Genomic DNA, 115,343 nt, shown 5'->3' with positions numbered 1-115,343 from the left:
TAAAATAAGCTGATTTACAGGTATTTGTTCTACTCCATTATGGGTGTTCAGGCACAATATTTCTTGGCGATTTGCCAATGTTTTAATATCAATGGCTTCACCTGAAATAACCTGTTGCGTGTTAAGTGTGGCTTCCACCTGATAATGAAACATACAGGCAATTTCCAGATAATCATATAAATGACAGGATAAACCGTTACTCATTAGATGCCTTGTAACCCGGTGCTAATGTTAGATTTTCAGCGCCATATAACGTTTGGCGGTTGCGTAAATATAATTGATACTCTGGGCTTATTAGGCTTGCATCCTCGGTGCAGTCAACATTCCATCGTCTTAACAAATACCCTGCCATTGCCGCTCGAACGTTTAATTCTAGAACGCCATTTTGCATGCCAAAGTCCATTTCTATTGCTGTAGGAAAGTGAATGTTTTTAGGGTGAGGGACAAGTTGTAGTGGCATGATGCGCGTCCATTGATGATCTTCTTGCTGCCGCTCTTGTGGTTGCACCTCTTGTTCATACTTTACGGTCACTCTAGAAATGCGCGTTAAAACAAAGTCTCTAAAGGATTGGCTTTTTCGGTCAAAGCCTCGCACATGCCAGCGTAACCCATTATCAATAATGGAATGTGGAATAAATTCTCTTGCACCTGAGCCACTGCTCAAAGAGGTATAAATAAGATTAACGGGCTTTTGGTTAATGATGGCTTGAGATAAACGAGCGACGACAAATAAGTCAGGTACATTAAGCTGATTAGGCGCCTCAACGGGAAAGGGAGTGTCATTGATAGCATCAAACCCATCGCTAATTTGATGAGCCAACTTAACCAAAGTTTTACGGGTATCGTGTTCAAATAACGGAGAAAATTGCGTGGTAATAAAATACTTTTTTAACGCTGGGTCATATTGGATATTGTTGGCAGCGAGCGCTTTGTATAAATTGATGTCGCGAGTAGCAGCTGATAGCCCCAATTCAAAGTGTTGCACAATTTCACTGCGAGATACCGTACCTACAAACAACAGTTTAAAGTCGATATAGGATAATCGTTGCTTTTGAGCGAAACTGAGATGCGTTAAATCTTGAGCGGTAACTTCCATAATCAAGCTGGTTTGTTTTATTTGTAGCCTAAGTATGGTTACTTTTGAATCTCACTTCAAGTCGTTTTCCATGCAAAGATGGATTCTTTTCAGTGGAATGCATAGAATACGTGGGCAAATTACGTCACCCAAAGCTTTATCATAAGCTTGCCTTCAGGAGAATTTTCGTGAAATTAAAGATTATTGCTGGCAGCAATCGCGCCAATTCCAATAGCCGCAAAATTGCTGATGCAATCCAAGAAAGATGCAATGCAAACATTGATGCTTTCGACTCGGTTAATACTCTCGATTTTGCCGAAGTCGACATCCCTCATTGGGACGAAGAATTCTGGACGAAGTCAGAAAAGTGGGCCCCAATTAAGCAAGATGTGATTGCACCGATGAAAGATGATGATGCCTTTGTCATCATTACACCAGAATACTCAGGCATGGTTCCGGGCATTTTGAAAAACTTCTTCTTACTTTGCAGCGCTAAAGAAATGGGTCATAAACCAGCGTTGATTGTATCGGTTTCAACAGGAACCGGTGGCAGCTATCCCGTGGCTGAATTGCGGATGAGCAGCTATAAAAACACCCGCCTCTGCTATATTCCAGATCACATTATTGTGCGTGATGCAGACAATTTTAGTAATGAGCATCCGGTTAGCGAACGTCTTGATTACAGCTTGACGCTACTAGGTGAATACGCAAAAGGATTAAAGCCCATTCGGGAATCTGGTTTAATTAACACTAAGGATTTCCCTTACGGTTTATAATCCTTAACCAATTATTGATCTTAAAAAATACGCATGCCGCCTGTATATTTGGCGGCATTTTGTTGCTTACCGTGTTTTTCTTTACTTAAATACTCATGATTCAGAGTGAGTTGATGCAGTCTTTAACTGCCTCCGCAAGCAACCCACTAACATCTATCACATTGCTCGCATGAGGTACGGTGTTGCAGGAAATTAGTTCGTTTAACCCGCACATTACTAGCATGGAATCAGCTTCATCAGCAAATAAACCATGAACCGTGATGCAACCAATATCTTGAGCGCCTTTATTTCTTAGCTCTTTTACGCACTCTAAAATGGTATGTCCGCTGGAAATGACATCATCAATCACAAAAATTTTCTTGTCTAAATGTGCTTCTATGCCGCTAATTTCAACATGAACCTGCTTGTCTCCACTGCGTACTTTCTGACCAATTAAATAAGGATGGCCAGCATAGTCAGCAATTTCTGAGACCCATTGTTCACTTTCCGAATCTGGACCCACTAAAAGCAAATTCGATTCAGTTGTTAACCAATCTGCAATAGCCGATGCCGCATGCACGACTCGAGTAGGAATACGATAAATTTCTGATAAATGATGATAACGGTGTAAGTGGGGATCGACGGTCACTAGCCAGTCCATGTTATCCGATAATGCTTTTGCGAAAATTTTAGAGGTAATGGCCTCTCCTTCGTTAAAGCGTTTATCTTGTCTCATGTAAGCTAAATAAGGTGTCACCAAGCCAACGGAAAGCGCGCCCATTTCTTTTAATGTGTTGGTTAAAAAGATAAGCGGCAAGTATTTTACATCAGGGTTTACCAAGTCCATCAAAATGATGCAGGTTTTGCCCTTCACGTCAGAGCACACTTTCAAGTAGCTTTCTTTATCGGGAAATCGTCGATGCTCAACTTCGCCTATTTCAGCTCCCAAATGTTGGCTCAACAGTACCAACATTGGATGTTCTAACGGCGAAAATATCATTACATTGCTCGAGTTGCCTTGCATATTATGCCCCTTACTTTTGTAACCTCAAGTAATCGTGATTAAATCTGGGTTGTCTTTAAAATACTGCAACGCATAATCCAATTCCCCAGCGCTGTTGCTAAAAACGGTAAATAATGGTTCGCCTTTTTCAATGGTATCGCCCACTGTGGCATGCAGCCTCAAACCAGACGCTTGGGTAAAAGGCGCTCCCGCTAATTTGGCTAATCGTGCTAATTTTCGATTATCAAATTGTCGAATCATCCCATGGCGAACGCTGAATACTGTATGCTGATATTCTGCTTCTGGAATGGACTTAATGCCGCCTTGGGCGTTGAGTATCTTTTCGAACTGGGTCAAAGCTGCGCCACTATCCAACAAACGCGTCGCTTGTTCGATGCAGGCATCTAAATCGGCATACTGCCCTTCTTCATCGGCTAGCATTAATAAATGTGCCGACAGCAGAATCCCTTTGCTTCGCAGATCTTGTGGCGCATCCATATCACCGCTTAACACCGCGATAAGGTCTTTTGCTTCTTGCGCGGGACCAATTCCTCTGCCAACGGGTTTACTGCCATCGGTAATGATACACTTAACCTGTAGTCCGCAACTCGTGCCAACATGGGAAAACAAATCTGCTAATCTTTCGGCATCTTCCTGTGTACGCACTTTTGCCGTGGCTCCCACTGGGATATCAATGATTGCATGGGTCGAACCACTGGCTATCTTTTTCGATAACATAGATGCGATCAGTTGACCTTCTCCATCTAAATCCAAAGCTTGTTCGATACGGATGAGCAAATCATCCGCAGGACTTAAGTTAACCGCCCCGCCCCAAGCCAAGCAGCCTCCGGTGCTATCCACAACGTGCTTCATTTCTTCAATGGATAAATTCACTGTGGTCAATACTTCAACGGTATCGGCCGTACCCGCCGGAGATGTAATGGCTCTAGATGATGTTTTAGGAATAATTAAGCCAGCAGCACTAACAATGGACACGACTAATGGCGTGGTTCGGTTTCCCGGTACACCACCAACACAGTGTTTATCCATGACTCGGCTTTTTCCCCAATGGATACGTTTACCACAGTTCACCATTGCCATTGTTAGGTCAGTAATTTCCTGCATATTCAAACGCCCTCCGGCGCAAATACTCAGGAAACTGGCTATTTCAATGTCGCGATAACGATGTTCACTGATGTCTTCTACGATAGCGTTAATTTCTTCGGTGGTGAGTATTTCACCAAAAATCTTTTTACGCACATAGCTCATTGAAGGCAGAACAGGTGGATGCGAAAACTCTACTTCATCGCCGGGAAGTACCTTTAGGCGCTTCATCGCTGCTTTGGAAAACCCGGCATAACCGTGAGGTAAAATGTCGCGCTCAACAACATTTAATGTTGCAAACAACGTTTGTCCATTAGTTGAAACCGCTACGCAATTGCTCGCGGTAAACCCTTCTGATTTACACACATGGCTATCCTTACGGATAAAAACAGCTGGTTCATGGTGTGTTTCGATGCCCATATCTAGCACTTTAAGGGCATGAGGTTTTGACATGTGTGAGAGTCTCTATTGATAAATGGTTAGTCAAAACCCTATCTTATTATTTCGACAAGATAAGGCGTTCAAAATATTGCGAACAATGTCACAGAGGCGGTTTTTCCTTATTCGATGTTGATGGTTCAACATGAACAAGTATGTCGTGAGCATCAAAACTGGTCGCCAACAGGTGTTCTACTTTATCTGCTACTCGGTGAGACTCTTGTGTTGAAAGCTGAGGCTCCACCGAAATAATCACATCTACCGACAAATGTTTGCCATCATAACGAGAGCGAATACGGTCAACGTCTTTCACTTTTGGTATCGCGTGAATGGCCTCTTTTACTTTCACTTCGTCTAAAAACGTACTGTCGACTAATACTGGTATCGCTTGTTTAAACAAACTATACGCAAAGTACACAATGATAAGCGCAACGAAAATGGCGAAAAGTGCATCAACCCAAGGATACCCACGACTGGCAATCTGCCAACCTACAATAATGGCGATAGAGGTGAGTACATCACTAAACGTATGTTTGGCATCAGCGTGCAACAAACTCGAATTAAGCTTTTTCGCCCAATGGTGTTCCCACGTTGTTAATGCGGTATTAATGAGGATACAAATAACCATCAACCACAAGCCTACGTTGCTATGTTCAGGGGTTGAATTAAAGCGTTCTATGGCACTGGTAATTACTTCAAAGGCAACAATAACCAACGACATCGCAAGCGCGAAAATAGCTAGAGTTTCGTATTTATGATGACCGTAACGATGATCTTCATCAGCAGGTTTTTCTGAGTATTGAATGGCGATATAAGCAAGCCCATTATTGGCAACATCTGTAAGAGAGTGCGCTGCATCAGCAATAATCGCGGTTGATTGTACCATTAGGCCAACCACCAATTTGATCAGGGCGATAAGAACGTTAACAGCACCTTCAATAAACAGGACTTGCCTGACTTTCATATCACCTCCACTGCTTTAGTAATTCACTGATAACCCGTGAATCATTGAACGTCGATAAGAAATAAGGGCAGGCACTAACGCAAGAATAAAAGTGAGTACCAAAACCAGTCCAACATAAAAGAACAGGTTTGTGAGACTCGGCACACTTGATATAAATATTCCAAATTGAGAAGCCAGCATATCTTGTCCCACAAACATGGTAACGACTAAACCCAAAAAGCCACAGAGCATACCGGTTAACACTAGCAATAAAGCTTCAGATTCAATCAAAATAACAATAAAGGATGCGCTTGCGCCGGCTGCCCGCAATACCGCAATTTCTCTTTGACGCTCATTCATTGTAGCCAACAGCATAGTGACTAGCCCAAACAAGGCTGCAATTAAGACTAAAAAAGCAATAACGGCTAACGCCTGTTCAACGACTTTCATGATTTGCCACATTTCAGATAAGGCCACGCCGGGCATTATGGCAAGCAAGGGCTCATTCTCAAATTCATTAATTTGCCTTAATGCACCAAGGGTCGCGATTTTGGAGGTTAACCCTAACATAAATGCCGTTATCGCTTTGGGCTGTGCGGAGATTTGGCTGAGCAAAGGATTATTATCGGAGTGACTTTCCTCATGACCCTCATGGCTGTCTTCGTCTGGCATTGAGTGGTTATGCGTAACTTCGCCGGAATGTGTTGAATGCATGCTGCCATGTGGAATAGAGCCATGTATGCTATCTACGGCAGGTAAAGTGATATGAACGGTTTGATCAATTGGCGTTCCTGTTGGCTTGAGGATGCCTGTTACTTCAAAACCGAATCCGGTGTGTTTCTTAAATGACACTTTCCCAACACCATGAGAAATATCCAGCGGTGAATGCAACTGATAACCTAATTGCCGCGCAACATCGGCACCAATGACAACATCATATAGCCTTGAGAAAGCGTGTCCTTCTGAAAAGGATAACACTTGTTTATTACCATAACGGTAGTGCTCAAAATAGGCGTTTGTTGTCCCCAATACACGAAAGCCTTGGTGTGAATCACCCAGTGAAATAGGAATGCTCCACGCCACATTCGGTTTATCTGTTATCGTTTTATAACTGCTCCAACTGATATTATTGGTGGCATTTCCGACTCGGAAGACAGAGTACAGCAGTAAATTAATGGATGAGCTTCGCGCTCCTACAATAATATCCACGCCAGATACAGTTCGCCCAAAGCTATGGCGCATTTCTGATTTAATATGATCGATACCAAGTAAAACAAAAAAACTAACAGCAATCGAAATAACAGTTAGTGTCATTGTGAACTTTCGTGCTAGTAAACTGGATACTGCTATTTGTACTAACATTCACTTTTTCCGGCGACTTTATTGATTTGCTCTAGGCTAACTAATGTATTGAAGTTGCTTGCAAGCCCTTTATCGTGGCTAACAAAAATAATGGTGGACTCTGTTTTTTCGGTTGTTTTGAAAAGCAACTCGATAAATTGATCTCGCATTACACTATCAAGCGCTGAGGTCGGTTCGTCCGCAATAATAATTTCAGGTTGATTGACTAAAGCCCTTGCAACCGCAACACGCTGCTGTTGGCCAACACTTAAATTTTTAGCTTTGCTTTGTAGCAAATTTTTACTCTGATTTAATTCCAAAGTCTCTAGAATATACGCTAAATATTCAGGATTTATATCTCTTTTTGATGAAAAATAAGGACCTATCTGGATATTTTCAAGAACATTTAAATAGGGTAATAAGTTAAATTGCTGAAAGATTACACCGATGTGTTGTGCCCGAAATTTATCTCTAGCGTTAGCCCTGAGTTTAAATATTGACTCCCCAAGTACATCCACTTTTCCTTCATCGGGAGCGAGGATGCCGCAAACAATATTCAACAAAGTTGATTTTCCCGTCCCTGATGGACCATGAAGGAAAACACTGTCGTTATGTTTGACTGTCCATTTTGGAATATGGATTATTGGCGGTAAGTGCTTATCCCAACCAAACACTAAGTCATTAATTTCAATAGAATTGTTTGATACCAAGTTGCTTTCCGTTAACTTTTTTAGGCGTACTACACTTAGAAAAAGTGTGAAGTCTAGCGATGATAATTATGGGTTTCAACCACAGATGAGTGTTATTTTAAACGCTACTTTTGTTTTATAATTTGATGTGCATCTAATACTAGTTTTTCTAAGGCTTTTAATTCGTGGCTGAAGTTTAACGTTTTTACCATGCTTTTACCCAGCCCGAGTAAGAATTCTTCTTGCGCCGCAGTAAAATCCATTGAATGGAAGCTATCTTGAATCTGCTTCTCAAAGTCGTTAAGCGAGTTTTCCTGCTTTTCCTTCATGATCTGAGTAAACTTACTAATATTGGTGGAAATACTATGGATCCGATTCGACACAGCGCTTAGTGCGAGTGATTCTCGGCACTCTTTCCATTTTTCGCCGAAAATTGTCACAACCGTTGCTCCTAAATCTCTTAATTTGTCGAGCCCTTCCTCATCCGTGGGGGCATTGAGAATAATGATACTAATCGTGTCATCATTAAACACAAGACGATTGTCTTGGTACTGATAAACACGCCCTTTTCTATGCACAATATGCAGCACTTTACGCACCAAAGGCGAACATTGTTCATGCTCATGAAAGTAGTAGTAACGCTGTTCATTCGCTATCAACATAATGGCGGCTTTGAGCCCAAATTGTTTATCAAAGAATTGACCAATACTTGTCATTAAGGCATCGGGGGTTTCGAGCTTAAATAACTGCTTACAGTATTCCACAACGGCACCATATTGTGACGCTTGCTCCATACTCTTTAAGGCGATTGAATTGCTAGCAGTTAGCTCTTGTTTGAATCCGACTTTACTAATCAATCGCGATAAAAAAAGCTGGTATGAATTTTCTAAATCGAACATATCGAATGAAGCAATTTTACCGATTGATTTACTGTAAGAATGGGTTTGAGAGGTGGAGTCTTCCAAGAAAATAACGGGTAGTTGCCCAAGGCTGCGATACATGGCTTCTATGAGGTCAAATTCATCGATAAGTGTGATTAAAACGTCAGCGCTTGCGGCGTATGATTTCAGTTCGTCAATTGTTTCTATAAAAATACAACTATCAAAATCACTTTTTAATTTCTGGGTCAAATGCGGTAGGCTTTGATGATCCGAAGCAAAAATTAAAATGACGGGGCGTTGTTGTTTTAAAATATCAATTAATTCTGAAATTGACCCCATTATCCAACGTAATTCCGAGAGTAACTCTTTGGATTCAAGAAATGCCATTTTAGGAAAGTAATAAAATAACCGCCGATCTTGGCGTTTCCCACTTTTATAACTGGTCAATATTCTTGCTTCACCGTCAAATTGATTTTTTGGCAAACTCTTCATCAAATTATTGATATTGAAGACGGAAATATTATCAGGAGAATGAGCTAAGGAAATATTAGGGATATTTTCTGATTGTAAGTCGAACTTAAAATCATAAGCGCAGGTTTTAAAACATTTATGCTCAGATAAATATTCTTTTTTGGGGATCTCAACATCACCATAGAGCAAATTAAAACCGATGTGCTCTGAAAGCTGGTGTGAGCTTTCGATAAATGCATTGCTTGATTGTGAATTTATCAACCAAAATACCTGATTAGCATCCATTTTCAGCTGTTTTAAATAAGTGCTTATGGCATGACTTATTTCTGTAATGGCTTCTTGATTAACTATGCATCCGTTGGCTTCAATGACTAAAGAAATATGGCGTTGAACATTTGTTAATTTTTTAACAAGCGATATTGAATCCAGTAAAGCGTGAACAAAAGAGGTTTCGTTATGTTCTGTTATTGCAATTTCTGATGCTTCACTATTGACTAGCGACACCTGAACGGCGTTGATCTGATTTGTTTCCATATCAAGTATAGGCTGATACAAAAATTCAAATTCATGTGCCGCTTTGTCGCGGTAATTATTTTCGGCTGTAATAGAGCGAGCCATGTTTCAACATTCTTCATATTTTAAGATCAATTATTATTAAAGCTAGCTAACAAGTATCATTGTGACAATATGATTTTTTGAAGAAACATGGATTAAATAAAGGTTTGGTTTTTTTAGTTACCTAACCTTTTTCTTTCTGGGATAACCAGCACACTCACTGATAATTTTTTCATTAAAACAACGTCGCCAATTAATAACCGGGGCTTCGGTGTATTTGGATTTTTAGCCAATATTGGATGCAACTGATAATGATTCACTCCGCGCACGGATAACGTCATATCTTCCCGTGTATTATTAAAAATAACCAAGATTTGCTCGTAGTTCGGATCAATATTGTCAAGCGGTGCTTTATCACTAATTTGCATCACAATTAAACCATCTCGTTTACGATGATCGTGAAAGCTCACTCGTTTCAGTATCGACGCCTCGTCGGGTAAAGAAAACAACGGCGATGACGAGCGGATTTTAATCATGTCTAAGACACGAGAACGTGCGGCCGCAATATGTTCAGCAGTGACCTTGTCCCTACCCTCATTGTTCGTTAATAAACGACGAATTAAAGGCCAGTTATCTTTGTCTTTAACGCTAGGCGGTAAACCCTTTGCGTAATTGTTGTACTGCATTGAGTAATCAACACGATTAAACCAGTCATTGTAGTCGTAGCTATCACGCAAGAAAGACTTTGATCTCAGCAATTCGCTACCCATGTGCAAAAAGGGAATGCCTTGTGCGTATAACGGGTACGCTAGCGACAACAATTGAAAATCAACCCGCTCTTCTGGTGTAGCGTCAAAAGGAATGCGGTATTGGTTGTTGTCCCACAAGGTTTGATTATCATGTTTGGAAACATAGTTAATGCTGTCCGCAGGATCGAGGGCATAACCGGTTGGCGCACTTCCATAGGCAATATCACTGCCGCGCTTTTCTTGGTTGTCTTCCGTGATTAGCGGATAGTTTGCTAAGTTTCCGGTTAAACCAATGCGAGCTTGATCCATGGATAACTCATATTCGTGTTTAACTGCGCTGGCATCCGCTCCTGCTTGCAGCTCATTCGGATAAACATAAAGGCCGTTGCCAAGTCCTTGCCCGGCGCGAATGTCGTCACCACTGGCGAAAGAAGAGCCTCCACGAACAGCGTCTCGTAATCTGTCGGTAAATGTGCCTATTTCCGTGCCCGCTAAAGCCAGTTGAGTTGATTGCTCAAATTGAGCATGGTTGGCAACCTCACCAAAGTTCCAACCTTCTCCGTAGAAGTAGGTGTCGGGGTCGATTTCACGCACTGCTTCGCGCGCGGCTAACATGGTTGCTTTGGGTTGGTGTCCCATTAAATCGAAGCGAAAACCATCTATTTTGTAATCTTTCGCCCACACTTTTAGAGAATCGATCATCAGCTTGGTCATCATTCGATGTTCCGTTGCGGTGTTATCACAACAAGTAGACTGTTCAATCGCACCACTGACCGGATTCAGGCGATGATAATATTGTGGTACCACTTTATCGAGAACAGACTTAGGCTTAAGCCCCGCTTCGTAGGTATGGTTGTACACCACATCCATCACGACACGGAAGCCTTTTTCGTGTATGGCTTGAACCATCTCCCGAAATTCGACGATGCGCGCAGAGCCTTCAGGATTCACTGCGTAGCTCCCTTCTGGAACCGTATAATGGTAAGGGTCGTAACCCCAATTGTAGGGATCGTGTTGACGAATTTTTTCAATAATGGTTTGTGCATTCGCGGATAACGGGTCGAGCCGCTGAAGCATCTCTTCGAGGCTGGTTTGATAGCTTGCAGTTTCGGTACATAGCCCCATTTGCGGTACAATTTCACAGGCTTTGACTAGCGTGTCCGACAGGAAAATGACTTGTGATGGATCTTCATTTACCGTACCAATATCAAACGTAGGTAATAAATGAATTACATTTAAACCCGACTCACGGAGTAATTTGAGGTGTTTGGCGCCAAAGGAGTTAGTGTCTAAAAATGCTTTGTATTTTCCCCGATGCTTTTCATTAGATAATGCCCGCTCCGCGGCACTAAAATCACGAACATGTGTTTCATAAATGATTTGAGCTTCTGGATGAGAAAGTACGGGTGATTGATGTGAAAACCAATTTTCTGGTGCGGTTTCTGGCGAATTCAAGTCTACAACTTGAGAGTATTCGCTATTTGTTGACAAGCTCAACGAATATGGATCTGTCACATCGATACGCTCGATGGCTTGCGTTTGATAGTGATACTGCTGAATCTGATAACGATAATAATCGCCTAATTTGACTTGTTCGGTGGTCGTTGACCACGCTCCCGTTTGACTATCTTCTTGCAATGCCAACTGTTTGAGCAAACGTTTGTCTTGGCTATAAACATTTACCCACACTTGTTTTGCGGTAGGTGCCCATAGCCGGAAGGTTATCGCTGAATGCGCTGAGGATGTTGGTTTGGCGACAAACGCGCCATAGCGTAACTCATCAGCATCTTGATTTTTCTGGGTGTATAAGGCATCGAGCACGCCGTAATGTTGGACATAGGCCATGTGTTCTCGTTGACCTTGAGCATTTTCAGTCACCACCGCAAGCTGAGTTTTTAATAGGCTTTTAACTGCGTGCTGTGGTAATGAAATGGAATATGCATGAAAGTCAGAAAGATGTGGGTATTTTTTCGCTATATCGCTCGGAATCGAAGTGGGTTTTAACACCGTTCCTTGGCCCTGTTTATCTTCATCAAGCTGTGCGTTAGTGGAACTAACCAACCAAGCTTTTTCCGCCTTGGAATGTAATAGGATAAGGTCGGGTTTAAGCCAATGCGCGGAAAAGTCGCTACTGTTAACACTCGGAAATGACAACGTCGACAACTGATTTAAAGACAACGCTGTATCTGTATTTGAATTGACATTAGTTGCCGACTGGCACGATAACAATAGTGACACGGGTAATGCTAACAACGAAAGTCGCGTTAATTTATACATCAATTTTCACCTTTATTAGACGATTAGCGAGATCAGCTTGCCACTTAACAGGAACGGATAATTGCTTAGATTCTTCATCATAAGTAAATGAAATTGGTTGGTTATTTAGCGTTACCACACTGGGTTTATTCGAGATTTGATGTACAACCCATGTGATGCTGCGTTGCTTAGGCTCAGAAACATAGCCTCCGCTAATACTGTTAACCGTTAACATCAGTTCGTTTGGTGTAGTTTTCGCACTCAACTTAAATAAACGGTATTGATTGTGTACCAAGGCTTTAGCATCTTTACCGTCATCCTCGTACCATTGCCCTTCTGCTGATTCAACGCTTTTGTGATGGTAGTAGTGCAACTCCACTTGCGCGCCATCATAAGCTTCCGTGTTATTAATCGGCTGAATCATAGGCACAAAACTGCCCGCTTTCACCCACACGGGTAAGGTTTGAATGTTTATGGGTATGGTTACGTATTTGCCCCCACGGAAAAGTTGCTCCTGCCAAAAATCAAACCAAATGCCCTCCGGCAAAAAGGTGGTTTGCGTTTGTTGGTGAGCGGCGATGACAGGTTCAATCCAAAATGCATCCCCCCAGAAATACCCCGTGCGATAGTCTATTGCTTGTGCCAGTTTTTGCGCACTGCTTTCTGACCCGTGATGACTTGAGTTGCTTGAGTATGCTTCGTCGAAGAACAACGGGCGCATCATAGGCATGCCAGATACGCTGTTTTCGTAGGCGAGCGTGTAATTATAAGGCAGCATTCGATAGCGCAATTTCATGTAATCACGCACAATATTTTTGGTGTGCTCATCATGAAAAATTGGCTCTGGGGCAACACTCTCAAAGCCATGAACACGATAGACTGGCTGAAATACGCCATATTGCAGCCAACGGATATAAAGCTCGGCATCGAACACTTCATGAGTGGCAAAGCCACCTAAATCAGAATGGGTATAACCCAATCCCAAGATGCCCATCTGTAGCGATAACTCGACTTGTGCACCGAGTCCCCCCCAAGAGCGGGAAACATCGCCCGTCCATGGCATCATGCCAAAACGTTGTGAGCCCAAAAAGCCTGAGCGCATCAATAAAAATAGGCGTTTATTGGGATACTGTTCTTGGTAATTTTCGTGAATTAAGCTTGCCCATTGATGCCCAAAGGCGTTATGTACGCTGTTAGCGCTGCCAAGGGCATGAATGGTATCGTCGGGGTGCGCTTCTGGCTCGCCTAAATCGCCCCAAACACCAGCAACACCTTGTTCAAATTGTTGCTGATAAAACTGCCAAAACCAATCTCGTCCCTTTTCAGAAAAGACATCAACCAAGCCGCCTCGACCGAAAAACATGTCAATTTCTTTAACTCCGCCTGCGGGATTTTTTGCTAACGCTTCTGCTGCGACTGCATTTTCCCAATTTTTGGAGGTTTGAATAATGTAAGGTTCTGTTACTAATAAGGTTTTTATGCCTTGAGAGGAAAAGTCTTGTAGCATTTTGTCGGGATTAGGAAAGGCTGAGGTATCCCATTGCAGCGAGCCCATATGCCCTTTTACGTCTTTACCAAACCAGAAAAGGTCGAGAATGACGGTATCCAGTGGGAAGTCTTGTTTTTGGTATTCCGTAACCACATTTCTGACTTCTGCTTCGTTATGATAACCAAAGCGGGATGCAAAGCTGCCTAAAGCCCAACGTGGCGGTAAAGGTTGTTTGCCAGTGGCATCGGTAAAGTTGTTGATAAGATCGGAATAATCATCACCAACAGAAAAGAGGTAAGCGTTGCGCCCAGCTACCGCTTCAAACTGCAAAACATCAGAGGTGGAAGCACCAATATCCATGTGCCCTTTGGCCGAGTTATCAAAAGCAATAATGTAACCTTTTGACGACATAATCCCGGATAGCGAATAATACATACCATCGGAATAGTCTGTGTAGGACCAGTGGGTTTTGTTGTTCAAGGGCAGACGCTTTCCTCGACGATCCATCCCCATCACACGTTGGCCTCCACCGAGAATTTTTTCGTTTGCTTGCAAGGCAAAGCGCACGCCGCGTAAGGCATCATGATGGAAAAAGCCGCCGTTATGACGGGAAAGCAGTATTCTCTTTTTATTTGTGTTTGATTGCTTACCCTTTCCCGCCTTATCTTTATTCACGGTTTTGTAGTAAGCCACAGAAAAAGGCGATTTTGTAATTTCAACAATCAGCTCGGCACTTGCAAAAGTCAGTGTATTTGCGCCTTCTGTGAGTGTAAAAGAACGATCTTGTGGTGCCTCGGCTAATGCAAATGAAGGCAAAGACTTCATATCTGCACGCGTATAATTAACTTCGATCGTTGCCGAGTTCACTGGCGCAAACTGAATATTAGCTTCATCAAGTAGGACAGTTAATTGGTTATTTTCCAGTTGATAGCTTTCAAAGGTTTTTGCATGACTTATAGGACAGACAATAATCAATGAGCTCAAAGCATTTACGGTAAAAACCTTGAACCGGTGTGTTATGGAAGAATGGCGAGCAGGTGTTGCTAATCTCAGCTTATTTTTTGTCATTGTTTACTTTGAATTATTAGGTTTGGCACAGTATTGCTGCAAAAATGCATCATGGGTTGGCAATTTTGCTATTGGGTCCAGCTTGACTTTACGTATGCTCGCCAGCATGTCTTTTAAGGCGGCTTCTGAAGGTTGTTCGGCAATGGGATGATAGTCTTTAGGTGTGATTCCCTGTCCCATCATAACTTGTAACCAAGAGGACTCTGAAAATAAGTCGTTTTGATCACGTAACAAAGCCCCGCTTTCTCTGAATAGTTGGATTTTTTGCTGCAACGAGTCTGGAATTTCGAGTTGCTGCATGTCTTTCCAAAACTGGCTATCTTGGCGTTCATTGACATGGTAATGCAGTACTAGAAAATCACGTATTTGTTCAAACTCTAGCTTAGATAACTTGTTGTATTCTTTAATATTGGATTGGTAAATACCATGATGCGGAAATAAATGGATTAAGCGGACAATGGCGGTCTGAATCAAATGAATACTCGTGGACTCTAATGGTTCTAGAAAACCGCTTGCCAGGCCAACCGCAACTACATTTTTATTCCACTGTTTACGTCGTCGTCCCGTTCTAAAATGAATGAGACTTGGATCGCCTGTAGCTTTGCTTTCTAAGTTAGAAAGTAATAAGTCTGCGGCTTCATCATCGGAATAATATCGACTGCAATACACAAGTCCATTGCCATTTCGATGCTGTAACGGAATGCGCCATTGCCAACCGGCTTTATGAGCGATGGATCGGGTATAGGGTAAGGTGTTTTCGAAACGCTCTGAAGGCACTGCTAAGGCTCTGTCACAGGGGAGTAAATGGCTCCAATCATCGTAACCTGTACCTAATGTTTGTTGAGTCAGTAATCCTTTAAAGCCAGAACAATCAATGAAAAGATCACCTGTGATTTCGCGGCCATCTTTGAGCTTTAAGGCGGTAATGAAGCCGCTTGTTTCATCTTGTTTAACCTTATCGATGAGTCCTTCTGTGCGAACAACCCCCATTTTCTCACTGAGTTTTCGTAAGTATTGCCCATATAAAGAAGCATCGAAGTGGTAGGCGTAATCGAGATCGAGTATTGGGTCTTTTGCGTTAATTTTGGCAAATTTACCGGCTTCCGCACATAAGTAATTAAGGTCATACTCCCAAAAGCTGTAAGGCTCTCCCAGCATATTTGCTCGACGCCAAAAGTGATGAAAATGACAAAACGCGAAGCTTTTTCCAGCAGCCCCAAAGGTATGGTAGTAGCTTTCTCCTTGTGTGCGCCAATTCTCGAACTTGATGGCAAGCTTAATGGTGCCTTGTGTTTCTTTTAAGAATTCGGCTTCATTAATGCCTAATACCGCGTTCACATTTTGAATGGGCGGGATAGTGGCTTCCCCTACTCCGACTGTGCCAATTTGTTCAGATTCAACCAGCTCAATATCGATAACGGGACCAATGACTTTTTTCAATAATGCAGCAGACATCCAGCCTGCCGTACCACCACCTACAATGACGACTTTTTTGACTTGGTTCATCACTTTTAAATACCTACAAAAAAACCCCAAGGACTTTGAATCACGTTCAAAAGTTTTCGGGGTTTTACTTTTTAATAAAGACTTGTGACAAGCTGCTAGCATAACAGCCTGCCACGGAGAATTTACTCGAACTTAGTAGAAAGAATAATTAAAGCCTAGCAAGAAGTTTCTACCGAAACGCTGGAACTTGGTGATTTGTCTGTCATCACCACTACCGTTGTTTTGGATAGTATCTTCATCTGTTAAGTTTTGAGCCTGAAGTGTTACACGTAAGCCGTGTAACCATTCGATGTTTGACTCGCTGAAGTCATAACCAACTTGGGCATCCCAAATTTCACTACCTTGGTCTGTTGCATCAACTAAAGCCAAACTTACGCCACGTTCTTCTGTTAAGAAATCGTCACGTTTTGTACCCGATACACGGAACTCAAAACCTTGGTTTTCATAGTAGAAAGTCAAGCTGTAAAGTTCTTCTGATAAGCCCGGTATACGACCTGTTTCTAAGCCGATGTCGGGACGTGCCTCTAGTTCACCATCCATATAGGTTGCGCTGGCGAATAAGCCAAAGCCTTCCAACGACTCATGAACATGATGCAGAGGCAAGTTGGTTTGGAATTCCCAACCACGAACAAAGCCTTCAAAACCATCCAGTACGCTTGTTTGGCTACCAATTAACAATACTGGAGCCTGCCCATCAGAGGTTTGGTGAAGATCAGGACGGTAGAATTCACTAAAGTCTTGTTCGATACTTAGATCGCGGTGCCAGTTTTTCAAGTCTTTATACAAGAAAGCAACTGAGAAATAGGCGTCATCAGCGAAGTAGTTTTCATAAGCGATGTCGAATTGGTTTGCTTCAAGTGGATCCAATTCTGCGTTACCAGAGCTTCCTCCCCAAGGGCTATTCTCGACATCTGATGATAAGATTTGATCATCATTAAAGCTAAATGTGACCTGTGCATTTGGACGTAAATCATCCAAACGAGGACGGCTCATGACTTTAGAAAGCGCGGTTCTAATGTATTGATCTTCAGCAATTTCAAAACTTAAGTTCAAGGTCGGTAATACGTCGGTGTAATCCGCACCACCACTGACAGGTGTTGCTGAAATTGTACCGAATTCGTCGTTACCCGCTAACGTGAAGAAGCCCACTGAACTTTGCTCCACATCAACCACTTGTAGGCCAACATTACCCTTAACGAAGATGCCACCAATTTCAGTATCGATAGTTAACTTCGCAAAGTAAGTGTAAATTTCTTCATCAACAGAATAGGTATCACCCAAGCGATCTGCTTGCACTAATGCAGCATCGGTTTCTGTATAGTAGCCGCTTTCAACTAAGCTTAAGCTGTCATAGGCGATAACACCGTTGATACCGATAAAGCCAAGGTCAACTGTACCTAATGGATTTGGAATGGGAACATCATTCGGATAATCAGGTGCGGTTAAGTATGCGCCGTTATTGATTTTGTATTTGTTTCTATCGGAATAGTTAACGCCAAAATCAATCTTCGAGAAAATCCCCCACTCGACAAAACCATTAACTGATAAACGGAAGCTATCAAGTTCTTCTTCAAATTTAGGTCTGTTAACGAAACCATCCTGTGCATCCGAGCCAATCAGAGGATGACCCCATGCGTTGGTCCCTGCCAAGCGCACTAGATTTGGATCGGTTAAATCGACACTTGGAAGCGTTGGATGCGCGCCATAGAGTGCGCCATTCCCTGTCATAACCCATGAACGAGGGGCTATTGTGTCTGTTGTGCCGAAACGACCTGCGCCTGAGTAACTTTCAATATCGATAATATCTTTTTCAACTTCGCTAGTTGAGAAGTCACCGACGATTGTCCAGTTTTCATTGATTTGATACTCAATATTCAAACCAAAAGCGGTTAAATCAGATTCCTGCTTACGCGCATCATTGCGTACCACTGAAGGGAAGCCTGCATGATAACCTGATGTCACTAGGCCATCTTCAACGCCTGTGATTGTATAATCTACGCCACCCCACACTGGGCCGCCTTCTTCTAGACCACGCTTAACATCATTCTCTTCAAAGTCGATGTATAACGCATCAAGTTGGAGTTTTAGGTTGTCTGTGGGAGCATATTCGATAATCGCTGCGTAGGAATCTCGCTCTAGTAAAGCTGAACGCACATAGGAATCATGACCCGCTAGAATTTGTGTGCCTTCTGGGACATCAACACCTTCCGCAGCAAAAGCTGGATCTGCATCGGTATATCCCCAGCCGCGGAATTGCTCTTCTTGACGAGGTGATTCCATAGTGGCAAATGTTAATGCTACGCCTAATTTGTCATCTGCAAACTTCTCTACGTAGTTAAGGGAGAAGCGATGACCATCATCATCAAAATCAGGGTTGAATGCATCTTCTTGGTTCTTTTCGTACGTTCCATTGAAGGTTAACGTTGAATCTGCATTTAATGGAGAAACGGTTCTTAAATCAACCGTACCACCCAAGCCTTGTGTTAATAATCCGGCTTCTGGTGTTTTATAAACGACAATACTGGAAACGATTTCTGTAGGATAAAGGTCAAATTCAACACCACGGTTGTCCCCCATCCCCAAAAGTTCACGACCATTAAAAGATGTACCGATGTAGTTTTCGTTAAAACCACGAACGGATAAACCACTAACTCGACCGTTACGACGCTCACCTGCCAAGCCGGGCAATCTTGCTAACGACTCTGCAACACTTGTATCTGGAAGTTTACCAATATCTTCTGCAGACAGAGCTTCAACAATAGAAGTTTCGTCCATTTTTATTGCTTGCGCACGCTGTAGCGCGCCGCGGATCCCTGTCACCTGAATCACTTCAGTGTTTTCAGAACTTGTGTCTTGAGCCAGTGCGGGCAGACCTGCTACAGCAGTCGCGACCGACAAAGCTAGTATGTTCTTATTAAATTTTAACATCGTGTTTTCCCGTGTATTGTTTCCAAAACAAAAACTGCATGGATTGTTTTGTTTTTATATTGCTTTTGAAGGCGAATTGAATTTTTTGGCCTATTTTACGCAATGGACTGATATTAACGTTTGGCTTTCTAGCCTGACAACTGATTGCATACGTATTCATTACCTACAATGAACATTCAGTTAACACAAATGCAACAATCCAAAGAGTGAATATATTTCACCCTAAAAAATCGTAACATACTGTTTTATAGATATTTACAATCCTAGAAACTGATTTATGCATCAAACATAAATCCGTGCATATTATGCAAAGCAAAACTGACATTTTGTATATTTCGGAGGTATTAAAATTTTCGGCTTTAATTACCTAACACTATGAAAAGTCGACGAATACTGCGTTCTTTGCGGGTAGTATTATAGTCTATATATGGGAAAATGCTTACTTTGACCGAGGGTATTTTAAGTTTTTGAGCTTAGTTTTGGTTAGAAAGGGAGCTAGGATTACCGTTGTAAATAATATGTTAATACCAGCCTTAAATTTGAATAGTAATTTGAGCATGATTTAGGCACAAAAAAGCCAGTCATTTGACTGGCTTTTCCATGAAAACAACGGTTAGCTTACCAACCTGTTGCTTCTCTTAATGCTTTGCCGATGTCAGCCAAAGAGCGAACAGTCTTAACGCCTGCTGCTTCAAGTGCTGCAAATTTCTCATCAGCTGTACCCTTACCGCCTGCGATAATTGCACCAGCATGGCCCATGCGTTTACCCGGAGGAGCCGTTACACCTGCAATGTAAGAAACAACAGGCTTAGTTACATTTTCTTTAATGAACGCTGCTGCTTCTTCTTCCGCTGTACCACCAATTTCACCAATCATTACGATGGCTTCTGTTTGTGGATCTTCTTGGAACATTGTCAAAATGTCGATGAAGTTAGAGCCCGGAATTGGGTCGCCACCGATACCAACACATGTTGACTGACCAAAGCCTTCATCCGTAGTTTGCTTAACGGCTTCATAAGTTAACGTACCAGAACGAGATACGATACCAACTTTACCCGGTAAGTGGATGTGACCCGGCATGATACCAATCTTACACTCGCCCGGAGTGATAACGCCCGGACAGTTTGGACCAATCATGCGAACGCCTTTAGCTTCTACGTATTCTTTAACGTAAAGCATGTCTAGCGTTGGGATACCTTCAGTTATGCAAACGATCAACTCGATACCGGCATCAGCCGCTTCTACAATTGAGTCTTTACAGAAAGGCGCTGGCACATAGATAACAGACGCTGTTGCACCTGTTGCTTCTACTGCGTCGCGAACGGTGTTGAATACAGGCAAACCTAAGTGCTCAGTACCACCTTTACCCGGTGTTACACCACCGACCATTTGTGTGCCGTATGCAATAGCTTGCTCAGAGTGGAACGTACCTTGACCACCAGTGAAGCCTTGGCAGATAACTTTTGTGTCTTTATTAATTAAAACTGACATTATTTGCCCTCCGCAGCTGCAACAACTTTCTGAGCTGCATCTGTTAAGGATTCAGCAGCGATGATATCAAGACCCGAGTTGGCTAAAACATCGCGACCTAAATCAGCGTTTGTACCTTCCAAACGAACAACAACGGGTACTTTAACACCAACTTCTTTAACCGCACCGATAATACCTTCAGCGATCATGTCACAACGTACGATACCACCGAAAATGTTAACTAAAACGGCTTTAACATTGTCATCGGATAAGATAATTTTAAATGCTTCAGCAACGCGCTCTTTAGTTGCACCACCACCAACATCAAGGAAGTTAGCAGGGCTTCCGCCATGTAGGTTTACGATGTCCATCGTACCCATTGCTAGGCCTGCACCGTTAACCATGCAACCTACGTTTCCGTCTAACGCAACGTAGTTTAATTCCCATTGAGCTGCATGAGCTTCACGCGCGTCTTCTTGCGAAGGATCGTGCATGTCTTGCAACTTAGGTTGACGATACATTGCATTGCTATCAATCGCGACTTTCGCGTCTAAGCAGTGCAAGTCACCGTCTGTTTTAATAACAAGCGGGTTAATTTCGATAAGTGCAACGTCTAAGTCTTCGAACATCTTCGCAAGACCTAGGAAAATCTTTGTGAATTGCTTAACTTGAACGCCTTCAAGGCCAAGTTTGAACGCCATTTCACGTGCTTGGTAAGGTTGAGGTCCAACAATTGGATCGATCTCAGCCTTCAAAATTTTCTCTGGTGTCTCTTCAGCAACTGTTTCAATTTCCACACCACCTTCAGTAGACGCCATGAAAACAACGCGTCTTGAAGTACGGTCAACAACAGCACCTAAATACAACTCATTAGCAATATCAGTGCATGACTCAACTAAAATTTTGCTAACTGGCTGTCCATTCTCATCAGTCTGGAAAGTAACCAAGTTCTTACCTAACCAGTTATGAGCAAAGTCTTTAATGTCTTCTTTGTTCTTAACCAGTTTTACACCGCCGGCTTTACCACGGCCACCTGCGTGGACCTGACACTTAACAACCCACTCATTACCACCGACGCGGTCAGCCGCTTCAACAGCACCTTGAGGAGTATCTGCTGCGTATCCTTCAGAAACAGGTAAGCCGTATTCTTTGAATAACTGCTTACCCTGATATTCATGCAAATTCATGGTGTTTTTTCCGTTATTAGATGAAAAACCTGCCGCTTTTTACGGCTTTCTCTGCTAGCACAGTGATTCACTGTATTTCTGTTCTTCCCTTGAACAAACCCGCTAAACTGCCTTAGCGGGCTTCCACACTAAACGTGTTAATTGCAACCTATATTGCGCTTACACATCAAGTAAAAGACGAGTTGGATCTTCCAACATCTCTTTAATTGTTACTAAGAATCCAACCGATTCTTTACCATCAATGATTCGATGATCATAAGATAAGGCTAGGTACATCATCGGTAAGATTTCTACTTTACCATCTACCGCCATAGGGCGATCTTGGATTTTATGCATTCCCAAGATGGCACTTTGCGGTGGATTGATAATTGGCGTCGACATTAACGAACCGAATACACCACCATTTGTGATAGTGAAGTTACCACCTTGCAAATCAGCCATCGATAACTTGCCGTCACGACCTTTAATTGCAAGGCTCTTAATGCCCTTTTCGATTTCAGCTAAGCCAAGTTGATCACAGTCTTTCAATACTGGTGTAACCAAACCACGAGGAGTTGAAACCGCCATCGAAATATCGAAATAGTTGTGATAAACAATGTCATCACCGTCAATTGATGCATTCACTTCAGGATAACGTTTCAGTGCTTCAACTACGGCTTTAACGTAGAAAGACATGAAACCAAGACGCACACCGTGTCTCTTTTCAAAAGACTCTTGATACTGTTTGCGAATATCCATGATTGGCTTCATGTTAACTTCGTTGAACGTGGTTAACATTGCCGTTGAGTTTTTCGCTTCTAACAAACGAGTCGCAATCGTTTTACGAAGACGCGTCATAGGTACGCGTTTTTCACTACGCTCTGCAACTGAGTCTGTAATTTGAGAATTAACTGTAGTTGCATTGGCATTTGCCGAAGCCGCTGGCTTGTCACCACCTTTAAGATGTGCTTCTACATCTTCTTTGGTTATACGACCGTTTTTACCTGTGCCTCGAATTTTAGAAGGATCGATATCTTTCTCAGCAAGTAAGCGACGAACCGAAGGTGATAATACTTCATCAGAGTCGCTATCGTCAGAAGCTGACGCAGCGGCAGGAGCGGCAACGGCTTCACCCGCTACAAATTTGGCAATCACTTGCTCAGCTGTAACGGTTTCGCCTTCTTGGGCCAAAATTTCACTTAATGAACCATCAGCAGGCGCTACGACTTCTAGCACGACTTTGTCAGTTTCGATGTCTACTAAATTTTGGTCGCGAGTAACAGCTTCGCCAGGTTGAGCATGCCATGTTGCAACGGTTGCATCCGCTACAGACTCAGGCAAGACTGGTACTTTAATGTCCACGGATTCACCTTTTGTGCTCGGTTTAGATTGAGTTTCTTCGGCTGCTGGTGTTTCTGTTGCCGCACCCTCACCCTCTTCTAATAGGGCAATAACTTGTTCAGCTAATACTGTGTCGCCTTCTGCACCAGTAATGCTAGCAATCACGCCATCGCCAGGTGCTACGACTTCTAGCACGACTTTATCAGTTTCGATGTCTACCAAGTTTTGGTCGCGAGATACTTTATCACCAACCTTGACGTGCCAAGTTGCTACAGTGGCGTCGGCTACTGACTCCGGCAACACCGGTACTTTAATTTCAATTGTCATGGTCTTCCTTTATTTTAACTCTAGTGCTTCGGCAACAACCGCTTTTTGTTGTTGGTTGTGAACTGCCAGATAACCTACCGCTGGCGAAGATGATGCAAGACGACCTGCATATTTCACTTTCGCCCCTTCTGGAATGGCCTCAACAAAGTGATGCTGACTGCAATACCAAGCTCCTTGGTTTTGAGGTTCTTCCTGACACCAAACCCAATCTGTTACATGTTGATACTTATCAACAATTTTCTTCATTTCCTCATGAGGGAAAGGGTAAAGCTGTTCGATGCGCACAATAGCGACATCAGTTTGTTCATTCTTACGACGTTGCTCAAGCAAATCGTAATATACTTTTCCAGAACACATCACAACGCGTTTCACGTTTGCTGGATTTATATCATCAACCTCATCAATCACTTCGTTGAAACGCCCTTCTGCTAATTCTTCCAAAGAAGAAACCGCAAGAGGATGACGCAGTAATGACTTGGGAGACATAACAATTAACGGACGGCGCACTGGACGCACAATCTGACGTCTAAGCATGTTATATACTTGTGCTGGCGTTGACGGTACGCAAACTTGCCAGTTTTGATCGGCAGACAACTGCAAGAAACGCTCTAGACGCGCGGAACTATGCTCTGGGCCTTGTCCTTCATAACCATGTGGCAACAATAATGTAAGGCCACATAATCTACCCCACTTGTGTTCACCCGATGATAAAAATTGGTCGATGACGACTTGTGCACCATTTGCAAAATCACCAAACTGCGCTTCCCACAATACTAAAGTACGTGGTTCAGCAGTGGCATAGCCAAATTCAAACGCCATCGCAGCGGCTTCTGAAAGAACGGAATCGTATATTTCGATACCGCCTTGGTTGTCGCTAATATGCTTAAGAGGCATATATTCTGCGGCATCATCTTGATTATGCAATACAGCATGTCGGTGGAAGAAGGTACCACGTCCGCTGTCTTGTCCTGTTAAACGAACATCATGACCGTTTTCAAGAATGGTTCCGTAAGCAAGTGTCTCTGCTGCGCCCCAATCTAACGGCTTTTCGCCTTTCATCATAAGTTCGCGATCGTGATACAATTTACGGACCCGAGATTGCAACTTAAAATTTTCGGGATAAGAGCAGATTGCTTGACCGATACGTTTTAATTCGGCCACCGACACTGCACCTTTATAAGGTACACTCCAGTTATGGCCCAAATAAGGTGTCCAATCCACAGAATTTTCAGTCATCGGACGCCATTCAGGAACAACACACGCGCCATGATCTAACGCAGAACGATATTCACTAATTAGTTTTTCAACTTCATGTTGTTGAATTGTGCCTTCCGCGATTAACTGATCGGCATAAACTTGACGTGGAACAGGGTGCTTTTTGACTTTTTGATACATCAACGGCTGTGTTGCATTAGGCTCATCAGCTTCGTTGTGACCGTGTCGACGATAACAAACTAAGTCAATAACGACATCGCGTTTAAACGTGTTGCGATAATCTAAAGCCATCTGGGAAACAAATAACACTGCTTCAGGATCATCTGAATTAACGTGGAAAATTGGCGCCTGAACCATCTTAGCAATATCGGTACAGTATTGCGTAGAGCGAGTATCAACTGTTTTTGAAGTAGTGAAACCGACTTGGTTATTGACAACGATACGAACTGTACCGCCCACTTTGAAACCACGAGTCTGCGACATGTTGAACGTTTCTTGAACAACACCCTGACCAGCAATTGCAGAGTCGCCGTGGATTGTAATAGGAAGAACTAACGAACCATCTTCACATTGACGTCTGTCTAAGCGTGCTCTAACCGATCCCATAACAACCGGATTGACGATCTCTAGGTGAGATGGATTAAAGGCAAGCGCTAAGTGAACGTTTCCACCATCGGTTGCGTAATCTGATGAAAAGCCTGAGTGATACTTCACATCACCCATACCAAGTGATTCATCATGTTTGCCAGAGAACTCATCAAATAGCACTGATGGGTTTTTGCCCATAACATTGACGAGGACATTCAAACGACCACGGTGAGCCATACCGACAACAACTTCTTTGGTGCCATAGTTTCCAGCATGATCCACTAAGCCTTTAAGCATCGGAATCAAGGCGTCTCCCCCTTCTAGAGAGAAGCGCTTCGCGCCTGGGAATTTTGCTCCCAGATACTTTTCCATGCCGTCTGCTGCAATCAATCCTTTTAATATTTTTACTTTTGTTTCGCGGTCAAAATTTGGTGTTGCCTGAGCCCCTTCCAAGTATTTTTGAATCCAGCGCTTTTCTTCGGTATTCGTGATATGCATGTACTCTGCGCCAACAGAGTTACAATAGGTACGGTTTAGCGACTTGTATAATTCACCCAAGCTCATTTGGCTTTGGCCAACCGCATAAGACCCTACGTTATATACACTATGGAAATCTTGTTCTGATAAATTATGGAAAGACAGTTCTAAATCTCTAACACGCTCTTGCTTCCATAATCCAAGTGGATCTAGATTGGCATGTTGGTGCCCACGGAATCGGAAGGCATTAATCAACTGTAAGACTTTAACTTGTTTTTGATCGGATTCGGTAGATTGCTGACTACTTGTACCTGAAGAGGCTACGCGGGCTCTAATTCCTTTCTCAGCCAGCGCTTTGAAGTGAGCGCGAATGTCGCTGTGGTTGGCTTCAATATCCACACCATCGACCTTCGGCAATTTATCAAAGACACTTCTCCACTGTTCGCTAACGCTTTGTGGATCTTCAAGATAAGCTTCGTATAACTCTTCTACGTAAGCAGCGTTACCACCGGCCATGTGGGAAGATTCCCACCACGCTCTCATCACGCTTTCGTGCATCGTTTGCCCTTTTGAAACAAATAGATTTTAAATGGTTGCAGTAGTATAAAGCTCTTTAATTAACAATCATTTATGAATGAACTGCATCCTTTGGGTTAATTAAAGCACTACACTCTACTCTCCGTCATACAAGTAAGCAAAGACTAAATGCCTTTGCTTACTCTGCATTTTTACATTGCTCGCTGAAGCAACATCGATTTGATATGACCGATTGCTTTAGTCGGATTCAAACCTTTTGGACACACATTGACGCAATTCATGATGCCATGACATCTGAACACGCTAAATGCATCATCTAATTCACTTAATCGTTGATCAGTTGCCGTATCACGACTGTCCGCTAAGAAACGGTAGGCGTGTAACAATCCAGCAGGACCAATAAATTTATCAGGATTCCACCAGAAAGACGGGCATGAAGTTGAGCAACATGCACATAAGATACACTCATACAGGCCATCTAACTTTTCGCGCTCTTCAGGCGATTGAAGATTTTCACGCGAAGGCGGCTGCTTGCTATCGTTAATTAAGTAAGGCTTAACTTTTTCGTACTGAGTGAAGAATTGTGTCATATCTACCACTAAGTCACGAACAACGGGTAAGCCCGGTAAAGGACGAATCACAATGGTGCCTTTACCTAGGTCTGACAATGACGTAATACATGCCAAACCATTCTTACCATTCATATTAATACCATCTGAGCCACATACACCTTCACGGCATGAGCGACGAAACGATAATGTTGGATCTTGTTCTTTCAACAATAATAGTGCGTCAAGCACCATCATATCCCCTTCCACCTCAAGCTTGTATGTTTGCATACGAGGCGCACCGTCAACATCAGGGTTGTAACGATAAATCGAAAATTCACGCATCATGAATCAATACCTCTTAATATGTACGTACTTTAGGTGGGAACGCTTCACGAGTCTTAGGCTGCATATTGACATCACGCTTGATCATGCTTTCATCTTGCGGTCTGTAAATAGAGTGACACAACCAGTTTGCATCATCACGATCTGGATAATCGAAACGACTGTGTGCGCCACGACTCTCTGTTCTAAAGTTCGCCGCGACTGCTGTTGCATAAGCGGTTTCCATTAGATTGTCTAACTCTAAGCACTCGATTCGTTGTGTATTGAAGTCCGAACTCTTGTCATTCAAGTGAGCGTTCTGCAATCTTTCACGAATCTCTTTAAGCTCTTTCAAGCCTTGAGCCATTGCCTCACCTTCACGGAATACAGAGAAGTTCAACTGCATACATTGCTGCATATCTTTCTTGATTTGCACTGGGTCTTCACCCTTGCCTGCTTCAGAACTCTCCCAACGATTAAAACGAGACAATGCTGCTTCAAGATCAGATTCGGATGCATCACGTGCTTCATCAGGAGCACTTAATGCTTCACCAAGATGTAAACCAGTTGCACGACCAAATACAACAAGGTCAAGCAAGGAGTTGCCACCTAAACGGTTTGCACCATGTACAGATACACATGCAATCTCGCCACAAGCAAATAGGCCTTTAACAACCTTATCGTTACCATTTTCGTCAACGGTTAAGGCTTGGCCATCTACGTTTGTTGGAATTCCACCCATCATATAGTGGCAAGTTGGGATAACAGGAATTGGCTCTTTCACCGGATCTACGTGCGCAAATGTACGTGATAACTCAAGAATACCCGGTAGACGAGATTCAAGAACCTCTTTTCCTAAGTGATCAAGCTTCAATTTAATATGTGGACCCCAAGGACCCTCACAAGCTCGGCCTTCACGAATTTCCGTCATCATTGAACGAGCGACAACGTCTCGGCCAGCTAAGTCTTTGGCATTAGGTGCGTAACGTTCCATGAAACGTTCGCCATCTTTATTAAGCAGGTATCCACCTTCACCACGGCAACCTTCTGTTACCAGTACACCTGCACCAGCGATACCCGTCGGGTGGAACTGCCACATTTCCATGTCTTGAACACTGACGCCTGCGCGTAGTGCCATACCAACACCATCACCTGTGTTAATGTGAGCATTGGTTGTGGAGGAGTAAATTCTGCCTGCCCCACCCGTTGCTAAAACAACGGCGCGAGATTTGAAGTAAACCACTTCACCGGTTTCGATGTCGATTGCAGTACAACCCACAACATCACCGTCTTGGTTTTTAACCAAATCTAACGCATACCATTCACTGAATACTTTTGTTTTATTTTTTACATTTTGCTGATAAAGCAAGTGTAACAATGCGTGGCCCGTGCGGTCAGCAGCAGCGGCTGTACGGGCACCCTGCTCACCACCGAAATTCTGTGACTGACCACCGAAAGGTCTTTGATAAATTTTGCCGTTTTCAAAACGAGAGAATGGTAAGCCCATGTTCTCCATTTCGATAATAGCTTCTGGGCCGGTTTTACACATATATTCGATAGCGTCTTGGTCTCCAATATAATCGGAACCTTTTACGGTATCGTACATGTGCCATTCCCAATTATCTTCGTGAGCGTTACCAAGGGCGACGGTAATACCACCTTGCGCTGACACTGTATGAGAACGGGTTGGAAAAACTTTAGACAAAAGTGCACAAGATTTGCCTGACTGAGAGATTTGCAAGGCTGCACGCATACCCGCGCCACCTGCGCCGATTACAACGGCATCAAATTCATGAACTGGAACTTTCACTTATAGACTCCACAAAACAAACAGACCAACGGCTACATATACGAACGCAATAATATTTAGGATGTACTGCAATCCAGCACGTAAAGCAGGTGCTTTAACGTAGTCTGTTAAAACCTGCCATAGACCGATGCGAACGTGGATCATAATTGCCACTAACGTAGCTAGCGTGAAAACTTTCATGCCAAGATGGGAAAATAAACCAGACCAATTTTCATAGGTCAGTTCAGGAGTAGAGATGAAAAACCATGACATAAACACGGTAAACGCAAAAATAATTGCTGCAGTTGCCCTTAAAGAAACAAAGTCCTGCACTCCGTTACGTTTAAGAGACGCTTGATTTATTACCATAACGCAACTCCAACTACGATAGTTAAGATAATCCAAAGTACAATTGCTACCTTGGCGCTAGTATTACCAGACTCAATTTCTTCCCAGTGACCAAAATCCATCACAATGTGACGAATACCAGCCAAAACATGGTAGGTAAGCGCAGAGACAGTGCCTATTGCGATTATCTTACCAATGATGCCAGACATCACTTCTTTCACCATCGCGAAACCTTCTGGTGAGGCAACTGACTCTGCCCATGCCCAAATTACGAACAATAAAGCAAAGAACATAGCCACGCCTGTCACGCGGTGAAGAATTGAAGAAATAGCAGAAGGAGGAAAACTAATCGTATTGAGTTGTAAATTAACCGGTCTTTGTTTTTTCACCATTTTCGCCTGTTTACCCCTACGGGCTATCAAATTTCACATCTCACAAGAGACTAAACCGTTCTGTAAACAGTTTCAGACAGCCTCTAACCACCTGCAATTTGTTGCAATAATAATGAAGTTATTAAAGATGATTCTAAATCATTAACAAAAGCTATTAAGCTGCAACGACGCAAAAGTATATAAGTGACAAACCACAAAAACAATTTCTGTGACACCTTTCTTACTAGATTTTTTACGAAAAGAGTTAGAGAAAAGGTCAAATGGGGACTAAATTTACATGCATTTAACTTTTGATTTACATATTTGTTAATTCTTAGTTAATAGCTAACATTTTTTTTATTGGAAGTCTCATTTTCAATATGTATATAGATCATTAAGTAAATCAACTTTGTTCAGATATTGATCCAAGTCTACGATTGGTACGTTCAGATTGTGCAATTATATGCAATAAAATTGACTTATGCTGGCAATCACAGTACAAATAGCGGCGCTATAATTCGCAGGGTAACATACTGCCCCATACACCTGAAAACTTCTTAAGGAGAGTTTTATATGGCAGACAACAAAGCCATTCTTAAAGTAGGTGATAACGAAGTAGAACTTCCCATTTTAAGCGGCACGGCCGGACATGATGTCATTGACGTTAGAGCTCTGGGTAAATTTGGAAAATTCACTTTTGACCCAGGCTTCATGGCTACAGGCTCTTGTGAGTCAGAAATTACCTTTATTGACGGCGAAAAAGGGGTATTGTTACATAGAGGTTATTCCATCGAAGATTTGGCACGTAATGCAGACTACCTAGAGGTTGTCTACATGTTGCTTCACGGAGAAGCGCCAAATAAAGAGGAATATGAAGAATTTAGATCTCTTATTACCCGCCACACGATGGTACACGACAGTGTAAATGACTTCTTCAGAGGATTCCGTAGAGACGCACACCCGATGGCCATGCTTTGTGGCACGGTAGGCGCAATGTCCTCTTTTTATCATGATGATTTAAACATCAATGATGCTGACCAACGTTTACGCAGCGCAGTTCGCCTAGTAGCAAAAATGCCTACATTAGTAGCTATGTGCTACAAATTTAATGTTGGTCAACCCTTCGTTCATCCTCGTAATGATTTAACCTACGCAGAAAACTTCTTAAACATGATGTTTTCTGTTCCTGCCGAAGATTACAAAATCACTCCAGCCGTAGCACGAGCTGTTGATCGAATCTTCACGTTACATGCAGATCACGAACAGAATGCGTCGACTTCAACTGTACGTCTTGCTGGTTCTTCTGGCGCGAACCCTTATGCTTGTATTGCAGCGGGCGTCGCATCGTTATGGGGACCCGCGCATGGTGGTGCAAACGAAGCTTGTTTAAATATGCTTGAACAAATTGGCTCCGTGGATCGCATTCCTGAGTTTATCGAAAAAGCGAAGGATAAAAATGATCCATTCCGTTTGATGGGCTTCGGACACCGTGTTTATAAGAACTATGATCCGCGTGCGACAGTAATGAGAGAAAGCTGTCACGAAGTGTTGAAAGAATTAAACCTTCAAGACCCACTACTTGATGTGGCAATGGAATTAGAAAGAATCGCATTGGAAGACCCGTACTTCCAAGAGAAGAAACTATTCCCTAATGTCGACTTCTATTCAGGTATCGTACTTAAGGCGATTGGCATTCCAACTAATATGTTTACGTGTATTTTTGCTTTAGCACGTACTGTAGGTTGGGCATCTCACTGGCACGAAATGTTAAGCCAGCCAGGACAAAAGATTGGTCGTCCTCGTCAATTGTATACCGGTAAAACACAGCGTCCATTTACACCGCTGAAAAAATAATTCTCTTATTGGTTTGAAAAAGAGGCTTTATGCCTCTTTTTTGTTTTGTAACTAATATTTTATAAATTAGTTAACAGAATATGTAACGCCAAAACTCCCCTTTTTACTTGATTTTCACATTCTAATTAGTCGGAAATAAAAAGCTAAGTCACAGTAGCTTACCTAATAATTTAACGGTAATATCGTGGGGCTAAATTTTTCGAGGTTGAAAAACAACCACCTACTATTAATGAAATAGAAATAAACGGTAGGCCAGAGAAAATTTACATTTTTAAGCACACTACACGGTATTCAGTATGAAAATGATAAATAAATCCCCAATAGCATTGTGTGTAGCTCTATGCTGCAATATGCCTATTGCGTTTGCACAAAGTGCAGACAAGGAAAAGGAAGATTCTCTTGAGCTTGAAACCATTATGGTAACGGCTCAAAAAAGAACCCAGAATGTACAAGAAGTGCCTATTTCTGTAGCGGCTTTGACGGCTAAAGAGCTTGATGTTCTTGGCTCTTCAGGTATGGACATACGTTCGCTTTCTTTCAGAATTCCTAGCTTACTCATCGAGTCATCTTTTGGTCGTTCATTCCCACGTTTTTATATTAGGGGTTTGGGAAATACTGACTTCGATCTTTTAGCATCTCAACCTGTCTCGCTCATTTACGACGACGTTGTACTGGAAAACTCTTTAATTAAAGGTTATCCAATGTTCGACGTTCAACAAACCGAAGTGTTACGCGGCCCACAAGGTACGCTTTTTGGACGCAACACGCCGGCTGGTATCGTTAAAATTGATTCGGTAAAACCTTCTCAAGATTTTGACGCACACCTAAACTTTTCTTACGGTTCATATAATACAACTGATTTTGATGCCGCAATCGGCGGCGGAATCACTGATACGCTTTCTTTCCGTGCCTCGCTTTTGATGCAAGACAGAGATGACTACATCAACAACAAAGCCCCGGGCTTTGAACAAGAAGACGTTCTTGGTGGATTTGATGAAAGATCAGGCCGCTTTCAACTGCTTTGGGAACCGAATGCTGACCTAAATATTCTAGCTAAGTACCACTTCCGAGATGCTGATAGTGATGCTCGTTTGTTCCGCGCAAATATTATTAAACCGGGAACGAATGAATTAGTCGATGATTTTGACTTTAAAACCATCTATCAAGATGCCGCTTCTCGCAACCGTCAAGACGTAGACACTGATGGTTGGTCACTGAAAATCAATTACGATTTAGGTGATTACACCTTCACCTCAATCACGGGCTATGAAAGTGCCAGAATGCTATCTGTTGGTGACATAGATGGCGGTTACGGTGCGTCGTTCTTGCCTGAATCTGGCCCAGGGCTTATTCCCTTTCCGTCAGAAACTGGTTCTGCAATGCCTGACCATGAGCAATATACCCAAGAAGTGCGTTTAGCAACTAATGAATTGGGCGAATGGGATTATCAAGTTGGCTTCTTTATTTTCGAAGAAGAAGTAGAGATTGAAAATTTAAGTTTCGATACGTTAGCCGACGGTGTATTGAATGGTCTGTCACGTCAATTTATGGACACGAGCGCATGGGCAGTCTTCGGCTCTGTTGACTGGGAATACAGCGATCGTTTAACCATTACCGCAGGTTTACGCTACTCAGATGACGAAAGAGAATGGGATGGCGAGCTTATTACCTCTCCTATCGGTTTGCCAAGCTTCTCAGCGGAAGCCGATGTTGATGACTCTCAGGTAAGTTGGGACTTAAGCGCTTCCTATAAATACAGCGATGAAACCAATATTTATGGTCGAATTGCACGAGGCTATCGAGCCCCGAGTATTCAAGGCCGAGACTTATTGTTTAGTGGCCCGCCATCTACTGCCGATTCAGAAACAATGGTGTCAATAGAAACCGGTTTCAAAACGCGTACTTGGGGTAATCGAGCGCGTATTAATGGTTCGGTTTATTATTACGAAGTAAGTGATCAACAATTAACAGCCGTTGGCGGTTCTGGAAACTTAACCAGCTTGTTAAACGCTGATGAATCAGTGGGCTATGGTTTTGAGCTTGATGGCGAGGCCGCGTTAAGTGAAAGTTGGTTCGCGACGGCAGGTTTGAGTTATAACCACACTGAAATTAAGCAAGATGGTTTAGCGGTTGATATTTGTGGCGCGCCTTGTACGATAAAAGATCCCATTAGTTCAGATGGTAGAGCTTTAATTGATGGTAATCCGTTACCGCAAGCGCCAGAGTGGATTGCCAATGTGTCACTTCGTTATACCAAAGAAGTCGGCGAAGGTAACTTCTTTGTCTACACCGACTGGGCATATCGAAGTGAAGTTAACTTCTTCCTATATGAATCAGTCGAATTCAGAGGTAAAGGCTTAACGGAAGGTGGGCTTCGGGTAGGTTATGAATGGTTTACCGAAAATGCTGAATATGAAGTTGCCCTGTTTGGCCGTAACATCACTAACCAGCAGAAGCTAACCGGTGCGATTGACTTTAACAACCTAACGGGCTTTGTTAATGAACGTCAATTCTGGGGCGTCGAGTTTATCTCTAACTTCTTCTAAAAATCATTATTATAATGAGAAATAAACAAAAACCGTGTGGTTTCCCTACACGGTTTTTTTATAGTGAATATTGACTGAAAACTTATTTTTTACTGTCCCATAACTCCTGCCGCTCACTATCAGACAAAAATGCAGATTTGATCCCATTTTCTTGAATTTGGCTTAGTTGGGCTTCCGTTAAACCTATTGTTTTATGTGCAACGTTATATTCATGTGGCAAGTCAATATTCGACACAGCCGGATCATCGGTACTAATTGACACTAAAATATCATTATCGAGAAAAACCGGTAGAGGATGCTTGGTAAGGTCTTGAATGGTATTGGTATGAAAATTCGATGTTGGACACGACTCAATGGCAATTTCATTTTTGGCCATGTATTCCATTAGTCGAGGGTCATCAATAGTGGCAAAACTATGCCCTATTCGCTTTGCCCCTAAAAGCTTAATTGCATTCCACACACTTTCAGGACCATCGGCTTCTCCTGCATGAACAGTGATGTGCCAACCAGCTTCTCGTCCTTTCTTAAAGTGCTCCTCAAATAACGGCGCAGGAAAGTTTAATTCGTCCCCGGCTAAATCTAGGGCAGTAATCGAATCTTTGTGTACCAATAAAGCTTCTAGCTCTTTCATGCAAGTTTCTGCACCAAAAGTACGGCTTAAAATACCAATTAGTTTAGCTTTAACACCATATTGTTGTGCGCCAGCTACCACACCGTCGATAACAGCATCAACGACACCTGCCATGTCTAAGTTGTGGTTCATTGCCATGTAATAAGGAGAAAAACGTAGCTCAACATAATCTAATTTAGAGGCTTTCGCATCGCGCATATTTTCAAATGCAATACGTCGACAAGCGTCTAGTGATGCTAAAACTGACACGCCATAATCAAGCTTTTGTAAAAAGGCGAGGAGATCGCTCGTCTGATCCTGAACTTGTGTTAGTGGAGCTAATTCAGCGGCACTATTTGCGGGTAGCTCAATACCATATTGCTGAGCTAGATCCCAAATAGTCGCCGGGTGGATATTGCCATCCAAGTGGCGGTGTAATTCAACTAATGGAATGTTGGGGTTGATCATTTTTCGCTCCTTATATGCAAAAAGACTCCAAAAAACCTACGTTAATTGGAGTCTTACACCTAATAAAAATTGTTCTATTTACAATAGGTTAAGCTTCACCAACCTAATTAAGCTGTAACTTTTCAGCGACTAAAACAGCTTGTGTCCTGTTGTTCACTTCCAGCTTTTTAAAAATAGCACTGATATGCGCCTTAACCGTTGCCTCTGTAATGTTCAAATCAAAGGCGATTTGTTTATTTAGTAAGCCGGCCTGTAGCTGCTTTAAAACTTGGAATTGTTTTGGCGTTAATTCAGCCATTCTTTGGGCAATATTCACTTCATCACTTTCAACTCGGATTAAGTTTTCTTGCAAGTGCGGAGGAAGCCAGGTTTCTCCAGATAAAATCTTCTTAATGGCGCTCGCGGTATCAGCAGACGCAGTTGTTTTTGGAATGAAGCCTTTCGCACCAAATGTCATTACGCGAGAAACAATATTGGGTGCATCACTTCCAGATACAATAGCAACCGGTGTGTCTGGGTAATCTTCCGCTACTCTAATTAGACCATAAAAGTCTTCACTACCAGGCATATATAAATCGAGTAAAACCAAGTCTATGTCTGAGTTTTTCTCCAATGCCTCAATTGTTGTATCTAGAGAATCTGCGTAAACAAATTCTAGATCTTCAAATAAAGGCTTTAATGCAGCGGAAAGTGCATCCCTAAATAGCGGGTGATCATCCGCTATCAAAAACTTGATCATATTCTCCCCTTCAAGGTTGTGCAGAAGGTTAACGCTATTCTGATGGTTAATTATGTTCTAAATTTTTAATTTATCCACCACAAACTAAAACTACTATACTTGCTTTCTGTGATATTCGAAAGACAAAGCCAAAGGTATTAATTGATTATAAACGCTTTTTAACGCGCTCATAACCGATGAATAGCGCACCTTTTCTTTCACAATTATTTGTTCAACCTATTATCTATCAGGCTTTGAACTACGGAAGGATCTGCCAACGTTGAAGTATCGCCTAAGTTTTCAAATTCATTCGCCGCAATTTTCCGTAAAATACGACGCATGATTTTCCCCGAGCGGGTTTTAGGCAAGCCAGTTGTCCACTGCAAAAAGTCTGGTGTAGCAATTGGGCTAAGTTCATCACGCACCCACTGTCGCACCTCTTGAGTTAACGCTTCACTAACTTCTACGCCATCGGTTGGTTGTAAATAGACGTAAATCCCCTGCCCCTTAATATCATGCGGATAACCTACCACTGCGGCCTCTGCAACACTCGCATGGGCGACTAATGCGCTCTCTATTTCTGCTGTACCTAAACGGTGTCCTGACACATTTAATACATCATCGACTCGGCCTGTAATCCAAAAATATCCATCCTCATCTCGACGCGCGCCATCGCCCGTAAAATACATATTGTCGTAGGTACTAAAATAGGTTTCTTGAAAACGTTCATGATTATTCCAAACCGTGCGTGCTTGGCCGGGCCAGGAGCCGCTTATAGCTAGATTTCCTTCGGTTGCCCCTTCTAAAATATGACCTTCACTATCCATCAACACAGGTTTAACACCAAAGAAAGGTAACGTTGCTGAGCCGGGCTTTAAATCCATTGCCCCTGGTAACGGAGTAATCATGGCGCCGCCAGTTTCTGTTTGCCACCAAGTATCAATGATCGGACATTGACCATTCCCCATGCGCTCATGATACCAATGCCATGCTTCAGGATTAATGGGTTCGCCCACGCTTCCCATCACTTTTAATGTTGAGCGGGAAGTGCCTCTTGCAGGTTCATCACCTTTGGCCATTAGAGCTCGAATAGCAGTAGGCGCGGTGTACAGAATTGTTACTTGATGCTTATCAATGATTTGCGCCATGCGTGCGACAGAAGGATACGTTGGCACCCCTTCAAACATTAATGTTGTAGCGCCATTAGCTAACGGGCCGTAAACGATATATGAGTGCCCTGTAATCCAGCCAACATCGGCTGCACACCAGTAAATATCATTAGGTTGATAATCGAAAATTGACTCATGTGTTAACGCAGCATAAAGCAAATACCCCGCCGAGGAGTGAACCACTCCTTTGGGTTTGCCCGTTGAACCAGAGGTGTAAAGAATGAATAACGGATCTTCTGCGTCCATTACCTCTGGTGTACAGCTTTTTTCACAGTCAGATACCCACTCAGCCCAATTTACGTCGCGGCTGTCATTCCATTCACAATTTGTGTTTTGATAACGGTAAACAACCACCTTTTCCACGCTGTCAGTGCCGTCTTTTTCAAGGGCCGCGTCAACATTTTCTTTCAATGGTACTGCTTTGCCACCGCGTAACCCTGCATCTGCGGTAATGACTAGCTTTGCTTTGCTATCCTCAATACGATCGGCAATCGCATTCGGAGAAAACCCACCAAATATAACAGAATGAATGGCGCCAATTCTTGCACACGCTAACATCGCATAAGCGGCTTGCGGTACCATTGGCATGTAAATCACAACACGATCGCCTTTGCCAATCCCCAATTTTTTCATACCATTGGCGAGTAAACACACTTCATCATGCAGTGTTTGATAAGAAATATGTTGGCTAACGGAAGGAGCATCCCCTTCCCAAATGATCGCCGTTTTGTTTGGATCTTTTGCCAAGTGACGATCGATACAGTTTTCCGTGACATTCAGCTTGCCATCTAAGAACCATTTAATTTCAACGTTATCGCGTGCAAAGCTGCATTGACTAACCTGTGAAAACGGTGCAATCCAATCAAGTCGTTCAGCCTGTTTTGCCCAAAAAGCATCCGGGTTTTCTACTGACGCCTGATACATTTGCTGATAAGTCGCTTTAGTTATACGTGTGTTTTTCTTAAAAGATTCTGGGACCGGATAAACGGTATCGGACATGTTCTTTCTCCAATCTACTCAAGGCTATGGAAGATATGTGTTGTTTTAAAGGTTCATGCACAAACGCCAAAAAATATGCACATTTTTATGAGAGGTGTCACCATATAAAAACCCTAACATCTGTGCAACATTGGAATTGCTTCTTTGCCAGTAACCAATGTTTCGTTAAAATTGCACTTCCGGTTATAGACACAAGTTAGTATGCAAAAATCTCATAAAGATCTAATCTATTCCTCACCGCAGGAAAATGTGCCCGATTTTCAGTTTGATCATCGTGTGGCTGAAGTCTTCCCTGACATGATCCAACGTTCCATTCCGGGCTATAACACTATTATTGATGGTATTGGTTATTTCTCGACCAAGTTCGTACAGCCCAACTCCAATGTTTACGATTTGGGATGCTCGTTAGGTGCAGCAAGCCTCGCTGTGCGACGCTATAATCAAGCCGATAACGCGCACATTATTGCCATTGATAACTCCCACGCTATGCTGGAACGTTGTGCGTTGCACCTTAGTGCATTTAAGTCAAACATGGCTTTTACTACGCGTTGCCAAGATATTCTGGAAAGTGAAATTAGTCATGCCTCATTAGTGATAATGAATTTCACCTTACAATTCATTAAACCCGAATTACGCGCCCAACTGATCAACTCGATTTATCAAGGGTTATTGCCCGGCGGCGCTCTCATTTTGTCGGAAAAGTTGAAGCACGACACGCAAACGGGTAACGATTTACTGGTTGATATTCATCACGAATTTAAACGCAGAAACGGCTACAGCGAGCTAGAAATAAGCCAAAAACGTACGGCCATTGAAAATGTGATGATTATCGACAGTTATGCAGAGCATGAAAACAGGCTAAAGCAAGCAGGTTTTAACGATGTCGCCATGTGGTTTAAGTGCTACAACTTTGCATCAATGATTGCCATTAAATAACGAATTTAGGAAATGTATTTTGGATTGGTTTAATCAGTTCTATCGTCATATTGCTACCACTCCTTTGAGTCCTTGGCTTGAAGTGTTACCTGCTCAATTGGCAAAGTGGGAGAAACAACAACATGGTGAATTTGCCAAATGGGTGAAGCTACTTAACAAATTGCCAAAGCTCACACCGAGTACAATTGCGTTATTAAACACGGTACAAATTGGCTCTAAAGACGATGTAAGCGAATACGAATCGAAACAAATTGAAGGCTTACTCAAACGTTTCATGCCTTGGCGTAAAGGGCCTTTTCAGTTGTTCGATATTCATATTGATACGGAGTGGCGCTCAGACTGGAAATGGGATCGTGTCGCACCGCATATTTCGCCGTTAAACGATAGAAAAGTGCTGGATATTGGATGCGGCAGTGGTTATCACATGTGGAGAATGCTTGGGCACAACCCTGAATTAGTAGTTGGCGTAGACCCAACCGACTTATTCTTAATTCAATTCCAAGCCATTAAACATTTTAACCCCGACCCGCGCATTCACTTGTTGCCTGTGGGTGTAGAACAGCTACCAGAACTAAAAGCCTATGACACGGTTTTTTCAATGGGCGTGTTGTATCATCGAAAGAGCCCCATTGAATTCTTACAACAACTTAAATCTCAGCTTCGTAAAGGAGGAGAATTAATTCTGGAGACCTTAGTTGTGGATGGCGACGAGAACACGGTTCTTGTTCCCGGTGAGCGGTATGCACAAATGCGTAATGTGTGGTTCTTACCTAGCTGTGCAGCACTCACACATTGGATGCAACGCTTAGGCTTTAAAAATGTTAGAACCGTTGATGTTGACCAAACAAGCACAGAAGAGCAACGTTCTACTGAATGGATGACCAATCAATCGCTAATTGATTTCTTGGACCCTGAAGATCGTAACCTAACCATTGAAGGTTATCCTGCTCCCAAACGTGCGGTACTGATTGCAGAAGCCTAATTGGTTAAGAGGAATGTTGGAAAGTGAACCGCTTATTGAAGTGGTTCACAGCGTATAGAACGACAAAAGAGAACATCAATAACAAGCCCGCAAGAGCATTAGCCTGTTGCATTTGTAATGACTCTACGTAATCGAAAAGGGCAATTGACACCACACGGGTTTCGCCCGGAATATTGCCACCAATAAGCAACACCACACCAAACTCTCCAATCGTATGGGCAAAGCCTAGCAAGCTCCCGGTAACTAACATCGGGCGCCCCAAAGGCAGAGCAACAAGATAGAATCGCTGCCATCGATTCGCCCCCATGGTTTGGGCAACGTTAAGCAATGATGCGTCGATGGATTTAAATCCATCTCGAATCGGTTGCACCACAAACGGTAAGCTATAGAGCATGGAACCGAGCACTAACCCACTAAATGAAAACACTAGCGAAGAACCGAAAAGTGTCATCCATATTTCGCCTGCAAACGCTTCAGGGGAAAAGGCAACGAGCAGATAATAACCCAGTACAGTTGGTGGTAAAATAAGTGGTAAAGTGATGATGGTATCAATAGTATTTTTCCATACGGAACGAGTTTGACTTAACCACCACGCTAATGGAATCCCAATAACCAGCAATAACAAGGTTGAAACCAAGGCGAGTTTTAAGGTTAAGGTAACGGCTTGCCAATCAATCATTTTAACTCTGTAAATTTACCGCAAAGGCTAGACAAGTCAATGCCTTTGATATTTTCATAAGGTGGTAACGCGTAACCATTTTTCTTAATAAATTGGCGTGCTTTTAGTGAATTAAGATAACAGAAAAACGCCTCGCTTTGTTGTTGAATACCCTCATCATCCTGAGAGCCAATTAATAACACTTTTTGCTTAATTGGTTGATAAAAAGACGCATCAATTGGGAAAAACTGCGAATTTTCTGGTAATTGACTGGCTGAGACAAAACCAGCTTTAACTGCTCCTGAAGAGACAAATTGCGCCACTTGAGATACATTATTAGCCATTGCAATATGCGATGTTAATTCAACATGAATAGAAAGCTTCATCAATGTTTCTTGAGCAGCTTTCCCATATGGTGCCAGTGTTGGATTGGCCATTGCTAGTCTATTCGGGCTGTGTTTGAAATCAGATAAGTAAGTGGCAAGCGCTTCACCTTGCGAATAAGGGGCCCACAATACCAATTGCCCTAACGCATAAATTTGTGAGTACCTGCCTTTTCCCTGCTTAATCAACCAATCGACTTTTTCTTCATCAGCTGAAAAAAACATATGAAAGGGAGCGCCATGTAAGATTTGACTCGCCAGCACACCGCTAGATGCGGCACTAATGGTTATTTCGACAGGGTGAACCGATTGATACTCCGCAACCAAGCCTTCCAAGGTGCTTTTAAAATTTGCTGCAACAGCTAAACGTAGTGGCTTTTGTGCAGTATAGGGATGCTTGTTAATATCGGCGCTTACCTTAGTGCAACACAGAATAAACGACACAACTAGCGCTTTACTATACTTAGCTATTTTTGCCATGAAGCGGTTTTGTCCTGATCCGACTGTTTAGCATCTACCCAGCGGCTTCCTTTCGCGGTTTGCTCTTTTTTCCAAAATGGCGCATTAGTTTTAAGAAAATCCATGATAAATTCTGCGGCGGCGAAGGCATCGCCACGATGCATAGAAGTCACACCAACAAACACTATCTGATCGCCTAGATCCAACTCTCCAAAGCGATGAATTACCCGTATTTTCCCTAATCGCCAGCGTTCTGTTGCTTGTTTGGCAATCGATTGTAAGCTAGCAAATGCCATGGCGGGATAATGCTCTAAACACAGCTTTTGAACCTTCTCGCCTGCATTCATATCGCGGACTAAACCAACGAAGGTTACGATTGCACCGTCACGCATTTGATTTTCTCGCAGCCAGTGGTATTCCTGATTAACATCAAAGTCTTCCGCTTCCACACTAACCTGGATATTGCGGTTAGAAATACCATCCTGATGCATTCACTTATCCCCCTGTTACCGGCGGAAAAAAGGCCACTTCATCGCCCGAGTTAAGCTTCGCATTGTCAGCGACAATTTCTTGATTGAGCGCGGCCAAACAACGCTCTTTTTGCAACAACTCCGCCCACAATCCACTTTGCTGGGACAACTCATTACGTAACGCGCCGATGGTATCAGGCAATGTATCTTGGGTTAATTCCGCCACCCCCAATCTTTCTCTTAGCTGAGCAAAAAACAGGATTTTTATCATGACTGAACGTCTGCCTCTTCTCGCGTCCAAACACCAGACTTTCCACCAACTTTGGACAGTAATCTAATATCGGTCATTTGCATTTGTGGATCAACGGCTTTGCACATGTCGTAAAGGGTAAGTAAGGCAACAGAAACGGCGGTTAATGCTTCCATCTCTACACCGGTTTGCCCTGCAAGCTTACACATGGCAATGACACGAATCGCTGGAAGCGTTTCTAATTCAGTAACGCCATTAGCTTCTATTGGCTCAAAATTGATTTCCACTTTGCTTAACATCAATGGATGACATAAAGGGATTAATTCGCTGGTTTTTTTTGCTGCTTGAATGCCTGCAACGCGCGCCACAGCAAATACATCGCCTTTCTTATGTGTGCCATTTATTAGCATATCAAATGTTTGCTGATTCATTTTAATAAAGCCCTCAGCATAGGCTTTACGTGAAGTTACCGCTTTGTCGGTAACGTCCACCATATTTGCTTCACCTTTTTCGTTTAGATGAGTGAATTTGTTGACATGGGTGTCTTGAGTTGGCGAGCGTTTATTCGTCATAGTGCATGAAACTCTTACTTACGCTTGTGGCTTTAAGTGACCAACAAAGTGACAGGGTTTGTGGTCAGAATTCAGTTGTTCTTGCAAAATCCCATTCCAGCCGGTTTTACATGCGCCCGTTGACCCCGGCAAACAGAAAATTGCAGTTTTGTTTGCCATCCCGGCTAAAGCGCGCGATTGCACGGTAGATGTTCCAATTTCGGTATAAGAGATATAACGAAATAATTCTCCAAAGCCCTCAATATCTTTATCAAACAACACTGAAAGCGCCTCTGGGGTCGTATCTCGCTCAGTAAAACCTGTGCCACCCGTGCTAATGATTACTTGTATTTTGGGGTCAGCTATCCATTTCGACACTAACGCTCTTAGCTGGTATTTGTCGTCTTTTACGATTTGTTTATCGGAAAGCTGATGACCGGCTTCTTGAATGGCGCTTGCCAAGTAACCGCCGGATGTATCCGTTTCTTCTGTACGGGTGTCAGATACCGTGAGCACGGCAATATTGAGTTTTTCCATGATAATGTCTTTTAACGCTATGTCAGTGAGTTATTTTATTCGGCTTTATTTACAGCTATGCCACGAAGCAACCAACTAAGATTCTAAAGGAAAAATAGCAATCTCGATTCGCTAATTTAACGCTAACCGCCAATCATTGCTAAATGCTTAGTCGCCCCCGTGATCCCTTGGTCTAGCCAGTGGCCTGAGGCTTTATCTTGCAACAGCCGTTTTAATTCAGTCTGTAATCCGGCAACATCTTCACTGCGCATAAAGGGACGTAAATCTAAGCCTTTTTCGGCAAATAAACACAAGTGTAATTGCCCCAATGATGAAATACGCAAGCGATTGCAGCTTTCGCAGAAGCCTTTACTGTAGGGCATGATAAGCCCAATCTTACCTAGATAATCTGGATGTTGAAATTCTTGGGCAGGACCGGCTGTTGATTCTTTTAAGACGCGCGTCCAACCTTGACTAAGCAGTTTGTCTTTTAGTGATTGACCAGACTGATGCTGCACATTGAATAAGGAAAGGTTATCGCCGGTTTGCATCAACTCAATAAAACGAACACTAATGGATTTATGTTTTATCCAGTCTAAAAAGCGCTGGAAACCCTCTCCTTTTACTTGGTCCATCAACACCGAGTTCACCTTGACGGGCAAACCTGCTTTGTTAGCAATTTCAATACCTTGCAATATGGTGTCTAACTTGTCGTGACCGGTGATGCTTTCAAATAAGCGGGGGTCTAGGCTATCTACACTGACGTTTAACGAGGTCAACCCTGCGTCAATCCAAGATTGAATCTGCTGCGGCAATTTATAACCATTGGTTGTAATCGCGACCTGCTCAATGCCTGTGGTATTGGCAACGGTTTCTATAATTTGCGGCAAATCTTTTCGTAAAGACGGCTCGCCGCCAGTAATGCGGACTTTTTTGGTTCCTAGCTGCGAGAAGGCAGCTACCGTGGTTTTTATTTCGGGTAGGCTAAGAAAGTCCCGTGAAGATTCACACTGGTAACCATCGGGTAAACAATAATGACATCGGAAGTTACAGACATCTGTGATGGAAAGGCGAAGATAACTGAATCGTCGCCCGTAACGATCTTCAAGCATCAGACTGAGTTTTACCTCGTTTTGGGACTGCAATTCTATTAAGAACGGTAATGCCTGCTTTTTATCTCAAACAGGCACTGGCAATCGCTTGGATTTTACCAACAATGGCTTTCAAACCATTACCGCGTGTTGGACTAATATGGCGCTCTAAATCAAGCTGAGCAAAGTAATCATCTATATCAAAGTCGATGATTTCTTGTGCTGTTTTTTTATCATACGCAGCTAAGACTAGCACCAGTAACCCTTTGACAATAATGGCATCGCTATCAACAAGGAAGCTTAATTTGTCACCTTCTTTGTTTACTTCTAACCATACATTGCTTTGGCAGCCTTTTACCAGACGTTCTGGTGTGTGCAGCTCTTCGGGGAAAGTTGGCAGGGTTTTGCCTAAATCAATAATGTATTTGTATCTTTCTTCCCACGAATCAAAAAAATCGAGATCTTCTAAGATTTGGTCGGTATTGGGTAAACTCATTGCTTGCTCTTTTAGTTAGAAAAATAGGCCCGCTTCTAACTGGGCTTCTTCCGACATCATGTCTTTTGACCAAGGTGGATCAAACACTAAATCCACGGTGACATCTTCAACGTTAGGCACTTTTTTCACACGATATTTCACATCGCTGACTAAAACCGGTCCCATGCCGCACCCCGGAGCAGTAAGTGTCATTTTCACCGATACTTTTTGGCTCGCTTGGTCAATCTCCACTTGATACACCAACCCTAGCGAGACAATACTTATTGGTATTTCAGGGTCGTAGATGCTATCCAACGCTTGCCAAACCTGCTCTTCCAAAATGCCTTCGTGACCTTGATTGGTGAAGCTGAAAGTGTCCTGTTTTAAACCAAGCGCATCCGCATCGGTGCCATCGATACGCAACATATTGCCCATCCATGTTACCGTGTAATTGCCCCCAAGCGCCTGATTAATGGTCACAAATTGCCCTTCGGGAATACTGGTGTGCTCACCAGAAGGCACGCGACGCGCTGGGCATTCGCGCGTCGTTACCAACATTTTTTTTGCGTTACCTAAACTCATCCGACGTTAAAGCTCTCACCGCAACCACATTCACTGACTACGTTGGGATTGTTAAAGCGAATTTCGCCATTAATCCCTTGTACAACGTAATCAATTTCTGTGTCTTTGACTAATTCTGTGGCGTCGGCTGCAACAAGCAGGGTTAAGCCACCATCAAGCATCACTTCCACATCACCCTCTTTGCCTCGTTCCACAGGATCAAGTACATAGGCATAGCCGGAACAGCCACTCACTTTGGTGCTTAAACGTACATACTTTGCGTCACCAGATAAAATTTTATGGAAATGCGCCAGTGCAGCGTCTGTTACCGTGACTAAAGGTGAATCAGAACGCGCCGCTGCGCTTGGATCAAAAGTAGCTACTGTCATTATTCCACCTCAACTCTGCTATTCACACCTTACATTAACATCATTTGGACTTTTTTCAGCCCGCTAAATAGTGCATCGATTTCCTCTAGCGTATTGTAGATGGAAAATGATGCTCTCACCGTACCCGGTACATTAAGACGCTGCATCAAAGGCTGCGCACAATGATCGCCCGTACGCACGGCAATGCCCTGCTTATCAAGTAAAAAGCCCACATCCGAAGGATGACTTCCCGTCAAGTTAAAGCTGAGTACGCCAATTTTGTTTTTTGCTCTGCTGACCAGCTCTAAGCCTTCAAACGCGAGTGCTTGCTCGGTCGCCACACTCATTAATTGTTTTTCATGAGCTTGCAAGGCGCTTATATCAAGTTGAGTAAACCAGTCTACCGCAGCGCCAAAACCAACCACACCAGCAATATGAGGCGTACCGGCTTCTAAACGGTTAGGTAATTCGCCCCATGTTGCATCTTGATAAGTAACGGTTGCAATCATTTCTCCACCGGTTTGCCATACTGGCCAATCGGCTAAAATTTCTGCTTTGCCCCACAATACCCCAACACCTGTTGGCGCAAAAAGCTTGTGACCAGAAAATGCGTAAAAGTCGCAATCTAAAGCTTGTACATCAACGCCGCCATGAGCAACGCCTTGCGCGCCATCTATTAAAATACGTGCGTTTGGTGCTTTTTGGCGAATCATCGGAATTAGGGTTTCAATAGGATTTACCGTGCCTAATGCGTTAGAAACGTGGGGCATCGCCACCATTTTTGTGGAGGTGGATAGCAAAGACTCAAAATGCGCGATATCGAGTTCTGTATCATCGGTGATCCGCGCCACGTTCAATTTTGCCCCAGCGCCTTTACTGACTTGCTGCCATGTAACGAGGTTGGCGTGGTGTTCCATTTCTGTCACCACGATTTCATCTTGCGATGATAATAGCTGTTGCAAGCCATGGGCTACAATATTAATGGCCTCAGTTGTTCCACTCGTCCAAATGACTTCTTTTCTATCGTTCGCATGGATAAACTGAGCAACGCTATCACGCGAAGCTTCATATAATCGCGTCGACTCATCAGCCAAAGTATGCACCCCTCGATGCACATTAGAATTATGATTCACATAATAAGAAGTGATAGCTTCTATCACTGCTTGCGGCTTTTGTGTAGTTGCCGCGTTGTCTAAATAAATAAGGGGTTTACCCTCTATAGTGCGTTTTAGAATGGGAAAGCTTTCTCTTAACGCCAGCACGTCGAAACTCATTATTCCCCCATTTCAGCAAAACGCTGCTGTAAAATCGGTCTTAGCCATTCGGATAATGCTTCGTTTGACATTTCATCGACTAAGGCATTAATGAAACCATAGTTCAACATCACTAAAGCGTGCTCTTTTGAAACGCCACGAGAGCGCAGATAATACAGTGACGCGTCATCTAACTGAGCAACGGTTGCGCCGTGCGCACAACGTACATCATCAGCGTAAATTTCAAGCTCTGGCTTAGTGTTAATTTGAGCAGTATCGGTTAACAATAAGTTGCGATTATTAAGCTCTGCCAAGGTTTTTTGCGCATCGCGGTGAATGTGAATGCGGCCATTAAACGTCGCTTTACCTTTGCCGCCAGCGATACCGCGTACATTTTCAAGACTGGTACAATTTGGCACTTCGTGTTCAATCGTGGAATGTAAGTCGAATTGCTCGTTTCCATCAACTAAATACACCGCATTTAGCTTGGCATCAGCAAATTCACCTTTGTGTAAAATATCAATATCAGTGCGTGACAATTCACTACCAAAACCTACAAAAGTGCTGTTCAATTTAGCCTTCGACTGTAATGAAAAATGGCAACCGCCAGCGGACATGGCTTTTTGGCTTTGCAACTGAAAACGGTAATGCTCTAACTTGGCATTAGGCGCAATAAAATATTCCGAGAACCCATTAGTAAATGACGAGTTTGAATCGGCCATAAACACTTCAACAATAGCCGCTTTGGCTTTTTCACCAAGGCGCACTAGCACTCGGCTCTGCCCTTCTTTGCCTTCGCTCGCTTGATGCAAAATTTTAATAGGCGTGTTGATATTAGCCTCGGCGACAACATCAATCACAATCACATCATTTGCCAAAACATCGTTTACTAAACCGAAGATATGTTTCTGCGGCTTCGCCTGTCCGAAATGCTCTGCCACCCAACTGGGTACTTCACCCAACTGAGACAAGGTGTTAATGGTCATGCCTGTTGGCACTTTTAGTGCGCTAATGTCAGTTTGAATATGACCATCTTGAATGATGATGTTGAGGCCATCTAAGGCTTGCAAACGAGTAAACTGTTGCGATTCTGCTAACGCCGCTGGCTGTGAGCTGTCGAAGTGACAGTTTTCAAGCGCTTTCAATGAAGTGTACTTCCACGCTTCCGTTTTGCGCGTTGGCCATGGCGTTTGTTGCAATTGCGCTAACGAAGCTGCTTTTAACGATGATAAGGCATCGGATGCTTGCTCAACGCTTGATACCGCTCGGTTTAGCGCATTTTCAAACCAAGCGTTCATTAAGCCTCTCCGTCTTCAGAATAGGTTTCTAACCAAGCATAACCTGCTGATTCTAATTCATGCGCTAACGATGCATCGCCGCTACGTACAATTTTACCTTCAGATAAAACGTGTACAAAATCCGGTTTAATGTAGTCGAGTAAGCGTTGGTAATGGGTAACAACAATAAAGCTGCGAGAATCATCTCTTTGGCTGTTTACACCTTCCGCAACCACTTTTAATGCGTCAATATCAAGGCCCGAATCGGACTCATCCAAAATGCAAACTTTTGGCTCGAGCAACAACATTTGCATAATTTCGTTGCGCTTTTTCTCTCCACCGGAAAAACCTTCGTTTACACCACGCTTTAAGAATGCCAAAGGTAAGTTCACTTGCGCGCACGCCGCCTTTGCTTTTTTCAGAAAATCGGCACTGCTGAGCTCTTCTTCACCATTTGCCTTACGTTTGGCATCAACCGCGGCTTTCATAAACTCAAGATTACTTACGCCGGGAATTTCGGTTGGATACTGAAACGCTAAAAACAGCCCTTCTCTGGCTCTTTCTTCTGGCTCCATATCCAATAAATCTTGACCGTTAAACGTCACGCTCCCCGAATCAACCTCGTACCCTTCACGGCCCGATAACACGTAACCTAATGTGCTTTTACCTGCACCATTTGGCCCCATAATGGCGTGAACTTCACCGGGTTTTACGGTTAGGTTCAATCCTTTAAGGATGTTTTTTTCTTCGACGCTTGCCTGTAATTGACTGATTTCTAACATTATTGATTCCTGCGGTGAATGACCCGGGTCTAGCCCACTGAGCCTTCAAGGCTGATTTCAAGTAGTTTGCCGGCTTCTACCGCAAACTCCATTGGAAGTTCTTTGAACACTTCTTTACAAAAGCCATTTACAATCATGGAGACCGCTTTTTCAGGGTCCAATCCACGTTGCAAACATAAAAACATTTGCTCATCACTCACTTTCGATGTGGTGGCTTCATGTTCTACGATGGCAGAAGGGTTTCGGCTTTCGACATAAGGGAATGTGTGTGCGCCACATTGGTCCCCAATGAGCAATGAATCGCATTGAGTAAAGTTTCTCGCCCCTTGAGCGGTGCTGTGCATTTGTACCAAACCACGATAGCTATTATTACTTCTTCCGGCGGAAATCCCTTTAGAAATAATGGTCGACTTAGTATTTTTGCCTAAATGCACCATTTTGGTTCCGGTGTCGGCTTGTTGTTTACCACGCGTTAATGCCACGGAGTAAAATTCACCGATACTGTTGTCGCCTTTTAATATGCAACTAGGGTATTTCCACGTAACTGCTGAGCCGGTTTCAACCTGTGTCCAAGAAATTTTGGCGTTGGTATGACAAATACCACGCTTAGTCACGAAGTTGTAAATACCACCTTTGCCTTCTTCATCGCCCGGATACCAGTTTTGTACCGTAGAATACTTAATTTCTGCGTTATCTAGCGCGACTAATTCAACCACGGCTGCATGAAGTTGGTTTTCATCACGTTGAGGTGCCGTACAACCTTCTAAATAGCTGACATAGCTGCCTTCATCGGCAACAATTAGGGTACGCTCAAATTGACCCGTGTTTTGTTCATTAATACGGAAGTATGTGGAAAGCTCCATCGGGCAACGTGTACCTTTTGGAATATAAACAAAAGAACCATCGGTGAAGACTGCACAATTTAAAGCCGCAAAATAGTTGTCATGTTGCGGTACGACTTTACCTAGATATTTTTTCACTAAGTCAGGGTATTTGTGAACAGCTTCTGAAATAGGGCAAAAGATAACGCCCGCTTCTTCGAGCTTTTCTTTAAAGGTGGTAACAACGGATACCGAGTCGAATACGGCATCTACCGCCACACCCGCAAGCATTTGCTGTTCATACAAAGGAATGCCAAGTTTTTCGTAGGTTTCAAGCAAAGCGGGATCGACTTCATCCAAGGACTTGGGTTTGTCGGCCATGCTTTTAGGTGCAGAGTAATAAGAAATGGCTTGATAATCGATTTTAGGATAATCAACGTGAGCCCAATCTGGCTCTTCCATTTTTTGCCAAATTTGGAATGCTTTTAAGCGCCATTCTAACATCCACTCTGGTTCGTTTTTCATCGCTGAAATGCGACGGACGACATCTTCGTCTAGACCGGGAGCGAAGGTTTCTGATTCAATTTCTGAAATGAAACCCGCTTCATATTCTCGGTTTAATGCACTTTCAATTTGGTCTGTCATGATGCCTACTCAAATGAATTCTGTCTTAATCGATTGCTTTTGAAAAAGAATCGGGGCAATTCAAACAAGTCAAATATGGCTCAAGCAACGACATAAAAACACTTATCATCCAGATATAAGAGCCACACTGCGCCCGAATGGAAGCAATGTTAAATTACTTGAGTGTTTTACTCAAGTATTTACCTGACAAAAATAGTCAAGTATTCAGTACCAATCATTTTCCAACAGAAAAGGACGTGAAAATCTGTCCGAATAGTTGACCTTAATTAGCGTTTGAATTGCTCGCGTTAATCGGCGCGGATACTACTACAAACAGCAGATAAACTCTAATTTTTGTCTTGTCTGTGTGATTATTCAGAGCTTGGCTCTTGCTACTCATGAAAATTTTAGTGACACTGCCCGCTCTTTTTACAAGGGAGCGAATATCACCTTATGAATATGACCTCATGTAACGTACCGGGACTACTTCCCGTAGAGCAAGCCATTCAAACCCAATTAAATGCCATTAATCCCATAACTGCTCATGAAAATATCGCGTTAGACAACGCTTTAAATCGTGTATTAGCGGTGGATATCACTTCCCCAATGAATGTTCCACCGATCAATAACTCCAGTATGGACGGTTACGCGCTGGCCTTTGCGGATGTGGATGGCAAAACCGACTCACTAACATTAACTTGCGTGGGCGAGTCTCTTGCGGGCCATCCATTCAACGGTATCGTAGACAAAGGGCAATGTGTTCGCATCATGACAGGCGCTGTAATTCCTGAAGGCACAGACACCGTAGTCATGCAAGAAAATACACAAAAACATCCCAATGACAATTCTATTATATTTAACGTACCGCCATCGCGTGAAGGACAAAGCGTTAGACACATTGGTGAAGATATAAAACAAGGCCAAACCGTGCTAACACAGGGCACGCGACTTACCGCCGCGCATTTGTCTATGCTTGCCTCTATTGGCGTTGCCCATGTTGATGTCTTCAGAAAACTCAAAGTTGCAGTACTCGTAACCGGTGATGAATTGACCCCTCCCGGAGAACCACTAAAAGCCGGTGCTATATATGAAAGCAACCGAGTTGGCCTAGTGTCGATGTTACACAAATTGAACATTGATGTGCTGGATTTAGGCATTATTCCCGATACGCTGAATGCCATAAAGCAAGCATTTACAAGGGCTGTTCAAGAATGCGACTGGATTATTTCCTCTGGCGGCGTTTCGGTGGGTGATGCAGATTACGTCAAAGTGGTTTTGGATGAACTTGGTTCCATTGGCTTTTGGAAAGTCGCCATTAAACCCGGAAAACCCTATGCGTTTGGGAAACTTAGCGTGACTAATTCAAAAAATAGCTTCTTTTCTGGCTTACCGGGCAACCCAGTGTCGTCCTTTGTAACTTTTCATCAATTAGTTGTGCCTGCACTTCGTAAGCTCAGTGGAGAAGTGTATACTCCCCCGCCCTTGCTTCAAGCCAAAAGTGTAACGCCGTTTAAAAAGCAAGCGGGAAGAGCCGATTATCAGCGTGGACGCTATTGTGTTGATGAAACAGGTAAACTCTGCGTTGAAGGTCCGAGTAAACAGGCATCAAATATGATGATGAGTTTTTTTAACGCCAATTGTTACGTGGTGTTAGAACAAGAGCGTGCATCAGTCGATATAGGCGAAACCGTGCGTATTTTGCCTTTTGATCCTATCTTGCAATAACTGGATTAGTAGTACCCAAATTAATGTATTCATTCTCTGAAATTAAAACCCTTGCCAAGCTTGCTTGGCCTTTGTTGATCGCGCAAGTAACCCAAACGCTAATGGGCGTTTCCGATACCGTCATGGCAGGTCATGCATCGGCAACGGATATGGCAGCAGTTGCCGTCGGCGCCAGCCTCATGTTTCCCTGTATGATTTTCTTACAAGGTGTGATTATGGCGTTACCGCCCATTATTTCGCGGTTACATGGCAAGGGAGAGACTCATGCTATCATTAACACTGGGCATCAGGCATTTTGGCTTTCTATCGGCTTAAGTTTGCCCTTTTTTGTGTTGTCGTTTTACACACCAGAAATGATTGCGTTAATTCCCATGGAAGAAGCGCTTCGTCACATTACCTCAGATTACTTACGCTATGTATTTGCAGGGTTTCCTGCTTTTGTTTTTTACCAAGTGCTGCGCCAGTACGGCGAAGGCTTATCCGTTACCAAGCCCAGTATGTTAATAATGTTTATCGGCTTGCTTGTAAATATTCCTGCCAACTATATTTTTATTAATGGCCACCTTGGCCTACCAGCGCTCGGCGGTGCGGGCTGTGGTATTGCCACCACATTAGTGTATTGTGCCATGTTGATTGCAACCTGGCTTTACTGCAAATACGCAAAGAAAATGGCTGACTACCCGTTTTTCGCCCATTTTCATGGACCTCAATGGCCTGAAATGAAAAAACTGTTAAAACTTGGTGTGCCTACCGCTTTCACTTTATTATTTGAGGTGACACTATTTACCGTTGTAGCGGTTTTACTGGCGCGATATGGCACAAAGGTAGTCGCATCGCACCAAATTGCCCTCAGTATTAGCTCTGTGTTTTTCATGCTGCCATTTAGTGTTGGTATGGCAAGTACCATTCGAATTGGTTATTTGCTGGGACGCGACCAACCCGATACCGCGAAATCCTCCGTTAACAATGCGCTGATTTTGTCCGTTTCCATTGCCGCGATAAATGCCGTGTTTTGTTATGGTTTCCGTTATGAACTTTCCTCTTTGTACAGTATTGATAAAGCGGTAATAGAGATGGCAAGTAGCTTAATGTTACTGGCTGCATTGTTTCAGTTTTCCGATGCCATTCAGATTGTTGCGGGTTGCGCTTTACGCGGATACAAAGATGCTAAGGCCATGTTTTATCTGAGCTTTGTATCCTATTGGGTACTTGGTTTAAGCACAGGATTAACCTTAGCTATGACAGATTGGATTGTACCTGCTATGCAAGCAAAGGGGTTTTGGATAGGCTTTATTGTGGGGTTGACGGCGGCGGCTATCGTGCTGATAATCCGCCTACGTTATGTCCAAAAGCGCCCACTACCAGCGCACTAATTTTGAACTTCCATTTTTGAGAGGAGCACTCATTACCACGTAATCACGAATTTTCCGCAGCTGTCGTTATTCGCCATACGTTCATGAGCAATAGCGACGTCACTCACTGAAAACACAGTATCGATACAGGTATCCAGCTTGCCTGCTGCCAGAAGCGGTAAATACTTATCAGTAAAATGCCGCACTAATCGGGCTTTATATTCATGGCTTCGATTTCTTAGGGTTGTCCCTATCACAGAAGCGCGTTTTCCGAGCAACAATGCATTATCGAAATTCTCCACAAAACGCCCGCCAAGCATAGCCAGATGAATGATTTTACCATCCATATTAAGCAATTTTAGGTTTTTATTGGTGTACTCACCTGCCACCATATCCATGATCACATCCACACCATGCCACTTAGTCTTTAGCGTTTGGTAAAAATCATCTTGCGTGTAAAGAATCGTCATGTCAGCGCCTAAGTTACGGCACTTGTCGGCTTTCTTTTCAGATGAAACCGTGACCGCAACCTGAGCGCCAGTTTGTTTAGCTAGTTGAATAGCAGCTAAACCCACACCGCTTGCACCGGCATGAATTAATACCTTCTGCTCGGGTTGTAAATCGGCTATCCAATCTAATACCTGAAACGCGGTGAGAAAAACCTCTGGAAATGCCGCCCCTTGTTCAAAATGCATTGATTCTGGCAATGGCATGAGTAACTCGGCGTGAATAGCAACATGGGTTGCGTACCCGCCTCCCGCTATCATGGCACAAACCTTATCACCTAGATTCCAGCCCGAAACCTTTTCACCAAGCGCGATAATCTCACCACTCACTTCCATACCTAAGATCGGGCTAGCATCAGCAGGTGGTGGATACTTTCCCGCTTTTTGCAGTAAATCGGCGCGGTTAACACCAAACGCCTTCACTTGAACTAATACCTCTTGCGGTGAAAGAGTTGGCAACGTTTGCGTTTTAATATTTAAAGACGATTGTTGATAATCAATGTATCGCATCGTTTGCGTCATATGCTCACACTTTTCCCTAATTCATATGAATAATTTCAACACCAATAACGTAGGTAGTGTCATCTTGCTTAATACAACGAACCACTTTCACTTCTGCGGATAACGATGCGATTTGCGCGTTAGTTGATTCAATTGCCACTTCTAGTTCCTGCTCTAGTTCAACCGCCTCTTCAATTTCAAATGACATGCCGACTGCGCTGATGTCTTTGCACACAGCGGTTAACACCTTGGGTGAGTCCTGATTTTTTATTTTTAGCTCACAGGGCGAATTCATAATCATTCTGAAATAAGCGCGTTTATCGTCGTAACCTAGCATGTTTAACCCCTCATTAATGGCATTGCATTATTTTAGTTTTTAATAGGTAATGTTTTGGTATGAACTACAACTGCTCCAAGTAATTCTCAATACGTTTTACAGAAATCGGCATTTTGGTTCCAAGTTGCTGCGCATACAACGACACCCGCAGCTCTTCTATCATCCACCGAACTTCTTCAAGCTCAGGGTTGCGGCGCCCTTTTGCCTGATTTTTCTTGAGTGTTTCATAACGACTCAAGACTTTCTCAATATTCAATTGGTGGCTTCTGTCTTTTGTTGGGTCCACCGGTAGTTTTTCCAAACGCTTAGCCAGCCCTTGAATATAACGTCGCCAGTCTTTCAAACGGGATACTCCAAAATCCGTTATAAACCCTTGATAAACAAGGCTGGAAAGGTGCGATTTTAAATCGTTAAACGCCGACACCATATCGAAAGTCACTTTTCCTTTTAGCTTTTTACTAATGGCATGGGCATCGGTTAAGCCGCCTTCCACCTGTTTCGCCACATCCAACACCAACTCATTAAGTTCGCCCGCAATCGTTTTTACCACGGAATCGAACTGCGCTTTTTCCCGGATATCCAAATCATGCGTTTGCAGGTAATCATCGATAACCGCTTCAATGCAATCATCAATCAACATTTTTACCTGTCCGAATGGATTAAAATATAGTCCAAGTTTGGCTTTGTTGGGGAGTTTGTCTTGCAAGTAACTAATTGGCGAGGGCAATTGCTTCATAATTAAGCTACGCACACCTTGAATATGAGCCTGTGCTGCATCATCCTGATTCGGGAATAAACGCACATTGACCTTCTTACCTTCTTTCACTAAAGCTGGGTAACTCACCAGTTCAAATCCCGCCGTTTTGCTAGTCCACTGTTTTGGTAAGTCGTCAATGGTCCACTGGTTGAGATCATCTTTTTCGATGCTATCTTGGCTTGAGGTATCGATTTGCGCTTTGAATTTATCTTTCAAGCGAGTTTGCAATTCATGTAAATCGCGGCTTTGCTGAATCAACTTATTGTCGCCATCTAAGACTTTGAAATTAAACTTCAAGTGATCAGGCAAGCTTTCGACCTTCCACTGCTCTGCATCAATTTCAATGCCTGTCATACGAAACAATTTCAGCGTTAACGCGGCGATAAAATCGCCATCTTGAGGTGAAATATCATTTAACACTGCATTGGCGTAATCAGGTGCGGGAACAAAGTTGCGTCGGTATTGCTTAGGCAAAGATTTAATCAAGGTGACGATAAGCTCATGACGCAAACCGGGCACGAGCCAATCAAAGCCTTCATCTTGAACTTGATTCAGCACGGGTAACGGAATTAACAAGCTAACGCCGTCGTCTTTTGCACCGGGATTGAATTGGTAATCCAGCGGTAAACTGATGTTACCTTGGGACCAAAAATTCGGATATTGGGATTCACCAACATTGGACGCCCCAGCCTTTTGTAAAGCTTCTGGGTCAAAACGCCATGCCTTTTCTTCAGCTTTGGCTAAATTGCGCCAGTATTTTTTGAATCCAGCTTCAGTACAAATTGTTTTCGGCAATAACGCATCGTAAAAGGCTTCCAGCTCTTCATCTTCAACCAGAATGTCTTTGCGTCTAGCCTTGTCTTCCATTTTTTCAATATCAGAAACCAATTCATGATTATGCTTTAAAAAGCCGTGATCGAGCTTGGTTTCACCGTGAATTAAGGCTTCACGAATGAATAATTCGCGACTAATAACGGGGTCGATGTCGGAGTACAGCACATGACGATTGGCAACAATGGGTAATCCATATAAGGAGATGGAACACAGCGCTTTCGCTGCTCCCGCTTTTTTGCTCCAATACGGTTCGGTGTAATGCGCCTTGCTCAAGTGTGCGCCGGGTTTTTCAAGCCATGTAGGTTGGATAACGGCGACCACTCGCGCAAACAGTTTGCTGGTTTCTACTAATTCTGCTGCCATTACCCATTTTGGGGTGCGCTTTGATAACCCCGAGCCCGGGAAAATAGCAAATTTGATATTTCGAGCGCCGTTGTATTCTTTGTCCTGATTAAGTTGACCGATATGCGACAGTAGCCCGGGAATGAGCGATTGATGGATTTTCTCGTAATCCGCTATTTCACTATTTAAACGCATTTCCATTTCGGCGGCTGAACGGCGTAACTGACTGAAAATATCCTGCCATTCGCGAACCCGTAGATAATTTAAAAAGTGTTGTTGGCACCATTTCCTAAATTGATTATTTGATAAAGCTTTTTGCTGCTCTCGGACATCATTCCATAAGTTTACAAACGCTAAGAAGTCGGAATCTTTGTCTTTCCATTCTTCATGGGCGGCATCGGCTTGCTGTTGTTTTTCACGCGGACGCTCTTTTGGATCTTGAATACTCAGCGCTGAAACTATCACCATGACTTCTTGCAAACAGTCGTATTCGCTCGCGGCAATCACCATTCTGGCGTAGCGGGGATCTATCGGTAAACGCACCATTTTTCGACCATGAGGCGTTAATCGCCATTGGCCTTGCTGTTTTTTGATCGCCTGTAACTCTTGCAGTAACTTGATACCATCGTTTACGTTGCGCGAGTCCGGTGCTTGCACAAATGGGAATTGACTAATGTCGCCCAACCCCAACGCCATCATTTGCAGCACAACCGAGGCTAAATTAGTACGAAGGATTTCAGGGTCGGTAAATTCAGGTCGAGATAAGTAATCGTCTTCATCATACAGGCGAATGCAGATCCCGTCGGACAAACGTCCACAACGCCCTGCTCTTTGATTTGCGCTCGCTTGCGATACTGGCTCAATTGGCAATCGCTGCACTTTGCTGCGCACGCTATAACGGGATATTCTGGCTGTGCCGGGATCGATAACATAGCGAATGCCGGGAACTGTAAGTGAGGTTTCTGCCACGTTGGTTGCAAGCACAATTCGGCGCGCTGAATGCCCTTGAAATATCTTGTTTTGCTCAGAAGCAGAAAGGCGTGCGTAAAGCGGCAAAATTTCTGTGTGTTTTAATTGGGCTCGCTTTAGAAATTCAGCCGTGTCGCGAATTTCTCGCTCACCGCTTAAAAACACCAAAATATCGCCACGAGCTTCACTATCTAGTTCGTGTACCGCGTTTAAAATCCCCTGAACTTGTTCAACCACCTCACCATCATCTTGCAAAAGTGGCCGATAGCGCACCTCAACCGGATAAGTGCGCCCACTCACTTGTACAATCGGAGCATCGCTAAAATGTTCAGAGAAACGTTCTGGATCGATGGTTGCCGAGGTTATGATCACTTTTAAATCTTTACGCTTTGACAAAAGCTGCTTCAAATAACCAAGGATAAAATCGATATTCAAGCTGCGCTCATGGGCTTCATCGATGATAAGTGTGTCGTATTTACTTAAAAAGCGATCTTCTTGAATTTCTGCGAGTAAAATCCCATCCGTCATGAGTTTTACCAAGGATTCACTTTGGCTTTGGTCGCTAAAACGTACTTTAAAACCCACTTGCTGGCCAAGCGGTACTTGCAGCTCCTCAGCTATCCGCGCTGCTACGCTTCTGGCTGCCAAACGACGCGGCTGCGTGTGCCCAATAACACCGGCTACGCCTTGCCCTGCTTCTAAGCAAATTTTAGGAAGCTGAGTGGTTTTTCCAGAGCCAGTTTCACCAGCAATAATCACTACCTGATTTTTTTGAATAAGTTCAATTAGCTCCTGTTTCATATCGGAAACAGGCAACTCAGGATATTCGATTTTGGGGATGGACTGCGACCGAGCAGCGCATTGTGAAGCCGATGCTTCGTAAGCCTGAATAAGCTTTTCGATTTGTTGCTGCTTGTTTTTTGCCTTGCTATTTGGCCCGAGCCTACGCAGCATTTGACGCAAACGGTGCCGGTCTTGGGTTAAACAGCGGGAAAGATCCATACTGTGCTCCGAAATATGGATACTGCTCGGAGCACGATTTGAAGATGACGGTGTATTCAAGAATTCGATTCGCTTACTAATGCTAGTTTGCGTCCGATCCTATTGAATTTTCAATGCTTGGTAAAGCGAGGCGTGCATTCGGTTATGCTAATCATGAACGCGATAACCGTCGTGCAGTTGTAAATCGATGGCTTTTAAAATATGCGTTCGGTTGATATAACCAAGCAATAAGCCATCATCGTCGATAACCGGAAAAGATAACACGCATTCGGAAACAATCCGCTGAGCAGTTTCCACAATAGAGTCGTAAGGCTTAACTGACTTTACATTGGTTTGCATGATTTCCCCCACTTTCGCCACTTGCTCGCGATAATAACTGGACTCAATCATTTTATTTAAGCAATCCTGCTCGGATAAAAAGCCGATTACTTTTTTGTTGTCATCGACCACTGCGCCACCAGATTGACGATGATGAATGAGCATTTCGACCGCCTCTGCTACAGGCATGTCAATATGAAATAAAACGGGGTGTGTTTGCATGTATTCTTTAACTTTTAACGATTCCATGCGGCTTCTCCTCTTTATCTTTTCAATGGCTAAAGTCGTTGTGCTTAAGTCTCAACAGATGACTGATAATATGAAACAGGTATTTAGATGGATCACAACGCCTGTTAACTGCTTAGAATTTATGATGCCTTCTATTAAAAAGATAAACGTTACTGGCGTCCTTGCCTAATATTATTAAAAAAGAAAATGCGATGTTGCGTATTGTTCGCGACGCAATAAACACAACGAATTACTTATAAATACCAATGTACTTTTCGCCTTTTGCATTAATGCTTGCGCGGTACATACCCTCAGTATTGAAGGGCAAAGCTACGTGACCTTTGGCATCAAGAACAATAACGCCACCGCTACCGCCTGCATTTTTCAATACATCGTTAATCACTTCATTAGACGCTGCCTTAATACTTTTCCCAGAGTATTTAACACGCGCACAAATATCGGCTGCCACGTTATAACGAATGAAAAATTCACCATGACCGGTTGCTGAAACCGCACAGCTTTCGTTATTGGCGTAAGTTCCTGCGCCAATAATCGGAGAATCACCCACGCGACCATATTGTTTTAAGGTCATACCTCCAGTGGAGGTGCCAGCCGCAATATTGCCTTCGCTATCTAAAGCAACAGCACCCACGGTTCCATATTTGTAATCGGGCCACTGTGACCAAAAGGCTTGTTTATCTTGCTCATGTTTGGTTTTCGCTTTTTGCCAAGCTTCGTAACGGAATTGAGTGTCAAACATACGGTTGTCGGCGAACTTAATACCACGGGTTGCCGCAAATTCTTCCGCGCCCTCCCCGGTTAACAATACATGGCGAGAATGGCTAAGCACTTGTGCGGCAAGTTGAATCGGATTTTTAATGCGTTTCACGCCTGCAATGGCGCCAGCTTGAAGTGTGCGTCCATCCATAATAGAAGCGTCTAATTCGTGTTCGCCGTTGAAGGTATAAACAGCGCCAACTCCAGCATTAAATAACGGAGAGTTTTCCAAAATCGTGATAGCCGTTTGCACTGCTTCAATGCTGCTCTTGCCTTGCTCTAACGCCTGATAGCCTGCACTTAACGCTTCGTCGAGCTTTGCCCTTATCTTGGCTTCTTTTTCGTCACTTAAATTGGCTTTCGTGATGGTTCCCGCGCCGCCATGAATAGCGATAGCAATAGGTGCTTCATCCTTGTTTTCCATGTTAGTTTCAGCCATTGCTGAATGGGTAAATAGAAACACACCCAACACACAGGTTATTAAACGGATCATATTAAAAGTCTCTTAATGCAGAAAATGAAGATGGAATAATACGAATGTAAAAAGCAGAAAGTAAACGCTTGTGTGAAGTAATGAGATGAAACGTAGAAAATACAAAATAAAAGGCCCCTAAGATGGGGCACAAAGTGGTAACACAATTAACACCGTCAGTTTCTGACTGCTTCTTGTTCTCGAATTGTCGTTCTTGAACTCTAACGGTTTATTGGCAAGCCATCGCCATCCGCATGAGGGTCTTGATAGAGTATACTGATTTGTTGAATTTATAAACATAGAAAAGCCACAAATTAAACAAATTTTGTATTCAACCAAGATTACAAATTTAAAAAAGTGGTAAAAAGATACCCCATAATTCATATAAATCTTTCTAACAGTAAAACCTTTTTACATAATTAATAATTAGGTTATAAACTATTAACCGTTTCTTTTAAAAAGAGTTTTTTAAACATCGCTTTTGCTTTTATTTAAACGAAAACCTAGTTTACAAGAGGGAGGATTGGCTATAATCATGTTTAGATATTGGAAGGTTTCTAAATCACATGATTGAAATATTGAAATGTTCCAGCTCGGTTTACCACGCAATTATGGTGTGGAATCAAAGCGCCTTCGATGGAATAAAACGTTTTTTCATGTCTGTTATTGTGAAGTCAGCCAGTAAGGTATTTAAATCTGATTAGTAACTCACTTATTTACTATTGCTATTTTATGCCGTTTATTATGTTGTTTGGAGTAGATAGATGAAGTTAATAGCAATTATCTGTTTTTTGGTGTATTCAAGCAGTGTTTTCTCTGCTGAGTGGACAAACTCAAAGGAAATTGAAGCGTTATTTTTAAAGGCAAAGTTAGTCGGAACCTTTGTTTTATACAACGTAGAAAGCGATAACTTTATCGGATTTAATAAAGAGCGAGCGGAAACTGCGTTTATTCCCGCATCCACGTACAAAATCCCACATACACTGATTGGTCTGGCTGAAGGTGCGGTCGAAAATGTCGACCAAATTTTGCCTTACGGTGGAAAGAAGCAGCCTTTTCCTGTGTGGGAGAAAGACATGTCTCTTCGCGATGCCCTCCCCATTTCAAATGTACCTATTTATCAAGAGCTTGCTCGAAGAATTGGGCTTGAGCGTATGGCTCAGAACCTTGCTAAATTAGATTACGGCAATCAGCAGGTAGGTAACGTGGTAGACACGTTTTGGCTGGAAGGGCCATTAACCATTTCTGCCGTCCAGCAAACTGCTTTTTTAGCTGCTCTCGCGCAAAACAAACTCCCCTACGCTTCGGAAATACAACAAAATGTACGTGATATAACGCGTCTTGAAAGTGTTGACGATTGGACTTTGCACGGTAAAACGGGTTGGGTAAACGCCCCCGGTCCAGGCACCGGATGGTAGGTCGGATGGGTAGTAAAGCAAGGAAACATTTATAGCTTTGCTCTGAATATCGATATATTCGATCCTTCGGACGCGAAAAAACGTGTGCAGCTAGGTAAGGAAAGCCTCAGGATTCTGGGCATTTTATAATAGTTGTCACCCTGAATAATAATGATCAAGGTGACGCCAAAAACGGCGCACCTGTTGTTGGTGTTATGAAACATGAAAAAGTTAGCCCATGAAATATGGATATTCGATGGTGAACCCGTTCCATTTCTAGGTTTACCTTACTCTACTCGCATGGTGGTTGTTAGGCTTTCTAGCGGAGAACTCTGGGTTCACAGTCCCATTAAATTATCTGAGTCAATTACCGCGCAAATAAACCGTTTAGGTTGTGTTAAATACTTAATTGCGCCTAACCATTTACATCACTTATTCTTATCTGAATGGATTGCAGCCTACCCAAACGCAGAGGTTTATGGCACCGATGAGGTAATTAAAAAGTGTAGTGATATTTCTTTTCACGCCTCACTTAATCATTCCCAAAGTTATGCTTGGGAAACAGATATTGAGCAAGAACTGTTTTCCGGCTCCCCTCTAATGGAAGAGTGCGTGTTTTTTCATATCAGCTCAAATACGTTAATTGTTACTGATCTGGTGGAGAACTTTTCAGGCCAGCGCTTTAACTATTGGCAGCGAGTGGTAGCCAAAGGTGTTGGTATTATTGCCCCAAATGGAAAAATGCCTTTGGACTGGCGTTTAAGCTTTATGTTCGGTAAAGCGAAAGCACGAAAACACTTCAATAGGTTGTTATCTTGGCATCCCAAACGATTAGTCATGGCTCACGGTGAGATCATTAATGAAAGCGCCGATGAGTTCCTACAAAAGTCATTTAAATGGTTAACATGAGAAACGTTCGTCAATGGAAGTAAATTTGAAATGTGAACCAGATAAAGACAATAAAAGCAGCATCATTTGATACACACTACTTGCCACAAAAACTGTCATTACAACTTATTATCTAATTGAGCATTATGCAAAGAGAATACGGAATAGATTACATTAGGATATTACTCACATTTTTAGTCATCGTTCACCATGTCACTATTGTGTATGGCGGTGCTGGCGGGTGGTATTGGAAAGAAGCTGAAACGACGGCGCTTTATTTGGTGGCCTTTAATACTATCAACCAGTCTTTTTTTATGGGCTTTTTCTTCTTGTTATCTGGCTATTTTATGAGAGGGTCGATAGAGAAAAAAGGAACAGCCCGTTTTTATAAAGATCGAATTATTAGACTTGGTGTGCCGCTAACTGTGTACTTTTTTATTATATCGCCGTTTACCGTCGCGATTGCTGATACTGCGTCGAGCGCTTCTCTTTTCGAGCGCACAATAAATGTAATCACTAGAATGGAGTTTGAACCCGGCCCACTTTGGTTTGTACAAGCACTGCTTATACTCACTTTTGCCTTTGGAATGATATATCGCTATTTTCCTAACAAGGTTAAATCATTTAGTGCCGTTCCAAGATTTCCGGTTATAGCAGCGGCGCTTATAGGAATTGGTTTTGTCACTTTTATCGTTCGCTTATTCATTCCGGTTGGGCAAACTGTCGCGTGGCTCCAATTAGGCTACTTCCCACTTTATATTTTGCTTTTCATATTTGGCATTCTTGCTTATCCAAATCAGATTGTTAGCACATTAACTCGAAACAACGTCATTCCATGGGTAGCAATTTCTATTGTATTTATCTGCGTATTGCCATTTGCCATGCTGTATGGTGTCGGAGAAGGTGCGTTTGAAGGTGGTGTTAACTTAAATGCACTTTTCTATGCTTTATGGGAACCCTTTTCTGCTTGCGGTATTATCTTAGGACTACTGTATGTTTTTAACAAAAAACTAAACCTACCAACAAAAATTGGACGTTTTTTGTCTCCACTTGCTTATTGCATCTATATTATTCACCCTCCCGTTGTTGTCGCGATAAGCTTGCTATTAAGTGATTGGGTAGAAATTCCCCTGCTTAAAATTTTAGCTAATTCAGGCATGAGTATATTAGCCTGTATTTTGGTTTCATATTTGATTTTGAAGATTCCACGGGTATCTCGAGTATTATAGACAATTGGCATAGCAGCATTAATACACCGTTAATTATCACAGAAAGGAGTTCTCATGAGCTATCAAGCAATAAATTTCAAAAACAAACTCAGCCTATTCGATGAGCAATGGTCGCCAAAGGTCATTGCCGAAATGAACGATTACCAGTTTAAGGTTGTTAAGATCCAAGGTGAGTTTGTATGGCACGATCACAAAGATACAGACGAAACCTTTATAGTCATTGAGGGCAGCCTCAGAATCGATTTCAGAGATGGTCATGTGGATCTATCCGAAGGCGAAATGTACGTGATTCCGAAGGGCATCGAGCACAAGCCTTTTGCGGAGCATGAAGCAAAGGTGTTACTTATTGAACCTCGTGGCGTCGTCAACACGGGCGATGAAACGGGTAGTAAAACCGCAGAAAATGATGTTTGGATCTAAATCAATTATCAAAGCCATCAAGCCGGTTAGGGGCTGATGGCATTCCCTTCCCTACCCCGCGTCGAGTGCTCATTGTTAACCTCCTTCGCTTTACCCTATTCCGCTTTTAATTTAGTATGCACCAAAGCCACCTAATGCCGCTTTTGCTTAGCAAATCACGTTTTTTTCATCACAGCACAACAAATACAAAATATTTCATTTATTCCCCACTATTTATAGTGATAGAAAAAAACTAATTGCCAATATAAAGGGCTCGCAACCTACGAATCTCTTGGGCTTGCAAAACAAAAAGAAACAGATAGTGACAGATAAGAATCAACAAACATTTTTGTGGTACGACTTCGAAACATGGGGAGCCAATCCGAAAAAAGATCACCCCAGTCAATTTGCTGCCATCCGTACCGATATGGATTTAAACGAAATTGGTACGCCAATGAATTGGTATTGCCAAATTCCCAATGACTGCCTCCCTCACCCTCAAGCATGTTTAATTACTGGCATTACACCCCAGCAATCGCTTCGTGATGGCTTATTAGAAATGGAGTTTTGCCATCGAATTTTAACGGCGATGAGTCAGCCTGGTACATGCTCTGCGGGTTATAACAGCATTCGATTTGATGACGAAGTGACGCGCTTTATGGCTTATCGTAATTTCCATGATCCCTATGCAAGAGAATGGCAAAACGGTAACAGCCGCTGGGACATTATTGATTTAGTAAGAGCCGCTTACGCGCTTCGTCCTGAAGGCATTAATTGGGTATATAAAGAAGGCGGCGTACCTAGCTTTAAGCTTGAACAACTGAGCATCGCTAATGGCATTACGCATTTGGATGCGCACGATGCGTTATCCGATGTAAGAGCCACTATTGGTTTAGCGAAGGTGATAAAGCAAGCTCAGCCGAAGCTCTATGATTATGTTTTTTCATTACGCAAGAAAGCCAATGTTAATGAGCAAATTGACACTTTCAATATGAAGCCGCTTGTTCATATATCGTCTAAAATTCCAGCGGCGAATGGTTGCTGCACATGGATAGCACCAATAGCACAACATCCTAGCAACAATAATGCTACCATTTGCGTCAATCTTGCCATGTCACCAGAGCCATTGTTTGAGTTGAGCGCACAAGCTATTAGCGAGCGTATGTATACGCCGGCAAAAGCGTTAAATGACACGGAAGCCCCTATTCCGCTTAAGCTAATACAAAGCAATAAATGCCCTGTGATTGCCCCAGCTAAATCTCTTACGCCCGAAAACGCGGAGCGTCTGGGCATTGATAGAGAAGCTTGCCATAAACACTTAAAAATGCTCCAAGGACATAAAGGTATTCAGCAAAAACTTATCGAAGTATTTGAAATGGAGAAGGAGTTCCCGCCTGAGAAAGCAGAGTTTTCTTTGTACTCCGGTGGATTTTTTAGTTCAGCAGATAAAGCGCAAATTGACTCAGTAAGGCACAGTCAAAAAGATAAATTGGCTGATTACGTAGGGAAATTTTCAGACCCCCGGTTAGAAAGGCTGCTATTCCTTTACCGAGGAAGAAATTTTCCTGAGACATTTACATTCGAAGAAATGGAGCACTGGAAACGTCACCGACAAGGCCGTTTAACAGATGCCGATTCTGGCTCAAGTATTCAATTAGAGCAATATATGTTCGAGCTAGAAACACTTATTAACGAATATCAGCAAGAACCATCGAAGTTGAGAATAATAAAAGACTTGTATCGGTACGCAGAGCAACTATAAACTGTCCTTAATCTCTTTATTTAATGAAGAATTAGCCGATAAATATTTAAATGAAAAAACGGTGCTTGATATGGAAGGCGTTTCCCTACAACTAGATAATGACGATAAAGATGTTCTCATAACGCTAAGCGGTAGCGCGTTAAAAGGCAAACTAGAGGCAGACGCGCTTTATAAATTCATTAAAGAAAGTCAGTTTGGTCACTTCTTTATTATTGATGAAGCTATCGCAAATGTTATTGCTCGTCAAAAGGCCGCCAAGCAAATTATCGACACCACTGTAATTTCTGAAAAAGTGGCTGAAAAAAGAGATGCCGAAGCCAAATTCACGCTCGATATTGATGAAATGACAGCGGTATTAAGCATCACCCCTCCTTATGGCGGGGAACACCTGAGTCTTGCTGAAGTTCAGACCCTTGCTCAACAAAGCAGTATTGTTCGAGGATTAAGCAGAAAGCGCATTCGTAGTTTACTGCAAGAGGCCAAACAAGCCTCTCCAGGCGATGTTGTTGAGGGGGTTGTCGCCAAAGGACTCCCTGTTAGAAACGGCAAAAACTCCCGGGTTGTTCCTCTTGTACCCAACGCATTAGATCGTATTCTTCGTCCCCAAGCTTCTGACCATACAAAAGTGGATATGCGTAATCTAGGCGAAATCATTTGTGTCAAAGCTGAAACGCCTATCGCTCGTAGATTACCCCCAACCGGAGGACGCAACGGTTATAGCGTTACGGGCACACCGATTGAGAGTGTCCCCGGCGAATGGGTGACATTCAATCCTGGTGCTGGAACAAAAATCAGCGCCAGCGATAGCAACCTTCTCGTCGCCGAAATTAATGGGATGCCTAAATTTAAAAATGAACAAATGTGGGTGGATGATACCTTCATTTGTAAAGGTTGTAATGTTGGCACAGGCAATATCAATTACGACGGCGCGGTTTTGGTGAATGGCGATGTCACTGAGAAAATGAAAATCATCGCCACAGGCGATGTTACGATTAATGGTTTTGTTGATTCTGCCACTATTCAAGCTGGCGGCGACATTATTATTACCGAAGGCGCAATGGGGAAAGTAAACGAGGCCAATACCGAATTTGGTACATGCCTTGTCGCCCAAGGCAGCGTCCATGTTCAACATGGACAAGGCTTAGACATTATGTGCAATGGCAATGTTACAATCGGGCGGCAATTAGCCTACAGCAGAGTGGTGTGTCGAGGCAGTGTGATTGTTGGGCCGATTGAACAACCCAATGGAAACTTGTTTGCTTGCGAGATTCAAAGCCAAGATGCTGTGCGTGCAGGAACGTTAGGTGCGGTTTCTGGTAGCACCTTATCTATCGACTTTAGCACTGGTTTTAACTTGTTATCAGAAAAAAAAGAACAGCTTGATGAGATGCTTCAACAAATTCAACGTAACTTCAAACGTCATGAAGACAAGATTGAATTTATTAAGAGCAAAAAGATCCCAGCCGAATTCTCAGAGAAAGTATTGGAAGCCATTGAACTGTATAAAAATGAAAAACAATTAATGGAATGGCTTGAGTCCAAAGCTCAAAAAATGAAGGAGGCGAAAGAATCCTACACTGACTATATTGGACTGTTCGCAAGCCAACGACTGTACCCTGGAGTTGTAGTCAAACTGAATAATCGGACGTGGAAAGCAGAACGAGAGTATCCAAAAGCGAAAATCCATTTTACCGATCATCAATGGCAATATGACCCCTTGTACTAACTCAGACGAAGAGACCCTTTATCTATGTCAGAAATCTATTCTTTTGATGTCACAGCGAATAATGGTAATGAGCTTCAGCTAGCTGATTACAAAGGCAAAGTGTTATTAATTGTTAACACTGCCAGCAAATGTGGCTTTACCCCTCAATATGAGGGATTACAATCACTTTACGAGAAGTATAAAGATCAAGGGTTTGAAGTATTAGCTTTTCCTTGCGACCAATTTGGTCATCAAGAGCCTGGTTCTGACAGTGACATTCAAAACTTTTGCACAACGCGATTTAGCGTCAGTTTCCCCTTATTTGAGAAAACAGAAGTCAATGGTGATGACGCACACCCTCTTTTCAAATATCTGAAAAAACAAGCTCCCGGCATTTTCGGTAGTGAAATGGTAAAGTGGAATTTCACTAAGTTCTTAGTCGGGAAAGATGGCAAAGTCATGGCCCGATACGCCCCCAAAACCGCACCTGAAAATATTGAAGCCGATATTAAAGCAGCCCTATCACTTTAGAGACCTCAAATGGCACCATCAAAAGTTGCGGTTTTCAGCAGTAAGCCCTATGACGAAACTTATTTTTTAGCCGAAGCTAAACATACAGGGGCTGAACTGCATTTTTTGGAAACGCGTCTGAACGAGGAAACGGTATCACTTTGTGCCAACTTTGATAACGTTTGTGTGTTCGTCAACGATATTGTGAATAAAGCAGTGATTACTCAGCTTTACGCATTAGGTGTAAAACATATTGCCCTACGGTGCGCGGGTTTTAATAATGTTGATATTGAGTGTGCAAAGAACTTAGGAATAAAAGTGTCACGCGTTCCGGCTTATTCACCTGAAGCGGTTGCGGAACACACTGTAGCGCTGATTTTAGCGTTAAACCGGAAATTGCATAAAGCATACAATCGCGTAAAAGAAGATAATTTTTCGCTAGTGGGATTATTAGGCTTTAACCTTCATGGTAAGACCGTAGGCATCATCGGTACGGGCCGCATTGGTAGTGCGGTATGTCGGATTTTAAATGGGTTTGGTTGCAGAGTATTGGGGTTTGATGTGGCACCCGATGACACTTTAAGCACACAAGGTATAACCTATACCGATCTCGACACACTCATCACAGAATCTAACATCATTACCCTACACTGCCCACTCAACAAACAAACGAATCACCTTATCAACACTTCTGCAATTGAAAAGATGCAGGAAAATGTCATGCTCATTAATACTTCAAGAGGTGCATTAGTTGATACCGAAGCCGTAATCAAAGGGCTAAAAAGCAAGAAAATTGGTCATCTCGGTTTAGATGTGTATGAGATGGAGTCAGAATTGTTTTTTGAAGATTTATCTGACGAGATCATTCTTGACGATCAATTTCAACGCTTGCTTACTTTTCCAAATGTACTAATCACAGGGCATCAGGGCTTTTTCACTAAAGAAGCATTAACACAAATTGCGCAAACCACTTTAAGCAATATTCAGCATGTCGCTACATCACAGGGACACGCTGAAGATGATAACTTTTTGTGTTAAATAAAGGCTAGCTCTGTTGCTCAAATAAAACTTTATGTAAGCGCGTAATAACACTCCCAGCTAGTGATTCCTCTATCAGAAAGCAGAAATTGTGCTGACTGGCTCCGTGACAAATCATACGCAAATTATGTTGTTCAACACAGGATAGAATATTTGCACTGACGCCATGAGTTTCTTGTAAACGATTGCCAATGACAGCCACAAGTGCCAACTTATCTTCAACTCGAACCTGACACATCTCCGCCAACTCATCGAGCAATCCCTGACTTAACACCTTAGTATTGCTATTACTGGGATTATCAATGGTTAAAGCCACGCTTATTTCAGAAGTTGTGATTAAATCGACACTGACCTTATGGCGCGCAAGTACAGCAAACACATTTGCTAAAAAGCCACTGGCAAGCAACATGTTGGGACTTTTTAAAGTTAATAATGTTTGCTCTCGTCTGAGTGCAATAGCACGATACGCTGGACGATTTTCAGGCGATTTCAAAACCCAAGTTCCCCCCTTCTCGGGCTCTCTACTTGACCCCACAAACACTCGCGTACCAGAACGAATAGCGGGGATCAATGTTGCCGGGTGCAGAATTTTAGCGCCGAATATAGCCATTTCGGCGGCCTCATCAAAACTAATCTCGGGAATGGCTCGAGCATTACTGGTAATACGAGGATCCGTTGTAAAAATGCCTGACACATCTGTCCAAATATGGAGTTCACTTGCCGCTAAAGCCTCAGCCAGAATCGCCGCAGAAAAATCACTCCCGCCACGCCCTAAAGTGGTTGTGTTAGATTCATCATCTGAACCGATAAAGCCCTGTGTAACAATAACCGTTTCACTGAGTTTTTTTACCAACGACGCCTCAACATGGGACTTTACTTGCACTAAGTCTGGTTGAGCCTGAGAAAACCGATTATCGGTTTTCATTACCTCTCGAGCGTCAAAGCATTCCGCTTTTATTCCCAATTCATTAAGCACTTGAGCAAAAATTACCGATGACATTCTTTCACCAAAAGAAAGCAATTCATCTTTTAAAAGTGGATTGGTATCCAAGTTATCTGACATGGCAATCTCAGATAATTGTGCCAACAAATCATCAATTTGCTTTAACACTTTTTTAGGGCTAGCTAATTCAGCAAGTATATTGGATTGGATTTCACGTATCCCATCTAATTGTGCTTGTTGCTCTTGTTCTGATAATGCCCCTTTTGACAATGCCACTAAAGCATTTGTCACACCAGCAGAAGCGCTAACGACAACTAGACGCGTAGAGGTATTTTGATTAACAATATTGGCGCAACGTTGCATTGCTTGATAATTTGCAACGCTAGTTCCGCCAAATTTAGCGACAACGAGAGAATTCATTAAAACGTATTTCCTGTTTACAATTGGCATAGTAGGAAATGGAGAATGGGTAGCCAGATACTCGCTAAAATCGAAGATTCATAGAAGTTCCGCAGAAGCACCCCACCCCGCCACCAAATTATTCATTTAGTGTCACGAAGCGACAGTTACAGAGTTTCACCTCAAATAACCGAGTTAACATGTCCCAACACAAATTAACTCTCGGCATTAGTCCCCCTAAATGGCGATATTAAATATCACTCAAGCTTTGGCTTTCAATCTACAAAATTGAACGGCGGTTGGACGCCCCCAAAACCTTTACCTGGCTAATGCTCCTCTTCAGACAGCACAGGAATTAAAGTGAATTTGACTCAATATTGCAAGGAATTAATCCGAATATATATAAAGTTAGTGAAAATTCTGTCAGCAGTGGAAGCTGAGCCTAAGACCAATAGCCTAGTTTTTTCTGGCTACAGCGGGCATATAATAAAAGGTAAATTTATGCTTAGTTGATACCGTTTAAAAAACTAACACTTCGCTATTTGCTGGTCTAACCTTAAGTTAATAGGGGTAACTCCATGGTAAGCAGGGAGCATTCTGTAGATGAGTAATTATTGAAGTTTTACGCATTGAATTTATCTTGAGGATTAAAATAAATGAAAAAAAGCGTGATTGTAGGGCTTGGCTTGATCGCAATTTTTTTTCAATTGTTATTAGGTGAAATTACTACCAATAAATGGCTTTTATCATTATTCGGAGGTGTCATCACTAGCTTATTTTTAATGTTATATGTGTATAGATTTACCTCCCCCCCTTCTCAGCAACAACATGCCCACTCAAATTCAACTAAACAGGACGATTTACTACATCACATTGGTCAAGGGACAAGCCATATTGCCATTGAAAGCGCTAATGTATCTCATTTTTTAGCTAACCTTACTCTTTCACTTACGCAACAAGTGGAACATGCTAAAAACATAGCGGATCGCATTACCTCGGTTGCTCAAACAAATTCAGAACTTCTGGATGAAGCAAGTTCAGCGCAAGAGCGCATAGACCAAGCAAATGAGGAAACACAGACCTCAAGGACATTATTGCAGGAAGTCAGTAATAAGCAGGCAGATTTGACTCAACAAATGTTCAAAACCAATGAGCTGCTGTTAAAATTGAAGTCTCAGGCCGACTCCATTACCCAAATTATCGATACTATTAACAATTTGGCTGCCCAAACTAATATGTTGGCACTGAATGCCGCTATTGAGGCATCTAGAGCAGGCGAACAAGGACGAGGCTTTGCTGTTGTTGCTGATGAGGTTCGAAGTCTTGCTAACAAAACAGCCGATGCAACCAAAGGAATTGAATCAGTTTTAAGTGAAATAAACCGTGATAGTAATGCAACAGTAAATGCGATGCAGGCTGTTTCTAATGCTGGTGACGAAATGACTCAAATTGTGGAAAAGGCACAATCCTGCATTTTAGAATCTTCAGAACTAACGCAAAAAGCAAAAGACTCGATGAAAATGGTCAGTGAGTCAGTACGTGACAACGAACAGACAAACAGAGAAATCTCTGAAAGAACACATCAGCTACATGAATCAATTAATATTGTTGATCAGGAGTTGGCAGATTCAAGTGAAAAAGTATTGAAATTAAGTCACCAAACTGAGGATATTTTCCGCTATTTACATCAATTTGACTTAAATGACATTCATGCTCAAGTTAAAAACATTGCGCTTGAAACAACGAAAAGCATTGCTCATTTATTTGAAAATGCCATTAAACAAGGCATTATTTCACAACAAGATCTTTTCGATTTTCGTTATCAAGAGATTCCCAATACCAGTCCCAAAAAATACCATTCTAAATTTGATGGATTCACCGACAAAGAATTACCGGCCATTCAGGAGCCTATATTGGAAAAATATCCATTTATTGTTTTTGCTGGCGCAGTGGATATTAATGGCTACTTTCCCACACACAATAAAAAGTACAGCCACCCTCTGACAGGTAATTATCAGGAAGACTTGGGAAAAAGCCGGACTAAGCGTATTTTTGATGATCCAACAGGCATACGTTGTGCCAAGAATACGGAAACGTTTTTACTTCAAACTTATAAACGTGATACGGGCGAGATCATGCATGACTTATCTTGCCCTATTTATGTGAATAACCAGCATTGGGGGGCTGTCAGAATTGGTTACAAGGCAACATCAAGCTGATCTTTTAATAACGATATGAAAATACTTACCCAACCATAAGTAAGGATCCTCAAGCCCATATTTTGCTTCTAGCTGAAATAAACTATCGTATTTTTCATTGGGAAGTTGTTTTTCCCGTACATAATCATGAAAGCAGCGAATACCAGCTTTGTGCACAACATTAACCGGAAGTTGCTCCAGTAGAGATAATATATTTTGAGGTTTTGCCGGTGAGTGCGGTGTCAATCTTACTTGATTTCGCTTTTTCATGCCTTGTGCAACAAATTCAAAATTGCCGTAAACCATATTGCTAAAAAGCTGCGCATCGTAGTTATAGAAACTCAGACTGATATGCCCACCAACTTCGGTTAACTCAATTAAGTCTAATAAAAGCTGTTGCTGATCCGAAGCCCATTCCAATACGGCATGACAAATAACAAGATCGTAACGTTGAGTTTTAGGTAAATTGTGAATAGAAGAATGAGAGTAGTTTACGTCTGGAAATAGCCGACACTTGTCTTTGGCAATATCGAGCGAGTCTGCTGATAAATCATTTAACGTTACCTTGTGCCCTAATGCTAGCAAACTCCGTGTCATTTCACCGGTACCACCACCCGCATCAAGAATGTTGCGCGGTTTATTGTTGACCAACACAACATTATGTAAATGATGTAAAAGCAATTCATGGCGTAATCGGCCTTTGCTGGTACCATAGATGTTGGCATCGAATTTTTGCGCTAAGTCGTCGAAATTACGGTCATTTTTCATCAAGTCATCTTACTTTAGGTAATTTATGGATTTATTTACGATAAAAAAAATTGTTGGTCAGGGAGCTATGCCACTCACGCTACTTACAATTTTTATACTTTTAGGTCTCTACTGGTCTCTGAAAAATCAAAAGAAAAAGGCCATATTTAGTCAATTCATAGCCCTTATTTTTCTCTTATTAATTTCAAACAACCAAGTCGCTTATCATTTGTTGTTATCCAAAGAACAAGCCTATAAACAATTCGACCTATCTCATCCCGTCAAACACATTGTTATTTTAGGATGCGGTCACAAAAACGATGGCATGTTACCAGTGACTTCACAACTCGCAAGCTGTTCTTTATACCGGCTTGTAGAGGGCATACGAATTTACAAGGCTAACCCCGGTGCACGAATTGTAACATCGGGGTATGGTGGTTCTGAGCCTTTTAGTAATGCTGATATGGTACGCCAAGTAGCGATTTCGCTAGGTATACCAGAGCATCATATTACCGCGTTACCTCACCCCAAGGATACCGAACAAGAGGCTAAAGCCATTGCCCCGATACTGGGTAAGCAACCCTTTGCACTGGTAACATCAGCGAGTCACATGCCAAGGGCAATGGCTATTTTTGAGAAGGCGAACTTGAACCCTGTCGCTGCCCCATCCGGGCATTTAGCAAAAGATCCAAGCCGAGAAAATTGGTGGCAAAGTTTTCCAGATGCCTCCGCTATTCACTTAGTTGAGCGCTGGTGGTATGAAACTTTAGGAAGCGCATGGTTATTGATTAAAGGGGATTAATCCCCCTTTACCCACTAAAACAACACACTTACTGTTTCAGTTACACAGGATTGGGAATATCGATAAAATGAACCTCAAGCTCCAACTCGGCTGCTAAATGTTCTCCTAATGCCTTGGCTCCGTATCGCTCCGTTGCGTGATGCCCAGCAGAAATGAAATGAATTCCCATTTCCCTTGCTGTATGGATGGTTTGCTCTGACGCTTCGCCAGTAATAAACAGATCAATATTATTTGATGCCGCCAGTTCAATATAAGATTGCCCGCCACCGGTACACCACGCAACAGAGTGGATAACATCCGGGCCCGATGCTTCAACTAAAGGCTTACGATGTAACTGCTGTTCGACTCTATGACTAAAATCACTTAAGGATATTCCGTTAAGTATGCGTCCATGACGCACAACACTATTCGCATTTCCACGCTCTAAAGGTTCATTCCCTTGAATACCTAGTAACTTCGCAAGTTGTGCATTATTGCCAAATTCCGGGTGGGCATCTAAAGGCAGGTGGTAAGCATATAAATTGATGTCATTTTCCAATAAGGCTTTTAACCTATTGCGCTTCATTCCGGTTACAACCGCTGATTCGCCTTTCCAAAAATATCCATGATGCACCAAAATTGCATCAGCATTAATGTCAATCGCGGCATCAATTAATGCCTGTGATGCTGTCACACCCGTCACCACTTTTTGAACTTGCGATTTACCTTCGACTTGCAATCCATTTGGGCAATAATCTTTGAATTGCCAAGGTATTAATAATTCATCTAAATAAGATAATAATTTTTTATTTTCCAAGGGAAAATCTCCTTCAGCGTGCTGTTCTAGCTCGAATATTAGACATTACGATAAAAAACAGGTATAACAAACGACTTATTTTCTCAAAAATATAACAAAGGCAAAACGACAAGATATGAGTAAATTGGATAAAGATGACGTACTAGCCAAATTTACCGAAGCTTATAAAGCGGCTCATGGCAAAGAGCCACAAATTGAAGCAAAAAGTGGCTGGTACAGCGTAGACGGTGGGAAAAACATCCGTTTAGCGCAATTAGTAGAAATGACTGAGGCATTGTCTGGTGGCGCAACTAGCGTGGAATCTGAAAAAGCAGAACCTGCACCGAAGGCAAAAAAGAAAGCCGCTCCAGCTCCTAAAGCTGCGCCAAAGAAAAAAGCGTCTTCTGGCTTTTCAGTTAAAGCTTACTGGAATGATAAAATTACGGGTGACAACGCAGGCTCAATTCTTCCTCGCTAAACCTCAAATTTTAAAAATAATATAACGCCGTACTTTAGGTAAATGAGTACGGCGTTTTTGTATCTGCTCCCAAACTTGTCATAAAGCAATTAACTCATTATCCCAAGCTCTAACGGGTATGGATGCATGTAGGCTTGATTCTCTAAATACTGATTCGGATGACGCTTTAAATGGTGTCTAAGCAGAGTTAGTGGCGCTAAAAGTGGCACTAATCCTGTTCGATATAATTCAATTTGTTCACACAACTCTTGCTTCTCATCCTTTGTTAATGACTTTTTCAAAAAACCTTGTAAATGCATCAACACATTTGTGTGCGTCTTACGTGTCGACGCCTTCGAAAGCGCGCTCATCATTAAAGTAAAATACTCTTTGATACTACTTTCCAAGCCTTGTGATTTCGCATTCGCAACCACCCGGCCCATTAATCGATAGATATCCGGCTTATGTGCCAACACTAAAAATTTAAATTGACTGTGAAACTGTACCAGACTATTCACACTCGGCTCTTCCAACACCATTTTACGAAAGCGATGATGAGCGGTCACTCTGGCAAAAAAGCTGTCTTTTAATCCTTGATCATTCAATCGACCATCTTCTTCAATGGGTAAATTAGGAAAAGCACGCTTTAAATGCGATACGAAAAGCCCTTGCCCCTTACGGTGCATCATATCGCCTTGCTTATTAAATACTTTTATTCGTTCCATTCCACAAGAAGGCGACTTGGCAGCAACGATATATCCATCCAATTCTTGGATTTGCGATTCAATTTTAGAAAAATAGACTGCCATTTTAGGTGTGTGATCAATTGAACCATCTTTTGAGTCCACCAACCTTAGATCACCATTGTCGCCATTAGTAAAATCGCGGATATGAATTGTGGGTCGAGGAACTGACATACCCATCCCTACTTCGGGGCAAAATGGCACCATTTGAAAAATATCGGAAACGGTCGTTGCAACGAAACTGGAACGCTTGTGCCCCCCATCGTAGCGTACTTTACTGCCGACCACGCACGAGCTTACGCCTATCTTAATCATCTTTTTTCCTGTGTTTTATCAATGATTACGGTTTGTTGAACGAACAAATCAAAAAAGAGAGGAGATCAAAAAAAGGGATAAATAAATTAAAATAACGCAGCACATCATAGAATTTGACGTGCCACGTTATTGGTAGATGGAGCGATTACAGCTTCTAATGCTCTTCTGTTGGCTTCGAATTCTCGACTCGGCTTTTTAACTTTTGTCCGGGTCGGAATGTCACTACTCGCCGAGCTTTGATCGGAATATCTTCCCCTGTTTTTGGGTTTCTCCCTGGACGCTCATTTTTAGAGCGAAGGTCAAAATTACCAAAACCGGAAAGTTTTACTTGTTCTCCCGACTCAAGCGCCTCGCGCATTTCCTCGAAAAAGAACTCAACCAAATCCTTGGCATCGCGCTTATTTAATCCAAACTTCTCAAATAGATGTTCCGAAATCTCAGCTTTAGTTAGGGCCATAGGACTAATCCCTCAAAGACGCACCAAATTCAGTACCTAGTTTATCAACGACTGTATTCACTATTGATTGAATCTCAGCCTCTTCCAACGTTCGTTCGTCGTCCTGAAGTGTTAGAGATATCGCAAGGCTCTTATAACCTTCCGAAATTCCTTCACCTCTGTACACGTCAAACAAGTTTAGGCCAACTAATTGATTTACGCCACATTTTTCAACGGACGATAAAATATCCGCAGCAGGGACTTCTTCTTTCACCACAACCGCCAAGTCTCGACGGCTTGCAGACTGCTTAGAAATCTCTTTTGCAGAAGGAATGTCTTTATCGCCTAATGCCGATATTGCCAACTCAAACACAAACACTTTTCCGTTTAAGCTCAATGTTTTTTCAAACTTCGGATGCAACGCACCAACATAACCAACCAGCGTGTCACCATTAAATACCGCGGCGGCTTGGCCAGGGTGAAGCATTTTCACAGTATTCGCGTCGGCTCTTTCAAAACGGAACTGCCCGGGCTGAACACATTGACTAAGTAATGCTTCTACATCTCCTTTTACATCAAAGAAGTCACATTTTCTACCATCAGTGTCCCAACTTTCTGGTAATGCAAGGCCAGAAATCACTCCGGCAATCATTTGTTCTTGGCGAATTCCCATCTCTGCGGTTTCATCTGGCACAAAACGAAGACCCGTTTCAAACAAACGAACACGACTTTGCTGGCGCTTCTGATTATGGGAAACAGCTTGCATTAATCCCGTAAGCAAACTGACTCGCATTACCGACATATCCGATGAAATTGGATGCGGAAGCACCAAACCATCTACATCAGGGAAAAGTTGAGATTGCACTTTAGGATCAACAAATGAATAGGTTATAGCTTCTTGATAATCGCGATCAACGAGCACTTGTTTAAGCTCATTTGTACTAATTTGTGATTCTTTCGCTTGACGCATTTTAAGTGAAGCTTGCGGATTCACATTTGGAATGTTGTTATAACCATAAACGCGCGCGACCTCTTCTATTAAATCTTCTTCAATAGCAAAATCGAAACGGAAGCTTGGTGCAATCACATCCCAATGCGCTTCATGCTCAGAAACGTCTAAACCTAAACGAGTAAGAATTTCCGTTACTGTTTGCTTCTCAAACTCAATACCGATGAGTTTGTTAAGTTTAGCCAAACGTAATCTAATGTGTTTCGCTTTAGGCAAATGTTGTTCAAGTACAGCCTCGGTAATAGGGCCGGCTTCCCCACCCACAATATCAAGCAGCAATTGTGTTGCTCTTTCCATTGCCGTGCGCTGTAGTTTGAAGTCGACGCCACGTTCATAACGGTGGGAAGCATCTGTGTGCAATCCGTATTGACGCGCTTTTCCAGCAATAGCAAGCGGCGCGAAAAAGGCGCTTTCTAAGAAAATATGCTTACTTTCATCAGAAACACCAGAGTGCAAACCACCAAAGATACCCGCCATTGCAACGGCTTCGTTATGATCAGCAATTAACAAGGTATCAGGCTTTACTTCAACTTCATTGCCATCTAATAAGGTCAGCTTCTCACCTTCTTTCGGGAACCGTACTTTAATGCCGCCATTGAGTTTATCTAAATCAAAAGCATGCATTGGATGACCAAGTTCAAGAAGCACGTAGTTCGTTACATCAACCACTGGATCGATACTTCTTACCCCCGAGCGACGTAACTTTTCTTGAAGCCAAATTGGCGATGTTGCCGACAAGTTGATATTGCGAATAACGCGCCCTAAATAACGCGGACACGCCTCACCGGCTTCCAGTTCAATTGACAAGGTATCGTCAATACTTGGCGAAACAGGTTGGATACCAAGCATGTTAACGTCTTGGTTGTTCAATACGCCAACTTCACGCGCCAACCCCATCAAACCTAAGCAATCTGCTCTGTTTGGTGTCAGATCAACTTCAATGGTTACGTCATCTAAATCTAAATACTCACGAATATCGGTACCAATTGGCGCGTCTGCTGGCAATTCAATAATACCATCGTGATCATCTGAAATACCAAGCTCAGAAAACGAGCACAACATCCCATGAGAAGGTTGACCACGTAATTTCGCTTTTTTGATTTTGAAATTGCCGGGCAATACCGCACCAACAACCGCCACCGCCACTTTCAAGCCAAGGCGACAATTAGGCGCTCCGCACACGATGTCTAACAACTCTTCGCCACCAATATTAACCTTGGTTACTCTGAGTTTGTCAGCATCAGGGTGTTGACCGCATTCAACCACTTCACCTACAACCACACCGGTAAAATCACCAGCGACGGGCGATACAGAATCTACTTCCAAACCTGCCATGGTAATTTGCTCGGCAAGTTCTTCTCTTGATAAAGCGGGATTTACCCACTCTCTTAACCACTTTTCACTGAATTTCATCGGTCTGCTTTACTTAAATTGTTTTAAAAGACGAAGGTCGTTTTCGAAAAAAGAACGTAAATCTGTTACGTTGTAACGCAACATGGTTAGACGCTCGACCCCCATACCAAAGGCAAAGCCAGAATACTCTTCTGGGTCAATTCCTACCGACTTCAATACATTAGGATGCACCATTCCACAGCCTAACACTTCAAGCCATTTGCCGTTTTCACCCATCACATCCACTTCAGCTGAAGGTTCTGTAAAAGGAAAGTACGACGGACGGAATCTTACATGCAACGACGCTTCAAAGAAGTTTTCCAAAAAGTCGTGAAGAATGCCTTTCAACTCAGTAAAAGTGACGTTTTTGTCAACCATCAAGCCTTCGACTTGATGGAACATCGGCGTGTGAGTTTGATCGTAATCGTTTCGGTAAACGCGACCTGGGGAAATGATACGTAATGGCGGCGCTTCTTTTTCCATTGTACGGATTTGAACGCCTGACGTTTGTGTACGTAGCATTAAATCAGGATTAAAATAGAACGTATCGTGATCTGCACGGGCAGGATGATGTGCCGGAATATTTAACGCATCAAAATTATGAAACGCATCTTCAACTTCAGGACCCGATTTAACTGAAAATCCCAGTTCTGAAAAAAATTGCTCTATACGATTAATAGTTTTTGTTACTGGATGCAAACCGCCCACTTCACCTTGACGACCCGAAAGGGTGACATCAATGCTTTCGTTAGCTAATTTGGCAGCCAATTCTTGTTCTTTAAGAAATTCACTGCGTTGGTGAATTTTTTCTTGAATCGCAATTTTAGCTTCGTTTATTTTCTGCCCAACAACAGGCCGCTCCTCCGCAGAGAGCTTGCCTAGGCTCTTTAGTAAGCCTGTGAGCTTGCCTTTTTTCCCTAAAAATGCAACTCTAACTTCATCCAATGCTGGGACATTGTCGGACGCTGCAACGTTAGTTTCCGCTTCTTTGATAATGGCTTCGAGATCCATAATCTCCCCAATATTCAGCTCATATAATGTGAATTGGTCATCGACCACAAATGAACGAGCAATTCTACACGAAAGCCAACTTTGGCGACTAGTGAAAATACAGAAAATTCGCGATAATCACTTAATTAGCGAATAAACACAGCAATAGATAAAGATTTTGGCGGGAGGTATTCGCTAAATGCGGGTATATGCGGCGCGACAAGCGATTTTAAATAGAAAAAAACAATCCGTAGCTTATGAATTATTCTTTCGTAATGGTGTTGAAAACGTTTTTCCCAAAGAGGTAGATTCAACCACAGCAACTTCAAAATTAATTGTAAATCAACACCTTAATATTGGCTTAAAAAATATGACTAACGGAAAGCGGGCGTTAGTTAACTTTTCAGAGCAAGGCATACTTGATCGCGTTCCAACACTCCTTCCGTCCAAGGATATAGTGGTAGAGATTTTAGAAGATGTAAAACCAACAGATGAAGTATTCCAAGCCTGCCGAGAAATGTTTCATCAAGGGTATCGATTAGCCTTAGACGACTTCCAATATCATCATGGTTGGGAGCGTTTTATGAACTTTACTCGGTTAATAAAATTTGACCTATTTACTACGCCATTGCACGAACTAACAGACACTTTGCCAATGCTAAAGAAGAAGTTCAAGCACATGAAGTTTCTGGCAGAGAAAGTAGAAACAGCTGAAGAATTTGAACAAGCCAAAAAAATGGGATTCGACTTCTATCAAGGCTTTTTCTTCTGCAAACCTGAGATGATGGCTAATAAAGACATCGATACCAGCCATCAAATTGTGTTAGCAGTTTATGCTGAGGTGTTAAAAGACAATTTCAGCTACGCCAAATTGACCCGCCTCTTCGAAAAAGATGTATCGTTAACTTACAAGCTTTTAAAGTTCATTAACTCTGGAATATTTGTGCTTATAGAGCCTATTTCTTCGATAAAACAGGCACTCATCTATTTAGGCGAAGAAAGAGCACGCAAATTCATTGCTTTGATCGCTACAGCGCACTTAGGCACTGTAAAACCTATGGAGCTTATTCGGATGTCCATTATTCGGGCACGGTTTTGTGAGCTTATTGCTGAAAGAACTCTGCCGGCTTTAAAAGACCAAGCGTTTTTAATTGGATTATTTTCGCTCGTAGATGCCATTCTTGATCAAGATATGCAGGATATTATCATCAACTTACCATTAGTCGTGGAGATTAGAGAGGCACTGCTGGGTTATCAGACTCCTCTCACCCATAATTTAGAATTGGTAAAAGCTTATGAATCTGGCAGTTGGTATAACACGCAAAAATTGGCTCGGGTTGTAAAAGTTAAGGAAGAGCTTTTGCCGAATCTATTCCAAGACGCGATTAAATGGTCTGAATCTTTTGAAGATGTTGCGACTTTGTTTGAAAGTCAACGAGCTTAAGTTTTGAATATTTAAGTTGGCATAAAGTCCCTATATGTCAACGCCTTTCAGGATGAGGCAATCACCATAAAAAAGGAGCGATATACGCTCCTTTTAATCATGCTAAAACCGCAATGCGGTTTTCTTAATGGCTATATTATAAAGCACCTTTTGCAGTATCCACTAAAGCAGAAAATGCTGCTTTGTCGTGCACTGCGATGTCTGAAAGGATCTTACGATCGATTTCAACAGACGCTTTCTTCAACCCATTAATGAAACGGCTATAAGACAAACCATTTTGGCGAGCTGCCGCATTAATACGTGCAATCCACAATTGACGGAATTGACGCTTACGTTGACGACGGTCACGATAAGCGTATTGACCCGCTTTTGTTACCGCTTGGAAGGCAACGCGATAAACGCGACTACGAGCACCGTAGTAACCTTTCGCTTGCTTAAGAATTTTTTTGTGACGTGCGCGCGCCACTACACCGCGTTTTACTCTTGGCATTATTCAGTCTCCCGTTACACGTAAGGCATCATGCGTTGGATCAACGCAGTGTCTGATGAGTGAACCATCTCTTTATTACGAAGCTGACGCTTACGCTTAGAGCTTTTCTTCGTCAAAATGTGGCGAAGATGAGACTGTTTTCTTTTGAAACCACCCGAAGCAGTTTTCTTAAACCGCTTAGCAGCTCCGCTGTTAGTTTTAATTTTAGGCATGAGTTTTAATACTCCGCATTTTTAGGGCGTACAATATTGTACGCATTAAACAACAAGGTATTAGGTGTTTAACTACAAGTAGTTAACGCTTGTAAAACCTAAAGACCTACTTTTTATTTGGGGCGAGCACCATGATCATTTGTCTGCCTTCTACCCTATTAGGGAAGAATTCGCAGGTTGCAATGTCTTCTAAGTCGGTTTTAATGCGATTTAAAAGCTCAATGCCGATCTCTTGGTGAGCCATTTCTCGACCGCGGAAGCGAATCGTTACTTTAGCCTTATCACCACCTTCTAGGAAGCGACGCAGGTTGCGCAGTTTTACCTGGTAGTCGCCTATATCAGTGCCAGGGCGGAATTTAACCTCCTTGACCTGAATTTGCTTCTGCTTTTTCTTTTGCTCTTTCTGAGCCTTACTTTTCTCGAAAAGAAACTTGCCATAATCCATGACTTTACAGACTGGAGGCTCAGCATTTGGACTAATTTCAACCAAGTCCAACTCTGATCCGCTTGCTAATTCCAGTGCATCTGATAATGAAACAACTCCCTTTTGTTCTCCATCCTCAGCTATTAAACGCACCTCTCGAGCTGTAATTTCGTCGTTGATACGCGTTTTGTTCGTATCAGCTTTGTTGTTGCCTCTTTTAATGAGCAATTCCTCCGAGAAAATTAAAATAATTCTTTTTCATCAATCTCTTGACTGATTTTTTCTACCATATCTTCTAGCTTAAATTTGCCGAGGTCTTCACCTTTACGAGTCCGAACAGAGACTTCACCAGCCTCTACTTCTTTATCACCGACAACGAGCAAATATGGAACACGTTTAAGTGTGTGCTCGCGGATTTTAAAGCCAATTTTTTCATTTCTCAAGTCCGCAATGACACGAATCCCATTTTTGCGTAGTTTTTTTGCAACACTTTGAACATAATCAGCTTGTTTATCGGTAATATTCATCACCGCAACTTGCATCGGCGCCAACCAAATTGGGAAGTGCCCTGCATATTCTTCGGTCAAAATACCAATGAAGCGTTCCAACGAACCTAAAATCGCACGGTGAATCATCACCGGCACTTTACGTTCACCATCCTCAGCCACGTAAGTTGAATCCAAACGATTAGGCATTGAGAAGTCTAGCTGAACAGTTCCACATTGCCATTGACGGTCTAAACAATCCAACAAGGTGAACTCAATTTTAGGGCCGTAGAACGCGCCCTCGCCTTCTTGATATTCAAACTCAATCGAATTTAATTCTAATGCTTGAGCTAATGCTTGTTCCGCTTTGTCCCATATTTCATCACTGCCGACACGCTTTTCAGGACGCGTAGACAATTTTACGAGAATATTTTCGAAGCCGAACGTTTTGTAAGCTTCGTAAACCATACGAATACAACCGCTTACTTCCTCGAGGATTTGCTCTTCTGTACAGAAGATATGAGCATCATCCTGCGTAAAACCACGAACACGCATCAAGCCGTGCAAAGAACCGGATGGCTCATTACGATGGCAGCTACCAAACTCTGCCATGCGCAGAGGTAAATCGCGATATGACTTCAAACCTTGATTGAAAATTTGAACGTGTCCCGGACAGTTCATGGGTTTTACCGCGTATTCACGATGCTCAGAATGCGTAGTGAACATGTTTTCGGCGTATTTGTCCCAATGACCAGATTTTTCCCAGAGTGAACGATCCATCATCAATGGCCCTTTCACCTCTTCATAATCGTAATCTACCAGCATTTCGCGCACGTATGCTTCAAGCTCTTTGTATATAGTCCAACCATTGTTGTGCCAAAATACCATGCCTGGCGCTTCTTCTTGCCAGTGAAATAAATCTAGTGCTTTACCGATTTTACGGTGATCACGCTTCTCTGCTTCTTCGAGCTTAGTTAAATAAGACTTTAACGCTTTTTTATCTGCCCACGCTGTGCCGTATATACGTTGCAGCATTTTGTTGTCGCTATTACCGCGCCAGTACGCTCCAGCCACCTTCATTAATTTAAAGTGATGACAGAAACGCATGTTTGGCACGTGAGGACCACGACACATATCAACGTATTCTTCGTGATGATATAACCCCGGACGATCATCCTTACTGATGTTCTCATCCAAGATTTCTATTTTATAAGTTTCGCCGCGAGCTTCAAATGTATCGCGGGCTTCTTGCCAAGATACAGTATTCTTAACAACATCATAATTTGTTTTCGCAAGCTTCAACATGCGCTCTTCAAGCTTCTGAAGATCTTCCTGTCGAATAGGCTCTTCTAAATCAATATCGTAATAAAAGCCGTTATCGATAACCGGACCAATTGCCATTTTAACATTTGGCCAAAGTTGTTTGATGGCATGCCCTAAAAGGTGAGCACAAGAGTGACGTAAGATTTCTAGCCCCTCGTCGTCTTTGGTGGTGATAATGCGTAACTTAGCGTCGTTTTGCATTACATCGCTTGCATCGGCTAATTGACCATCGATTTCGCCAGCGATCGTTGCTTTGGCTAAACCTGGACCAATATCGTTAGCAACATCCATCACGGAAACAGGGTTTTCAAATTGGCGTTGGCTGCCATCGGGAAGTGTAATTACAGGCATGTTAATTCCTTACTACAGTGGTGACGCGTACCAAGCGCCACTTGTGAAAACAAAAATAAGAAAAGGTTCAACTAGAATTAGTTGACTTAAAAATCGCGCGAATACTATCAATTAACGTAAGTAAATACCACTGAATACGAGCCTAATCCCTACAAAAATCAATAAAAAACGTATTATCCACAATAATCGTAGCGATCATGCCTATGATGTCTAAATAAATTGCTAAAATTGATACCATATGCACTCGTTAACCTAACCCTGTTTGTGTCAGAATAGGAGCTGGACTATGTTAGTTAAACAAGTAGACGTACAATGCCCATATTGTGGTCATCCTTTCCATGCAGAAGTTGATTTTAGTAACGGCGACCAAGATTACTACGAAGATTGCGCCAACTGCTGCAATCCAATACGATTTCAATTACATGTGGATGAACTTCAAAAACACCTGCAAGTTAGCGTTAGCACAGACAGCGATTAAAGCCTATTGGACCTCGCTCGAAACAAAGACAAAATACCAAAAGCTTAAATACAAACTACGACCCAAAGTCACCGTATTGTGGACGTTGTTAATGTTGCTATTGTTGGCATCATGCACACCCAAACCCGAGGTTATTGATACCTTTGAAACCTACACGCAACGGTTAGCCAATATATTGGAAACCGCACCGCCGGAATTGTACGAGGTAACAGAAATATCAGAGTCTCACCCGTTAACTCACGCTAAAATACATCAATTACCGAACATCAGCGCGTTGCCTTTGGCTTCTGAACAATCAAAGCTCACACTCAAAGATTTTTACGCCTTACCCAATTGCGGCACGCTGAAATCTATTATTGCTGAACACAACACCAGCTTAGGCCGCGTACAAGACCAAGCACTGCAATTTTTGTATCACGACAAACTACTCAACGCACTGAATGCCTGTGTGCTTGCCTATACGTCAGAAAAAAGCAAGATTCTGAGTAAAAGTGAAACGCGGGAAAACAAAGAAACTCAAGGTTTAATCGAAACGTTAACAAACCTCAAAATCGAAGATAAACGCATTAGCTGGCGCAACTTGCTGTATACAGATAAAAGCCTTCGAGCGGCGCTTTATTCGCCCGCCATTTTAATGCCTGATGATACCCAAGCCTATTCACTTTCGCTTAGCGAATTTAACTACTTACAGCACGTATCCCAAAGCGAATTTTTTGAAAGCAAAACAGATGCAAAATCAGAAGCGAAAGCCCCTACTCAATTAGAACGAACCATAACACAAAGCGATTTACTCAACGCGCTTAAGCACATTGCCCAGCAAAAACTGCCTGCTCGATTGTGGAATAGCTTTTCCTACTATCGCGCTAATTTTCAGCGACTCAATGCTTTTTTAAATAGCGAATTGCGAAACCTTGATTGCACAACACCAAAAGGCAAGAAACAAACGGAATACCTCAGCAATGTAATGCGCCTATTCTTCATCGAAAAAATTCAGCCACTTGCATCGGCCTTGAACAAACAGCATTACCAACTTAGCCCAATGCTTAGCAGCATTTACACAATGCCAAACGCCAATCCAGAATTTGATGCCTTTCTTCAAACACAAACCAAGATGCTATTTGAACAGTATCAACAAGCCCTACTCGACCATGTGAAAATCTGGCAAGAGGTGTTTAAGCAATGTGGGGTGAAGGTGGGATTGAGAAAAAGGTTATAAATATCTGCCTAGCACGGATAACCGGGCTTTTGAGTGAATCAAAGCTCGCTCGGCATTTATAAAGTTATTAATGTATTCATCTGTTAATGTAGAGTCAGATATTGCTATTGACGCAAAAATCGCCTGATAAACGAGCCGATAAGTTGGATCGCTGATACTATTGTAGAATCCATATTCTAGAGGGTCATCTGGGTTTCGACTTATATTTTCCCTGTATTGTGCGGTTTCCTCTGGAGATAAAAGTGGGAAAAATGAAAATAGATAGTCACTCGAATTAATGTCAGAAAGATTATTCAATCTACCTGATTCAGGCATAAAGATAGGAGCAGTCTTAACCTCTTTACTTAATCCTCTAGATTCCCACCATCCCCATTTTAAATTAAAGTAACCAATTTCCTCCCCTTTATAAGCTATCTCCCTCTGGTTTTTCGTCCAAACTACCAAAGCCCCCCCTGTAATTGGCGAGCCTTGAGCACATTCAAGAGGTTAACTGATAGACTTGGAATCATAAATTCCCATAACTGTTCAACCAAAATTCTACACCCTCATATAAAATAAATAAGCACACAAAGAAGTTATCTCAGTCCATAAATTAGACTAAATCCAGAGTCAAATAAACAGAATTAATTTGTAATAGCCACAGCCTGCAACGCTTCGTTGTTATCGCGACAGCGAGTATCAGTGGAAGGGTATTCTGGGGTATGTTCTACAACAATGGTATACACCTCTTGCGTGCTCTGTGCTTGCAACGCCTGAGCAATAAGGTATTGACGAGAGGAAGGAATGGTAAACGCTTGGTTGCGAACTCCGCTAGCATTGGTCGACAGAATGCGGTAATTGCCATTGTAATAATTCACATCAGTAACAACGGAAGGACAATTAAACACTGCTGATTGTGCTCCACCTGAAACGATAACAGCTAGACCTGATAGAAGTTTAAGTGTGTTTTTCATAATAAGCCTTTTGTGAGTATGGATAGTTAAAAAGAGCTTAATTATTCACTTGTTTATATTGCAGCCAGATTGCGAACATATGAAATATTAAATAAATAATATTATCCATTTGACAAGTTTGTTTGAGGACTTAGTTTTTCAGCATCAAGAAATGACACAACGACAAAATAGCGAATGCTCTTTTATCAATTAGAAGGAAGTTAAGGATATTTAAAAGGAGAGATGGTGCGTCCGAGTAGACTCGAACTACCGCCCCCCACCATGTCAAGGTGGTACTCTAACCAACGAAACAACTATCCGATATTGACTAAGTTAACGCGAGCTATTGCAAAAACGGCTTGCGTCACTTTCTGTTCTCAGAAGCAATTTTTAGAAGTAGTTTAAGTGCTTAGCCCCATGCTTTCTTTTGCACTTTTAGCTAAATTTAAATAGTGATTGCTGTCTAACGGTCGAGTACAAACAACTATATCGATGCTGCCTCTAGTGTTTTTAAAATGTGAAAAATAGTCATAAAAATCTTTCACTTTTATCATTTGATTTTGATAAGTCACATATAAATGATGCTGACTAAAGAAGGAGAGTGCATCGTTGTCTCTAAAGCGTTTTTCAAATGCTTCTGCACTTGATTTACCCGTTTCCATGATAAGAAGGAACTCTTCCGCATCGGCCAGCAAAGGCAACGCGCCTTCCAACGCAAGAAAATCACTCCCTTCAACATCAATTTTCAACGCTACGCTTTTCCCTTTCACGGAAAGCTTTTCTTTATTAGCAAAATCGTCTAGTCGGATTGTTTGCACTTCCGTTTTTAATTGGTAGATGCCATCTAAAGGATTAAATGCTTGGTCTGAATCTAACGAAGACCCGCCAGAGCTATATAGGTTGATGAAAAAATCAAACTTACCAGCATCATTTGAAACACCTAATGGTACGACTTTAACAAGTTGTTCAAGTTCGCTTTTTTTCAACGATTCATTAAGCGCATTGGCTAATTTGGGATTGGGCTCAAAACAGTAAGCGGCTTCAATTTTCGTTGCCGTATCTTTAGAAATGGGATTAAGCACAAACTGACCATAATTCGCGCCCAAATCGAAAACAATGTTTGCGCCTTGTACAAAGTCGAACCAAATAAAATTGAGGATGTCCGTGTATGCGTTTCCGTTAAAGTACATTTCCGATTTTTTATCGGATTTATACAAGCACATGATATTTCCGTTATGCATTTTAACACTACTTAAAGGTTCAGCCATGTATTGCTCATAACTCACATTCAGCAGATGCTTGTGCCTTTTACTTCTAATTTTACCAACAATAAAACGGAAGAGGCGAACTGACATTAAAAGGCGCTTTAAAAAACTTTTCATTTTACTTTCTTGACCATTAAAACTTTCAATCCTTAAACGAAGCACATGACTCCTGACGGCTAACGAATTCGGACCTACCTAACTTTATTGCGCGTAGTCTACCATCAAAAACCAAAAAATATTTGCTCATTTTTAAAGTCATCACTTCCCTTTATTTGCAGTAAAAATAATTAAACACCGACACTAGCAAGCTCATTAGCTCGCTAGCGTTAAATGAATCATGACTTCCGAATAATCAGAGCCTTAATTTGTAATAGCCACAGCCTGCAACGCTTCGTTGTTATCGCGACAGCGAGTATCAGTGGAAGGGGATTCTGGGGTGTGTTCTACAACAATGGTATACACCTCTTGCGTGCTCTGTGCTTGCAACGCCTGAGCAATAAGGTATTGACGAGAGGAAGGAATGGTAAACGCTTGGTTGCGAACTCCGCTAGCATTGGTCGACAGAATGCGGTAATTGCCATTGTAATAATTCACATCAGTAACAACGGAAGGACAATTAAACACTGCTGATTGTGCTCCACCTGAAACGATAACAGCTAGACCTGATAGAAGTTTAAGTGTGTTTTTCATAATAAGCCTTTTGTGAGTATGGATAGTTAAAAAGAGCTTAATTATTCACTTGTTTATATTGCAGCCAGATTGCGAACATATGAAATATTAAATAAATAATATTATCCATTTGACAAGTTTGTTTGAGGACTTAGTTTTTCAGCATCAAGAAATGACACAACGACAAAATAGCGAATGCTCTTTTATCAATTAGAAGGAAGTTAAGGATATTTAAAAGGAGAGATGGTGCGTCCGAGTAGACTCGAACTACCGACCCCCACCATGTCAAGGTGGTGCTCTAACCAACTGAGCTACGGACGCACTGTCGTCATAACGGCGCGTATCATAACGATGCAAAATCCAGTGCGCAAGCAGTTTTTATATTCAGCCCTTATCAAGCGCTGAATTAATAACCATTTGTACTTATTTCGTTTCCGATAGCGCCTTTTCTGCTAGTTTTTCCAGCAACTTCTTTGTGTCGTCAGCAAGAAACGCCTTTTTCTTGAAACCACGCCTGAATTCACATCTAAATCCTTGTATTTAACTTTGCCCGTAACATCTGGGCAGAAACACACCAACGAAGATTTATCGCAAACTCACTGTGAAGACTTACCTGTAGCTCGCGAATTCAACTCCGCCGCCTCTCCCCTGCGGCTGAAAGGTAAGGCTTAACTCTCTGTAGGAGATTGCTAATTTGAAAGCGCTATTAGCGGTTATTTTGTTGCAAACGGCAAAGGCTGAATATGCTTTCGTAACAATTCAACATCATCTTGTAAGCGTTTGAAGTCATCCGCGAGCTTATCGCCCTCTTTTAACACAGTTTTCCAGTAGGCGATGCGTTCATCCTTAGAAATTTTAGAATAGTCGTTTCTATCGGAGATTTTACCAAACGGCAATTGCGCAACATAACTTTCGCTGGGTGCGAGCATCACCACTTTATCGTAGCTGGCGGCATGAGGTCGACGCTTAGTGAATTTATCGAACCAACCCGGGACCGGCTTTGGATAAAAATGTGGGTAGAGGGTTAACCCTTTTCTATTCGGAAACTGCAAATCAAAGTGATAATCCAACACACCACCATCGCGGTACATGCCTTCGTCTGCCCCTTCAATATTTCTCACCCCATGAATAATGCCGGGAATGGAACCAGACGCCACCAACACATCTTTCACATTATTGGCATTTAAATCCACAAATTGAGTTTCGAAACCACTGGGATCAAGGATCTGTAAATCGCTTTCCGGCGTGGAAAACACCGCTCGGCTAAAGTAAGTTCTGAGCTTTTGTCGACTAATTGCGTTTTTCGCAGCACTTTTTGCTAACCCTAATGATAATGATGCCTTGCGTTCACTGGCCAATAAGCCATAACACTTCACCGCGATTAGGTGTGCTTTAAAAACGGGGTTGCTTGATATTTCTTCTGAGCCTGTCTCTCCTAACATTTTATCCAGCAACGAAGTCACACTCTCTGTCACTTCGTCCATACTTGGACGCTTGCTGCTATAAGCGGTTTGTGCGTATTCCTGTGCTAATACGTCTAACGCTTTTAAAGGCTGTGCTTGGGTTAAGCAAGCGAAGCGAAAAGCGCCAGCAGAGGAGCCTACTAAGTCTAACGTTTTACTTCTACCCTTAAAGAATTCCGGGACCAATACCTTATCTAAACCGTATAAAGTAAACCACTTTGGTCCGCCTGAAGCCCCGAGCATCACATCAAAATCATCTGCCACAAGGCCAGTATCCAACAATTGGGACAGTGCACTTGGACCTGCATAAATTGCTAAGTTCAATAGATTGCTCCTTGACAAATTAATTATATTCGGCGTTTTAGCCGCTCCGTTCTGTGGATTTTTATTTCATGCTCAAAAGCTGATCAAGATATTTTTATTATATTTTTCATGACCATACAGACATCACCATAGCTTACCCCCAAACTTATCCACAGCATTTGTGAATATCTTTTGAGATCGTTATTAGTTTTCCACAAAAAACGGTGCTTGCACAAATCCGGCTGCTCTCGCACAATTCTACTTAGAACGAGTAAATAGGAAATAAAATGCCGAAACAAACTCTCGCCGTTTTGCCACAAAAATTCTCGATTTATAGTTTGGATGTAAACGCCGAGATTCCAAAGGAAGTGTTTAATACACCTGTATATTTTATAGGTAAAACTAACGAAGAGCTTTCTTTAGTGGTTCCAGATGATATTTATATTGATGCCGGTGAGTGTGATAACGATTGGCGAGCGCTTGAAGTTTTGGGCCCGTTACAACTTTCTATGATTGGCATTATGGCTGACATCAGCTCGGTGTTAGCACAAGCGAAGGTCAGTATTTTTGTGGTATCTACATTCGAGACTGACTTCTTTCTAGTGAAAGATGCCGATATTCAATTAGCCGCACAATCGTTAGATCGCGCAGGCTACAAAGTGATTATTTAATACTTTGCTTTTTCATTTGGTTATTTATGTCTTTATACGGTTGTTTACTTTCTTCTGCGCCTAGCCATTTCAAAAAGCAGCTTCGTATCGCCAGCCCGCTTTCTGGGCGAGTAAGGGCATTAGACGACATTCCCTTGTTAATTCATCAAGAAAGGTTGTTAGGTGAAGGCGTTGCTATTGAACCCACTGGCTATCAAGTTTTTGCGCCGTTTCAGTGTCGTATTGAAGAACTATCGAAAACCGGTGAACATATTAAGCTACGAAGTACCCAAGGTTTGATATTACTAATCCAAATTGGCGTAAACGCAGCGCGCTTGCACGGTGAAGGGTTTAAGTTCTACGCTAAACAGGGTGATGTACTGCAAGCGGGGCAAAAGCTCCTCGAATTCAACCCCAACACGTTAAAGCTCAAAGCCGACTCTACTCTCTGCTCAGTGACTTTACTCAACAGCGATAAAGTGCTCGGTATCGAGCCCCATTATCGCCAATCACTCGCTATGGAAGATGCCCTTTTCAGTATTTATTTGTAATGACGCTATTTGTGATTGCAATCTGCTTTTGCGGCATTACCCTATTGTTTTTCTTTCCACAAAATCAGTGAATTAAGGCCCTTATGATTACGCTTTACGGTATAAAAAATTGCGACACTATCAAGAAAACCAAAAAATGGCTTGAAGCCCATGATTTACCGTATGAATTTCATGACTATCGTGTTGACGGATTGGACCCACAGTGGTTGCAAAAGGTGATTGAAGCAAATGGCTGGGAAACCGTGCTCAACAAACGTGGCACAACCTATCGCCAACTTTCAGATGAGCAAAAAGCTGATATTGATGCAGCTAAAGCCTTAACCTTGTTAAGTGAACAGCCAGCCATGATCAAACGCCCTATCTTGCAAAAAGATGATGCAACCGTTATTGGTTTTAATGAATCAACGTTAAAAGAAGTATTTTGCTAATGTCAGACGTTATTGAGCTTGCTAAAGCACTCATTAATCGCCGCTCCGTTACGCCAGAAGACGCAGGCTGCCAACAAATGATGGCAGATTATTTGGCACCTTTAGGCTTTGATATTGAATCATTAGTGTTTCACGACACCACCAATATGTGGGCACGAAAAGGTAATGAAGGTCCTGTGTTTTGCTTTGCGGGCCATACAGATGTTGTGCCTTCAGGCCCTGAAGAAAAATGGGCCACTCCCCCCTTTACTGCAACGGAACAAAACGGCATGTTGCACGGGCGCGGTGCTGCCGATATGAAAGGCAGTTTGGCTGCAATGTTAGTTGCCACTAAGCGCTTTGTGCAAAAACATCCCGAGCACCTAGGCAGCATCGCCTTTTTAATTACCAGCGACGAAGAAGGCCCGTTTATTAACGGTACGACCAAAGTTATCGACACGTTAGAAGCGCGAAATGAAAAAATCACATGGTGCGTGGTTGGCGAGCCATCCAGTACCTCAGAACTAGGCGATGTGGTCAAGGTCGGTCGTCGTGGTTCGTTATCTGGTGATTTAACCGTTTATGGCGTGCAAGGCCATGTTGCTTACCCACATTTAGCGAAAAATCCTGTACACGAGGTCGCTCTGGCTGTTAACGAACTCGCCAACATGCATTGGGACAATGGCAACGACTATTTCCCTCCTACCAGCTTTCAAATATCCAATGTAAAAGCCGGCACCGGTGCAACCAATGTGATACCTGGTCATATTGAAATTAGCTTTAATTTCCGCTTCTCAACGGAAATGGATAACCAAACACTAATGAATCGCGTCACTGACTTATTAGACGGACATGAGCTAAAGTACGACATTAAGTGGACCTTCAACGGTCAGCCTTTTTTAACGTCTAGTGGTGAATTAGTGGCGGCAACTCAAAAGGCCATTACCTCAGTAAAAGGATTCGATACTGAACTTTCTACTGCGGGCGGCACATCCGATGGTCGCTTTATTGCACCAACGGGCGCGCAAGTGGTTGAGCTTGGGCCGATTAACGCCACTATTCATAAAGTTGATGAATGCGTGAAAATGTCTGATTTAGATGATTTAGCATTGGTATATGAGAACATTATGATCAACTTACTCACCAAGGTGTAAAGTTAACCATGCCTAAAAGCGATCCATCCGCACCGAGTAAAGCCACGACCGAGAACATTAATCACTTAATTCAAATTGATGACAAGCATTGGCTGCACCCCGCAACTCATGAGGCATTTTTAGCCATGCGACAAGCAGCGAAAAACGATGGTATTTGCATTGATATTGCCAGCAGTTATCGAAGCGTTGAGCGACAGCTGGCTATTTGGAATGCCAAATGGGAAGGAAAGCGAATGTTGTATCAGCGAGACATGACGCCTGTGAACGCGCATGACTTATCTGATGAGGAAAAGCTACATTGCATTTTAACCTTCTCAGCCCTACCTGCGGCAAGCCGTCACCATTGGGGAACTGACCTTGATGTGTACGACGCACAAGCCATGGCAAAAGCGGGTTTAGACCTTGAGCTAGTGGAATCCGAATACATTGGTGATGGGCCTTGTGCACCGCTTCATCATTGGTTGTTAGAACATGCCAATACTTTTGGCTTTTCGTTTCCTTACGCCGAAGACAAAGGCGGTATCGCCAAAGAGCCTTGGCATATTAGCCATACCATAGAAGCACAACGTTATATGGCGGCACTAACGTTAACTGAGCTAGAAAAACACATTCAAAACATGCCTATTCTAGGAAAAGAGAGCATACTCCAACATCTACCTCTAATTTATCGTCAATATGTTTTAAATGAAGGAATTGAATAAATGAGTACCGGCTGGATTATCGCCATTATCGTGGTTGCGCTAGCGATTATTTTGAGCAACATCATGTTGTTAAAACAAACCGCTAACCAAAAAATGCCTTCGTTAAAAGACTTAACCCCCGATTCGGAAGAAACATCCGATGTAGAATCAGAATCGGGTTCAGAGCCAAAAAAGCGAAACGCTCACCAAATGGCTAAAGAAAACGCAGAAAAACCCTAGATGCTAAATCTAATGCTAATAAAGCTCACAAGGAACGACGGTCAGTAAAGCCCGCTGACCTATTGCCACCTTAGCATTAGGAAACACAATAGCTTCGCCATCTTGCTCAGCAATGTATTGTGTTCCTGTTTCTTGCGCTAACACTTCCCCCTTTTTAAAATCGGAGAAATTAGGTTCATCTTCGGCGAAATTAAGCGAAAAGTCTTCTTTTCCTCGATTTATGATTTGATTGATTTTATAAATCAAGAAGTCCTCTGAACGATAGTCAACTAGATTAAACTCCGCATCCGTTGCAAAACCGAATAAGGTTTGGCGCGCTTCTTCAAAACGAGACATGTCATTTTCACCGAAAGCTCGTACTTTGCCCAACTCCACCGTAAAAGCATCGGCTTCAAAGTGCTTACAACTGAAATAACTAAATGTCGTTGTTGGAGAGTCAGACAGTAAAATGGTTTTCACACCACACATGCCCATAAAAGCGACTTGAGAAGGCTTACGTGGGCGACCGTGAGTAAACGGATACACCGCAAATTTTTCGTTCTTCGAGTCCCGAATAGCCGTATGTAAATCGTAGTGGAATCGTTCTCTTGATGTGTGGTTTTGGGCTGGTGCTAAGTAAAAATCACGAACACAAGCTTCTAACTGTTTTGCCCTTAAACGTTCGGCATTAACAGGCTCGTTGGGATTACTGTGTTCGCCATCAAATAATCGGTTGAGGTTTTCTTCAACGAAACGCTGTGCAATGTCCATAGCTGGAAGGTTACCGAAAATCACCATTAACCTATGGGTAACTTGGCGCTTTTGCATTAGTAGCTCGGCCACCAATTCATCACAAATTTCGATGGGGGCGGTTTCATTACCATGAATACCACAAGAGTAAATAATATCTTTGTTAGTTTGCTGCGCGGGTTCAAAAATAATTATGCCTTCAGCGGGAATCGACACATGAGTTTGGTTATCAAGCACAAAACTGATTGGCACGGAAAACCACTGAGGATGTTGTCGCGAGAGGCTTAAGAAGTCGCCATTTTGTTGTAATCTGGTCACAAACGCTGGTAGTTCAGACATAAATATTTTCTATCTCCCAACAGGTCAATAAACGTTTTAACTTAACGTCAATAAACATGAATAAATGCTAAATCGCGCTGTATTTTACTGAAGCTCTCACCTAAATCACACTGAAAACTTGGAACACCCAACATTTTATCACCCAAGGCTGTAAAGCCTTTATCAAAGCGGCTTCATAATAAAAAACCCGCTCTGCTAGTAAACAGGCGGGTTTGTAATCGATTTAGGTAAACGCTTTTCTTAGCATTTCATGCTTATTCAGACACATCACAACGCTGTAAACGCCAAATGCGCTCAACATATTCGCCAATACTGCGATCTGAGGTAAATTTCCCCATGTTCGCGGTATTTAGGATAGCCGATTTTGCCCAAGCTTTTTTGTCACGATACAAGGCGTCTGCACGTTTGTGCGCGTCCGAATAGGATTCGAAATCTGCCAGAACCAAATACTGATCACCATCATCTAACAGGCTACGCTTAATTGACGATAACGCCCCCGGCGTGCCTGGTGTGAAATAGTCTGACTCTAACCAATCAATAATGGTTTTGATTTCAGCGTTCTTATAGTAGTAATCGTAAGGGTTGTAGCCCGCCCCTTTTATGGCTTTCACTTCATCAACGGTTAAACCAAAAATGAAGATATTGTCGTCGCCCACTTCTTCAGCAATTTCAATATTTGCGCCGTCTAATGTGCCTAAGGTAAGCGCCCCATTGAGCGCTAACTTCATATTTCCTGTACCCGATGCTTCTTTACCTGCGGTTGAGATCTGCTCGGAAATGTCCGCCGCCGGAATCATTTTCTCCGCTAAACTCACTCGGTAATTAGGTAGGAACACTACTTTTAGCTTCTGATTAACGCGGGTATCGTTATTGATTTTTTCAGCCACTTTATTAATGGCGTAAATGATGTCTTTCGCTAACTTGTATCCCGGAGCCGCTTTTGCGCCAAAGATAAATACGCGAGGATGCATATCGTAAGCAGGGTTTTCCAACAAACGCTTATACAACGCCATAATGTGTAACAGATTCAAATGCTGGCGTTTGTATTCGTGCAATCGCTTGATTTGAATATCAAAAATCGCTTCTGGATTAACATCTATGCCTGTTAACTTATGAATTTCTTGCGCCAGAGCGATTTTGTTCTGGTGCTTAATTTCCATGAAGTTTTGTTGGAATTCGGTGTTTTCCGCGAATGCGCTTAATTCTGACAGCTTCTCTAAATGCAATGGCCAGTCGTCGCCAATTTTTGAATCGATAAGTGTTGATAATGCGGGGTTACAGGCTTTTAACCAGCGACGTGGAGTAATACCGTTTGTCACGTTAGTTAACTTACCCGGCCAAAGCTCATCGAATTCTGGGAAAAGCTCTTGTTTAACCAATTTAGAGTGGATCTCGGCAACGCCATTCACGGCAAAAGAACCAATTACACTCAGGTGTCCCATGCGAACCATTTTTTGGTCGCCTTCTTCGAAAATCGACAACTTGGACTTAATATCAGCACGATTAGGCCATTTTTTGTCGACTTCTTGCATGAATCGGTGATTAATTTCATAGATAATTTCTAAGTGACGCGGCAATACTCGCTCAATCAGTCTAACTGACCATTTCTCTAACGCTTCTGGTAACAAGGTATGATTGGTATAGGCAAACACTTTGCTACTAATTGCCCATGCTTCTTCCCAGTTCATTTCTGCACGATCAACCAAAATACGCATTAATTCTGGAATAGCGATTGCCGGATGAGTATCGTTTAATTGAATCACTACTTGCTCAGCAAAACGCGACCAATCGTCGCCATGCGCCCGTTTGTAACGACGAATAATGTCTTTTAAGGAACAGGCACAGAAGAAATATTGCTGGATCAGACGCAGCTCTTTACCTGCATCGGTTTCATCATTGGGATACAACACTTTGGAAATAGTTTCGGCTTGCACAGTTTCTGCGTGCGCATCCACGTACCCACCGTTATTGAAGACATCCCAGTTGAAATAATCTGATGATTGGCTTTCCCACAATCGCAAAACATTTACGGTTTTACCACCGTAGCCCACCACCGGAATATCCCAAGGCAACCCTTTAACAATGGAGCCTGGGTGCCATTCTTTCTGGATTCGGCCATCTTCGCCGTACTTGGTTTCGACGTAACCATAGAGTGAAATTTCTTGAATCGATTCAGGTCGGCAAATCTCCCAAGGATTACCGTAGTCGCGCCAACTATCAGGACGCTCTATTTGTGCGCCATTTTTAATTTCTTGGCGGAAAAGACCGTGCTCATAATGCAAACCATAACCCAAAGCTGGCATTTCCATCGTAGCTAGCGAATCAATATAACAAGCGGCTAGACGGCCTAGACCACCATTACCTAGGGCCATATCCGGCTCTTCTTCCATCACATCCGCAATATTTACGCCTAACTCGAATAATGCTTGTTTTGCTGGTTCAAATATATTGAGGTTATGCAGATTATTCGACATCAACCTACCCATTAAATATTCCGCTGAGAAATAATGTACCGCGCGGGTATCGTTAAAATAATGGGTTTTCTGCGTTTTACGTAATTGCTCCATTACCTGTTGGTTGATGGCTGCGCAGGTTGCTTTCCACCATGCATGAACATTCGCTTTGTTTTCATCTGTACCTAATGTGCAATGCAGATGATTAACAATAGCGTCTTTTAAATTGTCTTTATTCAGGGTAGCTGTCAGCGGCATATGCGCTGATTTCGATGCTTTTGACTTTGCCGTTGGCATGGCCTCGACCTCACTTCATAATATTTAGGAATTCTTAAAAATTCGTGCCATGAGCATTGTAAAACGTTTAAGTCAGCCAAGCTCATTTTGTAATTTAATTACAGATGAGCTTGTTTTACCTTATTTAAAAGCAAATTTTAAGGGGGTTTTTGTTAATTATTTGTTATTTATTTCGTTAAAATATAGTTTTTTTTCAGAAAAGGCTGTTTATTTACATATTTTCAACATTATACAAATAATTGATTAACACTTTGCTTTTTCGAAGACGCCTTGAACTAATGTTTTCGCCTCATCAATGAGTAATGACAAATGCTCATTCCCTTTAAAGCTTTCCGCATAAATTTTGTAAATACTTTCAGTACCTGATGGTCGTGCAGCGAACCAACCATTTTCTGTCGACACTTTTACACCACCAATTGAGGCATTATTGCCCGGGGCAACGGTTTGTACTGAAGTAATGGCTTCTCCTGCCAAACCATCGCTACTGATCACATCCGCGGTCATACTGCTTAAAGCTTTCTTCTGCTCTGGTGAGGCGGCTACATCTAAACGTCGATAGGCTGGTTCACCAAACTCTTGTGTGAGTCGTTGATAGTATTGTCCCGGATCTTTTCCCGTTACCGCTGTAATTTCAGCCGCTAACAAACACATCGTGATGCCGTCTTTGTCGGTTGCCCATGTTGAGCCATCTCGTCTTAAAAAGATGCCGCCAGCGCTTTCTTCACCTGCGAAACCTAACTGTGAGTTCAACATGCCGTCAACAAACCATTTAAACCCGACGGGCATCTCCGACACCGAGCGTTTCAAATGCTTAGCTACACGGTCAATCATCGAGCTAGACACCAGTGTTTTGCCAATTTTAAGGTTCTCATTCCACTGAGGGCGATGCTGATATAAATAATCAATCGCAACAGCAAGGTAATGATTTGGATTAAGAATTCCCGTCGAAGGGCTGACAATACCATGACGGTCGAAATCGGGGTCGTTACCAAAAGCTAAATCGTATTGATCCTTGAGGTTGATTAAACCTGCCATAGCGTAAGGCGATGAGCAATCCATGCGTAATTTGCCGTCCTTGTCTCGATGCATGAAAGAAAATGTTGGGTCAACACGTTTATTCACCACATCGATATGCAACCCATATTTGTCGCTAATCATATCCCAATAGCTTAGTCCTGCTCCCCCTAACGGATCGGTTCCAAGCTTTAAATTCGCCTGTTGAATCGCTTTCATATCAATGACTTGATCTAACTCATTGACATAATTAACGCGAAAATCTTCTTCAATGAACAACCCGCTTTGTTTTGCTCGAGAGATAGGGAGCCGTTTAATGCCTCGTCCTGCGTCTGCTATTAATTGGTTCGCACGCACTTCAATAGACTTGGTTACATCGGAATCGGCAGGCCCGCCATTCGGTGGATTATATTTAAAACCGCCATCTTCCGGGGGGTTATGGGAAGGCGTAATCACAACACCATCGGCCAACTTTTCGTGCTTTTTATTGTGATTCAAAATAGCGTGTGAAATGACAGGCGTGGGGGTATAGCCTCCATTTTGCTGAACAATCACTGTAATATCATTGGCAACAAATACCTCTACGGCAGTGGTAAACGCAGCTTCAGATAGCGCGTGAGTATCCATCCCAATATACATAGGACCACTAATGGCGTTAGTTTCACGATACTCAACAATGGCCTGACAAATTGCCGCTATATGCATGTCGTTGAATGTACAATCTAAAGCGCAACCTCGATGACCCGATGTGCCAAAACTGACGGCATGGTGCGGATTATCAGCATCGGGAGAATACGTATAATAAGCGCTAACCAGTTTGGGAATATTGCAGAGCTGTTCTAAGTCTGCAGGCTGACCTGCTTGAGGATGCAAAGCCATGTTGTTGAACTCCTTAAATGATGAAAGACGTCATTTCTTGCAAAACATAATACGCATTACGAACGAATGTAACAGTGAATTATCAGAGAAATTTTGCAAATCTTCGGGGACTTTTGCACAATGCGCTGCATTAATTTAGCAGCTACATCATCAATAAACAGTTAATTATGTCATTAAATTACAAACGCGTTGGCAAAGGCCAACCTCTTCTCCTGATGCATGGCTTATTCGGGAGTTTAGATAACCTCGGCATGATTAGCAGAGCCATGCGTAACGACTTTGACGTTATATCGGTTGACTTACCCGATCATGGCTTATCTCCTCATACCCAAGGCTTTAAATACGATGCTTATGCTGAGCACGTTTTGCATTTAATGGATTCGCTTAAAATTGAGTCCTTCTATGCGCTTGGGCACTCTATGGGCGGGAAAGTGGCAATGCATTTAGCTCTTCACCACCCACATCGCGTTAGTAAACTGGTAGTAGCCGATATTGCTCCCGTCAAATACACACCAAGACATAACGCGGTATTCAAAGCGCTCACCTCTGTTGATCTTGATAGCGTTTCCAGCCGTAAAGAAGCCGAAGCTATTATGATGCAGCATTTGCAAGAGCCAGGAGTAGCACAATTTCTGTTACGTAGTTTGGGAAAAGACGACAACGGCAAGTTTATCTGGCGATTTAATTTAGAGCTGTTAATGCGAGATTATGAGCACCTTTCGCAAGAAATCGCGCATCCGCACCCTTTTACTCATCCAACATTGTTTGTAAAAGGTGGGAATTCAAATTATATCTCGGCAGAGCATCGCCCAATCATCAATGCGCTTTTCCCAAATGCCGAAGCTAAAATTATTCAAGGCACAGGACATTGGCTTCACGCTGAGAAACCCAATGTGTTTGCCAAAATAGTCACCGACTTTCTAACAAGAAATTGATCTATATCGGTATCAAGCATTTCGGGGACTTTCGCCTTGTGCTATAGTCCGCGATTATTTTTTTAGGGGCGCAGTGAACTATGCTCAGCGAAAACTTTGAACAAATCGAATCCATCGTCCTAAACTTGACGTTGGTTGTTTTGTTCGCTCTGATGTTTTTTGCAGTGCATGATGTGTTAAAACGAAATTCAGTACCCTTCATAGGCCGATTAGTTGCGTACTTAGTTTTGTTTTTAGGTGCAGCGGGCTTCTTAGCGAAAGGCGTTATTCAAATCTTTTGGCACTCCCAAGGGCTTTAAACTGAATAAGCATTTTCTTTATTAAGAAGCTCTCCTACACATAATGTTAATTTTTTAAAGGGCTTATAGGTAAATATATACATGGCAAGCGTTGGTTTATTTTTTGGCAGTGATACGGGTAATACAGAACATGTATCTAAGTTGATCCAGAAGCAGTTGGGTAAAGATCTGGTTGATATTCACGACATTGCTAAATCTTCTAAAGAAGATATTGCGAAATACGATCTCTTGCTTTTTGGCATCCCCACTTGGTATTACGGTGAAGCGCAGTGCGATTGGGATGACTTTTTTCCAGAATTTGAGCAAGTTGATTTCACCGATAAATTAGTCGCCATTTTCGGCTGCGGCGATCAGGAAGACTATGCAGAATACTTCCTAGATGCGATGGGAATGATTAACGACATCGTAGAAGCCAGAGGCGCCGTGGTGGTGGGTAACTGGCCGGTGGATTCTTATGATTTCGAAGCATCAAAGGGCTTGATCAGTGAGACACATTTTGTTGGTTTGGGCATCGATGAAGATCGTCAGCCAGAATTAACTGAAAGTCGTGTTGCAGAATGGTGTAAGCAATTGACCGAAGAAATGTCTTTAGAGGCTTTTAGATAAGCGCTCCTCGATTCACTTGAAAACGGACCTTAAAGGTCCGTTTTTTGTGGGCTTGTTCTTATCAATTAACTCAATAAATACTCTACACCTTATAAGCGACTATCCACACTTTGCGGCCTTACGTTTATGAAATTTTTCTGTGACAATGCCGCACTCATTACACTCTTTTATGACTTTCAGAGAAATTGGAATTGATATGACACTAAACGTTTATTTGTCAGGGGAAATTCACACAGACTGGCGCGAGCAAATTGAACAAGGTTGTGAGGCGTTAGACCTTCCAATTACCTTCACTTCAGCAGTCACCAACCACGAAGCAAGTGATGCAGCAGGCGACTTCCTCGGCGCAGAAGAAAACAACTTCTGGCGCGATCACAAATCCGCAAAAATCAACGCAATACGTATTAAAACGCTGATTGAAAGCTGCGATATTGCCGTCATTCGTTTTGGCGAGAAATATAAACAATGGAATGCGGCTTTTGATGCAGGTTACTGTGCTGCACTTGGCACCCCGTTTATTACATTGCATGGTGAAGACATTATTCACCCATTAAAAGAAGTGGATGCCGCAGCAATGGCTTGGACGACCTCACCTGAGCAAGTTGTCGAGATCTTAAAGTATGTTGTGAGTCAAAAGTAAACTTCTCACTTGATGCATCAAAAGAGCGTGCTTATGCTTGCTAAACCAACATAAGGACGCCCTTTGCTTAATTCGAAAAACTATACTTTAAAACGTGACACTGCTGTTTCTAAATCCTTCATTCTATCCCGAAGTTGGTGAATAGCAGTGTTAGACTGATAAGTGCTACCCGAGCTTTTCTCTGCTAGCTCGACGATAACACTTAATCTCTCTGCGACATCTTGCAGCAAGCGATCCTGAGACCCTGTATCTTGTACTATCTGTTGATTAATCCCAGAGAGTTCATTAATGATACTACTAATGCTATCAACGTTACCGTCAACGCTTTGAATCAAGCCTACGCTTTGCTCTGCTTGTTCTTGTCCTTTAGCTATTGAATCAACCGCCATTGTGGCATCAGATTGCAAGGCGTCTATCATGTGCTCAATTTCTTCTGTCGAATTTTGCGTTCTGTTAGCTAACGTTCTCACCTCATCTGCAACAACCGCAAAACCTCTGCCTTGCTCCCCTGCTCTTGCCGCCTCGATAGCAGCGTTTAACGCTAGCAAATTCGTTTGTTCAGCAATGGTTTTAATGACATCAAGAATGCTACCAATATTACGGCTATTTTCGTTCAAGCGACTAATAACCTCTGCTGATGATTTTGCTTGCTCTGCTTGTTCTACGATTTGTTGCCGAGTTTTTCCGACTAAGCCTCTAGCATCTTGGGTCCGCTCTATTACCTCACTCAACTTAGTCATACCATAATTGATTTGTTCAACATTATGTTGACTACTAGAGCGCACTCGCTGCGTGTTTTCTTCCGTTATTTTGACTTCTTCAAGTTGTTTATCAACTTGCTTAATCGTTTCATTGCCTAACTCAACACTTTGGCTAGTGGCACTTTGTAAATGTGCTTGTTGCGTATGGATTTGTTCAATTAATCCATGCAACCCTTTGGATAATGCATTGACTTGACGGGCTAACTCGCCAAACTCACAATGACTGGTATCATCCGCTTTGTGAGTTAAATCACCACTACTGATAATTTGCATACTATTGGAGATGCTTTTAATCGGACGATGGATATTTCGTGCAGATAAAGCGCCAATAACCACCACTGACGCAAAAGCGACAAACATAATGGCAAAACTAACCGTAATATTGGTTTGTACTTGGGAAAGAATTTCACTTTGTCCCTGCAACGTGCCAGCGCTTATCTCTTGAAATAGGTCATTGAATATATCATTCGTGTTGTTCAAGTTTTCTTCGGCACTCAACATTTGTTTTCGTGCGTTACTGACTAATGACATCATCAGGTCATATTGTTTTAACAGGCCAGTATCACCAAAAATGGAAGCTTCTAATTTAGCCCATCCTTCCTGATAAGACTCGACTAGCCCGTCGGTATCCACACCAGCGGATGTTCGTTGTAAATACTCGTTGGCTTGCTGTAGGTTGCGTAGCGCAAAATTCATATCATCGCGCAAAGTAATACCACCTTGAAGCGCACGAATAGCAAGTAGCTCCTCGACGTTTTTCAATAAGGTAATCACTTTTATATCAATATTATTACCATGTCCTGCCAATGTTTTAAGTACCGGGTCTGTTTCACCATTTTCTAGAAAGGCAATATCAAGGAGATACGACGTGGTTTCATCAGCCAGTAATTGTGAATTATCAAATTGACGCTTGAGTTTATCTTCAGCAATAAACTGCTTCATTCGATACTGGTACATGTTTTCAACTGCTTCTAGGTAGGCTTTAGACGATTCTTTTCCCAATAACAATTGTCTTTTCGCTTTTCCATCAACCACTAATTGGGACAACTTGTTTAGCTGCTTTTCAAACTTGGCTTTTTCATCATCAAAGAGTGTCTTATTGTTTTGGAGTGTAGATAAGCTATCGAGGTAATAATCACGTAAAGCTAGCTTTCCCATATGAAGCAATTGGTTTTGCACCATACTCATTTGCGATTGCAGCGGCATTTTTTCTTGTATTACAGATTCTGCGGAGCCTCTAATATTGGAAAGCCCTAAATAGGAAATCACATTGGTTATGAAGAGCAAGACACCAAGAAGCACAAAACCGATAATAATTTTAGCGACGACACTCAATTTGAGCATAAGTTTACCTCGTTTTTAATGCTTCTGTGTTTAAGGATTGGACTACTTTCAGACAACTTACTGCACCTTAAAATGACAACATTTAAACAAAAATATTCTAGTCTGCTCCTTTGTTATTGGATTTTGGGTCTTATTGAATAAGCGATAAGACTCTTAAAACGATACTGCAACTAAAACAACTTTTGCATTTCAATTTGAAACGCCAGCTCCGAACGAAACTTATTCCTTTTAAGAATGAGCCATAACTTTCAGATACTGGTCCAACAAGTTTACAAAACTTTTACAAGCAGGCAAGAGGAGAAATGCCCTTATTAACAATAAAATTGCCCTAGTGTTCCATTTTGACAATAAAAATAAGAAATTTGACACTCAGTAAGAGTCATTTTGTTACTCAAGTGATTTTCGTAATGGATTAGGGTTTCATTCCACGTCGAGTCCCCTATAATAGAGGCCACTCTCACAGTGTAATGCCAAACGCATGGATCAGAATCAAGAACTAAAGAAGGCCGGTCTGAAGGTAACGCTTCCTAGACTAAAGATTTTGGAAATTTTACAACTTCCAGAAAACCAACATATTAGTGCCGAAGAAGTCTATAAGATTTTGTTAGACCAAGGTGAAGATATTGGATTAGCAACCGTTTATCGTGTGCTAAACCAGTTCGATGATGCTGGGATTTTAAATCGCCATCATTTTGAAGGTGGAAAATCTGTTTTTGAAATCAGCAATAAAAAACATCACGATCACATCGTCTGCCTAGATTGTGGGCGGGTAATGGAATTCGAAGATGACATTATTGAGGAAAGACAAAAGCAAGTTGCCGCTAAATACAATATCGACCTAACTCACCATAGTTTGTATTTATATGGTAAATGTACAAACGGCGATTGTCGTCACGGCGACGAAGACTAAACATTAAAAAAGCTGCTTTTCGCAGCTTTTTTATTAGCAATAACGTTTAGGAACTCGCAAAGGCATTCTTGTAACCAATTCATAACCAATCGTTCCAGCCCACTTTGCTACTTCGTTCGCTGTTAGCGTTTTTCCCCATAAAATCACTTCTTCGCCAATGTCAACATCAGGCACATCGGTTACATCAATCGTTAACAAATCCATGGAAATGCGACCCGCGACAGGTGCTCTTTTGCCTTTAATCACCACAGGGGTTCCATTAGCCGCTTTACAAGGGTAGCCATCTCCATACCCAATCGCCACGGTTGCTACTCTAGAAGGGCGTAATGCCTCCCACGTACTGCCATAGCCAACTCGACTCCCTACTGGTATATCATGAATGGCAATCACCTCTGAACGTAATGTCATGACAGGCTCTAGCTCATCATCAATAGGCAAAGCATGGGTAAATGGACTTAAGCCATAAAGCATAATCCCCGGACGAATCCAGTCACTTGCTCCCGATTCCCAACCAATAATAGTTGCGGAATTGCCAATGCTTGTCTCTACCTTACGATTGAATTGAGACTCCAGCTGCTTATGCAAGGTTTTAAATGTAGCAAGTTGGGTTTTAGTGTATTCATTGTCTAATTCGTCGGCACTAGCAATATGTGTCATCAATACAATGTTAGGATTGACATTTGGGTTATCTAATAGTTGCTGATAACACTCTATAGCCTCTCCAACATCGATACCCAAACGGTGCATGCCGGTATTCACTTTCAACCAAGCATTAATGGGGTTAACAAGATTTTTATTTTTCAAAGCTTCAATTTGATTACGACAATGAAATACCACATCCAAATTATTCAAGCTCGCGCAAATGAGTTCTGAATCTTCAAAGCAACCTTCTAACAGTAGAATACGCGTTTTAATATCGTTACTGCGTAAACGCATTGCTTCTTCCGCACTACTGACCGCTAACATACTAATATAGCCTTGCAATGCTTCTGCAATTTCAACGGCACCATGACCGTAAGCATTAGCTTTAATCACGGCAACAATGTTACTGTTCGGGGCTATCTTTGAAACAACCGTGCAGTTGTGACGCAAAGCTGCTAAATCAATTTGCATCTTGGCCGGTCGCGCCATCCAAAACTCCTTATATTTGTGAATTTTAAAGGTTGCGGATTATGCCATGAGCCCGTCCTAGCTGCACTGAATTAAAGCCAATAACGCTAGGATATGCGCTGTAATGAGAGTTCTTGCATCATACGATGCAATTCAATCAGCCGCTTTCTTGCTCGCACCACTGATGTTAGCTGAAAGCGAACAACATCATTCGGCTTAAGTTGACTTAAACGCCAACAATCTACGTTCGTTAATGCGCCTAACTTCGAGTATCCGCCAAGTGTTTGCCTATCGTTTAATAAAATAATCGGGTGTCCATTCGGTGGAACTTGAATATCTCCCAGCGTTGTTGCCTCCGATAACATTCCCGGTAATTCATGTTGAAGCTCATTTCCTGATAGCCGGTAAGCCATTCTACTAATATCTTGGGAAACACAAAATGCTTCGGATAATAAGCTCCTTCGCAGTGTTTTGGGGAAATCGTAATATTGATGACTCGGAGTTAAACGAAAGTGTTGCGGTGAAAGTAACTCCAAATCTTCCTTCCACCAGTTTCGCCAACGCGGGCTTAACGTTAATTCAGCATTTGCTGCACTCGGGTAGTAAGGCAGCAGATCATGTTTTCCTAATGCTTGGCCGCTTCCTGTTATCCCCCCGATCCCTTCTCTCACATTTGTCGCAACGCTACCAAATGCAGCATTAACTTGAAATCCTCCGCGCACAGCTAAATATGAGCGCATAGCTGTACTCGAAAAGCCAACGCTTACAATGTCACCGGCTTTAATACGGACACTTTGCCACGACTCAAAGGGTTGACCGTTAATTTTCAACACATTATCAGCTCCCGATACAGCAATAAGGGTTGAATCGCTTGCCTCCAGCTCAAGACCTCCCATACTGACTTCTATCAAAGCCGAATACAGTGGATTACCACATAATTTATTGGCCCAATACGCTGACCAGAGATCAAGTACCCCACTTTGGCTTATCCCGTCATGAGCATACCCTCGACGACCTCTATCTTGTATTAACGATAAGATACCGGGTTTTATAACAGTGAAAAAACCTGTTCTCATAAATAGGTAAACCTTTACTGATGGCTTTGTTGTTCTAACAAAGCTTGATATTCATTTAGGGAAACTGGGGTAAACGTCACTCTATCCCCCATCGCTAGCTTAGCGCCGGTCTCTAAGGAAAATAATGGCAGTGGACAGTGACCTATCACATGCCATCCAGCAGGAGAGTCACACGGGTAAATAGCAGTTTGTTGTTCGGCGATAGCTAATGAGCCTGCCACAATATGCTTTCTAGGCTTTGCCATTCGCGGGACTCTAAGTCTTTCTGGCAAGCCATTCAAGTAAGCAAACCCAGGCGCAAAACCAACTGCGGCAACTTCATAGCAAGCCTGACAATGTAAGGCTATAACTTCATCTACTGACAGCCCTGTTTGCTCGGCAACGGAAGCTAAATCTAATGCAGATTCACCACCATAAAACACAGGTATTGAATGCTTATGCCCTAGGTTGGATTCGTCGATTATTTCGCTATCAAAGCCTTTTAAGGTGTTGTTTATAATTTGCTTTGCTTCGACACTGGAAACATAGAGAGGATTAAAAAATACTGTAATATTATTGTTAGATGGCACCACATCCCAAAAACGCCTGTGTTCGGGATGCTTTATTTGCACTGGCTTAACCAGTGTTTGCCACAGAGTATCGGATACTTGCTTAATGAATTGGGGGGAGACGACTTTTTGTTGCCAATAAAGTGTTATCGCTTCTTCAGAGGCTAATGAAATATGAAAGCCAACAGTCAATTAAGACTCTCCTCTTTGGATCGATTCAGGTTGTTTAGCTGCCTGCACAATTTTAGACACACACCGCGCTTTTTCTAAAGATTCGGCATCATCACCATGTACACAAATCGAATCAACCTCTAGAGACAGTTCCTGTCCGTTTTCCGTTAGCACTGCGCCTTTTTCCACCAACATGGAAGTTTGTTGTGACACTTCATCTACAGTCAATACGGCCCCCGTTTGGGTTCTAGGAGTCAACAATCCTGCATCGGTGTAACGTCTATCCGCAAAGACTTCGAACATGAGAGAAACACCTGCATTTTCGGCGGCTTGTTTTCGCTCGTCGTTATTAGGGAGAGACTGAATCATGATAGCAAGAGGTTCATGAAAAGACGTCGCCGCACTTAACACTCCCTGAAATACCTCTATATCTCGCATCATATCGTTATACAACGCACCGTGAGGTTTGATATAAGAGACCTCTAGCCCTAGACTTTTCGCCATACCGTGCAGTGCAGAAACTTGATACAACACTAAATTTTTTATCTCATTAGCGTGCATCTTCATGCTCCTGCGCCCAAACCCTTGAATGTCAGGATAAGAAGGATGAGCCCCTATTGCTACTTGATGCTCTTTAGCAAGCTGTAACGTCGTCATCATCACGCTTGGATCACCGGCATGAAAACCACAAGCTATGTTGGCTTGGTCAACCACCTGCATAACGTGGCTATCATTCCCCATCTGCCACAGACCAAAGCTTTCACCTAAGTCGCTATTAATTTTCACTTTATTCTCCTGCGCGTTGAATAAGCTCATCCAATAAAGACACGACGAGCTTTGCTGAGGCAATGGGCTGCTCCAGAGGAAATAGGTGCCCTGCCCCTCGATTAACAACATGCTTAGCTGGGAAGTAGTCCAATAGTGTTTTTACTTGCGCATTATTCAGCACCGGTTTTTTCGTCGCTGTTACCAATGTTGCGGGAACGCGAAGTTGCCCTCTTAATGATTTTAGATTATGAGGACAATGCTTGAAAATTTCTGCTTCAACGTGCGCTTTAAAAGTAAGCTCTCTTGTATCGTCTTGAATTTGCGTTGCCGATTCCACGTAATCTTGGATCGATTCGTCCGAAAAATCTTCAAACAGCGTTTTAGAACGAAAATATTGCACCATATCATCGTGCTTCGACCATTTGGCTTTTCGTGTTCGCGCTTTGCCGGAAGGCGTTAACTTGTCGCTCAACCCCATGCGCTTAGACCATTTCAAGGCAAAGCTTAACCAACCTGTAAAAGCCGGGGGTTCCATGAGCAAAACGCCTTTGAATAAATCCGGTCTCGCACAACAAGTTACCAAGGTAAGTAATGCCCCAAACGAATGCCCTACACCATAAACGGGTTCGCTAGCATGGCTTTCGATGAAATTGATCATTTCCGTGATCTGATTTTCCCAATTATTGGAAATTGGAAAATGTGGTTCGTGCCCATACTGCGCTTTGGCAATCACTCGAATCTCATCAGGTAAATGCGACATAAATTGTTTATAGGCCGCAACGGGGAAGCCATTTGCATGAGCAAAATTAACGGTTATGTTAGACATGAAAAGCAATTATCACTCTGAAACTGCATAGAATTTTGAAAACGACACCGCAAAGCGGCCCAATTTAAAACTGCGAATAAGCTAACAAAAATTGTGTTTCTTGCCTACACAGAGAAAGAATTGCTGCGAAAAAACACTCTTTAAAAAGAGAATAATCACCCCATATTTGAAACATGAACAAAAATCCAACATTCAAATATAGCATCACCACAACTGTCATCTTCTTGCTGGTTCTTTGGTGTGTTAAATCTGCCGAACAAATATTTGGTTTTAGCTTTCGAGAGCTTGGTGTAAAACCAGGTGACGTTTCGGGACTCTTGGGCATTGCTTTCGCACCACTAATTCATGCCTCTTATGAACATTTAATAAGCAATACCCTGCCTTTACTCATTTTGGGTTCAGTGCTGTTTTATGGTTATCCAAAATCCAGCAACATTACCGTCGCTATTATTTGGTTTTTCTCGGGATTAGGCGTCTGGCTATTTGCGAGAGATTCTTACCATGTTGGCGCAAGCGGACTTACTCATGGGATTTTCTTCTACTTACTAATTACGAGTATTTTACGCCGAGATAAACGCTCCATTGCACTCATGATGATTGCGTTTTTCATGTACGGCGGGATGGTACTAAGCATCTTGCCAAGAGAACAGCACATCTCTTTCGAATATCACTTATTTGGTGCGATTGCTGGAATAGTATGTGCTGCACTGTTTTATAAATGGGATCCAAAACTGGAACGTAAGAAATACGAATGGGAAAACGAAAGTGAGCCGGATGAACCCATTGGAAACTGGCGCCTTGAAGAAGAGGAAGAAGAAGATTTGATAGGTGATGAATGGAAGCGTTGATCGTTCTTATGAGCAACTATCAGCCAAACTTGCAGATGGTGTTAATGCTGATTCCCCGAAAATGGGGTAGAGCCGATCAGAAACGAGAAAAGCCAGTAAACTATTGAATTTACTGACTTTTTTAAATTGGTGCACCAGACCACAGAAAGTTCGAACCAATTATTCAACACTTTTTTGGAATGGGAGCAGCTTTTGAAGCTTGATTGATATGTGAAGTGTGTGTGTGGAACATCCCCAAAGTCTGCTTTCGGAACAAAACGAACGTTAATTCGTTATCACTCTTTTATTGGCTCAACAGTGGTATCTGTTTTTTTCTCGGCATTATTAGCTTTTTCACTGGTCACAGTGAGTTTGTCTCGGTCTACAGATTTCTTTTGAACTTTTAATACACCCTCTACACTTTTAGATTCCGATTTAGAGGAGTCTTGACCACCGACATACGCTCCTACAGAAATAGCTAAAGCAAAGAACAATAGAAGAAACCCATTGCGAAGTGATTGATAAGATGACTCATTCCTTAAATGTCGAATAATATTCATACGTTCCTGAGCGAATAAAGCCTGAGATAAATACGATACACCATCTGCATTTTGATTAATTATATGTTCAGTTCCGTAGCCGTATGTTGGCAATGTTTTTAATGCACCTAATGCCGTAATACCAGCCGCAAGCATATATAGTGCAGAAACCCCACAAATTATCGAAGTAAATTCGGCGAGTGGGCTACTAGGAAGATATTTAGCAAGTGAGCCACTAGCGGCAGCCAAAACCGTTAAACTAATACTTAGCCCTAATGTGAACTTAAAAGTTTTTTCGTCTATTTTAATGCCTCTTTCATGTTCTTCTTTAATACGAACATTTAGTAGGCTTGCGCCAATCTGCTCATATCGTTTTGACTTTTTTGTCAAATCAGCATTATCGCCAATTAGTTTTTGAATCTTATTTCTGCTGACCAAAAAAGGAAAAAAGGGGAAAGCCTCTTCAAAAGCACGATAAAGATATTTCACAACCCCCCTCTTTCTAACCAGTTAGCGATATCAATATCGAATCTTCGTTGAGAATTAACAAGCCAACCCCATTCACCTGTTGGATTAACCTCGATAAAAGTATACTTACCATTACTTAATAAGAGATCAATTGCCCCAAAATTAAGATTCAGCCTATCAAGCAGCTCGAAACATTTGTCCTCTATATCTGTTGGTAACTGAATTTCATTATATTCAATCTTACTACGATCAGTTGTGCGCCAATCTTCTTCAATGCCCTTTCCTCCTGATGTTATCTTAACTGCGATCAATTTATTCCCAATAATTGTAACTCGTATATCTATTTTTGAAGTCACATAATTTTGAACTGTTAATGGTGCAGCTGAAACATTTTCATCATGGAGATCTTCTGAACACTTAATCGTAGAGTAAGTAAATAGACATTCATCCGCTTCACGAAGCAGAATTGTATCCAGCGATTTTATAATCACCTTATTTTCAAAACATTGAAATCTGTTAGCGTTATTTCCAATCAATGTTTTAGGTATTTTGAACCCAATATCATTGGCTACAACTAATTGATATGCCTTTGTTTCTGCAAGATATGCGGCTTCAGGACGATTTATCCAGCCAGCCTTATCAAATATTACCAAGCTTCTCAAAAAACCCATCCATTGGCTTCTACTTAGCTGCTCACTAATTTCTAATCCACTACTGGGTGTGTTCCTTAAAAAGACTGGTTGCCTAAAATAAATAGATTTTACTGAACTCGTGATTTCGTAAACGATGTCGTTGGCTATAATCTCAAGTGCTTTCTCATGAATATCTATAGTCAATCGATAATTCTCAAATTCCTCTTTATTAAGCCGAAAGTAGCTGACTTGACGCTTTTCTAATTCTTGCACAACAAGATCTGTAGAAAAATCATAAATGCTTGAGACAAGTAGAACATCAATCCTCATTCGCCTTTCTGATCCTCACCTGTTTCTTGGTCACATTTTTTTGAGACTAAAGCGCCATATTTTGAGCCAGGTGACACTAAGGGCTCTCCCTCAGATACCCAATATCCTTTAGCTGTATCAAATAAACTGCGTTCTGGCATCTCAGGTGATGGTGAAAAAGGCTTTCTTTTAGCATGTTGAATTAATATATGTTGAGTCATTATTAGCTTCTCCAATTGTTATGTTTTTACAAACTCCCTAATAAAGCAGATGCGCCAGCACCAACTAAACTAGCAACACTACTATTTTGCAAAAGGGTTTTTAAAGTAGATTTAGCCTCGTCATCACCGTTTTTGACAACATGATCCACTAATGTCTGAATACTTATGTTTGAAATCTGTGAATTATGATTGCCAACTTGAACTTGCTCGCCTGAAACTGAGCCAATATTAATGGTCGATGATTGGTTAGTTGAGATATGCTCTTGAGCAGTCGCATTTTCTACTTTCAGAGTGAGCATGTGCGGGTGCTTTGTACCTACATTTAATGACCCACTCTCTAAAAAAGAAACATCAATAACTTTAAGATCTATTTCTCTTTTTCCTGATTTTTGAACAATTATATCGCCTATACCCACATCTGGTTCATTGCTATATGGGATTCTAAGCTCTCCTTTTGACACGTTTCTCTTACCTTTGTGCTCAACTCCATCAATATAAATCGTTTCTGGGTAAGCTAATTTATCAAAGTCCATTTGGACACCTCACTTTTCTTGCATTTTTTTGGTTAGGGCTTACCTTTTAACTTTCATCAAACCAATGATTTGACCCGATGTAAAAAACGTCAAAGCCTTTCTCTAATAAACATATTAAAAAGTCCGCAATAGGGACTAAGTGGCCTTTATTCATTGCTGTCAGCCAATAAGCAAGAACCACAACGGATAATAGGTTTATTTATTAACCTATGCAATATTTAAGAAATATCAATTCACAACCCCAACGTGCAATAAAGCTCACGCACTTCAAGGGGCAGGATGCAGAGATATTCGAGGGTTTGGGCTTCGGTAGCGTGACCGAAGGCTTTCATGAGCAAGGCAACGCTGGTGTGATTGGTGATGCGTTGGTGATACCCCCAAGTCTTCCTAAGCGTATGCGAACCATAATTACCTTGTAATCCTGCGTCATTGCACCACTGCTTCACCAGATGGTTTACACCTTCAACCGGCTTTGTTGAACAAAAGATTTGAACTTTTCCTTCTCTCAATGATCAGATCACCAAATCATTATTTCTCCTTCCTCA

The 115,343-nt window shown here is 42.4% G+C and carries 104 protein-coding genes, 1 tRNA gene, 1 pseudogene and 1 riboswitch (1 of these 107 running past the window's edge); of the genes and pseudogenes, 34 read left to right on the top strand and 72 right to left on the bottom strand.

Translation table 11 applies throughout. The features are described 5' to 3' along the window. Both HJG39_RS13525 and HJG39_RS13520 read right to left on the bottom strand, forming a co-directional pair. A protein-coding gene (locus HJG39_RS13525; RefSeq protein WP_268409848.1) for a Rho-binding antiterminator crosses the window boundary here: on the bottom strand, positions 1 to 204 show its 5' portion. 51 nt of this gene lie to the left of the window's left edge; only the first 204 of its 255 coding nucleotides appear in the window; it begins with the start codon at positions 202 to 204; its stop codon lies off the left edge, out of view. Continuing rightward, positions 197 to 1,096, bottom strand: coding sequence for a WYL domain-containing protein (locus HJG39_RS13520; protein ID WP_268409846.1), 900 nt, complete (start codon positions 1,094 to 1,096; stop codon positions 197 to 199). The genes HJG39_RS13525 and HJG39_RS13520 overlap by 8 nt, the downstream gene beginning before the upstream one ends. Positions 1,097 to 1,263: 167 nt before the next feature. Between HJG39_RS13520 and HJG39_RS13515 the strand changes: the two genes are divergently transcribed. Then, positions 1,264 to 1,851, top strand: a complete 588-nt coding sequence (locus HJG39_RS13515; protein WP_268409845.1) for an NADPH-dependent FMN reductase — start codon at positions 1,264 to 1,266, stop codon at positions 1,849 to 1,851. Positions 1,852 to 1,951: 100 nt separating this feature from the next. Here the strand turns inward: HJG39_RS13515 and HJG39_RS13510 are convergent, their stop codons facing one another. The 18 genes from HJG39_RS13510 to sdhC form a co-directional block, all read right to left on the bottom strand. Further along, positions 1,952 to 2,854 (bottom strand): ribose-phosphate diphosphokinase, encoded by a 903-nt coding sequence (locus HJG39_RS13510; protein WP_268409843.1) that lies wholly within the window; start codon positions 2,852 to 2,854, stop codon positions 1,952 to 1,954. A gap of 24 nt (positions 2,855 to 2,878) precedes the next feature. Further along, complete coding sequence (locus HJG39_RS13505; RefSeq protein WP_268409841.1) at positions 2,879 to 4,390, bottom strand: thymidine phosphorylase family protein; 1,512 nt, start codon at positions 4,388 to 4,390, stop codon at positions 2,879 to 2,881. A gap of 88 nt (positions 4,391 to 4,478) precedes the next feature. Next, positions 4,479 to 5,339, bottom strand: a complete 861-nt coding sequence (locus HJG39_RS13500; protein ID WP_268409840.1) for a cation diffusion facilitator family transporter — start codon at positions 5,337 to 5,339, stop codon at positions 4,479 to 4,481. Between the two features lie 15 nt (positions 5,340 to 5,354). Beyond that, positions 5,355 to 6,680 carry an ABC transporter permease gene (locus tag HJG39_RS13495; RefSeq protein WP_268409838.1) on the bottom strand — a complete coding sequence of 442 codons (1,326 nt, stop codon included), beginning with the start codon at positions 6,678 to 6,680 and terminating at the stop codon, positions 5,355 to 5,357. Continuing rightward, positions 6,674 to 7,369, bottom strand: a complete 696-nt coding sequence (locus HJG39_RS13490; protein WP_268409836.1) for an ABC transporter ATP-binding protein — start codon at positions 7,367 to 7,369, stop codon at positions 6,674 to 6,676. The genes HJG39_RS13495 and HJG39_RS13490 overlap by 7 nt, the downstream gene beginning before the upstream one ends. Before the next feature lie 104 nt (positions 7,370 to 7,473). Next, positions 7,474 to 9,318, bottom strand: coding sequence for a hypothetical protein (locus HJG39_RS13485; RefSeq protein ID WP_268409834.1), 1,845 nt, complete (start codon positions 9,316 to 9,318; stop codon positions 7,474 to 7,476). 113 nt (positions 9,319 to 9,431) lie between these two features. Then, positions 9,432 to 12,281 carry a pullulanase-type alpha-1,6-glucosidase gene (gene pulA, locus HJG39_RS13480; protein ID WP_268409833.1) on the bottom strand — a complete coding sequence of 950 codons (2,850 nt, stop codon included), beginning with the start codon at positions 12,279 to 12,281 and terminating at the stop codon, positions 9,432 to 9,434. Continuing rightward, positions 12,274 to 14,733 (bottom strand): glycoside hydrolase family 31 protein, encoded by a 2,460-nt coding sequence (locus HJG39_RS13475; RefSeq protein ID WP_268409831.1) that lies wholly within the window; start codon positions 14,731 to 14,733, stop codon positions 12,274 to 12,276. The genes pulA and HJG39_RS13475 overlap by 8 nt, the downstream gene beginning before the upstream one ends. Positions 14,734 to 14,820: 87 nt before the next feature. After that, on the bottom strand, positions 14,821 to 16,323 hold the full coding sequence (locus HJG39_RS13470; protein WP_268409879.1) for a tryptophan halogenase family protein: 1,503 nt from the start codon (positions 16,321 to 16,323) through the stop codon (positions 14,821 to 14,823). A 132-nt stretch (positions 16,324 to 16,455) separates the two neighbouring features. Next, complete coding sequence (locus HJG39_RS13465) at positions 16,456 to 19,251, bottom strand: TonB-dependent receptor (RefSeq protein ID WP_268409829.1); 2,796 nt, start codon at positions 19,249 to 19,251, stop codon at positions 16,456 to 16,458. Positions 19,252 to 19,869: 618 nt separating this feature from the next. Then, positions 19,870 to 20,742: a succinate--CoA ligase subunit alpha gene (gene sucD / locus HJG39_RS13460; RefSeq protein ID WP_268409827.1), complete on the bottom strand. Its 873-nt coding sequence runs from the start codon at positions 20,740 to 20,742 to the stop codon at positions 19,870 to 19,872. After that, on the bottom strand, positions 20,742 to 21,908 hold the full coding sequence (sucC, locus tag HJG39_RS13455) for an ADP-forming succinate--CoA ligase subunit beta (protein WP_268409825.1): 1,167 nt from the start codon (positions 21,906 to 21,908) through the stop codon (positions 20,742 to 20,744). The genes sucD and sucC overlap by 1 nt, the downstream gene beginning before the upstream one ends. 159 nt (positions 21,909 to 22,067) lie before the next feature. Then, the gene (gene odhB, locus HJG39_RS13450; RefSeq protein ID WP_268409823.1) at positions 22,068 to 23,555 is read right to left on the bottom strand and encodes a 2-oxoglutarate dehydrogenase complex dihydrolipoyllysine-residue succinyltransferase; all 1,488 of its coding nucleotides are present in this window, start codon (positions 23,553 to 23,555) and stop codon (positions 22,068 to 22,070) included. 9 nt (positions 23,556 to 23,564) lie between these two features. Then, a complete protein-coding gene (locus HJG39_RS13445; RefSeq protein WP_268409821.1) occupies positions 23,565 to 26,393 on the bottom strand; it encodes a 2-oxoglutarate dehydrogenase E1 component in 2,829 nt (942 codons plus the stop codon). Positions 26,394 to 26,563: 170 nt separating this feature from the next. Continuing rightward, a complete protein-coding gene (locus tag HJG39_RS13440; protein ID WP_268409819.1) occupies positions 26,564 to 27,268 on the bottom strand; it encodes a succinate dehydrogenase iron-sulfur subunit in 705 nt (234 codons plus the stop codon). A 13-nt stretch (positions 27,269 to 27,281) separates the two neighbouring features. After that, a complete protein-coding gene (sdhA, locus tag HJG39_RS13435) occupies positions 27,282 to 29,054 on the bottom strand; it encodes a succinate dehydrogenase flavoprotein subunit (protein WP_268409817.1) in 1,773 nt (590 codons plus the stop codon). Then, a complete protein-coding gene (gene sdhD, locus HJG39_RS13430; RefSeq protein ID WP_268409815.1) occupies positions 29,055 to 29,402 on the bottom strand; it encodes a succinate dehydrogenase, hydrophobic membrane anchor protein in 348 nt (115 codons plus the stop codon). Beyond that, positions 29,396 to 29,770: a succinate dehydrogenase, cytochrome b556 subunit gene (sdhC, locus tag HJG39_RS13425; protein ID WP_268409814.1), complete on the bottom strand. Its 375-nt coding sequence runs from the start codon at positions 29,768 to 29,770 to the stop codon at positions 29,396 to 29,398. Before sdhC ends, sdhD begins: the two co-directional genes overlap by 7 nt. A 555-nt stretch (positions 29,771 to 30,325) precedes the next feature. Between sdhC and gltA the strand changes: the two genes are divergently transcribed. Both gltA and HJG39_RS13415 read left to right on the top strand, forming a co-directional pair. After that, complete coding sequence (gltA, locus tag HJG39_RS13420) at positions 30,326 to 31,606, top strand: citrate synthase (RefSeq protein WP_268409812.1); 1,281 nt, start codon at positions 30,326 to 30,328, stop codon at positions 31,604 to 31,606. A 296-nt stretch (positions 31,607 to 31,902) separates the two neighbouring features. Beyond that, complete coding sequence (locus tag HJG39_RS13415; RefSeq protein WP_268409811.1) at positions 31,903 to 34,152, top strand: TonB-dependent receptor; 2,250 nt, start codon at positions 31,903 to 31,905, stop codon at positions 34,150 to 34,152. Positions 34,153 to 34,234: 82 nt separating this feature from the next. On the opposite strand, the gene add is transcribed toward HJG39_RS13415, so the two are convergent. The 3 genes from add to acs form a co-directional block, all read right to left on the bottom strand. Continuing rightward, entirely contained in the window at positions 34,235 to 35,230 is a 996-nt protein-coding gene (add, locus tag HJG39_RS13410; RefSeq protein ID WP_268409809.1) for an adenosine deaminase, read from the bottom strand. Between the two features lie 103 nt (positions 35,231 to 35,333). Next, complete coding sequence (locus tag HJG39_RS13405) at positions 35,334 to 35,969, bottom strand: LuxR C-terminal-related transcriptional regulator (RefSeq protein ID WP_268409807.1); 636 nt, start codon at positions 35,967 to 35,969, stop codon at positions 35,334 to 35,336. A gap of 203 nt (positions 35,970 to 36,172) precedes the next feature. Next, on the bottom strand, positions 36,173 to 38,116 hold the full coding sequence (acs, locus tag HJG39_RS13400) for an acetate--CoA ligase (protein ID WP_268409805.1): 1,944 nt from the start codon (positions 38,114 to 38,116) through the stop codon (positions 36,173 to 36,175). 201 nt (positions 38,117 to 38,317) lie between these two features. Here acs and cmoA point away from each other — a divergent pair, with 201 nt between their 5' ends. Next, a complete protein-coding gene (cmoA, locus tag HJG39_RS13395; protein WP_268409803.1) occupies positions 38,318 to 39,052 on the top strand; it encodes a carboxy-S-adenosyl-L-methionine synthase CmoA in 735 nt (244 codons plus the stop codon). A gap of 16 nt (positions 39,053 to 39,068) precedes the next feature. Continuing rightward, entirely contained in the window at positions 39,069 to 40,034 is a 966-nt protein-coding gene (cmoB, locus tag HJG39_RS13390; protein WP_268409878.1) for a tRNA 5-methoxyuridine(34)/uridine 5-oxyacetic acid(34) synthase CmoB, read from the top strand. Positions 40,035 to 40,038: 4 nt separating this feature from the next. On the opposite strand, the gene modB is transcribed toward cmoB, so the two are convergent. From modB to sufB, 14 genes are all read right to left on the bottom strand, one after another. Next, complete coding sequence (gene modB / locus HJG39_RS13385) at positions 40,039 to 40,713, bottom strand: molybdate ABC transporter permease subunit (RefSeq protein ID WP_268409801.1); 675 nt, start codon at positions 40,711 to 40,713, stop codon at positions 40,039 to 40,041. Then, positions 40,710 to 41,555: a molybdate ABC transporter substrate-binding protein gene (modA, locus tag HJG39_RS13380; protein ID WP_268409800.1), complete on the bottom strand. Its 846-nt coding sequence runs from the start codon at positions 41,553 to 41,555 to the stop codon at positions 40,710 to 40,712. Before modA ends, modB begins: the two co-directional genes overlap by 4 nt. Then, complete coding sequence (gene moaE / locus HJG39_RS13375) at positions 41,543 to 42,025, bottom strand: molybdopterin synthase catalytic subunit MoaE (RefSeq protein ID WP_268409799.1); 483 nt, start codon at positions 42,023 to 42,025, stop codon at positions 41,543 to 41,545. Before moaE ends, modA begins: the two co-directional genes overlap by 13 nt. A 4-nt stretch (positions 42,026 to 42,029) precedes the next feature. Continuing rightward, positions 42,030 to 42,275: a molybdopterin converting factor subunit 1 gene (moaD, locus tag HJG39_RS13370; protein WP_268409798.1), complete on the bottom strand. Its 246-nt coding sequence runs from the start codon at positions 42,273 to 42,275 to the stop codon at positions 42,030 to 42,032. Further along, positions 42,272 to 42,826 carry a cyclic pyranopterin monophosphate synthase MoaC gene (gene moaC, locus HJG39_RS13365; protein WP_268409796.1) on the bottom strand — a complete coding sequence of 185 codons (555 nt, stop codon included), beginning with the start codon at positions 42,824 to 42,826 and terminating at the stop codon, positions 42,272 to 42,274. Before moaC ends, moaD begins: the two co-directional genes overlap by 4 nt. An 18-nt stretch (positions 42,827 to 42,844) precedes the next feature. Then, the gene (gene moaB / locus HJG39_RS13360) at positions 42,845 to 43,342 is read right to left on the bottom strand and encodes a molybdenum cofactor biosynthesis protein B (RefSeq protein ID WP_268409795.1); all 498 of its coding nucleotides are present in this window, start codon (positions 43,340 to 43,342) and stop codon (positions 42,845 to 42,847) included. 122 nt (positions 43,343 to 43,464) lie between these two features. After that, positions 43,465 to 44,433, bottom strand: coding sequence for a GTP 3',8-cyclase MoaA (gene moaA / locus HJG39_RS13355; RefSeq protein ID WP_268409792.1), 969 nt, complete (start codon positions 44,431 to 44,433; stop codon positions 43,465 to 43,467). Positions 44,434 to 44,494: 61 nt separating this feature from the next. Further along, entirely contained in the window at positions 44,495 to 44,908 is a 414-nt protein-coding gene (locus HJG39_RS13350; protein ID WP_268409790.1) for a SufE family protein, read from the bottom strand. Between the two features lie 15 nt (positions 44,909 to 44,923). Beyond that, positions 44,924 to 45,445, bottom strand: coding sequence for a putative Fe-S cluster assembly protein SufT (gene sufT, locus HJG39_RS13345; protein WP_268409788.1), 522 nt, complete (start codon positions 45,443 to 45,445; stop codon positions 44,924 to 44,926). Positions 45,446 to 45,465: 20 nt separating this feature from the next. Then, positions 45,466 to 45,837, bottom strand: a complete 372-nt coding sequence (locus HJG39_RS13340; RefSeq protein WP_268409786.1) for a HesB/IscA family protein — start codon at positions 45,835 to 45,837, stop codon at positions 45,466 to 45,468. Positions 45,838 to 45,866: 29 nt separating this feature from the next. Continuing rightward, complete coding sequence (locus HJG39_RS13335) at positions 45,867 to 47,090, bottom strand: aminotransferase class V-fold PLP-dependent enzyme (protein ID WP_268409784.1); 1,224 nt, start codon at positions 47,088 to 47,090, stop codon at positions 45,867 to 45,869. Beyond that, on the bottom strand, positions 47,090 to 48,367 hold the full coding sequence (gene sufD / locus HJG39_RS13330; protein ID WP_268409782.1) for a Fe-S cluster assembly protein SufD: 1,278 nt from the start codon (positions 48,365 to 48,367) through the stop codon (positions 47,090 to 47,092). The genes HJG39_RS13335 and sufD overlap by 1 nt, the downstream gene beginning before the upstream one ends. Then, positions 48,367 to 49,119, bottom strand: a complete 753-nt coding sequence (sufC, locus tag HJG39_RS13325; protein WP_442781027.1) for a Fe-S cluster assembly ATPase SufC — start codon at positions 49,117 to 49,119, stop codon at positions 48,367 to 48,369. Before sufC ends, sufD begins: the two co-directional genes overlap by 1 nt. A gap of 38 nt (positions 49,120 to 49,157) precedes the next feature. Beyond that, a complete protein-coding gene (sufB, locus tag HJG39_RS13320; RefSeq protein WP_268409779.1) occupies positions 49,158 to 50,594 on the bottom strand; it encodes a Fe-S cluster assembly protein SufB in 1,437 nt (478 codons plus the stop codon). A gap of 438 nt (positions 50,595 to 51,032) precedes the next feature. Here sufB and moeA point away from each other — a divergent pair, with 438 nt between their 5' ends. Continuing rightward, entirely contained in the window at positions 51,033 to 52,298 is a 1,266-nt protein-coding gene (moeA, locus tag HJG39_RS13315) for a molybdopterin molybdotransferase MoeA (protein ID WP_268409877.1), read from the top strand. Positions 52,299 to 52,321: 23 nt separating this feature from the next. Further along, positions 52,322 to 53,671 (top strand): MATE family efflux transporter, encoded by a 1,350-nt coding sequence (locus HJG39_RS13310; protein ID WP_268409778.1) that lies wholly within the window; start codon positions 52,322 to 52,324, stop codon positions 53,669 to 53,671. Positions 53,672 to 53,703: 32 nt separating this feature from the next. On the opposite strand, the gene HJG39_RS13305 is transcribed toward HJG39_RS13310, so the two are convergent. The 5 genes from HJG39_RS13305 to HJG39_RS13285 all read right to left on the bottom strand — a co-directional run bounded on the left by HJG39_RS13305 (position 53,704) and on the right by HJG39_RS13285 (position 60,714). Continuing rightward, on the bottom strand, positions 53,704 to 54,678 hold the full coding sequence (locus HJG39_RS13305; protein ID WP_268409776.1) for an NAD(P)H-quinone oxidoreductase: 975 nt from the start codon (positions 54,676 to 54,678) through the stop codon (positions 53,704 to 53,706). A 16-nt stretch (positions 54,679 to 54,694) separates the two neighbouring features. Then, positions 54,695 to 54,994: a PilZ domain-containing protein gene (locus HJG39_RS13300; protein ID WP_268409775.1), complete on the bottom strand. Its 300-nt coding sequence runs from the start codon at positions 54,992 to 54,994 to the stop codon at positions 54,695 to 54,697. Between the two features lie 64 nt (positions 54,995 to 55,058). Continuing rightward, a complete protein-coding gene (hrpA, locus tag HJG39_RS13295) occupies positions 55,059 to 58,898 on the bottom strand; it encodes an ATP-dependent RNA helicase HrpA (RefSeq protein ID WP_268409774.1) in 3,840 nt (1,279 codons plus the stop codon). 147 nt (positions 58,899 to 59,045) lie between these two features. After that, positions 59,046 to 59,465, bottom strand: coding sequence for a CBS domain-containing protein (locus HJG39_RS13290; protein WP_268409773.1), 420 nt, complete (start codon positions 59,463 to 59,465; stop codon positions 59,046 to 59,048). Between the two features lie 229 nt (positions 59,466 to 59,694). Beyond that, the gene (locus tag HJG39_RS13285; protein ID WP_442781026.1) at positions 59,695 to 60,714 is read right to left on the bottom strand and encodes an isoaspartyl peptidase/L-asparaginase family protein; all 1,020 of its coding nucleotides are present in this window, start codon (positions 60,712 to 60,714) and stop codon (positions 59,695 to 59,697) included. A gap of 743 nt (positions 60,715 to 61,457) precedes the next feature. Between HJG39_RS13285 and blaOXA the strand changes: the two are divergent. The 8 genes and pseudogenes from blaOXA (at position 61,458) to HJG39_RS13245 (ending at position 69,621) form a co-directional block, all read left to right on the top strand. Further along, a pseudogene (gene blaOXA, locus HJG39_RS13280) lies at positions 61,458 to 62,240 on the top strand (class D beta-lactamase). Between the two features lie 72 nt (positions 62,241 to 62,312). Continuing rightward, positions 62,313 to 62,999 carry a DUF4336 domain-containing protein gene (locus tag HJG39_RS13275; RefSeq protein ID WP_268409770.1) on the top strand — a complete coding sequence of 229 codons (687 nt, stop codon included), beginning with the start codon at positions 62,313 to 62,315 and terminating at the stop codon, positions 62,997 to 62,999. 125 nt (positions 63,000 to 63,124) lie between these two features. Then, positions 63,125 to 64,207 (top strand): acyltransferase family protein, encoded by a 1,083-nt coding sequence (locus tag HJG39_RS13270; RefSeq protein ID WP_268409768.1) that lies wholly within the window; start codon positions 63,125 to 63,127, stop codon positions 64,205 to 64,207. A gap of 54 nt (positions 64,208 to 64,261) precedes the next feature. Next, positions 64,262 to 64,627, top strand: coding sequence for a cupin domain-containing protein (locus HJG39_RS13265; protein ID WP_268409766.1), 366 nt, complete (start codon positions 64,262 to 64,264; stop codon positions 64,625 to 64,627). Positions 64,628 to 64,928: 301 nt separating this feature from the next. Further along, a complete protein-coding gene (sbcB, locus tag HJG39_RS13260; protein ID WP_268409765.1) occupies positions 64,929 to 66,368 on the top strand; it encodes an exodeoxyribonuclease I in 1,440 nt (479 codons plus the stop codon). Positions 66,369 to 66,438: 70 nt separating this feature from the next. Then, on the top strand, positions 66,439 to 68,094 hold the full coding sequence (locus tag HJG39_RS13255; RefSeq protein ID WP_268409875.1) for a DUF342 domain-containing protein: 1,656 nt from the start codon (positions 66,439 to 66,441) through the stop codon (positions 68,092 to 68,094). 24 nt (positions 68,095 to 68,118) lie between these two features. Next, a complete protein-coding gene (locus tag HJG39_RS13250) occupies positions 68,119 to 68,604 on the top strand; it encodes a glutathione peroxidase (protein WP_268409763.1) in 486 nt (161 codons plus the stop codon). A gap of 9 nt (positions 68,605 to 68,613) precedes the next feature. After that, positions 68,614 to 69,621: a 2-hydroxyacid dehydrogenase gene (locus tag HJG39_RS13245; protein ID WP_268409762.1), complete on the top strand. Its 1,008-nt coding sequence runs from the start codon at positions 68,614 to 68,616 to the stop codon at positions 69,619 to 69,621. Positions 69,622 to 69,628: 7 nt separating this feature from the next. Here the strand turns inward: HJG39_RS13245 and lysC are convergent, their stop codons facing one another. Continuing rightward, positions 69,629 to 70,984 (bottom strand): lysine-sensitive aspartokinase 3, encoded by a 1,356-nt coding sequence (gene lysC / locus HJG39_RS13240; RefSeq protein WP_268409760.1) that lies wholly within the window; start codon positions 70,982 to 70,984, stop codon positions 69,629 to 69,631. An 87-nt stretch (positions 70,985 to 71,071) separates the two neighbouring features. Continuing rightward, positions 71,072 to 71,311: riboswitch (Lysine riboswitch) on the bottom strand. Between the two features lie 308 nt (positions 71,312 to 71,619). Between lysC and HJG39_RS13235 the strand changes: the two genes are divergently transcribed. Then, positions 71,620 to 73,182 carry a methyl-accepting chemotaxis protein gene (locus HJG39_RS13235; RefSeq protein ID WP_268409758.1) on the top strand — a complete coding sequence of 521 codons (1,563 nt, stop codon included), beginning with the start codon at positions 71,620 to 71,622 and terminating at the stop codon, positions 73,180 to 73,182. On the opposite strand, the gene HJG39_RS13230 is transcribed toward HJG39_RS13235, so the two are convergent. After that, a complete protein-coding gene (locus HJG39_RS13230) occupies positions 73,174 to 73,929 on the bottom strand; it encodes a methyltransferase domain-containing protein (RefSeq protein ID WP_268409756.1) in 756 nt (251 codons plus the stop codon). The two genes, HJG39_RS13235 and HJG39_RS13230, sit on opposite strands and share 9 nt — an antisense overlap. A 25-nt stretch (positions 73,930 to 73,954) precedes the next feature. On the opposite strand from HJG39_RS13230, the gene elyC reads away from it, so the two are divergent. After that, the gene (gene elyC / locus HJG39_RS13225) at positions 73,955 to 74,710 is read left to right on the top strand and encodes an envelope biogenesis factor ElyC (RefSeq protein ID WP_268409754.1); all 756 of its coding nucleotides are present in this window, start codon (positions 73,955 to 73,957) and stop codon (positions 74,708 to 74,710) included. Between the two features lie 40 nt (positions 74,711 to 74,750). Here elyC and HJG39_RS13220 read toward each other — a convergent pair whose 3' ends face one another. Then, positions 74,751 to 75,506: a Nif3-like dinuclear metal center hexameric protein gene (locus HJG39_RS13220; RefSeq protein ID WP_268409752.1), complete on the bottom strand. Its 756-nt coding sequence runs from the start codon at positions 75,504 to 75,506 to the stop codon at positions 74,751 to 74,753. Positions 75,507 to 75,621: 115 nt separating this feature from the next. On the opposite strand from HJG39_RS13220, the gene HJG39_RS13215 reads away from it, so the two are divergent. After that, positions 75,622 to 75,963, top strand: a complete 342-nt coding sequence (locus HJG39_RS13215; RefSeq protein ID WP_268409751.1) for a hypothetical protein — start codon at positions 75,622 to 75,624, stop codon at positions 75,961 to 75,963. Positions 75,964 to 76,052: 89 nt separating this feature from the next. Here the strand turns inward: HJG39_RS13215 and HJG39_RS13210 are convergent, their stop codons facing one another. From HJG39_RS13210 to pheS, 4 genes are all read right to left on the bottom strand, one after another. After that, complete coding sequence (locus HJG39_RS13210) at positions 76,053 to 77,000, bottom strand: YbgA family protein (RefSeq protein ID WP_268409749.1); 948 nt, start codon at positions 76,998 to 77,000, stop codon at positions 76,053 to 76,055. Positions 77,001 to 77,154: 154 nt separating this feature from the next. Next, a complete protein-coding gene (ihfA, locus tag HJG39_RS13205; protein ID WP_268409748.1) occupies positions 77,155 to 77,457 on the bottom strand; it encodes an integration host factor subunit alpha in 303 nt (100 codons plus the stop codon). Positions 77,458 to 77,461: 4 nt separating this feature from the next. Then, on the bottom strand, positions 77,462 to 79,858 hold the full coding sequence (pheT, locus tag HJG39_RS13200; RefSeq protein WP_268409747.1) for a phenylalanine--tRNA ligase subunit beta: 2,397 nt from the start codon (positions 79,856 to 79,858) through the stop codon (positions 77,462 to 77,464). Between the two features lie 9 nt (positions 79,859 to 79,867). After that, positions 79,868 to 80,848 carry a phenylalanine--tRNA ligase subunit alpha gene (pheS, locus tag HJG39_RS13195; RefSeq protein ID WP_268409745.1) on the bottom strand — a complete coding sequence of 327 codons (981 nt, stop codon included), beginning with the start codon at positions 80,846 to 80,848 and terminating at the stop codon, positions 79,868 to 79,870. A gap of 178 nt (positions 80,849 to 81,026) precedes the next feature. Here pheS and HJG39_RS13190 point away from each other — a divergent pair, with 178 nt between their 5' ends. Beyond that, on the top strand, positions 81,027 to 82,271 hold the full coding sequence (locus HJG39_RS13190; RefSeq protein ID WP_268409744.1) for an EAL and HDOD domain-containing protein: 1,245 nt from the start codon (positions 81,027 to 81,029) through the stop codon (positions 82,269 to 82,271). A 136-nt stretch (positions 82,272 to 82,407) separates the two neighbouring features. Here HJG39_RS13190 and rplT read toward each other — a convergent pair whose 3' ends face one another. The 4 genes from rplT to thrS all read right to left on the bottom strand — a co-directional run bounded on the left by rplT (position 82,408) and on the right by thrS (position 85,556). Further along, positions 82,408 to 82,761, bottom strand: coding sequence for a 50S ribosomal protein L20 (gene rplT, locus HJG39_RS13185; protein ID WP_268409742.1), 354 nt, complete (start codon positions 82,759 to 82,761; stop codon positions 82,408 to 82,410). A 14-nt stretch (positions 82,762 to 82,775) separates the two neighbouring features. Continuing rightward, entirely contained in the window at positions 82,776 to 82,973 is a 198-nt protein-coding gene (gene rpmI, locus HJG39_RS13180; RefSeq protein ID WP_268409741.1) for a 50S ribosomal protein L35, read from the bottom strand. Between the two features lie 106 nt (positions 82,974 to 83,079). After that, on the bottom strand, positions 83,080 to 83,625 hold the full coding sequence (infC, locus tag HJG39_RS13175; protein ID WP_268409740.1) for a translation initiation factor IF-3: 546 nt from the start codon (positions 83,623 to 83,625) through the stop codon (positions 83,080 to 83,082). A gap of 14 nt (positions 83,626 to 83,639) precedes the next feature. Beyond that, positions 83,640 to 85,556, bottom strand: a complete 1,917-nt coding sequence (gene thrS, locus HJG39_RS13170) for a threonine--tRNA ligase (RefSeq protein WP_268409738.1) — start codon at positions 85,554 to 85,556, stop codon at positions 83,640 to 83,642. A 286-nt stretch (positions 85,557 to 85,842) separates the two neighbouring features. Between thrS and HJG39_RS13165 the strand changes: the two genes are divergently transcribed. Both HJG39_RS13165 and HJG39_RS13160 read left to right on the top strand, forming a co-directional pair. Beyond that, positions 85,843 to 86,034, top strand: coding sequence for a CPXCG motif-containing cysteine-rich protein (locus HJG39_RS13165; protein WP_268409736.1), 192 nt, complete (start codon positions 85,843 to 85,845; stop codon positions 86,032 to 86,034). A 91-nt stretch (positions 86,035 to 86,125) separates the two neighbouring features. After that, positions 86,126 to 87,250 carry a DUF3080 family protein gene (locus HJG39_RS13160; protein ID WP_268409735.1) on the top strand — a complete coding sequence of 375 codons (1,125 nt, stop codon included), beginning with the start codon at positions 86,126 to 86,128 and terminating at the stop codon, positions 87,248 to 87,250. On the opposite strand, the gene HJG39_RS13155 is transcribed toward HJG39_RS13160, so the two are convergent. The 6 genes from HJG39_RS13155 to HJG39_RS13130 all read right to left on the bottom strand — a co-directional run bounded on the left by HJG39_RS13155 (position 87,245) and on the right by HJG39_RS13130 (position 91,903). Then, positions 87,245 to 87,694, bottom strand: a complete 450-nt coding sequence (locus tag HJG39_RS13155) for a hypothetical protein (protein WP_268409733.1) — start codon at positions 87,692 to 87,694, stop codon at positions 87,245 to 87,247. The genes HJG39_RS13160 and HJG39_RS13155 overlap by 6 nt on opposite strands. Before the next feature lie 179 nt (positions 87,695 to 87,873). Beyond that, a complete protein-coding gene (locus HJG39_RS13150) occupies positions 87,874 to 88,203 on the bottom strand; it encodes a hypothetical protein (protein ID WP_268409732.1) in 330 nt (109 codons plus the stop codon). A gap of 380 nt (positions 88,204 to 88,583) precedes the next feature. Beyond that, entirely contained in the window at positions 88,584 to 89,450 is an 867-nt protein-coding gene (locus tag HJG39_RS13145; protein WP_268409730.1) for an FkbM family methyltransferase, read from the bottom strand. Between the two features lie 357 nt (positions 89,451 to 89,807). Continuing rightward, on the bottom strand, positions 89,808 to 90,137 hold the full coding sequence (locus HJG39_RS13140; RefSeq protein WP_268409728.1) for a hypothetical protein: 330 nt from the start codon (positions 90,135 to 90,137) through the stop codon (positions 89,808 to 89,810). A 223-nt stretch (positions 90,138 to 90,360) separates the two neighbouring features. Continuing rightward, a tRNA-Val gene (locus HJG39_RS13135) sits at positions 90,361 to 90,437 on the bottom strand. 392 nt (positions 90,438 to 90,829) lie between these two features. Then, positions 90,830 to 91,903, bottom strand: coding sequence for a patatin-like phospholipase family protein (locus tag HJG39_RS13130; RefSeq protein ID WP_268409726.1), 1,074 nt, complete (start codon positions 91,901 to 91,903; stop codon positions 90,830 to 90,832). A gap of 266 nt (positions 91,904 to 92,169) precedes the next feature. On the opposite strand from HJG39_RS13130, the gene HJG39_RS13125 reads away from it, so the two are divergent. The 6 genes from HJG39_RS13125 (at position 92,170) to HJG39_RS13100 (ending at position 95,564) form a co-directional block, all read left to right on the top strand. Then, entirely contained in the window at positions 92,170 to 92,553 is a 384-nt protein-coding gene (locus HJG39_RS13125) for an ACT domain-containing protein (RefSeq protein WP_268409725.1), read from the top strand. Positions 92,554 to 92,579: 26 nt separating this feature from the next. Continuing rightward, positions 92,580 to 93,083: a PTS sugar transporter subunit IIA gene (locus tag HJG39_RS13120; protein WP_268409724.1), complete on the top strand. Its 504-nt coding sequence runs from the start codon at positions 92,580 to 92,582 to the stop codon at positions 93,081 to 93,083. A gap of 83 nt (positions 93,084 to 93,166) precedes the next feature. Then, positions 93,167 to 93,511 carry an ArsC family reductase gene (locus HJG39_RS13115; RefSeq protein WP_268409723.1) on the top strand — a complete coding sequence of 115 codons (345 nt, stop codon included), beginning with the start codon at positions 93,167 to 93,169 and terminating at the stop codon, positions 93,509 to 93,511. Continuing rightward, positions 93,511 to 94,644, top strand: coding sequence for a succinyl-diaminopimelate desuccinylase (gene dapE, locus HJG39_RS13110; protein ID WP_268409722.1), 1,134 nt, complete (start codon positions 93,511 to 93,513; stop codon positions 94,642 to 94,644). Before HJG39_RS13115 ends, dapE begins: the two co-directional genes overlap by 1 nt. An 8-nt stretch (positions 94,645 to 94,652) precedes the next feature. Continuing rightward, positions 94,653 to 95,345 (top strand): M15 family metallopeptidase, encoded by a 693-nt coding sequence (locus HJG39_RS13105; RefSeq protein ID WP_268409720.1) that lies wholly within the window; start codon positions 94,653 to 94,655, stop codon positions 95,343 to 95,345. Beyond that, positions 95,346 to 95,564: a DUF2897 family protein gene (locus HJG39_RS13100; RefSeq protein ID WP_268409719.1), complete on the top strand. Its 219-nt coding sequence runs from the start codon at positions 95,346 to 95,348 to the stop codon at positions 95,562 to 95,564. A gap of 15 nt (positions 95,565 to 95,579) precedes the next feature. On the opposite strand, the gene astE is transcribed toward HJG39_RS13100, so the two are convergent. From astE to pgm, 3 genes are all read right to left on the bottom strand, one after another. Further along, on the bottom strand, positions 95,580 to 96,632 hold the full coding sequence (gene astE / locus HJG39_RS13095; protein ID WP_268409717.1) for a succinylglutamate desuccinylase: 1,053 nt from the start codon (positions 96,630 to 96,632) through the stop codon (positions 95,580 to 95,582). Positions 96,633 to 96,886: 254 nt separating this feature from the next. Next, positions 96,887 to 99,382, bottom strand: coding sequence for a glycogen/starch/alpha-glucan phosphorylase (locus tag HJG39_RS13090; RefSeq protein ID WP_268409716.1), 2,496 nt, complete (start codon positions 99,380 to 99,382; stop codon positions 96,887 to 96,889). Positions 99,383 to 99,625: 243 nt separating this feature from the next. Next, entirely contained in the window at positions 99,626 to 101,275 is a 1,650-nt protein-coding gene (pgm, locus tag HJG39_RS13085; protein ID WP_268409715.1) for a phosphoglucomutase (alpha-D-glucose-1,6-bisphosphate-dependent), read from the bottom strand. A gap of 167 nt (positions 101,276 to 101,442) precedes the next feature. Between pgm and HJG39_RS13080 the strand changes: the two genes are divergently transcribed. The 4 genes from HJG39_RS13080 (at position 101,443) to HJG39_RS13065 (ending at position 103,755) form a co-directional block, all read left to right on the top strand. After that, positions 101,443 to 102,210: an alpha/beta fold hydrolase gene (locus HJG39_RS13080; RefSeq protein ID WP_268409714.1), complete on the top strand. Its 768-nt coding sequence runs from the start codon at positions 101,443 to 101,445 to the stop codon at positions 102,208 to 102,210. An 80-nt stretch (positions 102,211 to 102,290) separates the two neighbouring features. Continuing rightward, positions 102,291 to 102,509 carry a DUF2788 domain-containing protein gene (locus tag HJG39_RS13075; RefSeq protein WP_268409712.1) on the top strand — a complete coding sequence of 73 codons (219 nt, stop codon included), beginning with the start codon at positions 102,291 to 102,293 and terminating at the stop codon, positions 102,507 to 102,509. 81 nt (positions 102,510 to 102,590) lie between these two features. Next, positions 102,591 to 103,115 (top strand): flavodoxin FldA, encoded by a 525-nt coding sequence (gene fldA / locus HJG39_RS13070; RefSeq protein WP_268409711.1) that lies wholly within the window; start codon positions 102,591 to 102,593, stop codon positions 103,113 to 103,115. A 196-nt stretch (positions 103,116 to 103,311) separates the two neighbouring features. Beyond that, the gene (locus tag HJG39_RS13065; RefSeq protein WP_268409710.1) at positions 103,312 to 103,755 is read left to right on the top strand and encodes a YtoQ family protein; all 444 of its coding nucleotides are present in this window, start codon (positions 103,312 to 103,314) and stop codon (positions 103,753 to 103,755) included. 80 nt (positions 103,756 to 103,835) lie between these two features. On the opposite strand, the gene HJG39_RS13060 is transcribed toward HJG39_RS13065, so the two are convergent. Then, positions 103,836 to 105,860: a HAMP domain-containing methyl-accepting chemotaxis protein gene (locus tag HJG39_RS13060; RefSeq protein ID WP_268409708.1), complete on the bottom strand. Its 2,025-nt coding sequence runs from the start codon at positions 105,858 to 105,860 to the stop codon at positions 103,836 to 103,838. Positions 105,861 to 106,338: 478 nt separating this feature from the next. Between HJG39_RS13060 and fur the strand changes: the two genes are divergently transcribed. Beyond that, complete coding sequence (gene fur, locus HJG39_RS13055) at positions 106,339 to 106,770, top strand: ferric iron uptake transcriptional regulator (protein WP_268409706.1); 432 nt, start codon at positions 106,339 to 106,341, stop codon at positions 106,768 to 106,770. A gap of 33 nt (positions 106,771 to 106,803) precedes the next feature. Here fur and alr read toward each other — a convergent pair whose 3' ends face one another. From alr to HJG39_RS13030, 5 genes are all read right to left on the bottom strand, one after another. Continuing rightward, positions 106,804 to 107,901: an alanine racemase gene (gene alr, locus HJG39_RS13050; protein WP_268409704.1), complete on the bottom strand. Its 1,098-nt coding sequence runs from the start codon at positions 107,899 to 107,901 to the stop codon at positions 106,804 to 106,806. Positions 107,902 to 107,987: 86 nt separating this feature from the next. Further along, positions 107,988 to 108,956 carry a biotin-dependent carboxyltransferase family protein gene (locus tag HJG39_RS13045; protein WP_268409702.1) on the bottom strand — a complete coding sequence of 323 codons (969 nt, stop codon included), beginning with the start codon at positions 108,954 to 108,956 and terminating at the stop codon, positions 107,988 to 107,990. A gap of 14 nt (positions 108,957 to 108,970) precedes the next feature. Beyond that, positions 108,971 to 109,696 carry a 5-oxoprolinase subunit B family protein gene (locus HJG39_RS13040; RefSeq protein ID WP_268409700.1) on the bottom strand — a complete coding sequence of 242 codons (726 nt, stop codon included), beginning with the start codon at positions 109,694 to 109,696 and terminating at the stop codon, positions 108,971 to 108,973. After that, a complete protein-coding gene (locus tag HJG39_RS13035) occupies positions 109,697 to 110,461 on the bottom strand; it encodes a 5-oxoprolinase subunit PxpA (RefSeq protein WP_268409698.1) in 765 nt (254 codons plus the stop codon). A gap of 1 nt (position 110,462) precedes the next feature. Then, positions 110,463 to 111,269, bottom strand: coding sequence for an alpha/beta fold hydrolase (locus HJG39_RS13030; protein ID WP_268409696.1), 807 nt, complete (start codon positions 111,267 to 111,269; stop codon positions 110,463 to 110,465). 173 nt (positions 111,270 to 111,442) lie between these two features. On the opposite strand from HJG39_RS13030, the gene HJG39_RS13025 reads away from it, so the two are divergent. Continuing rightward, on the top strand, positions 111,443 to 112,117 hold the full coding sequence (locus HJG39_RS13025) for a rhomboid family intramembrane serine protease (RefSeq protein WP_268409694.1): 675 nt from the start codon (positions 111,443 to 111,445) through the stop codon (positions 112,115 to 112,117). A 275-nt stretch (positions 112,118 to 112,392) separates the two neighbouring features. On the opposite strand, the gene HJG39_RS13020 is transcribed toward HJG39_RS13025, so the two are convergent. The 4 genes from HJG39_RS13020 to HJG39_RS13005 are packed head-to-tail and all read right to left on the bottom strand — an operon-like array spanning position 112,393 to position 114,798. Further along, on the bottom strand, positions 112,393 to 113,124 hold the full coding sequence (locus HJG39_RS13020; RefSeq protein WP_268409692.1) for a hypothetical protein: 732 nt from the start codon (positions 113,122 to 113,124) through the stop codon (positions 112,393 to 112,395). Beyond that, positions 113,121 to 114,065, bottom strand: coding sequence for a hypothetical protein (locus HJG39_RS13015; RefSeq protein ID WP_268409690.1), 945 nt, complete (start codon positions 114,063 to 114,065; stop codon positions 113,121 to 113,123). Before HJG39_RS13015 ends, HJG39_RS13020 begins: the two co-directional genes overlap by 4 nt. Beyond that, complete coding sequence (locus HJG39_RS13010) at positions 114,062 to 114,265, bottom strand: hypothetical protein (RefSeq protein ID WP_268409688.1); 204 nt, start codon at positions 114,263 to 114,265, stop codon at positions 114,062 to 114,064. Before HJG39_RS13010 ends, HJG39_RS13015 begins: the two co-directional genes overlap by 4 nt. 26 nt (positions 114,266 to 114,291) lie before the next feature. Then, entirely contained in the window at positions 114,292 to 114,798 is a 507-nt protein-coding gene (locus HJG39_RS13005) for a hypothetical protein (protein ID WP_268409686.1), read from the bottom strand. 209 nt (positions 114,799 to 115,007) lie between these two features. Between HJG39_RS13005 and HJG39_RS13000 the strand changes: the two genes are divergently transcribed. After that, a complete protein-coding gene (locus tag HJG39_RS13000) occupies positions 115,008 to 115,217 on the top strand; it encodes a hypothetical protein (RefSeq protein ID WP_268409684.1) in 210 nt (69 codons plus the stop codon). The last annotated feature ends 126 nt before the right edge of the window (positions 115,218 to 115,343 follow it).

Origin of the sequence: Alteromonas sp. a30 (assembly GCF_026788005.1) — a bacterium.
In the GTDB taxonomy this organism is placed as follows: Bacteria; Pseudomonadota; Gammaproteobacteria; order Enterobacterales; family Alteromonadaceae; genus Paraneptunicella.
The sequence above is the reverse complement of the archived record's forward strand: the minus strand, read 5'-3'. Positions and strand labels throughout refer to the sequence as shown.

Coding starts and splice junctions, on each gene's coding strand:
- HJG39_RS13520 (WP_268409846.1), bottom strand. CDS start 1,096: ATGGAAGTTACCGCTCAAGATTTAACGCATCTCAGTTTCGCTCAAAAG.
- HJG39_RS13510 (WP_268409843.1), bottom strand. CDS start 2,854: ATGCAAGGCAACTCGAGCAATGTAATGATATTTTCGCCGTTAGAACAT.
- HJG39_RS13505 (WP_268409841.1), bottom strand. CDS start 4,390: ATGTCAAAACCTCATGCCCTTAAAGTGCTAGATATGGGCATCGAAACA.
- HJG39_RS13500 (WP_268409840.1), bottom strand. CDS start 5,339: ATGAAAGTCAGGCAAGTCCTGTTTATTGAAGGTGCTGTTAACGTTCTT.
- HJG39_RS13495 (WP_268409838.1), bottom strand. CDS start 6,680: ATGTTAGTACAAATAGCAGTATCCAGTTTACTAGCACGAAAGTTCACA.
- HJG39_RS13485 (WP_268409834.1), bottom strand. CDS start 9,318: ATGGCTCGCTCTATTACAGCCGAAAATAATTACCGCGACAAAGCGGCA.
- pulA (WP_268409833.1), bottom strand. CDS start 12,281: ATGTATAAATTAACGCGACTTTCGTTGTTAGCATTACCCGTGTCACTA.
- HJG39_RS13470 (WP_268409879.1), bottom strand. CDS start 16,323: ATGAACCAAGTCAAAAAAGTCGTCATTGTAGGTGGTGGTACGGCAGGC.
- HJG39_RS13465 (WP_268409829.1), bottom strand. CDS start 19,251: ATGTTAAAATTTAATAAGAACATACTAGCTTTGTCGGTCGCGACTGCT.
- sucD (WP_268409827.1), bottom strand. CDS start 20,742: ATGTCAGTTTTAATTAATAAAGACACAAAAGTTATCTGCCAAGGCTTC.
- sucC (WP_268409825.1), bottom strand. CDS start 21,908: ATGAATTTGCATGAATATCAGGGTAAGCAGTTATTCAAAGAATACGGC.
- odhB (WP_268409823.1), bottom strand. CDS start 23,555: ATGACAATTGAAATTAAAGTACCGGTGTTGCCGGAGTCAGTAGCCGAC.
- HJG39_RS13445 (WP_268409821.1), bottom strand. CDS start 26,393: ATGCACGAAAGCGTGATGAGAGCGTGGTGGGAATCTTCCCACATGGCC.
- HJG39_RS13440 (WP_268409819.1), bottom strand. CDS start 27,268: ATGATGCGTGAATTTTCGATTTATCGTTACAACCCTGATGTTGACGGT.
- sdhD (WP_268409815.1), bottom strand. CDS start 29,402: ATGGTAATAAATCAAGCGTCTCTTAAACGTAACGGAGTGCAGGACTTT.
- gltA (WP_268409812.1), top strand. CDS start 30,326: ATGGCAGACAACAAAGCCATTCTTAAAGTAGGTGATAACGAAGTAGAA.
- HJG39_RS13415 (WP_268409811.1), top strand. CDS start 31,903: ATGAAAATGATAAATAAATCCCCAATAGCATTGTGTGTAGCTCTATGC.
- add (WP_268409809.1), bottom strand. CDS start 35,230: ATGATCAACCCCAACATTCCATTAGTTGAATTACACCGCCACTTGGAT.
- HJG39_RS13405 (WP_268409807.1), bottom strand. CDS start 35,969: ATGATCAAGTTTTTGATAGCGGATGATCACCCGCTATTTAGGGATGCA.
- acs (WP_268409805.1), bottom strand. CDS start 38,116: ATGTCCGATACCGTTTATCCGGTCCCAGAATCTTTTAAGAAAAACACA.
- cmoA (WP_268409803.1), top strand. CDS start 38,318: ATGCAAAAATCTCATAAAGATCTAATCTATTCCTCACCGCAGGAAAAT.
- modB (WP_268409801.1), bottom strand. CDS start 40,713: ATGATTGATTGGCAAGCCGTTACCTTAACCTTAAAACTCGCCTTGGTT.
- modA (WP_268409800.1), bottom strand. CDS start 41,555: ATGGCAAAAATAGCTAAGTATAGTAAAGCGCTAGTTGTGTCGTTTATT.
- moaE (WP_268409799.1), bottom strand. CDS start 42,025: ATGCATCAGGATGGTATTTCTAACCGCAATATCCAGGTTAGTGTGGAA.
- moaD (WP_268409798.1), bottom strand. CDS start 42,275: ATGATAAAAATCCTGTTTTTTGCTCAGCTAAGAGAAAGATTGGGGGTG.
- moaC (WP_268409796.1), bottom strand. CDS start 42,826: ATGACGAATAAACGCTCGCCAACTCAAGACACCCATGTCAACAAATTC.
- moaB (WP_268409795.1), bottom strand. CDS start 43,342: ATGGAAAAACTCAATATTGCCGTGCTCACGGTATCTGACACCCGTACA.
- moaA (WP_268409792.1), bottom strand. CDS start 44,433: ATGCTTGAAGATCGTTACGGGCGACGATTCAGTTATCTTCGCCTTTCC.
- HJG39_RS13350 (WP_268409790.1), bottom strand. CDS start 44,908: ATGAGTTTACCCAATACCGACCAAATCTTAGAAGATCTCGATTTTTTT.
- sufT (WP_268409788.1), bottom strand. CDS start 45,445: ATGTTGGTAACGACGCGCGAATGCCCAGCGCGTCGCGTGCCTTCTGGT.
- HJG39_RS13340 (WP_268409786.1), bottom strand. CDS start 45,837: ATGACAGTAGCTACTTTTGATCCAAGCGCAGCGGCGCGTTCTGATTCA.
- HJG39_RS13335 (WP_268409784.1), bottom strand. CDS start 47,090: ATGAGTTTCGACGTGCTGGCGTTAAGAGAAAGCTTTCCCATTCTAAAA.
- sufD (WP_268409782.1), bottom strand. CDS start 48,367: ATGAACGCTTGGTTTGAAAATGCGCTAAACCGAGCGGTATCAAGCGTT.
- sufB (WP_268409779.1), bottom strand. CDS start 50,594: ATGACAGACCAAATTGAAAGTGCATTAAACCGAGAATATGAAGCGGGT.
- moeA (WP_268409877.1), top strand. CDS start 51,033: ATGACCTCATGTAACGTACCGGGACTACTTCCCGTAGAGCAAGCCATT.
- HJG39_RS13310 (WP_268409778.1), top strand. CDS start 52,322: ATGTATTCATTCTCTGAAATTAAAACCCTTGCCAAGCTTGCTTGGCCT.
- HJG39_RS13305 (WP_268409776.1), bottom strand. CDS start 54,678: ATGACGCAAACGATGCGATACATTGATTATCAACAATCGTCTTTAAAT.
- HJG39_RS13300 (WP_268409775.1), bottom strand. CDS start 54,994: ATGCTAGGTTACGACGATAAACGCGCTTATTTCAGAATGATTATGAAT.
- hrpA (WP_268409774.1), bottom strand. CDS start 58,898: ATGGATCTTTCCCGCTGTTTAACCCAAGACCGGCACCGTTTGCGTCAA.
- HJG39_RS13290 (WP_268409773.1), bottom strand. CDS start 59,465: ATGGAATCGTTAAAAGTTAAAGAATACATGCAAACACACCCCGTTTTA.
- HJG39_RS13285 (WP_442781026.1), bottom strand. CDS start 60,714: ATGATCCGTTTAATAACCTGTGTGTTGGGTGTGTTTCTATTTACCCAT.
- HJG39_RS13275 (WP_268409770.1), top strand. CDS start 62,313: ATGAAAAAGTTAGCCCATGAAATATGGATATTCGATGGTGAACCCGTT.
- HJG39_RS13270 (WP_268409768.1), top strand. CDS start 63,125: ATGCAAAGAGAATACGGAATAGATTACATTAGGATATTACTCACATTT.
- HJG39_RS13265 (WP_268409766.1), top strand. CDS start 64,262: ATGAGCTATCAAGCAATAAATTTCAAAAACAAACTCAGCCTATTCGAT.
- HJG39_RS13255 (WP_268409875.1), top strand. CDS start 66,439: ATGGAAGGCGTTTCCCTACAACTAGATAATGACGATAAAGATGTTCTC.
- HJG39_RS13250 (WP_268409763.1), top strand. CDS start 68,119: ATGTCAGAAATCTATTCTTTTGATGTCACAGCGAATAATGGTAATGAG.
- HJG39_RS13245 (WP_268409762.1), top strand. CDS start 68,614: ATGGCACCATCAAAAGTTGCGGTTTTCAGCAGTAAGCCCTATGACGAA.
- lysC (WP_268409760.1), bottom strand. CDS start 70,984: ATGAATTCTCTCGTTGTCGCTAAATTTGGCGGAACTAGCGTTGCAAAT.
- HJG39_RS13235 (WP_268409758.1), top strand. CDS start 71,620: ATGAAAAAAAGCGTGATTGTAGGGCTTGGCTTGATCGCAATTTTTTTT.
- HJG39_RS13230 (WP_268409756.1), bottom strand. CDS start 73,929: ATGAAAAATGACCGTAATTTCGACGACTTAGCGCAAAAATTCGATGCC.
- elyC (WP_268409754.1), top strand. CDS start 73,955: ATGGATTTATTTACGATAAAAAAAATTGTTGGTCAGGGAGCTATGCCA.
- HJG39_RS13215 (WP_268409751.1), top strand. CDS start 75,622: ATGAGTAAATTGGATAAAGATGACGTACTAGCCAAATTTACCGAAGCT.
- HJG39_RS13210 (WP_268409749.1), bottom strand. CDS start 77,000: ATGATTAAGATAGGCGTAAGCTCGTGCGTGGTCGGCAGTAAAGTACGC.
- ihfA (WP_268409748.1), bottom strand. CDS start 77,457: ATGGCCCTAACTAAAGCTGAGATTTCGGAACATCTATTTGAGAAGTTT.
- pheT (WP_268409747.1), bottom strand. CDS start 79,858: ATGAAATTCAGTGAAAAGTGGTTAAGAGAGTGGGTAAATCCCGCTTTA.
- pheS (WP_268409745.1), bottom strand. CDS start 80,848: ATGGATCTCGAAGCCATTATCAAAGAAGCGGAAACTAACGTTGCAGCG.
- HJG39_RS13190 (WP_268409744.1), top strand. CDS start 81,027: ATGCGGGTATATGCGGCGCGACAAGCGATTTTAAATAGAAAAAAACAA.
- rplT (WP_268409742.1), bottom strand. CDS start 82,761: ATGCCAAGAGTAAAACGCGGTGTAGTGGCGCGCGCACGTCACAAAAAA.
- rpmI (WP_268409741.1), bottom strand. CDS start 82,973: ATGCCTAAAATTAAAACTAACAGCGGAGCTGCTAAGCGGTTTAAGAAA.
- thrS (WP_268409738.1), bottom strand. CDS start 85,556: ATGCCTGTAATTACACTTCCCGATGGCAGCCAACGCCAATTTGAAAAC.
- HJG39_RS13165 (WP_268409736.1), top strand. CDS start 85,843: ATGTTAGTTAAACAAGTAGACGTACAATGCCCATATTGTGGTCATCCT.
- HJG39_RS13160 (WP_268409735.1), top strand. CDS start 86,126: ATGTTGCTATTGTTGGCATCATGCACACCCAAACCCGAGGTTATTGAT.
- HJG39_RS13150 (WP_268409732.1), bottom strand. CDS start 88,203: ATGAAAAACACACTTAAACTTCTATCAGGTCTAGCTGTTATCGTTTCA.
- HJG39_RS13145 (WP_268409730.1), bottom strand. CDS start 89,450: ATGGCTGAACCTTTAAGTAGTGTTAAAATGCATAACGGAAATATCATG.
- HJG39_RS13140 (WP_268409728.1), bottom strand. CDS start 90,137: ATGAAAAACACACTTAAACTTCTATCAGGTCTAGCTGTTATCGTTTCA.
- HJG39_RS13125 (WP_268409725.1), top strand. CDS start 92,170: ATGCCGAAACAAACTCTCGCCGTTTTGCCACAAAAATTCTCGATTTAT.
- HJG39_RS13120 (WP_268409724.1), top strand. CDS start 92,580: ATGTCTTTATACGGTTGTTTACTTTCTTCTGCGCCTAGCCATTTCAAA.
- HJG39_RS13115 (WP_268409723.1), top strand. CDS start 93,167: ATGATTACGCTTTACGGTATAAAAAATTGCGACACTATCAAGAAAACC.
- dapE (WP_268409722.1), top strand. CDS start 93,511: ATGTCAGACGTTATTGAGCTTGCTAAAGCACTCATTAATCGCCGCTCC.
- HJG39_RS13105 (WP_268409720.1), top strand. CDS start 94,653: ATGCCTAAAAGCGATCCATCCGCACCGAGTAAAGCCACGACCGAGAAC.
- HJG39_RS13100 (WP_268409719.1), top strand. CDS start 95,346: ATGAGTACCGGCTGGATTATCGCCATTATCGTGGTTGCGCTAGCGATT.
- astE (WP_268409717.1), bottom strand. CDS start 96,632: ATGTCTGAACTACCAGCGTTTGTGACCAGATTACAACAAAATGGCGAC.
- HJG39_RS13090 (WP_268409716.1), bottom strand. CDS start 99,382: ATGCCAACGGCAAAGTCAAAAGCATCGAAATCAGCGCATATGCCGCTG.
- pgm (WP_268409715.1), bottom strand. CDS start 101,275: ATGGCTTTGCATCCTCAAGCAGGTCAGCCTGCAGACTTAGAACAGCTC.
- HJG39_RS13080 (WP_268409714.1), top strand. CDS start 101,443: ATGTCATTAAATTACAAACGCGTTGGCAAAGGCCAACCTCTTCTCCTG.
- HJG39_RS13075 (WP_268409712.1), top strand. CDS start 102,291: ATGCTCAGCGAAAACTTTGAACAAATCGAATCCATCGTCCTAAACTTG.
- fldA (WP_268409711.1), top strand. CDS start 102,591: ATGGCAAGCGTTGGTTTATTTTTTGGCAGTGATACGGGTAATACAGAA.
- HJG39_RS13065 (WP_268409710.1), top strand. CDS start 103,312: ATGACACTAAACGTTTATTTGTCAGGGGAAATTCACACAGACTGGCGC.
- HJG39_RS13060 (WP_268409708.1), bottom strand. CDS start 105,860: ATGCTCAAATTGAGTGTCGTCGCTAAAATTATTATCGGTTTTGTGCTT.
- fur (WP_268409706.1), top strand. CDS start 106,339: ATGGATCAGAATCAAGAACTAAAGAAGGCCGGTCTGAAGGTAACGCTT.
- alr (WP_268409704.1), bottom strand. CDS start 107,901: ATGGCGCGACCGGCCAAGATGCAAATTGATTTAGCAGCTTTGCGTCAC.
- HJG39_RS13045 (WP_268409702.1), bottom strand. CDS start 108,956: ATGAGAACAGGTTTTTTCACTGTTATAAAACCCGGTATCTTATCGTTA.
- HJG39_RS13030 (WP_268409696.1), bottom strand. CDS start 111,269: ATGTCTAACATAACCGTTAATTTTGCTCATGCAAATGGCTTCCCCGTT.
- HJG39_RS13025 (WP_268409694.1), top strand. CDS start 111,443: ATGAACAAAAATCCAACATTCAAATATAGCATCACCACAACTGTCATC.
- HJG39_RS13015 (WP_268409690.1), bottom strand. CDS start 114,065: ATGAGGATTGATGTTCTACTTGTCTCAAGCATTTATGATTTTTCTACA.
- HJG39_RS13010 (WP_268409688.1), bottom strand. CDS start 114,265: ATGACTCAACATATATTAATTCAACATGCTAAAAGAAAGCCTTTTTCA.
- HJG39_RS13005 (WP_268409686.1), bottom strand. CDS start 114,798: ATGGACTTTGATAAATTAGCTTACCCAGAAACGATTTATATTGATGGA.
- HJG39_RS13000 (WP_268409684.1), top strand. CDS start 115,008: ATGCAATATTTAAGAAATATCAATTCACAACCCCAACGTGCAATAAAG.